The organism is Nocardioides nanhaiensis (assembly GCF_039542785.1).
Taxonomy (GTDB): domain Bacteria; phylum Actinomycetota; class Actinomycetes; order Propionibacteriales; family Nocardioidaceae; genus Nocardioides; species Nocardioides nanhaiensis.
This window is the reverse complement of the sequence record NZ_BAABIM010000003.1, coordinates 501,739-613,654: the sequence shown is the minus strand read 5'-3', so window position 1 is coordinate 613,654 and position 111,916 is coordinate 501,739. Positions and strand designations below refer to the sequence as shown.

117 protein-coding genes, 1 tRNA gene and 1 riboswitch (1 of these 119 cut by a window edge) are annotated in these 111,916 nt (G+C 73.8%); of the genes, 66 read left to right on the top strand and 52 right to left on the bottom strand.

What is annotated here, in order from left to right:
* The first annotated feature begins 175 nt into the window (after window positions 1–175).
* Window positions 176–586 (top strand): single-stranded DNA-binding protein, encoded by a 411-nt coding sequence (locus ABD948_RS17060; protein WP_345268017.1) that lies wholly within the window; start codon window positions 176–178, stop codon window positions 584–586.
* Here the strand turns inward: ABD948_RS17060 and ABD948_RS17055 are convergent.
* Window positions 561–1,682, bottom strand: a complete 1,122-nt coding sequence (locus tag ABD948_RS17055; protein WP_345268016.1) for a DUF1015 family protein — start codon at window positions 1,680–1,682, stop codon at window positions 561–563. The genes ABD948_RS17060 and ABD948_RS17055 overlap by 26 nt on opposite strands.
* A 143-nt stretch (window positions 1,683–1,825) precedes the next feature.
* Here ABD948_RS17055 and ABD948_RS17050 point away from each other — a divergent pair, with 143 nt between their 5' ends.
* The 31 genes from ABD948_RS17050 to ABD948_RS16900 all read left to right on the top strand — a co-directional run bounded on the left by ABD948_RS17050 (window position 1,826) and on the right by ABD948_RS16900 (window position 33,642).
* Window positions 1,826–2,836, top strand: a complete 1,011-nt coding sequence (locus tag ABD948_RS17050; RefSeq protein ID WP_345268015.1) for an HAD-IIA family hydrolase — start codon at window positions 1,826–1,828, stop codon at window positions 2,834–2,836.
* 10 nt (window positions 2,837–2,846) lie between these two features.
* Entirely contained in the window at window positions 2,847–3,065 is a 219-nt protein-coding gene (locus tag ABD948_RS17045) for a hypothetical protein (protein WP_345268014.1), read from the top strand.
* Between the two features lie 17 nt (window positions 3,066–3,082).
* Window positions 3,083–3,922 carry a TlyA family RNA methyltransferase gene (locus ABD948_RS17040; RefSeq protein ID WP_345268012.1) on the top strand — a complete coding sequence of 280 codons (840 nt, stop codon included), beginning with the start codon at window positions 3,083–3,085 and terminating at the stop codon, window positions 3,920–3,922.
* Window positions 3,919–4,911: an NAD kinase gene (locus ABD948_RS17035; protein ID WP_345268010.1), complete on the top strand. Its 993-nt coding sequence runs from the start codon at window positions 3,919–3,921 to the stop codon at window positions 4,909–4,911. Before ABD948_RS17040 ends, ABD948_RS17035 begins: the two co-directional genes overlap by 4 nt.
* On the top strand, window positions 4,908–6,644 hold the full coding sequence (gene recN, locus ABD948_RS17030; RefSeq protein ID WP_345268008.1) for a DNA repair protein RecN: 1,737 nt from the start codon (window positions 4,908–4,910) through the stop codon (window positions 6,642–6,644). Before ABD948_RS17035 ends, recN begins: the two co-directional genes overlap by 4 nt.
* Window positions 6,645–6,758: 114 nt before the next feature.
* Entirely contained in the window at window positions 6,759–8,495 is a 1,737-nt protein-coding gene (pyrG, locus tag ABD948_RS17025; RefSeq protein WP_345268006.1) for a CTP synthase, read from the top strand.
* Entirely contained in the window at window positions 8,492–9,079 is a 588-nt protein-coding gene (locus ABD948_RS17020; protein ID WP_345268004.1) for an NUDIX domain-containing protein, read from the top strand. Before pyrG ends, ABD948_RS17020 begins: the two co-directional genes overlap by 4 nt.
* Before the next feature lie 40 nt (window positions 9,080–9,119).
* On the top strand, window positions 9,120–10,235 hold the full coding sequence (gene ald, locus ABD948_RS17015; protein ID WP_345268002.1) for an alanine dehydrogenase: 1,116 nt from the start codon (window positions 9,120–9,122) through the stop codon (window positions 10,233–10,235).
* Window positions 10,236–10,249: 14 nt separating this feature from the next.
* The gene (locus ABD948_RS17010; protein ID WP_345268000.1) at window positions 10,250–11,230 is read left to right on the top strand and encodes a site-specific tyrosine recombinase XerD; all 981 of its coding nucleotides are present in this window, start codon (window positions 10,250–10,252) and stop codon (window positions 11,228–11,230) included.
* Between the two features lie 62 nt (window positions 11,231–11,292).
* Window positions 11,293–11,817: a DUF2314 domain-containing protein gene (locus tag ABD948_RS17005; protein WP_345267999.1), complete on the top strand. Its 525-nt coding sequence runs from the start codon at window positions 11,293–11,295 to the stop codon at window positions 11,815–11,817.
* The gene (locus tag ABD948_RS17000) at window positions 11,811–14,447 is read left to right on the top strand and encodes a DEAD/DEAH box helicase (RefSeq protein ID WP_345267997.1); all 2,637 of its coding nucleotides are present in this window, start codon (window positions 11,811–11,813) and stop codon (window positions 14,445–14,447) included. Before ABD948_RS17005 ends, ABD948_RS17000 begins: the two co-directional genes overlap by 7 nt.
* Before the next feature lie 214 nt (window positions 14,448–14,661).
* The gene (locus ABD948_RS16995) at window positions 14,662–15,768 is read left to right on the top strand and encodes a sugar ABC transporter substrate-binding protein (RefSeq protein ID WP_345267995.1); all 1,107 of its coding nucleotides are present in this window, start codon (window positions 14,662–14,664) and stop codon (window positions 15,766–15,768) included.
* A 201-nt stretch (window positions 15,769–15,969) separates the two neighbouring features.
* Window positions 15,970–16,794: an ATP-binding cassette domain-containing protein gene (locus ABD948_RS16990; protein WP_345267993.1), complete on the top strand. Its 825-nt coding sequence runs from the start codon at window positions 15,970–15,972 to the stop codon at window positions 16,792–16,794.
* A gap of 9 nt (window positions 16,795–16,803) precedes the next feature.
* Window positions 16,804–18,072, top strand: a complete 1,269-nt coding sequence (locus ABD948_RS16985; protein WP_345267991.1) for a sugar ABC transporter permease — start codon at window positions 16,804–16,806, stop codon at window positions 18,070–18,072.
* A gap of 96 nt (window positions 18,073–18,168) precedes the next feature.
* On the top strand, window positions 18,169–19,416 hold the full coding sequence (locus tag ABD948_RS16980; protein WP_345267989.1) for an ROK family protein: 1,248 nt from the start codon (window positions 18,169–18,171) through the stop codon (window positions 19,414–19,416).
* A gap of 108 nt (window positions 19,417–19,524) precedes the next feature.
* Window positions 19,525–20,559, top strand: coding sequence for a ParA family protein (locus ABD948_RS16975; protein WP_345267987.1), 1,035 nt, complete (start codon window positions 19,525–19,527; stop codon window positions 20,557–20,559).
* Window positions 20,544–20,942: a hypothetical protein gene (locus tag ABD948_RS16970; RefSeq protein ID WP_345267985.1), complete on the top strand. Its 399-nt coding sequence runs from the start codon at window positions 20,544–20,546 to the stop codon at window positions 20,940–20,942. The genes ABD948_RS16975 and ABD948_RS16970 overlap by 16 nt, the downstream gene beginning before the upstream one ends.
* Window positions 20,939–21,802, top strand: a complete 864-nt coding sequence (locus tag ABD948_RS16965) for a segregation and condensation protein A (protein ID WP_345267983.1) — start codon at window positions 20,939–20,941, stop codon at window positions 21,800–21,802. Before ABD948_RS16970 ends, ABD948_RS16965 begins: the two co-directional genes overlap by 4 nt.
* Window positions 21,799–22,458: an SMC-Scp complex subunit ScpB gene (gene scpB / locus ABD948_RS16960; RefSeq protein ID WP_345267981.1), complete on the top strand. Its 660-nt coding sequence runs from the start codon at window positions 21,799–21,801 to the stop codon at window positions 22,456–22,458. Before ABD948_RS16965 ends, scpB begins: the two co-directional genes overlap by 4 nt.
* Window positions 22,455–23,249: a pseudouridine synthase gene (locus tag ABD948_RS16955; protein WP_345267979.1), complete on the top strand. Its 795-nt coding sequence runs from the start codon at window positions 22,455–22,457 to the stop codon at window positions 23,247–23,249. Before scpB ends, ABD948_RS16955 begins: the two co-directional genes overlap by 4 nt.
* The gene (locus ABD948_RS16950) at window positions 23,250–24,041 is read left to right on the top strand and encodes a helix-turn-helix domain-containing protein (protein ID WP_345267977.1); all 792 of its coding nucleotides are present in this window, start codon (window positions 23,250–23,252) and stop codon (window positions 24,039–24,041) included.
* A gap of 5 nt (window positions 24,042–24,046) precedes the next feature.
* Window positions 24,047–24,436 (top strand): VOC family protein, encoded by a 390-nt coding sequence (locus ABD948_RS16945; RefSeq protein WP_345267975.1) that lies wholly within the window; start codon window positions 24,047–24,049, stop codon window positions 24,434–24,436.
* A gap of 21 nt (window positions 24,437–24,457) precedes the next feature.
* Window positions 24,458–24,838 carry a chorismate mutase gene (gene aroH / locus ABD948_RS16940; protein ID WP_345267973.1) on the top strand — a complete coding sequence of 127 codons (381 nt, stop codon included), beginning with the start codon at window positions 24,458–24,460 and terminating at the stop codon, window positions 24,836–24,838.
* Window positions 24,835–25,932: a prephenate dehydrogenase gene (locus ABD948_RS16935; protein WP_345267972.1), complete on the top strand. Its 1,098-nt coding sequence runs from the start codon at window positions 24,835–24,837 to the stop codon at window positions 25,930–25,932. Before aroH ends, ABD948_RS16935 begins: the two co-directional genes overlap by 4 nt.
* Window positions 25,933–25,943: 11 nt before the next feature.
* Complete coding sequence (cmk, locus tag ABD948_RS16930; RefSeq protein WP_345267970.1) at window positions 25,944–26,654, top strand: (d)CMP kinase; 711 nt, start codon at window positions 25,944–25,946, stop codon at window positions 26,652–26,654.
* Window positions 26,651–27,424 (top strand): lysophospholipid acyltransferase family protein, encoded by a 774-nt coding sequence (locus ABD948_RS16925; RefSeq protein ID WP_345267968.1) that lies wholly within the window; start codon window positions 26,651–26,653, stop codon window positions 27,422–27,424. The genes cmk and ABD948_RS16925 overlap by 4 nt, the downstream gene beginning before the upstream one ends.
* Window positions 27,421–28,827 (top strand): ribosome biogenesis GTPase Der, encoded by a 1,407-nt coding sequence (gene der, locus ABD948_RS16920; RefSeq protein ID WP_345267966.1) that lies wholly within the window; start codon window positions 27,421–27,423, stop codon window positions 28,825–28,827. The genes ABD948_RS16925 and der overlap by 4 nt, the downstream gene beginning before the upstream one ends.
* Window positions 28,828–29,007: 180 nt before the next feature.
* Window positions 29,008–29,937 (top strand): DUF1295 domain-containing protein, encoded by a 930-nt coding sequence (locus ABD948_RS16915; protein ID WP_345267964.1) that lies wholly within the window; start codon window positions 29,008–29,010, stop codon window positions 29,935–29,937.
* Window positions 29,934–31,067 (top strand): FAD-dependent oxidoreductase, encoded by a 1,134-nt coding sequence (locus ABD948_RS16910; RefSeq protein WP_345267962.1) that lies wholly within the window; start codon window positions 29,934–29,936, stop codon window positions 31,065–31,067. Before ABD948_RS16915 ends, ABD948_RS16910 begins: the two co-directional genes overlap by 4 nt.
* A 24-nt stretch (window positions 31,068–31,091) precedes the next feature.
* Window positions 31,092–31,919 (top strand): alpha/beta fold hydrolase, encoded by an 828-nt coding sequence (locus tag ABD948_RS16905; RefSeq protein WP_345267960.1) that lies wholly within the window; start codon window positions 31,092–31,094, stop codon window positions 31,917–31,919.
* 58 nt (window positions 31,920–31,977) lie between these two features.
* A complete protein-coding gene (locus ABD948_RS16900) occupies window positions 31,978–33,642 on the top strand; it encodes a hypothetical protein (protein WP_345267959.1) in 1,665 nt (554 codons plus the stop codon).
* Here ABD948_RS16900 and ABD948_RS16895 read toward each other — a convergent pair.
* Window positions 33,588–34,052 carry an SRPBCC family protein gene (locus ABD948_RS16895; RefSeq protein WP_345267957.1) on the bottom strand — a complete coding sequence of 155 codons (465 nt, stop codon included), beginning with the start codon at window positions 34,050–34,052 and terminating at the stop codon, window positions 33,588–33,590. The two genes, ABD948_RS16900 and ABD948_RS16895, sit on opposite strands and share 55 nt — an antisense overlap.
* Window positions 34,049–34,240 carry a hypothetical protein gene (locus tag ABD948_RS16890; RefSeq protein WP_345267955.1) on the bottom strand — a complete coding sequence of 64 codons (192 nt, stop codon included), beginning with the start codon at window positions 34,238–34,240 and terminating at the stop codon, window positions 34,049–34,051. Before ABD948_RS16890 ends, ABD948_RS16895 begins: the two co-directional genes overlap by 4 nt.
* Window positions 34,241–34,393: 153 nt before the next feature.
* Between ABD948_RS16890 and ABD948_RS16885 the strand changes: the two genes are divergently transcribed.
* Complete coding sequence (locus tag ABD948_RS16885) at window positions 34,394–35,422, top strand: Atu2307/SP_0267 family LLM class monooxygenase (protein WP_345267953.1); 1,029 nt, start codon at window positions 34,394–34,396, stop codon at window positions 35,420–35,422.
* Between the two features lie 187 nt (window positions 35,423–35,609).
* Complete coding sequence (gene aqpZ, locus ABD948_RS16880) at window positions 35,610–36,380, top strand: aquaporin Z (RefSeq protein ID WP_345267951.1); 771 nt, start codon at window positions 35,610–35,612, stop codon at window positions 36,378–36,380.
* A gap of 22 nt (window positions 36,381–36,402) precedes the next feature.
* On the opposite strand, the gene ABD948_RS16875 is transcribed toward aqpZ, so the two are convergent.
* From ABD948_RS16875 to ABD948_RS16860, 4 genes are read right to left on the bottom strand one after another with little or no spacing between them, the layout of a single operon-like run.
* Window positions 36,403–36,639, bottom strand: coding sequence for a hypothetical protein (locus ABD948_RS16875; RefSeq protein WP_345267949.1), 237 nt, complete (start codon window positions 36,637–36,639; stop codon window positions 36,403–36,405).
* A 37-nt stretch (window positions 36,640–36,676) separates the two neighbouring features.
* Window positions 36,677–37,972: a NupC/NupG family nucleoside CNT transporter gene (locus ABD948_RS16870; protein ID WP_345267947.1), complete on the bottom strand. Its 1,296-nt coding sequence runs from the start codon at window positions 37,970–37,972 to the stop codon at window positions 36,677–36,679.
* Between the two features lie 47 nt (window positions 37,973–38,019).
* Window positions 38,020–38,274: a GNAT family N-acetyltransferase gene (locus ABD948_RS16865; protein WP_345268046.1), complete on the bottom strand. Its 255-nt coding sequence runs from the start codon at window positions 38,272–38,274 to the stop codon at window positions 38,020–38,022.
* Window positions 38,226–39,152 (bottom strand): GNAT family N-acetyltransferase, encoded by a 927-nt coding sequence (locus ABD948_RS16860; RefSeq protein ID WP_345267945.1) that lies wholly within the window; start codon window positions 39,150–39,152, stop codon window positions 38,226–38,228. The genes ABD948_RS16865 and ABD948_RS16860 overlap by 49 nt, the downstream gene beginning before the upstream one ends.
* A gap of 141 nt (window positions 39,153–39,293) precedes the next feature.
* Here ABD948_RS16860 and ABD948_RS16855 point away from each other — a divergent pair, with 141 nt between their 5' ends.
* Complete coding sequence (locus tag ABD948_RS16855) at window positions 39,294–39,989, top strand: TVP38/TMEM64 family protein (protein WP_345267943.1); 696 nt, start codon at window positions 39,294–39,296, stop codon at window positions 39,987–39,989.
* 70 nt (window positions 39,990–40,059) lie between these two features.
* Here ABD948_RS16855 and ABD948_RS16850 read toward each other — a convergent pair whose 3' ends face one another.
* Complete coding sequence (locus ABD948_RS16850) at window positions 40,060–41,043, bottom strand: phytanoyl-CoA dioxygenase family protein (RefSeq protein ID WP_345267941.1); 984 nt, start codon at window positions 41,041–41,043, stop codon at window positions 40,060–40,062.
* The gene (locus ABD948_RS16845) at window positions 41,034–41,846 is read right to left on the bottom strand and encodes a class I SAM-dependent methyltransferase (protein ID WP_345267939.1); all 813 of its coding nucleotides are present in this window, start codon (window positions 41,844–41,846) and stop codon (window positions 41,034–41,036) included. Before ABD948_RS16845 ends, ABD948_RS16850 begins: the two co-directional genes overlap by 10 nt.
* 155 nt (window positions 41,847–42,001) lie before the next feature.
* On the opposite strand from ABD948_RS16845, the gene ABD948_RS16840 reads away from it, so the two are divergent.
* Window positions 42,002–42,820, top strand: a complete 819-nt coding sequence (locus ABD948_RS16840; protein ID WP_345267936.1) for a class I SAM-dependent methyltransferase — start codon at window positions 42,002–42,004, stop codon at window positions 42,818–42,820.
* Window positions 42,821–43,231: 411 nt separating this feature from the next.
* A complete protein-coding gene (gene heR / locus ABD948_RS16835; RefSeq protein ID WP_345267934.1) occupies window positions 43,232–43,993 on the top strand; it encodes a heliorhodopsin HeR in 762 nt (253 codons plus the stop codon).
* Between the two features lie 71 nt (window positions 43,994–44,064).
* On the opposite strand, the gene ABD948_RS16830 is transcribed toward heR, so the two are convergent.
* The 3 genes from ABD948_RS16830 to ABD948_RS16820 form a co-directional block, all read right to left on the bottom strand.
* Entirely contained in the window at window positions 44,065–44,250 is a 186-nt protein-coding gene (locus ABD948_RS16830; protein ID WP_345267932.1) for a hypothetical protein, read from the bottom strand.
* 42 nt (window positions 44,251–44,292) lie between these two features.
* Window positions 44,293–45,834: a sensor histidine kinase gene (locus ABD948_RS16825; protein WP_345267930.1), complete on the bottom strand. Its 1,542-nt coding sequence runs from the start codon at window positions 45,832–45,834 to the stop codon at window positions 44,293–44,295.
* A 381-nt stretch (window positions 45,835–46,215) separates the two neighbouring features.
* A tRNA-Pro gene (locus tag ABD948_RS16820) sits at window positions 46,216–46,289 on the bottom strand.
* Window positions 46,290–46,386: 97 nt separating this feature from the next.
* Here ABD948_RS16820 and ABD948_RS16815 point away from each other — a divergent pair.
* Window positions 46,387–46,818 (top strand): hypothetical protein, encoded by a 432-nt coding sequence (locus tag ABD948_RS16815; protein ID WP_345267928.1) that lies wholly within the window; start codon window positions 46,387–46,389, stop codon window positions 46,816–46,818.
* A gap of 25 nt (window positions 46,819–46,843) precedes the next feature.
* On the opposite strand, the gene ABD948_RS16810 is transcribed toward ABD948_RS16815, so the two are convergent.
* The 6 genes from ABD948_RS16810 to ABD948_RS16785 all read right to left on the bottom strand — a co-directional run bounded on the left by ABD948_RS16810 (window position 46,844) and on the right by ABD948_RS16785 (window position 52,835).
* Window positions 46,844–47,131 (bottom strand): DUF1330 domain-containing protein, encoded by a 288-nt coding sequence (locus ABD948_RS16810; RefSeq protein WP_345267926.1) that lies wholly within the window; start codon window positions 47,129–47,131, stop codon window positions 46,844–46,846.
* 52 nt (window positions 47,132–47,183) lie between these two features.
* The gene (locus ABD948_RS16805; RefSeq protein WP_345267924.1) at window positions 47,184–47,360 is read right to left on the bottom strand and encodes a DUF1059 domain-containing protein; all 177 of its coding nucleotides are present in this window, start codon (window positions 47,358–47,360) and stop codon (window positions 47,184–47,186) included.
* The gene (locus ABD948_RS16800; RefSeq protein ID WP_345267922.1) at window positions 47,357–48,181 is read right to left on the bottom strand and encodes a sensor histidine kinase; all 825 of its coding nucleotides are present in this window, start codon (window positions 48,179–48,181) and stop codon (window positions 47,357–47,359) included. The genes ABD948_RS16805 and ABD948_RS16800 overlap by 4 nt, the downstream gene beginning before the upstream one ends.
* A 466-nt stretch (window positions 48,182–48,647) precedes the next feature.
* On the bottom strand, window positions 48,648–49,706 hold the full coding sequence (locus ABD948_RS16795; protein ID WP_345267920.1) for an NAD(P)H-dependent amine dehydrogenase family protein: 1,059 nt from the start codon (window positions 49,704–49,706) through the stop codon (window positions 48,648–48,650).
* Window positions 49,707–49,762: 56 nt separating this feature from the next.
* Window positions 49,763–51,043 (bottom strand): DUF1501 domain-containing protein, encoded by a 1,281-nt coding sequence (locus tag ABD948_RS16790; RefSeq protein ID WP_345267918.1) that lies wholly within the window; start codon window positions 51,041–51,043, stop codon window positions 49,763–49,765.
* A 4-nt stretch (window positions 51,044–51,047) separates the two neighbouring features.
* The gene (locus ABD948_RS16785; RefSeq protein WP_345267916.1) at window positions 51,048–52,835 is read right to left on the bottom strand and encodes a DUF1800 domain-containing protein; all 1,788 of its coding nucleotides are present in this window, start codon (window positions 52,833–52,835) and stop codon (window positions 51,048–51,050) included.
* 293 nt (window positions 52,836–53,128) lie between these two features.
* Here ABD948_RS16785 and clsA point away from each other — a divergent pair, with 293 nt between their 5' ends.
* From clsA to ABD948_RS16730, 11 genes are all read left to right on the top strand, one after another.
* On the top strand, window positions 53,129–53,752 hold the full coding sequence (gene clsA / locus ABD948_RS16780; RefSeq protein WP_345267914.1) for a cardiolipin synthase ClsA: 624 nt from the start codon (window positions 53,129–53,131) through the stop codon (window positions 53,750–53,752).
* Window positions 53,745–54,731, top strand: coding sequence for a DUF881 domain-containing protein (locus ABD948_RS16775; protein WP_345267912.1), 987 nt, complete (start codon window positions 53,745–53,747; stop codon window positions 54,729–54,731). Before clsA ends, ABD948_RS16775 begins: the two co-directional genes overlap by 8 nt.
* A complete protein-coding gene (locus tag ABD948_RS16770) occupies window positions 54,728–55,060 on the top strand; it encodes a small basic family protein (RefSeq protein ID WP_345267910.1) in 333 nt (110 codons plus the stop codon). The genes ABD948_RS16775 and ABD948_RS16770 overlap by 4 nt, the downstream gene beginning before the upstream one ends.
* Entirely contained in the window at window positions 55,053–55,853 is an 801-nt protein-coding gene (locus ABD948_RS16765) for a DUF881 domain-containing protein (RefSeq protein ID WP_345267908.1), read from the top strand. Before ABD948_RS16770 ends, ABD948_RS16765 begins: the two co-directional genes overlap by 8 nt.
* 103 nt (window positions 55,854–55,956) lie before the next feature.
* Window positions 55,957–56,343 (top strand): glycine cleavage system protein GcvH, encoded by a 387-nt coding sequence (gene gcvH, locus ABD948_RS16760; protein WP_345267906.1) that lies wholly within the window; start codon window positions 55,957–55,959, stop codon window positions 56,341–56,343.
* Between the two features lie 163 nt (window positions 56,344–56,506).
* The gene (locus tag ABD948_RS16755) at window positions 56,507–57,037 is read left to right on the top strand and encodes an FHA domain-containing protein (RefSeq protein WP_345267904.1); all 531 of its coding nucleotides are present in this window, start codon (window positions 56,507–56,509) and stop codon (window positions 57,035–57,037) included.
* 2 nt (window positions 57,038–57,039) lie between these two features.
* Window positions 57,040–57,810, top strand: a complete 771-nt coding sequence (gene ftsR / locus ABD948_RS16750; protein WP_425576619.1) for a transcriptional regulator FtsR — start codon at window positions 57,040–57,042, stop codon at window positions 57,808–57,810.
* A 63-nt stretch (window positions 57,811–57,873) separates the two neighbouring features.
* Complete coding sequence (locus ABD948_RS16745; RefSeq protein ID WP_345267902.1) at window positions 57,874–58,335, top strand: bifunctional nuclease family protein; 462 nt, start codon at window positions 57,874–57,876, stop codon at window positions 58,333–58,335.
* Between the two features lie 302 nt (window positions 58,336–58,637).
* Entirely contained in the window at window positions 58,638–59,252 is a 615-nt protein-coding gene (locus ABD948_RS16740; protein ID WP_425576618.1) for a MerR family transcriptional regulator, read from the top strand.
* A 71-nt stretch (window positions 59,253–59,323) separates the two neighbouring features.
* Window positions 59,324–59,446: riboswitch (glycine riboswitch) on the top strand.
* Window positions 59,447–59,535: 89 nt separating this feature from the next.
* Window positions 59,536–62,412 (top strand): aminomethyl-transferring glycine dehydrogenase, encoded by a 2,877-nt coding sequence (gene gcvP, locus ABD948_RS16735; protein WP_345267900.1) that lies wholly within the window; start codon window positions 59,536–59,538, stop codon window positions 62,410–62,412.
* Window positions 62,409–63,764 (top strand): serine hydrolase domain-containing protein, encoded by a 1,356-nt coding sequence (locus tag ABD948_RS16730; RefSeq protein ID WP_345267898.1) that lies wholly within the window; start codon window positions 62,409–62,411, stop codon window positions 63,762–63,764. Before gcvP ends, ABD948_RS16730 begins: the two co-directional genes overlap by 4 nt.
* 72 nt (window positions 63,765–63,836) lie before the next feature.
* Here ABD948_RS16730 and ABD948_RS16725 read toward each other — a convergent pair whose 3' ends face one another.
* The 4 genes from ABD948_RS16725 to ABD948_RS16710 form a co-directional block, all read right to left on the bottom strand.
* Window positions 63,837–64,499, bottom strand: coding sequence for a hypothetical protein (locus tag ABD948_RS16725; RefSeq protein ID WP_345267896.1), 663 nt, complete (start codon window positions 64,497–64,499; stop codon window positions 63,837–63,839).
* Complete coding sequence (locus tag ABD948_RS16720; protein WP_345267894.1) at window positions 64,492–65,223, bottom strand: Ig-like domain-containing protein; 732 nt, start codon at window positions 65,221–65,223, stop codon at window positions 64,492–64,494. Before ABD948_RS16720 ends, ABD948_RS16725 begins: the two co-directional genes overlap by 8 nt.
* 119 nt (window positions 65,224–65,342) lie before the next feature.
* Window positions 65,343–66,743 carry a metallopeptidase TldD-related protein gene (locus tag ABD948_RS16715; protein ID WP_345267892.1) on the bottom strand — a complete coding sequence of 467 codons (1,401 nt, stop codon included), beginning with the start codon at window positions 66,741–66,743 and terminating at the stop codon, window positions 65,343–65,345.
* Window positions 66,743–68,269: a TldD/PmbA family protein gene (locus tag ABD948_RS16710; RefSeq protein WP_345267890.1), complete on the bottom strand. Its 1,527-nt coding sequence runs from the start codon at window positions 68,267–68,269 to the stop codon at window positions 66,743–66,745. Before ABD948_RS16710 ends, ABD948_RS16715 begins: the two co-directional genes overlap by 1 nt.
* Window positions 68,270–68,292: 23 nt before the next feature.
* On the opposite strand from ABD948_RS16710, the gene ABD948_RS16705 reads away from it, so the two are divergent.
* Entirely contained in the window at window positions 68,293–69,042 is a 750-nt protein-coding gene (locus tag ABD948_RS16705) for a sulfotransferase family protein (RefSeq protein ID WP_345267888.1), read from the top strand.
* 30 nt (window positions 69,043–69,072) lie between these two features.
* On the opposite strand, the gene ABD948_RS16700 is transcribed toward ABD948_RS16705, so the two are convergent.
* The 6 genes from ABD948_RS16700 to ABD948_RS16675 all read right to left on the bottom strand — a co-directional run bounded on the left by ABD948_RS16700 (window position 69,073) and on the right by ABD948_RS16675 (window position 78,118).
* Window positions 69,073–69,624, bottom strand: a complete 552-nt coding sequence (locus ABD948_RS16700) for a type 1 glutamine amidotransferase domain-containing protein (RefSeq protein WP_345267886.1) — start codon at window positions 69,622–69,624, stop codon at window positions 69,073–69,075.
* Between the two features lie 67 nt (window positions 69,625–69,691).
* The gene (locus ABD948_RS16695; protein WP_345267884.1) at window positions 69,692–72,532 is read right to left on the bottom strand and encodes an AAA family ATPase; all 2,841 of its coding nucleotides are present in this window, start codon (window positions 72,530–72,532) and stop codon (window positions 69,692–69,694) included.
* On the bottom strand, window positions 72,532–73,725 hold the full coding sequence (locus ABD948_RS16690; protein ID WP_345267882.1) for an exonuclease SbcCD subunit D: 1,194 nt from the start codon (window positions 73,723–73,725) through the stop codon (window positions 72,532–72,534). Before ABD948_RS16690 ends, ABD948_RS16695 begins: the two co-directional genes overlap by 1 nt.
* 70 nt (window positions 73,726–73,795) lie before the next feature.
* Entirely contained in the window at window positions 73,796–74,638 is an 843-nt protein-coding gene (locus ABD948_RS16685) for a formate dehydrogenase accessory sulfurtransferase FdhD (protein WP_345267880.1), read from the bottom strand.
* A complete protein-coding gene (gene pepN, locus ABD948_RS16680) occupies window positions 74,631–77,123 on the bottom strand; it encodes an aminopeptidase N (protein WP_345267878.1) in 2,493 nt (830 codons plus the stop codon). The genes ABD948_RS16685 and pepN overlap by 8 nt, the downstream gene beginning before the upstream one ends.
* Window positions 77,120–78,118 (bottom strand): NADP-dependent oxidoreductase, encoded by a 999-nt coding sequence (locus tag ABD948_RS16675; RefSeq protein ID WP_345267876.1) that lies wholly within the window; start codon window positions 78,116–78,118, stop codon window positions 77,120–77,122. Before ABD948_RS16675 ends, pepN begins: the two co-directional genes overlap by 4 nt.
* Before the next feature lie 55 nt (window positions 78,119–78,173).
* Between ABD948_RS16675 and ABD948_RS16670 the strand changes: the two genes are divergently transcribed.
* On the top strand, window positions 78,174–79,124 hold the full coding sequence (locus tag ABD948_RS16670) for an oxidoreductase (RefSeq protein WP_345267874.1): 951 nt from the start codon (window positions 78,174–78,176) through the stop codon (window positions 79,122–79,124).
* 13 nt (window positions 79,125–79,137) lie between these two features.
* Here ABD948_RS16670 and ABD948_RS16665 read toward each other — a convergent pair whose 3' ends face one another.
* Together ABD948_RS16665 and ABD948_RS16660 are read right to left on the bottom strand one after the other, a co-directional pair.
* Window positions 79,138–79,869, bottom strand: a complete 732-nt coding sequence (locus ABD948_RS16665; protein ID WP_345267872.1) for a peptidylprolyl isomerase — start codon at window positions 79,867–79,869, stop codon at window positions 79,138–79,140.
* Between the two features lie 25 nt (window positions 79,870–79,894).
* Window positions 79,895–80,350, bottom strand: a complete 456-nt coding sequence (locus tag ABD948_RS16660) for a hypothetical protein (protein ID WP_345267871.1) — start codon at window positions 80,348–80,350, stop codon at window positions 79,895–79,897.
* A 40-nt stretch (window positions 80,351–80,390) separates the two neighbouring features.
* On the opposite strand from ABD948_RS16660, the gene ABD948_RS16655 reads away from it, so the two are divergent.
* Both ABD948_RS16655 and ABD948_RS16650 read left to right on the top strand, forming a co-directional pair.
* Complete coding sequence (locus ABD948_RS16655; protein ID WP_345267869.1) at window positions 80,391–81,257, top strand: LLM class F420-dependent oxidoreductase; 867 nt, start codon at window positions 80,391–80,393, stop codon at window positions 81,255–81,257.
* Window positions 81,254–82,000, top strand: a complete 747-nt coding sequence (locus ABD948_RS16650) for a M50 family metallopeptidase (RefSeq protein WP_345267866.1) — start codon at window positions 81,254–81,256, stop codon at window positions 81,998–82,000. The genes ABD948_RS16655 and ABD948_RS16650 overlap by 4 nt, the downstream gene beginning before the upstream one ends.
* A gap of 38 nt (window positions 82,001–82,038) precedes the next feature.
* On the opposite strand, the gene ABD948_RS16645 is transcribed toward ABD948_RS16650, so the two are convergent.
* The 5 genes from ABD948_RS16645 to ABD948_RS16625 form a co-directional block, all read right to left on the bottom strand.
* Entirely contained in the window at window positions 82,039–83,490 is a 1,452-nt protein-coding gene (locus ABD948_RS16645) for a short-chain fatty acid transporter (RefSeq protein WP_345267864.1), read from the bottom strand.
* Window positions 83,491–83,529: 39 nt separating this feature from the next.
* Window positions 83,530–84,039: a hypothetical protein gene (locus tag ABD948_RS16640; RefSeq protein ID WP_345267862.1), complete on the bottom strand. Its 510-nt coding sequence runs from the start codon at window positions 84,037–84,039 to the stop codon at window positions 83,530–83,532.
* Window positions 84,040–84,103: 64 nt separating this feature from the next.
* Complete coding sequence (locus tag ABD948_RS16635) at window positions 84,104–85,414, bottom strand: competence/damage-inducible protein A (RefSeq protein ID WP_345267860.1); 1,311 nt, start codon at window positions 85,412–85,414, stop codon at window positions 84,104–84,106.
* On the bottom strand, window positions 85,411–86,139 hold the full coding sequence (locus ABD948_RS16630; protein ID WP_345267858.1) for an SGNH/GDSL hydrolase family protein: 729 nt from the start codon (window positions 86,137–86,139) through the stop codon (window positions 85,411–85,413). Before ABD948_RS16630 ends, ABD948_RS16635 begins: the two co-directional genes overlap by 4 nt.
* 46 nt (window positions 86,140–86,185) lie before the next feature.
* Window positions 86,186–86,596 (bottom strand): hypothetical protein, encoded by a 411-nt coding sequence (locus ABD948_RS16625; RefSeq protein WP_345267856.1) that lies wholly within the window; start codon window positions 86,594–86,596, stop codon window positions 86,186–86,188.
* 36 nt (window positions 86,597–86,632) lie between these two features.
* Between ABD948_RS16625 and ABD948_RS16620 the strand changes: the two genes are divergently transcribed.
* On the top strand, window positions 86,633–87,028 hold the full coding sequence (locus ABD948_RS16620) for a YccF domain-containing protein (protein ID WP_345267854.1): 396 nt from the start codon (window positions 86,633–86,635) through the stop codon (window positions 87,026–87,028).
* Window positions 87,029–87,100: 72 nt separating this feature from the next.
* Here the strand turns inward: ABD948_RS16620 and ABD948_RS16615 are convergent, their stop codons facing one another.
* Entirely contained in the window at window positions 87,101–87,382 is a 282-nt protein-coding gene (locus ABD948_RS16615; RefSeq protein WP_345267852.1) for a Fe-S cluster assembly protein HesB, read from the bottom strand.
* Between the two features lie 61 nt (window positions 87,383–87,443).
* A complete protein-coding gene (locus tag ABD948_RS16610; protein ID WP_345267850.1) occupies window positions 87,444–87,794 on the bottom strand; it encodes a MerR family transcriptional regulator in 351 nt (116 codons plus the stop codon).
* A 67-nt stretch (window positions 87,795–87,861) separates the two neighbouring features.
* On the opposite strand from ABD948_RS16610, the gene ABD948_RS16605 reads away from it, so the two are divergent.
* The 3 genes from ABD948_RS16605 (at window position 87,862) to ABD948_RS16595 (ending at window position 89,967) form a co-directional block, all read left to right on the top strand.
* A complete protein-coding gene (locus ABD948_RS16605) occupies window positions 87,862–88,740 on the top strand; it encodes an alpha/beta fold hydrolase (protein ID WP_345267848.1) in 879 nt (292 codons plus the stop codon).
* Window positions 88,741–88,794: 54 nt separating this feature from the next.
* A complete protein-coding gene (locus ABD948_RS16600; protein WP_345267846.1) occupies window positions 88,795–89,580 on the top strand; it encodes a PIG-L deacetylase family protein in 786 nt (261 codons plus the stop codon).
* A 99-nt stretch (window positions 89,581–89,679) separates the two neighbouring features.
* Entirely contained in the window at window positions 89,680–89,967 is a 288-nt protein-coding gene (locus tag ABD948_RS16595; RefSeq protein ID WP_345267843.1) for a hypothetical protein, read from the top strand.
* A gap of 187 nt (window positions 89,968–90,154) precedes the next feature.
* Here the strand turns inward: ABD948_RS16595 and ABD948_RS16590 are convergent, their stop codons facing one another.
* Both ABD948_RS16590 and ABD948_RS16585 read right to left on the bottom strand, forming a co-directional pair.
* On the bottom strand, window positions 90,155–90,343 hold the full coding sequence (locus ABD948_RS16590) for a hypothetical protein (RefSeq protein WP_345267839.1): 189 nt from the start codon (window positions 90,341–90,343) through the stop codon (window positions 90,155–90,157).
* A gap of 25 nt (window positions 90,344–90,368) precedes the next feature.
* Window positions 90,369–91,148, bottom strand: a complete 780-nt coding sequence (locus ABD948_RS16585; RefSeq protein WP_345267835.1) for a 2-phosphosulfolactate phosphatase — start codon at window positions 91,146–91,148, stop codon at window positions 90,369–90,371.
* A 116-nt stretch (window positions 91,149–91,264) separates the two neighbouring features.
* Between ABD948_RS16585 and ABD948_RS16580 the strand changes: the two genes are divergently transcribed.
* On the top strand, window positions 91,265–92,119 hold the full coding sequence (locus ABD948_RS16580; RefSeq protein WP_345267833.1) for an alpha/beta hydrolase: 855 nt from the start codon (window positions 91,265–91,267) through the stop codon (window positions 92,117–92,119).
* A 10-nt stretch (window positions 92,120–92,129) separates the two neighbouring features.
* On the opposite strand, the gene ABD948_RS16575 is transcribed toward ABD948_RS16580, so the two are convergent.
* A complete protein-coding gene (locus ABD948_RS16575; protein ID WP_345267831.1) occupies window positions 92,130–92,795 on the bottom strand; it encodes a maleylpyruvate isomerase N-terminal domain-containing protein in 666 nt (221 codons plus the stop codon).
* Between the two features lie 84 nt (window positions 92,796–92,879).
* Here ABD948_RS16575 and ABD948_RS16570 point away from each other — a divergent pair, with 84 nt between their 5' ends.
* Window positions 92,880–93,680, top strand: a complete 801-nt coding sequence (locus ABD948_RS16570; RefSeq protein WP_345267829.1) for an Fpg/Nei family DNA glycosylase — start codon at window positions 92,880–92,882, stop codon at window positions 93,678–93,680.
* Window positions 93,681–93,881: 201 nt separating this feature from the next.
* Here the strand turns inward: ABD948_RS16570 and ABD948_RS16565 are convergent, their stop codons facing one another.
* Window positions 93,882–94,364 (bottom strand): nuclear transport factor 2 family protein, encoded by a 483-nt coding sequence (locus ABD948_RS16565; protein ID WP_345267827.1) that lies wholly within the window; start codon window positions 94,362–94,364, stop codon window positions 93,882–93,884.
* Window positions 94,365–94,408: 44 nt separating this feature from the next.
* Window positions 94,409–96,775, bottom strand: coding sequence for an ATP-binding cassette domain-containing protein (locus ABD948_RS16560; protein WP_345267825.1), 2,367 nt, complete (start codon window positions 96,773–96,775; stop codon window positions 94,409–94,411).
* Between the two features lie 137 nt (window positions 96,776–96,912).
* Between ABD948_RS16560 and ABD948_RS16555 the strand changes: the two genes are divergently transcribed.
* Genes ABD948_RS16555 through crcB form a run of 3 tightly spaced genes read left to right on the top strand, consistent with a single transcriptional unit; the run spans window position 96,913 to window position 98,518 of the window.
* Window positions 96,913–97,710: a carbonic anhydrase family protein gene (locus tag ABD948_RS16555; RefSeq protein WP_345267822.1), complete on the top strand. Its 798-nt coding sequence runs from the start codon at window positions 96,913–96,915 to the stop codon at window positions 97,708–97,710.
* A gap of 11 nt (window positions 97,711–97,721) precedes the next feature.
* Window positions 97,722–98,162, top strand: a complete 441-nt coding sequence (locus ABD948_RS16550) for a fluoride efflux transporter FluC (RefSeq protein ID WP_345267820.1) — start codon at window positions 97,722–97,724, stop codon at window positions 98,160–98,162.
* Window positions 98,159–98,518, top strand: coding sequence for a fluoride efflux transporter CrcB (crcB, locus tag ABD948_RS16545; protein WP_345267818.1), 360 nt, complete (start codon window positions 98,159–98,161; stop codon window positions 98,516–98,518). The genes ABD948_RS16550 and crcB overlap by 4 nt, the downstream gene beginning before the upstream one ends.
* Here the strand turns inward: crcB and ABD948_RS16540 are convergent.
* From ABD948_RS16540 to ABD948_RS16520, 5 genes are all read right to left on the bottom strand, one after another.
* Entirely contained in the window at window positions 98,452–98,925 is a 474-nt protein-coding gene (locus tag ABD948_RS16540; RefSeq protein ID WP_345267816.1) for a CBS domain-containing protein, read from the bottom strand. The two genes, crcB and ABD948_RS16540, sit on opposite strands and share 67 nt — an antisense overlap.
* A gap of 10 nt (window positions 98,926–98,935) precedes the next feature.
* The gene (locus ABD948_RS16535) at window positions 98,936–99,778 is read right to left on the bottom strand and encodes an alpha/beta fold hydrolase (protein WP_345267814.1); all 843 of its coding nucleotides are present in this window, start codon (window positions 99,776–99,778) and stop codon (window positions 98,936–98,938) included.
* A gap of 29 nt (window positions 99,779–99,807) precedes the next feature.
* Complete coding sequence (locus ABD948_RS16530) at window positions 99,808–101,022, bottom strand: hypothetical protein (protein ID WP_345267812.1); 1,215 nt, start codon at window positions 101,020–101,022, stop codon at window positions 99,808–99,810.
* Complete coding sequence (locus ABD948_RS16525) at window positions 101,019–102,230, bottom strand: hypothetical protein (protein ID WP_345267810.1); 1,212 nt, start codon at window positions 102,228–102,230, stop codon at window positions 101,019–101,021. The genes ABD948_RS16530 and ABD948_RS16525 overlap by 4 nt, the downstream gene beginning before the upstream one ends.
* A gap of 419 nt (window positions 102,231–102,649) precedes the next feature.
* Entirely contained in the window at window positions 102,650–103,666 is a 1,017-nt protein-coding gene (locus ABD948_RS16520; RefSeq protein WP_345267808.1) for a zinc-binding dehydrogenase, read from the bottom strand.
* 83 nt (window positions 103,667–103,749) lie between these two features.
* Between ABD948_RS16520 and ABD948_RS16515 the strand changes: the two genes are divergently transcribed.
* The gene (locus tag ABD948_RS16515) at window positions 103,750–105,276 is read left to right on the top strand and encodes a helix-turn-helix domain-containing protein (RefSeq protein ID WP_345267806.1); all 1,527 of its coding nucleotides are present in this window, start codon (window positions 103,750–103,752) and stop codon (window positions 105,274–105,276) included.
* Between the two features lie 176 nt (window positions 105,277–105,452).
* Here ABD948_RS16515 and ABD948_RS16510 read toward each other — a convergent pair whose 3' ends face one another.
* Both ABD948_RS16510 and ABD948_RS16505 read right to left on the bottom strand, forming a co-directional pair.
* Window positions 105,453–105,596, bottom strand: a complete 144-nt coding sequence (locus ABD948_RS16510) for a hypothetical protein (RefSeq protein WP_345267804.1) — start codon at window positions 105,594–105,596, stop codon at window positions 105,453–105,455.
* Window positions 105,597–105,760: 164 nt separating this feature from the next.
* Window positions 105,761–106,051: a zf-TFIIB domain-containing protein gene (locus tag ABD948_RS16505; protein WP_345267802.1), complete on the bottom strand. Its 291-nt coding sequence runs from the start codon at window positions 106,049–106,051 to the stop codon at window positions 105,761–105,763.
* A 90-nt stretch (window positions 106,052–106,141) separates the two neighbouring features.
* Between ABD948_RS16505 and ABD948_RS16500 the strand changes: the two genes are divergently transcribed.
* The 3 genes from ABD948_RS16500 (at window position 106,142) to ABD948_RS16490 (ending at window position 109,020) form a co-directional block, all read left to right on the top strand.
* On the top strand, window positions 106,142–107,035 hold the full coding sequence (locus ABD948_RS16500; RefSeq protein WP_345267800.1) for a glycerophosphodiester phosphodiesterase family protein: 894 nt from the start codon (window positions 106,142–106,144) through the stop codon (window positions 107,033–107,035).
* The gene (locus ABD948_RS16495; RefSeq protein WP_345267797.1) at window positions 107,032–108,408 is read left to right on the top strand and encodes an MFS transporter; all 1,377 of its coding nucleotides are present in this window, start codon (window positions 107,032–107,034) and stop codon (window positions 108,406–108,408) included. The genes ABD948_RS16500 and ABD948_RS16495 overlap by 4 nt, the downstream gene beginning before the upstream one ends.
* 225 nt (window positions 108,409–108,633) lie before the next feature.
* Window positions 108,634–109,020 (top strand): RNA polymerase-binding protein RbpA, encoded by a 387-nt coding sequence (locus ABD948_RS16490; RefSeq protein WP_345267794.1) that lies wholly within the window; start codon window positions 108,634–108,636, stop codon window positions 109,018–109,020.
* Here ABD948_RS16490 and ABD948_RS16485 read toward each other — a convergent pair.
* The 3 genes in view from ABD948_RS16485 to lnt are tightly spaced (each overlapping or abutting the next) and all read right to left on the bottom strand, a layout consistent with a single transcriptional unit that may run on beyond the window.
* Window positions 109,012–109,578: an FxsA family protein gene (locus tag ABD948_RS16485; RefSeq protein ID WP_345267792.1), complete on the bottom strand. Its 567-nt coding sequence runs from the start codon at window positions 109,576–109,578 to the stop codon at window positions 109,012–109,014. The two genes, ABD948_RS16490 and ABD948_RS16485, sit on opposite strands and share 9 nt — an antisense overlap.
* Window positions 109,575–110,399, bottom strand: a complete 825-nt coding sequence (locus ABD948_RS16480) for a polyprenol monophosphomannose synthase (RefSeq protein ID WP_345267791.1) — start codon at window positions 110,397–110,399, stop codon at window positions 109,575–109,577. The genes ABD948_RS16485 and ABD948_RS16480 overlap by 4 nt, the downstream gene beginning before the upstream one ends.
* Window positions 110,396–111,916, bottom strand: partial view of an apolipoprotein N-acyltransferase gene (lnt, locus tag ABD948_RS16475; protein WP_345267789.1) — the 3' portion only. It continues 45 nt past the right edge of the window; the window shows 1,521 of its 1,566 coding nt (coding positions 46–1,566); the start codon falls outside the window, past its right edge — the gene reads right to left on this strand; its stop codon occupies window positions 110,396–110,398. Before lnt ends, ABD948_RS16480 begins: the two co-directional genes overlap by 4 nt.

Below are 111,916 nucleotides of genomic sequence, written 5' to 3'. Positions count from 1 at the left end.
GTGAACAGGGCGATCCCTTCGGGGGTCGCCCTGTTTGCATTTCGCTCCTCTCCTTCCCGCCACGACCCAGGTGTCGTCCACAGGGGGCCCGTGCGGAGGTGAGTTCCACAGCTGTCCGCCCGTCGCTCGTGGCGAGGGGAGTTCTTGACCACGCTGGTCGGCGGAGGTGAGGCGGATGAGTGCTGGACGACCCGCGTCGGCGGGGGACGTGCACGAGGAGAGCGATGAGCAGACCAACGAGGTGCTGCTGCGGGGCCGGGTGAGCGCGCCGCCCGAGCAGCGCGAGCTGCCCAGCGGTGACGTGGTCTGGACGTGTCGGGTGGTGGTGCGCCGACCGGCGCCCACCACGGCGGAGTCCGCCACGGCGCGTGCCGCAGGACGACGTCCGGTCACGGTCGACGCGCTGGACTGCGCCGCCTGGTCGGCCCGGGCACGACGCAGCGTGGGGTCGTGGCGGGAGGGCGATCTCGTGGAGGTGAGCGGGCGGCTACGGCGTCGGTTCTACCGCGCCGGTGGCGGCCCGGTGTCGCGCGTGGAGGTCGAGGTGGTCCGCGCGCGGCTCATCCGTCGTCCCACGGGCGGATGAAGGTGCCCAGGCTCGGCTTCGGCTGGAAGGAGGTCGCCTTCTCCGGGAGCAACCGGTCCTCGGCCACGATCCTCAGCACGTGGTCGACGTCGGGTGCCGGCAGCAGCACGGCGGTCCCGAGGTCCGGCCCGGTGTGCGCCAGTGCCTGCGTCACGCTGTGGTGGTAGGTGGTGCGCCGGGGCCCGTGGGGCAGCGCCGGTACCAACCGGTGGTGCAGCACCTCCACGGCGGCGGCGTCGTCGTCGGGCAGCCCCAGGACCATCCAGCGGTCGGTGTCCGTGGCCACCAGCCGACGGGGGGCGAGCGCCGCGATGGCCTGCTGCTCGGCCAGCACGGTGACGGGCAGGCCGAGGGATCGGGCAGCCGTCTCCACGTCGTCGAGGGAGGACCCGCTCAGTACCCGGTGGATCGCCCCCAGGAACAGGGGGGTGTCGCCGTGGTCGACCAGCATCGCCAGACCGCGGTCGCAGGGCCCACCGGGGTCGCGCTGCTGCAGCCGCAGGTAGGCGGCGTAGCGGTGGTGTCCGTCGGCGATCAGCGCGCGAGCGGTGGCCAACCCCGACCGGAGTGCCGCCAGGGTGCCGGGATCGGTGACCGTCCACACCCGGTGCTGCTGACCGCCGCGGTCGCGGTACCGGTGGGCGGGACGGCCCGCGGCCACCTGCTGCACCAGGCTCCGGAGGTCGTCCTCGGCACGGTGGACCAGCAGGATCGGGGCGGGGTTGATCCGCATCAGCTCCAGCCGCGCCGCGAGGTCGTCGGCCTGGTCGGGGTAGATGCCCTCGTGGGGGAAGATCGCCCGCTCCTCCAGGCGTCCGGCGCGACGCGTGAGGTCCACGAGTCCCACGAGCCCGCGCACCGTGATGCCACCGGCGGTGTACTCGTGCAGGTAGACGGCGGGCTCCGGCTCCCGGCGCAGCTGACGCTGGGCCTCCCAGCGGGCCAGCCGCGCAGGGACCTCGCGGTAGGGGCGCGCGAACGTGCGTGCCGAGGCGGGGTCGCCGATCCGGTGCGGCGCCAGGGTGAGGGCCCGGAACGGCTCCAGGGTCAGGGGACCCGCCGTGTAGGGCGGTGTCACCACCGATCCGGAGTCCATCCGGGCAGTCTAGGGAGGCCTCTCGTCGCGGCCGGTCCCCGCCGGTCCCCGCCGGCCACCTGCGGCCCCTGCTGGCGCCGACACGAGCCCTGCCGGCGTCTCGTAGGCTTCCACGCGTCCCGTCCCCGCGCCCAGGAGGGCACGTGCTCGATCCCACCGACGGCCCGCTCTGCGACCGGCACGACCTGGTGATGCTCGACCTCGACGGCGTCGTGTACGTCGGCGGCGACGCCGTGCCGGGTGCTCCCGAGCACCTCGCCCGCGTGCGAGGGAGCGGGGTGCGGTGCGCCTTCGTCACCAACAACGCCTCGCGACCGCCCGCGGTGGTCGCCGACCACCTCACGCGGCTGGGGGTCCAGGCCGCACCCGAGGATGTCGTCACCTCGGCGCAGGCAGCCGCGCGGCTGCTGCATCGCCGGTTCGCCGCCGGCTCGCCGGTGGCGGTGCTCGGCGCGCCCGCACTCGAGGAGGAGGTGCGGTCGGCCGGTCTGGAGCCCGTCGGCGTCGACGACGACGACGCGGTGGCGCTGGTGACCGGCTACGGGCCCGAGGTGCTCTGGCGCGAGGTCATGCGGGCGGCCGTGCGGGTGCGCGACGGTCTGCCCTGGGTGGCCAGCAACACCGACGGGAGCATCCCCACGCCCTACGGCACAGCACCCGGCCACGGCGTCCTCGTCGAGACGATCCAGCGCTTCGCCGGCCGTGACCCCGAGGTCGCGGGCAAGCCTGCGCCGCCGCTGCTCGAGGAGACGATCGAGCGCGCGGGCGCGACCCGCCCGCTGATGGTGGGGGACCGCCTCGACACCGACATCGCCGGGGGCGCCGCGGTCGGCGTCCCGACCCTGCTGGTGATGACCGGCGTGACCGGGGTGGCCGAGCTGGTGGCCGCCGAGCCCGCCGAGCGCCCCACCCACCTGGCGGCCGACCTCGGCGGCCTGCTCGAGGAGCATCCCCGGGTCGTGGACGGCGCCAGTGGCGGGTGGCGGGCGCGCGTGGACGGCGAGCGGCTCGTCGTCGAGGGCGGTGGTGGCGCCGACGACTGGTGGCGCGTCGTCGCCTCGGCCGCCTGGCGCCATCGCGACGACGGCGGAGCCGTCCCGGACACCGTCCACCTCGACCCGCCGCAACCGCGCGCCGCCGGTGCGCCCGGGTAGCCTCGGCCCCATGAGCGAGCAGCCCGCAGACCCCGCCGGCGACCCGTCCGCGGCTCGCGAGCAGGCACCCCGGCCCACCGACGTCGAGGCGACCGGCGTGGCGTCGGTCGACGACGTCCTGGCCGACCTCGCGCAGGTGCAGGAGAGGCCGTTGGAGGAGCATCCCGCGGCCTTCGAGGCGGCGCACGACCGGTTGCGCCAGGCCCTCGACGACGCCGGCTCCGCCTGAGCGGGGGAGGGGACCCCATGGCGGTGCGCCGCCTGCGCCTGGACGCCGAGCTCGTGCGCCGTGGGTTGGCGCGCTCGCGCGAGCACGCCGTGGAGCTGGTCGCGGCGGGGCGTGTCAGCGTCGCCGGCGCCCGCGCCACCAAGCCGGCGACCGGGGTCACCACGGACGCCGCGATCGTCGTCCGTGAGGAGCCGGGCCGACCCGACTACGTCTCCCGCGGTGGGCACAAGCTGGCCGGCGCCCTGGACGCGTTCGAGCCGGCCGGGCTCTCGGTGGAGGGTCGCCGCTGCCTCGACGCCGGCGCCTCGACGGGCGGGTTCACCGACGTCCTGCTGCGCCGGGGAGCCGCCGAGGTGGTCGCGGTCGACGTCGGGTACGGACAGCTGGCCTGGAAGCTGCGCTCGGACGATCGGGTCCGGGTCCACGACAGGTGCAACGTGCGCGAGCTGACCGCCGAGCAGGTCGGCGGGCCGGTCGAGGTGGTCGTGGGCGACCTGTCCTTCATCTCGCTGGTGCTGGTGCTCGACGCGCTGCTCGGCGTCACCGCCCCCGGGGGAGACCTGGCACTGATGGTCAAGCCCCAGTTCGAGGTGGGCAAGGAGCGGGTGGGCAAGGGGGGCGTCGTGCGTGACCCCGAGGTGCGCGCGGAGGCCGTGCTCGAGGTGGCCGCTGCCGCCCAGCGGCGGGGGTGGGGCGTCCAGCAGGTCGCACCGAGCCCGCTGCCGGGGCCCTCGGGGAACGTCGAGTTCTTCGTGTGGCTGCGCCAGGGACCCGCTCTGGTCGACGACGAGCAGGTCCGTGAGGTCGTGCGGGCCGGTCCGGGACCGTCGGCGGCGGGTGAGATGGTGGACCCGTGACCACCTCCCCGCCCCCGGCCGACCCCGCGACACCACGTCGCGTGCTCGTGCTCACCCACACCGGCCGGGCCGAGGCGCGCGAGGTGGCCCTGGAGGTCATCAAGGCCCTCACCGGTCACGACTTGGTGGTGCGGCTGCTGGCGCACGAGGCCGCGGACCTCGGCCTGGCACCGGGGCAGGACCCCGCCCTGGAGGTCCTCGACCCCGGCGGCGAGGAGGCCGGCGCCGGCGTCGGGTGCGAGATCACGCTCGTGATCGGCGGCGACGGCAGCATCCTGCGCGCCGCCGAGATCACCCAGGGCAGCGGCACCCCGATCATCGGGGTCAACCTGGGGCACGTCGGCTTCCTCGCCGAGGCCGAGACCGACGACGTCGCCTCGACCATCGAGGCGCTCGTGCACCGCCGCTACACCGTCGAGGACCGACTGGCCCTCGACGTGCGGGTGGTCCACGACGGCGCCCAGGTGGCCAGCACGTTCGCGGTCAACGAGGCCAGCATCGAGAAGGCCTCGCGGGAGCGGATGATCGAGGTCGTCCTCGAGATCGACGACCGCCCGCTCTCGCGCTGGGGGTGCGACGGCGTCGTCATCGCCACGCCGACGGGCTCCACGGCCTACAACTTCAGCGCCGGCGGTCCGGTCGTGTGGCCGCAGGTCGAGGCGCTGTGCGTCGTCCCGCTCAGCGCCCACGCGCTGTTCGCCCGGCCGCTGGTGGTCGCACCCACCTCGGTGGTCGCCGTCGAGGTGCTGGCCCGCACCGACGGCACCGGCGTCCTGTGGTGCGACGGCCGGCGGATGGTGGACCTGCCTGCGGGCGCGCGCATCGAGGTGCGCCGGGGGGAGCACCCGGTCCGCCTGGCGCGCCTGCACCAGGCACCCTTCACCGACCGCCTCGTGGCCAAGTTCGGGCTGCCGGTCGAGGGCTGGCGCGGCGCCGCCGAGCGCCGCCGTCCGGGGATCGCCGGCAGCACCGGGGGAGCGGTCCGGTGATCGAGGAGATCCGGATCGGCTCCCTAGGCGTCATCGACTCCTCCGTGCTCGAGCTCGGGCCGGGGCTGACCGCGATCACCGGCGAGACCGGCGCCGGCAAGACCATGGTCGTCACCGCGCTCGGCCTGCTGCTCGGAGGGCGCGCCGACTCCGGCGCTGTGCGCTCGGGCTCGCGGCAGGCGCGCGTCGAGGGAGTGGTGCGCATCAGCGGGCTGCCCGCCGTGGCCGAGGCGGTCGCCGAGGTCGGGGGCGAGGTGGAGGACGACCGCGTCCTGCTGGCGCGCACCGTGGCGGCCGAGGGACGCTCGCGCGCGTTCGTGGGTGGGGCGTCGGTGCCCGTGGCCCGCCTGGCCGAGGTCAGCAACCCGCTGGTGGCCGTGCACGGCCAGTCCGACCAGCACCGGCTCCTGCAGCCGCGCGCCCAGCGCGACGCGCTCGACCGGTTCGCCGGCGAGGAGCTGGCCGTCCTGCTGGCCCAGTACCGTGCCGAGCACACCGCCCTCCAGGCGCTCGAGCGCGAGCTGCGCGAGGTCACCACGCACGCGCGCGACCGGGCCCGCGAGGCCGACCTGCTGCGCTTCGGGCTCGGCGAGGTCGAGGCGGTGGCCCCGCAGCCGGGCGAGGACGACGACCTCGCTGCCGAGGAGGGCCGCCTGGGTCACGCCGACACCCTGCGGACCGCGGCGGAGCAGGCGCGCGAAGCCCTCAGCAGCGAGGTCGGGTCGCCCGACGCCCTCGGGGCGGTCGCGGCTGCCCGCGGCGCGCTCGACGGCGTCCGCGAGCACGATCCTGAGGCCGCGGCGCTGGCCGACCGGGTGGTCGAGCTGACCTACCTGCTCTCCGACGTCGCCGCCGACGTCGCCTCCTACGCGAGCCGGGTCGAGGTCGATCCCCAGCGGCTGGCCGCGGTCTCGGAGCGCCGTGCCGCCCTGACCGCGCTCACCCGCAAGTACGGCGACACGCTGGAGGAGGTGCTGGCCTGGTCGACCACCGCGGCCACCCGCCTGCTCGAGCTCGACGGCGACGACGAGCGCGTCGAGGCACTGCGCGCGCAGCGGGGGGAGCTGCGCGCCCGGCTCGGTGACCTGGCGGGCCGCCTCTCGGCCGCGCGGGTCGAGGCCGCCACGCGGCTCGCGGGGCAGGTCACCGAGGAGCTGGCGCACCTGGCGATGCCCCACGCCCGGGTGAGGATCGAGGTGCGCCAGACCGAGATGGCGGAGCCCGCCGGGCTGCCCGTGGAGGGCCGGGCACTGCGCTTCGGCTCCTCGGGCGTCGACGAGGTGGAGTTCCTGCTGGCCGCCAACAGCGGCCTGGAGCCGCGCGCGCTGCACAAGGGCGCCTCGGGTGGTGAGCTCTCCCGGGTGATGCTGGCCGTGGAGGTGTCGCTGGCCGCCACGGGCTCGGTTCCCACCTTCGTCTTCGACGAGGTCGACGCCGGCGTCGGCGGTGCCGCCGCCGTCGAGATCGGCCGACGGCTGGCCGCGCTGGCGCACCGCGCGCAGGTGCTCGTGGTCACCCACCTGCCCCAGGTGGCGGCCTTCGCCGACCGGCACGTGCTCGTCGAGAAGTCCCACGACGGCACCATCACCAGCTCCGGCCTCACGGTCCTCGACGACGAGGCGCGCGAGCGCGAGCTCTCCCGGATGCTGGCCGGTCAGAGCGAGAGCGACACCGGCCTCGCCCACGCACGCGAGCTGCTCGAGGTCGCCGGCCCGGCGCGCGCCCTGGCGTGATGCGAGCCTGACGCACGGATCCTGGCGCACCTGGGCCAGGGCACGTCGTCGCACCCGGATGCGCGGCACCGGCATCCGCGCCGGTGGGGCAGACGTGCCCTAGGATGGAGTCCCGTGAGAGCCCAAGCCACCAAGCACGTGTTCGTCACCGGAGGCGTCGCCTCCTCGCTCGGCAAGGGGCTCACGGCGTCCAGCCTCGGTCGCCTGCTGCGATCGCGCGGGCTGCGGGTGACCATGCAGAAGCTGGACCCGTACCTCAACGTCGATCCCGGGACGATGAACCCCTTCCAGCACGGCGAGGTGTTCGTCACCGACGACGGCGCCGAGACCGACCTCGACATCGGGCACTACGAGCGGTTCCTCGACACCGAGCTCAGCCAGATCGCCAACGTGACCACGGGCCAGGTGTACTCCAGCGTGATCGCCAAGGAGCGGCGCGGTGACTACCTCGGCGACACCGTCCAGGTGATCCCGCACATCACCAACGAGATCAAGGAGCGGATCCTCGCCATGGGCGGCGACGACGTCGACGTCGTCATCACCGAGGTCGGCGGCACGGTCGGCGACATCGAGTCGCTGCCCTTCCTGGAGGCCGCCCGCCAGACCCGCCACGACATCGGCCGTGAGAACGTCTTCTTCCTGCACGTCTCGCTGGTGCCGTTCATCGGGCCCTCGGGCGAGCTGAAGACCAAGCCGACCCAGCACTCGGTGGCGGCGCTGCGCCAGGTGGGCATCCAGCCGGATGCCGTGGTGTGCCGCGCGGACCGCGAGCTGCCGGATTCGATCAAGAAGAAGATCTCGCTGATGTGCGACGTCGACCAGGAGGCCGTGGTGACCGCGGCCGACGCGCCGTCGATCTACGACATCCCCAAGGTGCTGCACCGCGAGGGCCTCGACGCCTACCTCGTGCGCCGCCTCGACCTCCCGTTCCGCGACGTCGACTGGACGGTGTGGGACGACCTGCTGCGCCGTGTGCACCACCCTCGCGAGGAGGTCACCGTCGCACTCGTGGGCAAGTACATCGACCTGCCCGACGCCTACCTCTCGGTGGCTGAGGCGCTGCGCGCCGGCGGCTTCGCGCACGAGGCCAAGGTGCACCTGCGCTGGGTGCCCTCCGACGAGTGCGAGACGCCGCAGGGGGCCGCACGCCACCTGCACGACGTCGACGCCGTCTGCGTGCCGGGGGGCTTCGGCATCCGGGGCATCGAGGGCAAGCTGGGGGCGCTGACCTACACGCGCACCCACGGCATCCCCACGCTCGGCCTGTGCCTGGGGCTGCAGTGCATGGTCATCGAGTACGCGCGCTCGGTTGCCGGGCTCGCCCAGGCGGCCTCCACGGAGTTCGACCCGCAGTGCGCGGAGCCGGTGATCGCCACGATGGAGGAGCAGAAGTCCATCGTCGACGGCGAGGGCGACCTCGGCGGCACCATGCGGTTGGGGCTCTACCCTGCCGACCTCGGTGACGGCACCCTGGCGCGCGAGCTCTACGGCGAGGCGCGGATCCAGGAGCGGCACCGGCACCGCTACGAGGTCAACAACGCCTACCGCGACCAGCTCGCCGAGGCGGGTCTGGTCTTCTCGGGCACGAACGCCGACCTGGGCCTGGTGGAGTTCGTGGAGCTGCCGCGCGAGGTGCACCCCTACTACATCTCCACCCAGGCGCACCCGGAGCTGCGCTCGCGACCCACGCGCCCGCACCCTCTCTTCGCCGGCCTGGTGGGCGCGGCGATCGACCGTCAGCGCGAGCTGCGCTTCCCGATCGACGAGTCGGGTCTGCGCCGCGCCGATCCCGTCGAGGCTCCTGTCGAGGCGCGGCTCGCCTCGTCCGAGGCCCCGGACGTCGTCCGGTGACCCACCCGCCGCTGCGCGACACCGAGGAGCGGTGGCCCGTCGAGTCCACCGAGGTGCTCCACGACGACGCCTGGGTGGTGCGGGTCCGCGCCGACCGGGTGACCACACCGCAGGGCACCACGGCACGCCGCGTCGCCATCGAGCACCCCGGCGCCGCCGTCGTGCTGGCCGCCGACGACCAGGAGCGGGTGCTCTGCCTGTGGCAGTACCGACACGCGGCGGGGGCGCGCTTCGTGGAGATCCCGGCCGGCCTGCTGGACGGAGGGCCCGACGAGAGCCCCCTCGAGGTCGCACGCCGCGAGCTGCGCGAGGAGGCGCAGCTCGAGGCCACCACGTGGACGCCGCTGACCCGCTTGAGCCCCTCGCCCGGCGTCACCGACGAGGTGCAGCACCTGTTCCTGGCCCGCGGGCTGAGCCACGCCGACCGGGGTGACTTCGAGCTGGCGCACGAGGAGGCCGACATGACCGTGGCCTGGGTCCCGTTCGCCGAGCTGCACGCGGCAGTGCTGGCCGGCGAGGTGCGCGACTCGCCGGTGGTGGCCGCCGTGCTGCTGGCGGCGGCACGCGGCCTGCTGCGACCCTGAGCCCTGCCGGGTGTGCCGCGCTGGCGGTAGGGTCGCCGGCATGAGGATCGGCGTCCCGAAGGAAGTCAAGAACCACGAGTACCGGGTGGCGATCACCCCGGTGGGTGTGCACGAGCTGGTGGCCCACGGCCACGAGGTGCACGTGCAGACCGGTGCCGGCCTCGGCTCGGGCATCCTCGACGAGGAGTACGAGGCCGAGGGTGCGCGCATCGTCCCGGACGCCGACACCGCGTGGGGCGACGCCGAGATGGTGCTCAAGGTCAAGGAGCCCGTGGCCGAGGAGTACCACCGGATGCGGGAGGACCTCACGCTCTTCACCTACCTGCACCTGGCCGCCGACAAGCCGCTCACCGAGGAGCTGCTCGCCCGCAAGGTCACCGCGATCGCCTACGAGACCGTGCAGCTGCCCTCGGGCGCGCTGCCGCTGCTGTACCCGATGTCCGAGGTGGCGGGGTGCCTGGCACCGCAGGTGGGGGCGCACGCGCTGCTGAAGGCCCAGGGCGGACGCGGCGTGCTGATGGGTGGCGTCGGTGGTGTCGCCAACGCCAAGGTGGTCATCATCGGCGCCGGCGTCAGCGGCCAGAACGCCGCGAACATCGCCCTCGGCATGGGCGCCGACGTGACGCTGCTCGACACCGACCTCGACAAGCTGCGGATGTCGTTCTGGCGCTACGACAACCGTGTGCAAGGCCTGGCCAGCTCGCGGCTGGCGATCGAGCAGCAGGTCACCGCCGCCGACATGGTGATCGGCGCCGTCCTGATCCCCGGGGCCGCGGCGCCCAAGCTGGTGAGCAACGAGCTGGTCTCGCGGATGAAGCCCGGCTCGGTGCTGGTCGACATCGCCGTCGACCAGGGGGGCTGCTTCGAGGACACCCGCCCCACCACGCACGCCGACCCCACCTACCCGGTGCACGACTCGGTGTTCTACTGCGTCGCCAACATGCCCGGTGCCGTGCCGAACACCTCCACCTACGCACTCACCAACGCCACGCTGCCCTACACCGTCGCGCTCGCCGACCGCGGCTGGCGGGGCGCCTGCCGGTCGGACCCGAGCCTCGCGCTCGGGCTGAACACCCACGCCGGTCGGCTGACCAACAGGCCCGTCGGCGAGGCCGTCGGCATCGAGTCCGTCGCGCTCGACGAGGTGCTCGGCTGAACGCTCCTGCCTCCGTGGACCAGGTCGACCCGCTCGACAGGGCGCTGCGCACCTACCTGGACCACCTCGGCGTCGAGAAGGGGCTGGCCGCCAACACGCTCAGCTCCTACCGCCGCGACCTGCGCCGCTACCGGGCGCACCTGCGCGCGGCCGGCGTCACCGACCTCGCCGAGGTCACGGAGGCGACGGTCGCGGCGTTCCTGGTGTGGCTGCGCGAGGGTGACGCCGAGCACCCGCCGTTGAGTGCGACCTCGGCGGCCCGCACGGTCGTGGCGGTGCGCGGCTTCCACCGCTTCGCCGTCGCCGACGGACTGGCTCCCCACGACCCGGCCGCCGCCGTCAAGCCGCCGACGCCGGCCAAGCGGCTGCCCAAGGCGCTGCCGCTCGCCGACGTGGAGGCCGTGCTCGAGGCGGCCGGGGCGCCCGGCACGGCGTTGGCGCTGCGCGACCGCGCCCTGCTGGAGCTGCTGTACGGCACAGGGGCCCGGATCTCGGAGGCCGTGGGTCTCGACGTGGACGACCTGCACCTGCTCGGTGAGGGCCCCGGGGGGTCTGTCGAGGACACCTCGGACGTCGGGACGGTCCTGCTGCGCGGCAAGGGCAGCAAGGAGCGGCTGGTGCCGATCGGCAGCTACGCCCGCGAGGCGGTGCAGGCCTACCTGGTGCGCGGCCGCCCGGAGCTGGCCGCCGCGACGACCCGGGGGCCGGGGACGGCGGGAGCGCTGTTCCTCAACGCCCGCGGCGGCCGGCTCTCGCGGCAGTCGGCGTGGGCGGTGCTGCAGAAGGCCGCCGACCGCGCCGGTGTCACGCGCGACGTCTCGCCCCACACCTTGCGGCACTCCTTCGCCACGCACCTGCTCGAGGGCGGCGCCGACGTCCGGGTGGTGCAGGAGCTGCTGGGCCACGCGTCGGTGACGACGACGCAGGTCTACACGCTGGTCACCGTCGACAGCCTGCGCGAGGTGTTCGCGACCGCCCACCCCCGCGCCCGCTGACCGACGTCCGGTCGCGGATAGGGTCGGTGACCGTCCCCAGCCCCGTCCCGGAGGAGTGCCCGATGGTCCGCACGGCTCGCCGGCGCCTGGTGGAGCTGCCTGCGGACGACCCCTGGCTGTCGCTGGTCAGCCGCGCGGCTCGCGACCACCTGGACCTGCTCGGCCAGCCGTCGGGCGCTCGAACCCGGCAGCAGGCCGCCGTGAAGGTGCCGCTCTCGACGGGGGAGGGACCCGGCACGAGCACCGAGCACGTCTGGCTGGGCGAGGTCGAGCTGGGCGAGGACGTGGTGCGGGGGGTGCTGCTCAACCGTCCCGTGGAGCCCGCCGGGCGCGGCGTCGACCCGGGTTCGCGCCTGGTCGTGCCGCGCGCGCGTGTCGAGGACTGGATCCTGGGCCTCGACGGCGTCGCGGTCGGCGGCTTCACCGTCCAGCTGTCGCGCCTGCACCTCGGCAGGCTGGCGCGTCGGCGGCACGATCGCGCGTGGGGCCTGGTCTTCCCGCCGCCGGGACTGGTGCGTCTGCGGCCCGGTGACGAGGCGGGTGCCCTCGTCGACCTGCCCCTCCCGGGGGCCCGGTCACCATGGTGACCACCGCGGAGAACGGCGCCCCCGGGGCGTGGGTGCCGCGTGTGGGTGCCTCGCCCGACGACGTCTACGAGGCGATCACCGCGTGGGTGGCAGGTCGCGGGCTCGAGCTCTACCCCCACCAGGACGAGGCCATCATCGAGGTGCTGGCCGGCAGCAACGTGGTGCTCTCGACGCCCACCGGCTCGGGCAAGTCGATGGTCGCGCTGGGTGCGTGCGCGGCCGCGCTCGCCTCCGACCGGGTGGCCTACTACACCGCGCCCATCAAGGCGCTGGTGAGCGAGAAGTTCTTCGAGCTGTGCGGGGTCTTCGGGGCCGACGACGTCGGCCTGCTCACCGGTGACGCCTCGGTCAACACCGACGCCCCCGTGATCTGCTGCACCGCCGAGGTGCTCGCCAACATCGCGCTGCGCGAGGGCGAGCGGGCCGACGTCGGGCTCGTCGTGATGGACGAGTTCCACTACTACGCCGACCCGCAGCGCGGCTGGGCCTGGCAGGTGCCGTTGCTGGAGCTGCCGCACGCCCAGTTCGTGCTCATGTCGGCCACCCTCGGCGACACGACCCAGATCGCCGAGGACCTCACCCGGAGAAACGGTCGAGAAACGGCTCTCGTCGACCAGGCCGAGCGTCCGGTGCCGCTGACGTTCTCCTGGGCGATGACGCCGTTGGGGGAGACCCTCGAGGAGCTCGTCACCACCGGGCAGGCGCCGGTCTACGTCGTGCACTTCACGCAGAAGGACGCCGTCGAGCACGCCACCTCGTTGCTCAAGGCGCCGGCCTGGACCCGCCCCACCGACGAGCGGCGCGACGCGATCGCGGAGCGACTCGCCGGGTTCCGCTTCGGCGCCGGTTTCGGCAAGACCCTCGGCTCGCTGCTGCGTCGCGGCATCGGTGTCCACCACGCCGGCATGCTGCCGCGCTACCGACGCCTCGTGGAGCAGCTGGCCCAGGCCGGTTTGCTCACGGTCATCTGCGGCACCGACACGCTGGGTGTCGGCATCAACGTGCCCATCCGCACCGTGCTCTTCAGCGGCCTGGTCAAGTTCGACGGCTCGCGCCAGCGCGTGCTGCGGGTGCGCGAGTTCCAGCAGATCGCGGGGCGCGCGGGGCGCGCCGGCTACGACACCGCCGGCTCGGTGGTGGTGCAGGCACCCGAGCACGTCATCGAGAACGAGAAGGCCAAGGCCAAGTCCGCGGCCAAGAACGCCGCCATGAGCGAGGAGAAGCAGGCCAAGCGCAAGAGCAAGCCGCAGCTGCGCAAGCCTCCACCGGGCACGGTCGTGTGGACCGAGCAGACCTACGACAAGCTCGTCGCAGGGGTACCCGAGCCGCTGGTGTCGCGGATGAAGGTCGACAACGCGATGCTCGTGAACGTCTCGGCCCGCGAGGAGGACGCCGTCCCCGTGCTGCGGCGGCTGCTGCAGGACAACCACGAACCGCGGCGCGAGCAGCTGCGGCTCACCCGCCGGGCGCTGCGACTGGCGCGAGCGCTGGTGCGCTCGGGCGTCGCGACCCGGCTCGAGGAGCCGGACGCGTTCGGTCGCCGCTACGTGCTGACCGTCGAGCTGCCCGAGGACTTCGCGCTCAACCAGCCGCTCGCGCTCTTCGCGCTCGCGGTGCTCGACACCCTCGACCCGGAGGCCGAGACCTACCCGCTGGACGTCGTCTCGGTGGTGGAGGCCGTGCTCGACCCGCCCCGCCAGGTGCTGTGGGCCCAGCAGCACGCCGCACGGGGTGAGGCGATCGCCGAGATGAAGGCCGACGGCGTGGAGTACGAGGAGCGGATGGCGCTGCTCGAGGAGATCACCTGGCCGCGGCCGCTGGCCGAGCTGCTGGAGGCGATGTTCGAGACCTACCAGCAGACCCACCCCTGGCTCTCCGCCGACGCACTCGAGCCCAAGTCGGTGGTGCGCGAGATGTGGGAGCAGGGGATGGGCTTCAACGACGTGGTGAGCCGCTACGGGCTGGCACGATCCGAGGGCCTGCTGCTGCGCTACCTCACCGACGCCTACCGCACCCTGCGCCAGACGGTGCCCGACACCCACCGCCCACCCGAGGTCGAGGACCTCGTGGAGTGGCTGGGCGAGGTGGTGCGCCAGACCGACTCCTCGCTGCTCGACGAGTGGGAGGCACTGACCGACCCCGAGGCCGTGGCACGCACCGTCGCGGCCGGTGGACCCTCGCCGACGGCTCGGCCGCTCACCCAGCAGGAGCGTCCCTTCCGCGCGATGGTGCGCAACGCGCTCTGGAGACGCGTCGAGCTGGTGGCGCGCGACGACCTCACCGGGCTGATGGCCATGGAGCGCGCCGACGCCGACCGGCTCGACCCGCCGCGCGAGGTGCAGATGACGCGCAGTGCCTGGGACGAGGCGATCGAGGCCTACTACGCCGAGCACGACTCGGTGGGCACGCACGGGGACGCCCGTGGCCCCGAGCTCTTCGACGTCACCCCCGGCACGGCCGAGGACCCCGACGACCTCGACGCGTCCCCCCGTCGGGTGTGGCGGGTGCGCCAGACGCTGGACGACCCAGCCGGTCACCACGACTGGGTGATCGACGCGGAGGTCGACCTCGACGCCTCCGACGACCTCGGCGAGGCCGTCGTCCGTGTCGAGGCCATGCACCGGCTCTGACCGGACCGACGCGCACCCCTCGGCGGGCACGGCGGCACGGGGCGGCACGGGCGCGCGCGCCGTGGCGCAGGTCACGAATCGGTCACGGCGGCAGATTGACCCGCGTGGGCTATAGACGTGACGGCCACCACTTCATATGTTGTCGCTCGCAACAAACGCGGACCGATCATCTGAGGGGATGCGGCTGCGGTGTGATCGCTAGGAGGCGGATCGCGTGAAGCGGACAACGGGCATCGTCGCGGCAGGGACGCTGGGGCTGGCCCTGGCACTGGCCGGCTGCGGCAGTGACGACAACGGCGGCTCGGGCAACGAGAGCAGCGAGGGCGGCGGCGGCGCCGAGGGTGGCGAGGCCGGCAAGATCGGCGTCATCCTGCCCGACACCAAGTCCTCGGTGCGCTGGGAGTCGGCCGACCGGCCGGCCCTCGAGGCGGCCTTCGACGAGGCGGGGGTCGAGTACTCGATCCAGAACGCCGAGGGCAGCGCCGACACCATGACCACGATCGCCGACAGCATGCTGGCCGACGGCGTCACCGTGCTGGCCATCGTCAACCTCGACTCCGAGTCGGGCGCGGCGATCCAGGAGAAGGCCGCCAGCCAGGGCGTCGCCACCATCGACTACGACCGGCTCACGCTGGGCGGCTCGGCGGAGTACTACGTCTCCTTCGACAACAACGTGGTCGGCGAGCTCCAGGGCCAGGGTCTGGCCGACTGCCTGGGCGACACCGAGGCGAACCTGATCTACCTCAACGGCTCGCCCACCGACAACAACGCCACGCTCTTCTCGGCCGGCGCCCACAGCGTGCTGGACGAGATCTCCACCTACACCGCGGTGGGCGAGCAGGCCGTGCCGGACTGGGACCCCGACCAGGCGGTCACCATCTTCGAGCAGCTCTACACCCAGGCCGACGGTGACGTGCAGGGCGTCTACGCCGCCAACGACGGCCTCGCCGGTGCGGTCATCTCGATCCTGGAGAAGAACGGCGTCAACGGCGAGGTGCCCGTCACCGGCCAGGACGCCACGGTCGAGGGTCTGCAGAACATCCTCGCCGGCGACCAGTGCATGACGATCTACAAGTCCGCCACCGAGGAGGCGGGCGCGCTCGCCGAGGCCGCGATCGCGCTGGCGACCGGCGGCGAGGCCGAGACCAACGGCACCACGGAGGACTCCGAGGGCGGCCGCGACGTCCCCTCGATCCTGCTCGAGCCGGTCTCGATCACCGCGGAGAACGTCGGCGACGTCATCGACGACGGCGGCCAGTCCGCTGCCGACGTGTGCACGGGCGAGTTCGCCCAGCTGTGCGAGGACGCCGGGATCTCCTGATCCCCACCCCGGTCCCGCGGGCGCGACGCGCCCGCGGGACCGGGCACCAGGCACCCCGCCCGGGCCGTTGTTGCCACCCGGCCCGGGCGGGGTTTTTCTCCTGGTTTTGTGCTGTCGCACAACAATCCAGACCACCGAACCACCTCTCGGCGCGTGCCGAGCACCGTCGGGTCCCGTGCCGGGACCGGAGAAGAGCAGACGATGAGCGAGTACCCCCTGACCGGCGAGCCCGAGGGGAGCGCTCCCGTGACCGGCGAGCCCCTGCTCGAGCTGCGCGGGGTCAACAAGAGCTTCGGCGTGGTGCACGTGCTGCACGACGTCGACTTCGCGGTCTACCCCGGGCAGGTCACCGCCCTGGTGGGCGACAACGGCGCCGGCAAGTCCACCCTGGTCAAGGTCATCGCCGGCATCTACGGCCGCGACGACGGCGACTACCTCTTTGAGGGCAAGCCGGTCAGCGTCAACGGGCCGCGCGACGTCGGCGCCCTCGGCGTCGAGGTGGTCTACCAGGACCTCGCGCTGTGCGACAACCTCGACATCGTCCAGAACATGTTCCTGGGGCGTGAGGAGAAGAACGGCCTCGCGCTCGACGAGGCCACGATGGAGGCCCGCGCCCGCGACACGCTCGGGTCGCTCTCGGTGCGCACCGTGAAGTCGGTGCGCCAGAGCGTCGCCAGCCTCTCCGGCGGCCAGCGCCAGACCGTCGCGATCGCCAAGGCCGTGCTGTGGAACAGCCGCATCGTGCTGCTCGACGAGCCCACCGCCGCGCTCGGCGTCGCCCAGACGCGCCAGGTGCTCGACCTCGTGCGCCGCCTGGCCGACCGCGGGCTCGGCGTCGTCCTGATCTCGCACAACATGACCGACGTCTTCGAGGTGGCCGACCGGATCACCGCGCTCTACCTCGGACGGGTGGCCGCCGACGTGCCCACTCGCGAGGTCACCCACAGCCAGGTGGTCGAGCTGATCACCGCGGGCCGCTCCGGCAGCCTGGGCATCGCCGAGAACCCCGCCACCGCGACGGTCTGAGGAGGACTCATGAGCACCATCGACAAGACCTCGGGCCTCGCCGACGCCGACTTCGCCGGCGACGCCCGCAAGCAGTCCAACCTGGGCGACGCCTTCACCGACTACGTGGGCCGCCTGCGCGGCGGCGAGATGGGGTCGCTGCCCGCGCTCCTGGGACTCGTGGTCCTCTACGTCGTCTTCGGCCTCGCCAACGACAAGTTCCTCGGCCTGCTCAACCAGGCCAACCTCGTGGTCCAGGCCGGATCGATCTGCCTGCTCGCCATGGGCCTGGTCTTCGTGCTGCTGCTGGGCGAGATCGACCTCTCCGCCGGTGTCACCGGTGGCGTGTGCGCGACGTTCACCGCGTTGGCCATCGTCGACCACGGTCAGCCCTGGTGGGTGGGCGTCCTCGTCGGCGTCGCCGTGGGGGCACTCATCGGCTTCGTGATGGGCTGCCTCGTCGCCTACCTGGGCATCCCGTCCTTCGTCGTCACGCTGGCCTTCTTCCTGGGCCTGCAGGGCGTGATCCTCAAGCTGATCGGCGAGGGCGGCTCGGTGCCGGTGCGCGACGAGGTCCTGCGCGGCCTGGCGATCAAGAACATCCCGCCGCTCATGGGGTGGATCGGTGCCATCGTGATCGTCGCCGTCTTCGCGCTGCTCTCGCTGCGGCAGTACCGGGTGCAGGTGGCACGCGACCTGTCCCGCCCGCCGTTCGCGCTGGTCCTGATCAAGATCGGTGCTCTCGCCGCCGTCGTGCTGGTGATCACCGGTCTGCTCAACCAGAACCGCAGCATCCGCCCCAACTTCGTGATCGAGGGCATCCCGTGGGTGCTGCCGGTGATCGTCGCGCTGCTGGTGCTGTGGACCTTCGTCCTCGGTCGCACGGCCTGGGGCCGGCACCTGTACGCCGTCGGCGGCAACGCCGAGGCGGCCCGCCGCGCCGGCATCAACGTCAACCGCATGAAGGTCACGGCCTTCATGATCTGCTCCTCGATGGCAGCGCTCGCCGGCGTGATGGCGGCCAGCTACAGCGGCAAGGTCTCGCCGAGCTCCGGTGGCGGCAACGTGCTGCTCTACGCCGTCGGCGCGGCCGTCATCGGTGGCACCAGCCTCTTCGGTGGTCGCGGCAAGGCGATCAACGCCGTCATCGGTGGCGTCGTGATCGCCGTGATCGCCAACGGTCTGGGCCTGCTGAGCCAGGCCAGCTGGATCAACTTCGTGGTCACCGGAGCAGTGCTCCTGCTCGCGGCCAGCGTCGACGCCATCTCGCGTCGTCGTCGCTCCGCCGCCGGCATCTAGCCCGTCTCCACCCGGTCCGGCCCACCCGAGACCACCCGAGCCCGCCCGAGCCCGCAGCGCTGCGCACCTCGCGCACCCCACCGAAGGACGTGAACGATGGTCAGCCGACCAGGCAGCGGGCAGGGCCGGAACCAGGAGGCCGTGCGGCGGCACAACCTGGGCACCCTGCTGCGGCACGTCCACGGTGCGGGGAGGCTCTCCCGCGCCGAGCTCACGGCCACGATGGGTCTCAACCGCAGCACGATCGGCGCGCTCGTGGGCGAGCTGGAGGCGCTCGGGCTCTGCGAGACCTCCGAGACGCCGACCGAGCGCGGCACGGGTGCCCGGCCCGCGGCGGGCCGGCCCTCGGCCGGCGTCCAGCTCGCCGAGGGTGGGCCCTACGTGCTGGCCGTCGACCTCGGGGTGGAGACGGCGCAGGTCGCGCGGGTGGGCCTCGGGGGCGAGGTCGCGGCACGGGTGCACCTGGAGTTCGGGGAGGCCCGTGAGCCCTGGAAGGTGGCCACCGCGGTGGCGACCCTCGTGCGGCAGGTGCTCGAGGACGCCGACGCCAAGGCGCCGCTGGTGGGCATCGGGATCGGTGTGCCCGGGTTGGTGCGCCGGGCCGACGGTCTCGTGAGGCTCGCCCCCAACCTGGGGTGGCACGACGTGTCGTTCGGCGAGATCCTGCTGGCCGCGCTCGGGCTCGAGACACCGATGCCGCTCGCGCTCGGCAACGACGCCGACCTGGCCGTGCTCGCCGAGCACCGGCGTGGCGCGGCGATCGGCGTCGACGACGTCATCTACCTCTCGGGCAACGTGGGCGTGGGCGCCGGCATCCTCAGCGGGGGACACCCCTTCGAGGGGGCTGCCGGGTTCGCCGGCGAGGTCGGCCACCTCAACGCCGACCCGGAGGGACGCGAGTGCCACTGCGGCAGCCGTGGGTGCTGGGAGACGCAGGTGGGCGGCGAGGCCATCGCCGCCGCGCTGGGTCTGCCCGCCTCGCAGGTGCCGCGGCTGGCGGAGGTGCTGCCGACCCTGGAGGGGCACGCCGAGGCGCTGCGTCCGATCGCCCGCGACCTCGGGCGCGGGCTCGCCAACCTGGTCAACGCCTTCAACCCCCAGCTGCTGGTGCTGGGCGGCTTCCTCGGCCCGGTGCTCACCCTGTGCCGCGAGGAGGTGCTGGAGGGCCTCGCCTCGCGCGCCCTGCCGGCGGCGCTGGAGGGCGTCAGCGTCGCACCTCCCGGTCTCGGCCGCGACTCGGTGCTGCTCGGCGCCGCCGAGGTGGCTCTCGAGCCGCTCTTCCGCGACCCCGAGGCCGCCCTCGGCGCGGCGCTCGTCGACGTGCGCACCCGCCTCGTCGGGTAGGAGGCGCACGGTCCGCGCCGACGCGCGGCGCGCCTCCCGGATGTCGCGTTGTCGACATTGTGTGATGGGTCCAGACAGCAGCATCGGCGTCCGGGGAAGGGGCGGCAGATGAACGACAGCGGAGGATTCGCAGGCTACGGCGGAGGGGCAGCGCCCCAGATGCCGCCGCGGGTGCACACCCCCCAGCCACGCAGGACCGTCGACGAGGCGCTCGGCGAGACGTTGCCCTTCGAGCGCCCGGCACCACCGGCGGCGCCTGCCCCGGCCGCCGCGGCGGTCCCGGCCCCCGCACCCGACGAGCGTCCGCTCGGCCCGACGGGCCGGCCGGTGCCGCTGCTGCCCGACCCGCCGCCGGTCTCCGAGCACACCCAGGCGCGCGTGGTCTCGATGTGCAACCAGAAGGGTGGGGTCGGCAAGACCACCACCACGATCAACCTCGGCGCCGCCCTGGCCGAGCACGGCCGCAAGGTGCTGCTGGTCGACTTCGACCCGCAGGGGTCGCTCTCGGTCGGGCTGGGACTCAACCCGCACGAGATGGACCTCACGGTCTACAACCTGCTGATGCAGAGCGACGTCGAGCTGCACGACGTCGTGGTGCCCTCCGGCGTGCCCGGCATGGACCTGCTGCCCTCGAACATCGACCTCTCGGCCGCCGAGGTGCAGCTGGTCCAGGAGGTCGCCCGCGAGCAGACCCTGCAGCGCGTGCTGGCCCCGGCGCTGGGCGAGTACGACGTCGTGCTGATCGACTGCCAGCCCTCGCTCGGCCTGCTGACCGTCAACGCGCTGACGGCCTCCGACGGCGTCATCGTGCCGCTGGAGTGCGAGTACTTCGCGCTGCGCGGCGTGGCGCTGCTCAAGACCACCATCGACAAGGTGCGCGAGCGGCTCAACCCCAAGCTGGAGATCGACGGCGTGCTCGGCACGATGTTCGACGGGCGCACGCTGCACGGGCGCGAGGTCATGGAGCGCCTGGTGCAGGCGTGGGGCGACCAGGTGTTCCACACCGTGATCCGCCGCACCGTGAAGTTCTCCGACTCCACCGTGGCCGGCGAGCCGATCACCAGCTACGCCAGCGACTCCACCGGGGCCGACGCCTACCGCCAGCTGGCCAAGGAGGTGCTCGCCCGATGGCTCGACGGGTGAACCTGCCCTCCGCCGACGACCTGTTCCGTCCCACCGTCGCGCCCGAGGGCGCGCCCGGGACCCCCGGTGCTCGCGCACCCGACGTGGTGGGGAAGCCGCGTCGGGTGCGGGCTGTTCCCGACGCCCCCGCCGAGCAGGCCGCGGCCGACGCGGCGACGGCGAAGCGGCCGAGCGGACGGGTGCGGCACGACGAGAAGATGACCGTCTACGTCACCGGCGAGGAGCTGCTCGAGATCGAGTCGGCCCGGCTGGTGCTGCGCAGCCGGCACGGGCTCGCCGTCGACCGCGGCCGGCTGGTGCGCGAGGCGGTCTCGATGGTGCTGGCCGACCTGGAGGCGCACGGCGGCGAGAGCGCGCTGGTGCGCCGCCTCACCGAGGAGTGAGCGGGTCCGGCTCGGCCGAGGGCGAGGGCGCACCCGCCTTCTCGCTGCACCTGGACAACTTCGAGGGCCCCTTCGACCTGCTGCTGAGCCTGATCTCCAAGCACAAGCTCGACATCACCGAGGTCTCGCTCTCCCAGGTGACGGTCGAGTTCATCGCCCACGTCAAGGCGCTGGGCCCCACCTGGGACCTCGAGCAGACGACGTCGTTCCTGCTGGTGGCCTCCACGCTGCTCGACCTGAAGGCGGCGCGGCTGCTGCCGCAGGGCGACGTGGAGGACGAGGAGGACCTCGCGCTGCTCGAGGCGCGCGACCTGCTGTTCGCGCGGCTGCTGCAGTACCGCGCCTTCAAGCAGGTCGCCGCGGTGCTCGAGACCCGGCTGGCGGGGGAGGCGCGGCGCCACCCTCGCGCCGTGGGCCTGGAGGAGCGCTACGCCGGGCTGCTGCCCGAGGTGCTGATCGGCATCGGCCTGGAGCAGTTCGCCGCGCTGGCCGCCCGCGCCCTGGCGCCCAAGCCCGAGCCCCAGGTGGGGCTGGCGCACATCCACACCAGCACGGTCAGCGTCCGCGAGCAGGCGGCGCTGGTGGTCGAGCGGTTGCGCCGCACGGGCACCGTCACCTTCCGCGCGCTGTGCGGTGACTCTCCCGACACGCTCACCACCGTGGCCCGGTTCCTCTCCCTGCTCGAGCTCTTCCGGGAGGGCGCGGTGGCCTTCGAGCAGGCCACCGCCCTCGGTGAGCTGACGATCCGCTGGACCGGCGATGAGGACGTGAGCACCGAGGACCTGGTGGTCGACGAGTTCGACGGCGCCCCGCCCCCGGCCACCGCGCAGCAGCCCGACGACCCCGAGGAGACCCCGTGACCCAGGAGCCCGAGCAGCCCGAGCAGCTGTCCGAGGCGCTGGAGGTGCCGCTGGCCCCCCTGCACCCGGCGCTGGAGGCGCTGCTGATGGTGGCCGACCAGCCGCTGGACGACGTCACGCTGGCGACGGCCACCGGGCACCCTGTCGAGCAGGTGCGGGCCGCCCTGGCCGAGCTGGTCGCGCAGTACGACGAGCAGGAGCGAGGCTTCGAGCTGCGCAACGTGGCGGGCGGTTGGCGCTACTACACCCGCGAGGCGTTCGCGCACGTCGTCGAGGCGTTCGTGCTCGAGGGGCAGCAGGCCCGGCTCACCCAGGCCGCACTCGAGACGCTGGCAGTGGTGGCCTACCAGCAGCCGGTCACCCGGGCCCGGGTCTCGGCCATCCGCGGCGTCAACGTCGACGGCGTGATGCGCACGCTGCTCACCCGCGGCCTGGTCGAGGAGGCCGGTGGCGACGGCGAGCACGGCGCGATGCTCTACCGCACCACGGGCTACTTCCTCGAGCGGATCGGCGTCACCTCGCTCGACGACCTGCCCGAGCTGGCGCCCTACCTGCCCGACATGGCCGACCTGGAGGACGACCTGGCCGCGCTCGCCGGGCCGGGCCCCACGAGCCCCGAGCCACCGGCGGACCCCGTACCCTCCCAGGAGTCATGACCCGCCCACCGCAGCCCGGCCGCACCCACCGTGAGATCAGCACCGACGACGAGGGGCTGGTGCGCCTGCAGAAGCTGCTCGCCCAGTCCGGCGTGGCCTCGCGGCGCAAGTGCGAGGAGCTGATGCTCGACGGCGAGGTGGAGGTGGACGGCGAGGTCGTCACCCGGCTGGGCACCAAGGTCGACCCGCGCACCGCCGTGATCCGGGTCTCCGGCAAGCGGCTGCCGCCGCTGAGCGATCACGTCTACCTGGTGCTCAACAAGCCGCGCGGCGTGGTCTCGACCATGAGCGACCCCGAGGGACGCCGCAGCCTCGACGACGTCGTGCGCGAGGCCCGCGGCGAGGTGCCCGGGGAGCGGCTCTTCCACGTGGGCCGCCTCGACACCGACACCTCGGGCCTGCTGCTGCTCACCAACGACGGTGACTTCGCGCAGCGGATGGCGCACCCCTCCTACGAGGTCGACAAGACCTACGTGGCCGAGGTGGAGGGCGACGTCGGCAAGCACGTCGTGAAGCAGCTGCTCGACGGCGTGACGCTCGAGGACGGTCCGGTCGCCTGCACCCGGGTGCGGCTGATCGCCCACGCGCGCGCCAAGTCGATCGTGGAGCTGGTGATCCACGAGGGCCGCAACCGGATCGTGCGGCGCCTGCTGGAGCACGTGGGCCACCCGGTACGCCGCCTGACCCGAACCGAGCTGGGCCCGGTCGACATCACCGGCCTGGCCTCCGGTCAGCTGCGCGAGCTGACCCTCGACGAGCTCGGGGCGCTGCTGGAGTCGGCGAGGATGTAGGTGCACCCGGCGCTGCGCCCCCACCTGGACTCCCTGGTCGTCTACGACGTCGACCTGGGCGGCCCCGGGGTGCAGATCGGGATGCCCGCTCCGACGGGCACGGTCGTGCTGCCGCTCGAGGAGCGGCTCGACGTCGGATGGGCGGGTGCGGAGTCCACCCGCGTGAGCTCGTGGGCGACGACGTCGGGGCTGGCCCTCCGGCCGGCCGAGATCCGGCACGGCGAGCGCCAGGTCGGGGTGCAGCTGGCCCTCACGCTGACCGGTGCCCGGGCGCTGCTGGGGGTGCCCGCTGCCGAGCTGGCGGGCCGGATGGTCGACCTGGGCGACGTGGACCCGGCGCTGCGCCACCTGCCCGAGCAGCTCGCGGGCGCGCCGCGCCAACGACGGTCCGACGTCGTCGTCGCGGCGTTGCTGGGTGCGCTCGAGCGGCACGGGGGCTACGCCCCGCGGCCCGAGGTGGGTCGGTCGCTGGCACTGCTCACCCGCGGAGCCGGGGTGCAGCAGGTGGCCGACGAGGTCGGCTACAGCCGCCGCCACCTGCGCGACCTGGTGGTGGCCGAGAGCGGCCTGCCGCCCCAGCAGGTGCTGCGACTGGCCCGGTTCGCCCGCAGCCACCGACTGGCCCGCGACCCCGCCCGTCCGCTGGAGACGGTGGCGGCCGAGGCGGGCTACAGCGACCAGTCGCACCTGACCCGGGACTGGCGCGAGCTGGCCGGCGTCGGTCCGGGGGAGTGGCGGCGACGAGAGCTCCCCTTCGTTCAAGACGCGGTGGTCGACGTCTTGCCAGGGTGACCCGCATGAGTGCAGCAGAGACGCGCCTGTGGCCCAGCATGACGTTCCGCGACTGCGACGCGATGATCGCCTGGTTGCGCGCCGTGGGCTTCGCCGAGCACGCCACCTACCGTGACGAGGAGGACCCCACGGTGGTGGTCCACGCCGAGTGGGTGCACCCCGGGGGAGGCGGGCTGATGTTCGGCTCGCCCCGCCCAGGTAGCCCGGTCGCCGCGCCCGGAGCCTCCTCGGTGTACCTGGTCGTGCAGGACCCCGACGTCGTGTTCGACGCGGCCGTGGCGGCGGGGGCCACGGTGGTGCGCGCGATGGCTGAGCAGGGCTACGGCGGTTGCGGCGGCGACGTGCGCGACCCGGAGGGCAACCACTGGTCGTTCGGGAGCTACCAGCCCCGCTAACCTCCTCACGTGGGAGCGCGAGTGAGAGCCGTACGGGGTGCCACCCAGCTGGAGGTCGACGAGCGCGACCACCTGCTCGAGCGCGTGGCCGAGATGGTGACCGGGGTGATGACCTCCAACCAGCTCGAGGTGGAGGACTTCATCTCGATCGTCTTCACCTCCACGAGCGACCTGGTCAGCGAGTTCCCCGCCTACGCCGCGCGCCGGCTGGGCTTCGGCGACGTGCCGCTGATCTGTGCGCGCGAGCTCGAGATCGCGGGATCGATGCCGCGGGTGGTGCGGATGATGGCGCACGTGGAGACCGACCTGACCCGCGCGGACGTCACCCACGTCTACCTGCACGGCGCCGCGGCGCTGCGCCGCGACCTGACGCGGGTCCACGCCGTGCCCGACGAGGCGTGAGCACCCCGGGTGCCGGGGGCGGACCGGCCCGGCTGGACGGGCCGGTCGAGGTCGTCGGCACCGGTCTGCTCGGAACCTCCATCGCGCTCGCCTGCCGCCGTGCCGGTCTGGAGGTGCTGCTCACCGACGTGGCCGAGGAGCACCTGCGCACCGCCTCGCAGCTGGGCGCCGGCCGCCCACGCCGGCCCGAGGACGCCCCGCAGCTGGTCGTCGTCGCCGTGCCGCCCGACCACCTGGGCGCCGTCATCGAGCGCGTGCTGGGCGAGGGTGGTCGCGACGACGCCGTCGTCACCGACGTCGGCAGCGTCAAGACCGGACCGCTCGAGGCGGTGGCCGCGCACCCGCGGTCGCACCGCTACGTGGGCAGCCACCCGATGGCCGGCAGCGAGCGCTCCGGCCCGCTGGCGGCGTCGGCGTCGCTGTTCGACGGCCGCCCGTGGGCGATCACCCCGCACTCGACGTCCGACCCGGACGCCGTGGAGCTCGTCGAGCGCCTGGTGGAGGTCTGCGGCGGCGCCCGGGTGTGGCTGACGCCGCAGGAGCACGACCGGGCGGTGGCACGCACCTCCCACGTGCCGCACCTGCTGGCCTCGCTGGCAGCCGGCCGGCTGGCCGAGGCCCCCGAGCACCACCTGCAGCTCTCGGGCCAGGGCGTGCGCGACGTGACGCGCGTGGCCGCCGGCGACCCCGCGCTCTACGGCCAGATCCTCAGCGCGAACGCGGAGGCGGTGCTCGGACTGCTGGGCGAGGTGCGCGACCAGCTGCAGCAGGTGATCGACGTCGTGGGCAGCGGCGACCGCGAGGCGCTGGTGCGCGTGCTCGAGGCCGGCGTCGCCGGAACACGGGCGATCCCCGGCAAGCACGGCGGCCCCCCGCGACCGATGGCCTCGCTGTGGGTGCAGGTGCCCGACCACCCCGGCGAGCTGGCACGGCTCTTCGCCGACGCCGTCGCGAGCGAGGTCAACATCGAGGACCTGCGCATCGACCACGACCTCGCCCGCGAGGTCGGTCAGGTCGAGCTCGTCGTCGCCGCCGACCGCGTGGCCCACCTGCACACGTCCCTGGAATCGAGGGGATGGGTGACCCACGGGTAGTGTTCTCGCCCGTGACCGACGCCTCGCCGCCCGCCGCGCGCCCGCTCGTCGTGGCCGTCGACGGCACCTCCGGCTCGGGCAAGTCCAGCACCTGCCGCCAGGTGGCCCAGCGGCTCGGCCTGGCCTACCTCGACACCGGCGCCCAGTTCCGGGCCGTGACCTGGTGGATGCTCGAGCACGGCGTGGACGTGCACGACACCGAGGCGGTGGCGGCGCGCGCCGCCGAGCCGGCGCTGGAGTCCGGCACCGACCCGACCGGCCCGACGATCACGGTGGACGGCCGTGACGTCTCCACGCAGATCCGCAGCGAGGCCGTGACCCGCGCGGTCTCGCCGGTCAGCACGGTGCCCGCCGTCCGCGCGCGGCTGCTGGACCTGCAGCGTGCGGTGATCGCCGCGAGCCTGCACGACGGCGCCGCCGGCATCGTCGTCGAGGGCCGCGACATCGCCTCGGTGGTCTGGCCGCAGGCCGAGGTCAAGGTGTACCTGACCGCCGACGCCGCCGCCCGCGCGGCGCGCCGCGCCGCCGAGGAGGGCGGCTCGGACCTCACCGCGACCCAGGAGACGCTGCTCGAGCGCGACCGGATCGACTCCGGCCGCGCGACGGCGCCGCTGGTGCGCGCCGACGGCGCCGTGCACCTGGACACCACGCCGTTCACGCTGGAGGAGGTCGTCGACCAGGTCGTCTCCCTGGTGCCCCAGCAGGTCGAGGGGGCCACGTGACCCCCGGCCCGGGGGACACGGAGGAGCACGACCAGCTGCCGCGCACCCGGGAGGTGCCCCACCCCGACACCTACCGGCTGCACCACTGGCGGGCGGCGTCGCGCCGCATCATCCGCACGCGGTACCGCGTGCAGCTGCACCACGCGGAGCGGGTGCCCGCCACGGGGCCGGTCATCCTGGCCGCCAACCACGTCGGCGTCATCGACGGGCCGATCCTGGCGATCTTCGCTCCGCGCCCCGTGCACGCGCTCACCAAGCACGAGATGTTCGGCAACCGCCGGCTCGGCTCCTTCCTGCACCGGGCCGGCCAGATCCCGCTCGACCGCTTCCACACCGACCCCGGCGCGGTGAAGACCAGCCTGCGGGTGCTGCGCGACGGCGGCGTCGTCGGGATCTTCCCCGAGGGGGCGCGCGGTGCGGGCGAGCTGGAGCTCTTCCACCGCGGCGCCGCCTACCTGGCGATGGTGACCGGCGCTGCGGTGGTGCCCACCACGATGCTCGGCACCCGGGTGCCCGGCGGCCACTCGGGGTCGGTGCCGCCGCGCGGCAGCCTGCTCGAGCTGTGGTTCGGCCAGCCCGTGACGCTGCAGCGCACCCCGTGGCCGCGCACCCGCGACGCCGTCGGCGAGGCCTCCACGCTCCTGCGTGAGAGGATGCTCCACGACCTGGCCGAGGCTCTCGAGACCACCGGGCGGAGCCTGCCGGGGCCGCTGCCGGCAGGTGAGCACGAGCCCGACCCCGGCAGTGGAGTCACGGAGAAGTCCGCATGAGTGAGCACGAGCCCCAGCAGCCCGAGGGCCAGTCCGATGGCCCGTCCGATGGCCCGTCCGATGGCCCGTCCGAGGAGCACGCGCAGGGCCCGGTGCCGGTCCTGGCCGTCGTCGGCCGCCCGAACGTGGGCAAGTCGACGCTGGTCAACCGCATCCTGGGCCGGCGCGAGGCCGTCGTCGAGGACATCCCCGGCGTCACCCGCGACCGGGTGAGCTACGACGCCAACTGGAACGGACGCGCCTTCACCGTCGTCGACACCGGCGGCTGGGACCCCGACGCGCGCGGTCTGGCCGAGCGGATCGCCGGGCAGGCCGAGGTGGCCGTGACCCTGGCCGACGCCGTGCTGTTCGTGGTCGACGCCACCGTGGGCATCACCGACGCCGACGAGGCCGTCGTCAAGATCCTGCGGCGCTCCGGCAAGCCCGTGGTGCTCGCCGCCAACAAGGTCGACGACACCCGCACCGAGGCCGAGGCCTACGGCCTGTGGAACCTCGGGCTGGGGGAGCCGTGGCCGGTCTCCGCGCTGCACGGCCGCGGCTCGGGCGACATGCTCGACGCGATCCTGGCCGCCCTGCCCGAGCCTCCTCCCGAGGCCGAGCGCGAGGTGGGCGGTCCGCGCCGCGTCGCGATCGTCGGCAAGCCCAACGTGGGCAAGAGCTCGCTGCTCAACCAGCTCGCCGGTGAGGAGCGCGTCGTCGTCGACAACGTGGCCGGCACCACCGTCGACCCCGTCGACGAGCTGGTCGAGCTCGGCGGCAAGGTGTGGCGCTTCGTCGACACCGCCGGCATCCGCAAGCGCGTCAAGGAGGCCTCGGGGCACGAGTACTACGCGTCGCTGCGCACCTCCACCGCCATCGACCGCGCCGAGGTGGCGGTGCTCGTCGTCGACGGCGGCCAGTCGATCTCCGAGCAGGACGTGCGCATCCTGCAGACCGTGCGCGAGTCCGGTCGCGCGCTGGTGATCGCGTTCAACAAGTGGGACCTCGTCGACGAGGAGCGCCGCTACTACCTCGAGCGCGAGATCGAGCGCGACCTGGTGCAGGTGCACTGGGCGCCGAGGATCAACGTGACCGCCCGCACCGGGTGGCACATCGACCGCTTGGTGCCCGCGATCGAGCGGGCCCTGGAGGGCTGGGAGACCCGGGTGCCCACCGGCGCCCTCAACTCCTTCCTGGGCCGACTCGTGGCCGAGCACCCGCACCCCGTGCGCGGTGGCAAGCAGCCGCGCATCCTGTTCGGCACCCAGGCCTCCACCGCGCCGCCCACGTTCGTGCTCTTCACGACCGGCAAGCTGGAGGCCGGCTACGAGCGCTACGTGGAGCGGCGGCTGCGTGAGGAGTTCGGGTTCGTCGGCACGCCCATCGTGCTCACCCAGCGTCCGCGGGAGAAGCGCAAGCGCTGAGGCGCGGCCCGGTCGTCCCACGTGTCCCACCAGCCTCGGGTTTACCCGGCCGACCGGGTATCCCCGAACTTGTCGGCCTGAATTTCGGCCGACAACCTGCACAGTCCCCGGCCGACCGGGGAAATCCTGAGCCGGCCACATTTCTAGAACACGTACTAGTTCTGCCCTAGGCTGCGGCGGGTGGACGAGCAGACGAGCACCCGCCCCGCGCTCAGCAGGAGCGCCTCGCTGACCCGGGTGGCCGTGGCCTACGTGCTGGCGATCGGCGCCGGGGCCGCCTGGTTGCTGGCCGGCCCCGACACGGGTCGGCTGTGGCTCGACGCGTTGATCGCCGACGTGGTCGCCACGCTCGTGGTCTTCGCCGCCAGCAGGCTGCACCGCAACTCGAGCTTCTACGACGCCTACTGGAGCGTGGTCCCACCGCTGCTGGCGCTCTACTGGTGGCTGGCCGCCGACGCCGGCACCGACCCCGTGCGCTGGTGGCTGGTGATGGGGCTGATCCTGGTGTGGGCGGTGCGCCTCACCGCCAACTGGCTGCGCGGTTGGCCCGGCCTGCACCACGAGGACTGGCGCTACCCGCTGCTGCGCGAGCGGGCCGGGCGCGCGGAGCTGCTCGCCGACCTGGGCGGCATCCACCTGGTACCGACCCTGCAGGTCTTCCTCGGCACGCTGCCGGTCTACGTCGTCGTCACGCGCGGCCAGCAGCCCGTGGGGTGGCTCGACGTCGTGGCGTTGCTCGTGGGGCTGGGTGCCGTGGCGCTGGAGACGGTGGCCGACCTGCAGATGCACCGGTTCGTGCGCACCCGCCGTCCGGGCCAGGTGATGACGCAGGGGCTCTGGGCGTGGTCGCGGCATCCCAACTACGTCGGCGAGCTGGGTTTCTGGTTCTCGCTGGCCCTGTTCGGGCTGGCAGCGGATCCCGGGGCGTGGTGGGTGCTGGTCGGCACGGCGGCGATGCTCGCGATGTTCCTGGGCGCGAGCATCCCGATGATGGAGGAGCGCAGCGTGCAGCGCCGCCCCGAGTACGCGCAGGCGGTGGCCGGGATCTCGCGGTTCCTGCCCCGGCCGCCGCGCGCCCCGCGCACCGGGGTGAGCGGGCAGCCCGGGTGAGTCGCGTGCGGGTCGTCGTCGCCGGTCTGGGCGACGCCGGCGTGCTGGCGGCCCTGCACCTGGCGCGGCACCGCACGCTCGTGGAGGTGGTGGGCATCTCGGCGCGGCCGGGCCTGGTGAGCGGTCAGGAGCTGGGCCTGCGGCTGGCCCGGCCCGACGCGTGGGCGCGCGAGTACCGGGTGCCCTTCGACCGGTTCCGGGGGCTCGACGGCGTCCGCACGGTGCACGCGAGCCTGACCGGGCTCGACCTGACGCAGCGACGGGTGCACCTGCGGACCGCCGCGGGGGAGCAGGCGAGCGAGCCCTACGACGTGCTCGTCGTCGCCACCGGTGTGGCCAACGGGTTCTGGCGCCACGGGACCCTGGAGCGCGCGGACGAGCTCGACGAGGCCCTGGCCGCCGCCCACGCGCGCGTGGCGGCCGCGCGGACCGTGGCCGTCGTCGGGGGAGGCGCGGCCGCGGTGGCGACCGCGGCACAGCTGGCCCAGGTGCAGCGGGCGTCCGTCGTCACGCTGTACTTCCCCGGCGAGCACGCGCTGCCGCACCACCACCGCCGGGTGTGGGCGCAGGTCCGCGCGCGCCTGGAGCGGCTGGGGGTGCGGCTGCGCCCGGGCCATCGCGCCGTGCTGCCGCCCGAGGTGGAGCGCGGCGAGGAGACCGGCCCGGGGGAGGGACCGGTCCGGTTCAGCACCGGCCAGGAGCCCGTCGACGCCGACGCGGTGGTCTGGGCGGTGGGCCGGGTGCGGCCGCACACCGCGTGGTTGCCGCCGGAGCTGCTGGACGAGCAGGGGTTCGTGCAGGTGGACCCCACCTTGCAGGTACCGGGCCAGGCCGACGTGTGGGCCGTGGGCGACGTCGCCGCCACCGACCCGCTGCGCACCTCGGCGCGCAACCAGGGTGGGCAGCTCGTGGCGCGCAACGTCGTCGCCACCGTGCGGGGGCGCCCGGCGCGCGCCTACCGCCCACCGCGGCGCCGCTGGGGTTCGGTGCTCGGGCCGATGGACGACGGGCTGGTGGTCTTCACACCCGGGGGACGTGGCGTGCGGATCCCGCGGCGCGTCGTCGACCACGCGCTGCAGCCCTGGGTCGTGCGCCGCGGCATCTACCGCGGCATCCGTGCGACCCGGTGAACGCAGGTGCGGCAGGATCACCCCGTGCCCACCCTGACGCGCGACGACGGCGCCACGATCGCCTACCACGACACCGGTGCGCCCGCGGGGCGCCCCGACGCGCCGACGGTGGTGCTCGGGCACGGCCTGCTCTTCCGGGGGTGGATGTTCCACCCGCAGGTGGAGGTGCTGCGGGAGCGCTACCGGTGCGTGAGCGTCGACTGGCGCGGCCAGGGGGACTCGCCTCCGCAGCCCCGGGGGGCGCGCGGGTACGACATGGACACGCTCACCGGTGACGCCGCCGCGCTGGTGAGTCACCTGGCCGTGGGCCCGGTGCACTGGGTGGGCCTGTCGATGGGCGGCTTCGTCGGAATGCGCCTCGCGGCGCGGCACCCCGACCTGGTGCGCAGCCTCACCCTGCTCAACACGTCGGCCGCCCGAGAGACCCGTCGCGCCCTGGTGGAGGACCTGGCGCTGGCCGGGGTCTTCCGGGTCGCCGGCATCGGGCCGGTGCGGCCGGCCGTGGAGAAGATCATGTTCGGGCCGGACTTCCTGGCCTCGTCGCGCCGGGAGGCGGTGGTCGAGGAGTGGCTGACGGGCCTCGCCCGCCAACCGCGCTCCGGCGTGGCGCGCGCCGTCGTCGGGGTGGTGACCCGACGCTCGGTGGAGCCCGAGCTGAGCCGGATCACCGCACCGACCCTGGTGGTGGTGGGTGAGCACGACCAGCCGACGCCGCCGCGCCGAGGAGCGGCCATCGCAGCGGCCGTGGCCGGCGCCCGGTTGGAGCGGTTGGGCGGGTGCGGCCACTCCAGCACCCTGGAGAAGCCGGGCGAGGTGACCGACCTGCTGACCGGCTTCCTCGGCGCGCACTGACGCCCGGGCACCGCGCCGGCGGCGTTTGCACGGCACGATCGCGGGGGAGCCTGGCCTCATGAGTGACTGGGCGGACTGGGCGCAGAACCGGCGGATCCGCGAGGCGGAGGAGAGCATCGCCAGCCTGAGCGCGTCCGCGGCTCGGGAGCGCCAGCGCCTGACCGCCGAGCTGCAGCGCCAGTCGGGCAGCCTGCAGCAGCAGATCGACAGCCTCCGCGAGGCCTTCGTCGCCTTCGTCGAGTACGAGGACGTGCGCGGCGAGCTGGGGCAGCACGCCGACGCCGCCGCGGTGCGGCGCTACGCCCGCGAGGTGGTGGCCGCCACCATCGTGGGAGGACGACCGTTCGGGGTGGCCGAGCCCGCCGACGTGCCGGGCTACTGGCTGCTGCCCGCCGCCCGCGCCGTGGCTGCGGCCGGTGACCCGGGGCAGGTGCAGGCCGTCGAGGAGCAGCTGGCGGAGGCACGGCGACGCGACCCGCGACGCACCATCCTCCTGGTCACCCTCGTCGAGGCCATCCGTCGACAGCCGGTGCACAGCCCCGCGCTGCTCGAGGCACTGCTCCCGCGGCAGTCCGCGGTGTCGCGCGCCGAGCGGGTGATCTGGGTGGGCGTGGCCGAGGGACGTCTCGGCGACCAGGCGCGCGCCCGGTTGCTGGAGACGCTGCGCGCACGGGTCGAGGGACTCGCGACCGAGGCCGTGGTGGCCGTGCTCGCCGGCCACACCGACGAGCGCGGCGACCTGCTGCCCACCGAGGTCGCGGCCCGCCGGCTGGCCACGCTCCGGCGCTGGGTGGAGGGTCGCACCCAGCCCTCCCGATCGCCAGGAGCGCCCCGTCCCGGAGCCGCCTCCGCACTGGGCGTCGACGACCTCGGCCCCCGGGACCGGCAGGACGCGCCGACCGGCGCCGGTGCCACGGACGTCGAGGAGCCCGAGGACCCGCTGGCCGACTGCCTGCGCCAGCTGGTCGACGAGGGAGCGCCGTTGGAGGCCGACATCCTGACCCGCATGCGCCGGGCCCGTGACCGGATGGGTGGCCTGACGGCGAGCACCTCCGACGAGCGGCGCTGGGACGACCCGCTGGGGGAGGCGGTGGACCTGCTGACGGAGGATCTGCGCGGTGCCGACGTCGCGCGCCACGCGGTGGCGCTGCAGGTGCTCGGTCCCGTGCTGGAGCGCACGGGGCGGGACCTGCTGGCGAAGGCCGCCGCACCTCCCGAGCGCGAGGTCGCCCTGCCCGTGCGGGGCGACCGCGTGCTGACCGTGACCCCCGACGGCGCGCAGGACTCCGGCTGGCGTGAGGAGACCCGCGACCGGGCGCACGCCTCGGTGTCGGTGGCGTCGTGGTGGCGACCGGCGGCCGCCGCGGCGCTCGGGGTGGGCGTCGTGGGTCTGCTGCTCGTGGCCGTCGCCGGTGCCTTCGCGCTGCTCGGCCTGGTGGGCCTGGCAGCGGCCGTGGCCCTCGGGGTGCAGGACCACCGTCAGCGCGGTGCGCGCGACCGCCACGTCACCACCTCGGTCGGCTACGTCGAGCGCCAGGTGGAGCAGACCGTCCGACGCCTGCGCGACCACCGCGAGCGGTCCGCGGCCGCCCACCAGGACGCCGTCGAGCACGACACGGCCGTGCGGTCGGCGCTCTCGGTCGCCGCGCAGTCGGCGGCTGCGGAGCCTCAGTCGCCCGTCGGGCCCGTCGTCGGATCCGCGAGCCGACCCTCGACCACGTAGGCCAGGCGGCGCAGGGTCTCGGTGTTGCGCCAGGCCAGCTGCACGCGCCGGACGGGGGAGGGCACCAGGCGCCCCGGGCCGCTGACGGCGTCCTCGGTCACGCGCACGCGCGTGCCCTCCGCCACCGCCTCCAGGTGGAACGTCACCGCGGCCTCACCGGCCGGCCACGCGCGCGCCCGCAGCTCCAGGAGCGAGGGCGGGTCGCAGCGCACGACGGACGTCGTGTCGTCGAGCAGGGCCGGCCACGCACCGACCGAGTGGTGCAGCGAGGCACCGGCGGCCGGCCAGGCGTCGTCGACCTCGCGCATGCGTGAGGCGCCCACCACGAACAGCGGGTAGAGCCAGCCGTCGGAAAGCACCTGCCACACCTGCTCGGGGGTGGCGTCCAGGGTGCGCGCGACGCCGCTCACGTCTCCTCGGACCCGGCGTCGTCAGCCGGGCTGTCGGCGGCGGGGCTGTCGGTCGCGGGGCCCTCCTGGGTCGCGCCGCCCTCGTCGGACCAGTCGGAGGAGGTGCCCTCGTCGGCGCCGTCCTGCTCGGTGGGGTCGTCGAGCTGCGGGGCGGTGGTGACGTCGTCGGCGTGGTCGGGGGTGCTCATGGGTCCTCCTGGGACGGGTCGGGTGTGTGATGGTGACCAGCCCGCCGTTACCCCGTGGGGCTCGCCGGAATCATCGCCCGACCGCAGTGGTTGACTGATCAACTGATCAACTGATCGCTCGTCCAGCAGGCCGCACCGTCCAGGAGGAACCTCGTGCACATCGGCGTCGACAGCTTCGTCTCGCGGGTCACCGACCCCACCACCGGCCACCAGGTCGGCGCCGCCGAGCGCCTGGCCCACCTGCTCGAGGAGATCGAGCTGGCCGACCGCTCGGGCCTGTACTCCTTCGGCATCGGCGAGCACCACCGCGAGGAGTACTACGACTCCGCCCCGCCGGTGATCCTGGCAGCGGCCGCGGCGCGCACCTCCCGGATCCGTCTCGGCAGCGCGGTTGCCGTGCTCAGCGCGGTCGACCCCGTCCGGCTCTTCCAGCAGTTCGCGACCCTCGACCTGATCTCCCGCGGTCGGATGGACCTCGTGGTCGGCCGTGGCTCCTTCACCGAGTCCTTCCCCCTGTTCGGACTCGACCTGGCCGACTACGACTCGCTGTTCGCCGAGAAGCTCGAGCTGCTGCTCGCGCTGCGTGACCAGCCGCGCGTCACCTGGTCGGGTCGGCACCGTCCGGCGCTGCGCGACCAGGGCGTCTACCCGCGGCCCTTCCAGGACCCCCTGCCCGTCTGGGTGGGCGTCGGCGGCACGCCGGAGTCCTTCGTGCGGGCCGGTCTGCTGGGTCTGCCGCTGATGGTCGCGATCATCGGCGGCGAGCCGCGCCGGTTCGCGCCCCTGGTCGACCTGTACCGCCGCGCCGGCGCGGAGGCCGGGCACGACCCGGCCTCGCTGCAGGTGGGTCTGCACGTGTTCGGGTACGTCGGCGAGAGCCGCCAGCAGGCAGCCGACACCATCTACCCGGGGTGGCACGAGATGTTCACGACCATCTCGCGCGAGCGCGGCTTCCCGGCCCCCCAGCGTGCCCAGTTCGACGCCACCAGCGGCCCTGACGGCGCGTTCTTCCTGGGCGACCCCGACGGGATCGTCGAGAAGCTGGGCCGGGTGGCCGACCAGCTCGGGGGCGTCGACCGCGTCTCGCTGCAGATGACCAACCCGCGTCTGGCGCACGACGACCTGCTGCGTGGCATCGAGCTGCTCGGCACCGAGGTGGCACCCCGGGTCGCTGACCTCTGACCTGAGCGGACCCTCGCCCTGCGGGGCTCGGCCGAGGTGATGCACGTCATCGCCTGACGGCGTGACGACAGGGCCGGCGGTTGCGACCAAGCACCGTGGACGCCGCAGCGGCGCCACCGGGCTGGTCCGCTCCCCGAGGCCACGTCCGTCGTCACGACGAGGTCGGGGACCCGGACAGGAGCACGACATGTCGCGCGCGCAGAAGGCGCCCGCCGCCACCCCCACGAGCCAGGGGAGCACCACCACCAGCCCCACGCCGGAGGTGGTCGCGCCACCGCTGCGGGCCAAGCTCGGCGCCGAGGTCTTCGGCACCTTCGTGCTGGTGCTGTTCGGCTGCGGGACCGCGGTGCTCGCCGGTGACGAGGTCGGCTTCCTCGGGGTCTCCCTGGCCTTCGGCCTGGCCGTCCTGGCCGCCGCCTACGCGGTGGGCGGCGTCTCGGGCGGCCACTTCAACCCGGCGGTGACCGTCGGCCTCGCCGTGGCGCGCCGGTTCGCCTGGCGCGACGTGCCGGGCTTCGTGGCCGCGCAGGTGGCGGGCGGTTCCCTGGCCGCCGCCGTGCTCTACGTGGTGGCCTCCGGTCGCGACGGCTTCACCACCGCGGACGGCTTCGCGACCAACGGCTACGGCGACCTCTCGCCCGCCGGCTACACGCTGCTGGCCGCCGCCGTCGTCGAGGTGGTGCTGACCGCCGTGTTCGTGATGGTGATCCTCGGCGTCACCGACCGCCGCGCGCCCGCCGGCTTCGGGCCGATGGCCATCGGCCTGACCCTGACCGCCATCCACCTGGTGTCGATCCCGGTCACCAACACCTCGGTCAACCCGGCGCGCTCGCTGGCCGTGGCCTGGTTCAACGCCGACGCTCTCGGCCAGGTGTGGCTCTTCGTCGTCGCGCCGCTCGTCGGTGCGGTCGTCGCCGGCGTGGCCTACACGGCCCTGCTGGCGGCCCGTCGCGACTGATCCGCGCCCGGGCGCGGAGCCGTCAGGCCAGGATCTCGCTGACCTGCACGGCACCGTGCTCGGCCTCGATCGCCTCGGCGAGAGCAGTGATCTCCTTCTCGTCGAGGCTGACGTCAGTCTCGCCCAGCGCGGAGCGGAGCTCCTTCTCGACGGTGCCCTCCGGGGCGCCGTCCTGGTAGGAGGAGACGCGGTCGACGACGGCCTGCAGGGCCTCGATCTCTTCGGGGGTGCGGCTGGAGGGGCTGGAGGACGTGGTCATGCTCGATCGGTACCCCGCCCCGGCGGTCGGCACCGCCTCAGCCGAGCAGGATCCCGGCGATCGCGGCGCTCATCAGGTTGGCGAGGGTGGCCGCCAGGACCGCGCGGAGGCCCAGCGAGGCGATCTCGGGCCTGCGTGCGGGAGCAAGGCCGCCGAGCCCGCCCAGCAGGATGCCCAGCGACCCGAGGTTGGCGAAGCCGGTGATCGCGAAGGTCGTGATGGCGGCCGTCTTCGGGCTCAGCTCGTCGATGACCGGGCCGAGGTCGCTGAAGGCCACGAACTCGTTGAGGACGATCTTCTGGCCGACGAAGCTGCCGGCCTGCACCGCCTCGCCCCAGGGCACGCCGATCGCCGCCATCAGCGGCGAGAAGAGCCAGCCCAGGATCTGCTCGATCGTCAGGTCCTCCGCGCCGAACCAGCCGGCGACGCCACCGAGCAGCAGGTTCAGCAGCGCGATCAACGAGATGAAGGCCAGAAGCATCGCACCGATCGTCGCCGCCAGGCGCAGGCCGTCCGCCGCGCCCGCGGCGGCGGCGTCGATCACGTTGCGGGCGCGCTGCTCGCCGTCCGACTCGCCCTCCGTGTCACGGCCACCGGCGTCGGCGTCGTTCCTGGTGCCCCGACCGGCCTCGGCCCGCACCCGCTCACGCTCGGCGGCCACCGCCTCCTCGTCGTCCTCGGGGACCATGATCTTGGCCATGAGCAGCGCGCCCGGCGCCGCCATGAAGCTCGCGGCGATCAGGTAGTCCAGGCGCGCCCCGAGCAGCGAGTAGCCCACCAGCACCGAGCCTGCGACCGTGGACAGCCCGCCGACCATGACGGCGAACAGTCCCGACCGGGAGAGCCGCGAGATGTAGGGGCGGATGACCAGCGGAGCCTCGGTCTGGCCGACGAAGATGTTGGCGGCGGCGTTGACCGACTCGGCGTGCTCGGTGCCGAGCAGGCGTCCCAGCCCACCGCCCAGGACGGCGACGACGCGCTGCAGCACGCCCAGGTGGTAGAGCACCGCGGTCAGCGACGCGAAGAAGATGATGACGGGCAGCACCTGCAGCGCGAAGACCTGGCCCTCCTCGGGGATGAGCGGTCCGAAGAGGAAGGCGATGCCCTCGCGCGAGGAGTCGATGACCGCCTGGACGCCCGAGGAGGCCGCCTCGAGCCCGCGCTGGCCCACCGACCAGAAGAGGACCACCACCCCGAAGCCCACCTGCAGGGCCAGCGCCGCGAGCACGGTGCGCGGCCGGATGGCCCGGCGGTTGGTCGAGCACAGCACCGCGATGCCGAGCAGCACCAGCATGCCTCCGGCACCCCACAGCACGTCCACCAGCGTGTCCATGGGCGTCACCCTCTCATCGTCCGGCGCGTGGGTGCCCGGCCCTCGGGTCAGCGTGCCGCGCGCCGCTCGCGCGCCCAGGTGGCGGCTCGCTCGGCGGCGAGCACCGCGGCGCCCGCCCGGGGGGTGGCGCTGCGCACCTCGGTGGTGGCGTAGGAGTCGGTCGACCAGTGCCGCTTGTAGTCGCCCTCGCCGAGCAGCAGGTCGAGGTGGCCGATACCGCGCCGCCCCGCCCACAGGAAGCTCTCGCGCAGCATCAGGTTGCCGGGCCCGAACTCGCGGGCGGCCGGGTGGTACCGACCGATCCAGAACGAGAACGTGCCGGGCCCGAGCAGCGCCGCGTTGAGAGGGTGAAGGGCCGGTCGTCGAGGTAGCCCAGCAGCACCACGCTGCGCCCCTGCTCGAGCGTCTCGCGCAGGTAGTCGAGCACGAAGCCGCCCCAGGGCGGGCGCAGCAGGTGCTGGCGCGGGTGCCCGGCCTCGGCGGCGTCGAAGACGGCGAGCAGGTCGGGCAGCAGGGCATCGAGGTGCTCGGCGGTCTCGGCCACCTCCATCCGCATCTGCAGCCCCGCACGCTCGATGCGTCGCTGTCGTGCGGCCAGGCTGGTGCGCATGCTCTTGTGCTCGCGCAGTGCCAGGTGGGCCAGCGGGTCGGCGGGGTCGATGTCCGCGACGGGGCAGCGGTCCCGCGGGGCGGCCGTGGTCGTGCGTCGGGGGAGCTGCTGCAGCGCAGGCAGGCCGGGCAGGGACTCACGGCACTCGACCAGGTCGAGCACCCGTCTCGGGGTGGCCAGGTGCTGCAGGAGCACCCCGGCGGCTCGCTCGTGGCCCGGACGCACCACGGGCTCGGCGATCGTGCCAAGCCCGTGCCCCAGCCAGCGCGCCACGGTGAGGGGCCCGACGCGTCGTTCGTGCAGCGGCGCCAGGGCCACCAGGCGCCCATGGAAGCGGACCGTGGCGACCAGCAGGCGGCCGTGGCCCAGGTGGCGCCACCAGGCGAGCCCGTAGTCCGGGCGTGCGAACGGTCCCGCGCCGCTCGCGTCGGCCAGCTCGTCCCACTCCTCGCGCAGCCCCTCGGCGGCCGCGGCGTCGTCGACCACGCGCACGGTCAGCGGACCGGGTCTGTCCGGGGACGGCGCGTCTCCTGGCCTCGCGACGTCTCCCCACGACGGCGTCGTGTTCACGCGGTCCCCTCCCTGCGCCGACCTCCCCACGTGGCCGGCGCCCGCCGGACGGTACGCACGGCGGCAGACGACGACAACCCGGCTCCGGCACCGTGCAACCGACGTTCACCCGCCGGTCGCGTGGGCGGGCACACTGGCGGGGTGAGCGAGCCCGCGGCCCTGACCGTCGGTCGCCATCCCCGTCTCCGGCTGGCGATCCTGGTGGTGGCGTTGGCGGCCGCCGCGCTCGTGTTCGGGCTCGGCGACCTGGTCTCGGTGGCGCAGGTGCGCGAGGCCGTCGAGCGGGCCGGTCCGCTGGCACCCGTGGCCTTCGTGGTCCTGGGCGCCGTGCTGGCGGCCCTCCTGGTGCCGGGCCCGGTGCTCGCGGGGGCCAGCGGGCTGCTGTTCGGGCCGGTGCTCGGCACGGTCGTGACCCTCTGCTCGGCGCTCGGCACCGGTCTGATCGCGGTGACGGCAGGGCGCGCCGCCGGCCGCGACGGCGCCCGGTCGGTCCTCGGTGCCGAGCGCGCGACGACGGTGGAGTCACTGCTGTCACGCCGCGGGGTCCTGGTGGTCGCCGGGCAGCGGTTGATGCCCGGGGTGCCCGACGCCCCCATGAGCTACGCCTTCGGTGCGCTCGGCGTGCGCACCTGGCAGCTGGTGGTGGGCACTCTGATCGGGGCCGCACCCCGCGCCTTCGCCTACACCGCCATCGGTGCCTCGCTCGACGATCCCACGTCACCGCTGGCCATCGCCGGCGTGGCGGTCTGGCTGCTCGTGGCCGTCGTCGGCGTCGAGGTGGGACGGCGGGCCTGGATGCACCGTCGACGGGCCGCCCGGCGCGGTGACCTCACCTGACGGGGTGGAGGCGCCCCCTCGGCCGTGCCGGTGTCCCACGAGGTGCCGGGGGCCGCGCCGCGGGCACCGCTCAGCTGCGCCCGACCACCGGGTTGAGCTCGGAGACGGCCAGGCCGCCGGGCTCGACGCCCGGGAGGAACTCGCGCCACGTGCCGCTGATCAGCGTCGGCGAGTCGACGACGCGGGCGCCGTCGGCGAAGTAGGTGGTCGCCAGGGCCCGTCGTGGCTGCGTGGTGCGGTTGGGCCCGGCGGTGTGGAAGCACAACGACGAGTGGAACGACACGTCGCCCACCGCGAACGGAGCCGCCTCGACGGCGACGTCGCGCTCGACGAAGCGGCGGGCGACGGCCTCGTCGTACGAGGTGCCGACCTTGTCGAAGGCCAGGTCGGCGACCTCGTCGCGCACGTCGCGACCCCGGGCGAAGGACAGCGGCCCCATCCGGCCGGGGATGGCCGACATCGGCATCCAGGCGGTGACCGCCTGCGTCGTCTGCAGGGGGAAGTGCTCGGCGTCGTGGTGCCAGGGGGTGCGACCGCAGCCGGACTCCTTCGACAGCGCGTTGTCGTGGTAGAGCCGGACCGCCGGTTCCCCCAGCAGCGCCGCGGCGAGACCACCGATGCGAGGGGACAGGGCGACGGCACGCATCAGGTCGTCATGGAGCCACATCTGCTCCAGGGCGGTGAAGCGGCCGGCGACGTCGTCGCCGTGCTCGGCGCGCAGAAGCTCCTCGAGCCGCTCCGCGAGGCGCCTGACCACCGCAGCGGACAGCACCGCCGGCAGGCGGACGAAGGCGTCCTGCGCGAAGGACGCGATCGCGCCCGGGGGCAGGTCGTAGGGCTCCTCCAGCTCCGCGTGGAGCTGCTCGTCGCTCGCCGGCGCCACGTCGGGGAGTCCAGGGCCATCGGTGATCTCGACGTCCTGGTCGTCGTTGGCGGCGAGCGTGACGTACCAGTCCCACCAGTCCTGGTCGTCGCCCGCCCAGTCCTGCTCGAGGCCCCCGTCGCGGTTCGCGGCCGGGAGTCGCTCGTTGGTCGGACCAGGGTTCAGAACCACAGCAGCGCCGCCTCGTGGGAGAAGGTGTAGGTGCCCTCAGTATCTCGGCACGAGGCAAGGTAGTCGCCCAGGACCGGTGCCGCCTCCATCTCCTCGAGGGAGAGCGAGTCGTCGAACGCGCACCGCTGCAGGAACCCCTCGACGACGACCCGATCGGCGGTCCCGGTCCGGTAGGTCACCCGTTGCTCCCGCACGTCGGCCCCGGCACCGGCCAACGCGTCCCTGACCCCCTCCGCGGTCGTGTAGGGCGTCGCGTCCTGCACCCCGGCGCGGAACGCGTCGTAGAAGCGCAGGTAGTGCGAACCGGAGGTCGCCTGGGCGACGACGCCCAGCCCTCCGGGCACCAACGCGGCCACGAGCCGCCGGGCAGCGGTGTCGAGCTCGTCCGGCGGCAGGGCGTACAGCGCGTGCGTGGCCCACACGACGTCGTACCCGGCGTACTCCTCGGGCAGGTCCTGGAGCGTCGTGACCAGGTCGTGCCGGGCGACGAAGGGATCGACCAGCACGCTGCGCGCCTCCGCGACCGAGAACGCCGAGGGGTCCAGGAGGTCGTAGGCCACCGGGGGGAGCCGGCTCAGGTCCGCGTGCCGGGCCAGGGCAGTCGGGAACTTGCCGCTCCCGCACGCGACGTCGAGCAGCGACCAGCCGTCGTGGGCTCGCTGCCCGAGCAGTGTCGGCCAGTCGGCCGCGAGCACGAGCTGGCGGTAGTCCTCGGTGGCCAGCGCGTAGAACGCCTCCATGCCGGATCGGCCGGCCTCGGACCAGTGGTCGAGACTGCGTTGGGCGGTGTCGGGTGTGCTCACGCTGTTTCCTCTCGCTCCACCGCAGGCAGGAAGGCTTGCGGCGGAGACGTGGTTGGATCACCCCAGTGTCCAGCCTCGCTCGTTCCGCCCAGAACACGGCCCCCGCCGCGAACCACCGACCCGGGACGTCGCGAGCCGACCTCCTCGCAGCGCTCGTGGCGGAGCGCCGCGGCGCTCCCGCGCTGCCCGGCCTCGACAGCCAGACGTACGCCCGCGCCCACCTCGCGTTCGAGAGCCGCTCCGACCAGCGTCGGTTGATCGCCGAGCACCTCGCGGGACGGCTCGCCGCGCGAGCCGGTCAGTCGATCTCTGTCCTGTCGGTCGGCTGCGGCGACGGGACGCTCGACGTACCGCTGATCCAGGGGCTGCTCGGTGCCGACGGCGCTCGGAGCGTCAGGTACGTCGGGGTCGACCCGTACGAGACCGCGACGACCGAGCTCGCGAGGGCCATGGGCGCGCTGGACGATCCCGCTCTGCAGGTCGAGACCCACTCCACCACGTGGGAGTCCGCCCCGGTGAGCGGCACGTTCGACGTGATCACCTTCGTGCACTCCATGTACTACGTGCCCGACGTCGCGGCTGCGGTCGCCAAGGCGTGCTCGCTGCTGCGCCCCGGCGGCGAGCTCGTCGTGCTGAGCGGTCCGCGCGGGGCCATGAACACGCTGGTCGACATCTGTGCACCGCCGATCGACGGTCACCCCCAGTGGTTCAGCGACGACGTCGCAGCAGGGATCGCCGAGGCTGCTGCTCCGGCACACCTGGAGGTGGCGCCCGTGGAGCGCCTCGAGGCGCTCCTCGCCCTCGAGCCGGTGACGCACGACGTCCTCGACTTCGTCGTCCAGGCTCGGCTCACGCCGGAGGCCCGTGAGCTGGTGCTGGCCTGCCTGCGCTCCGCCGCGGTGCCGGACCCGGCCTCCGGGCGGTTCGAGGTGCCGCATCCCGTCGACGTCCACCGGGTCGTCCGGCTCCCCTGAGGCAGCGACAGCTCACCAGGAGGCAGAGGCGAAGGAGCCCCCGCTGAGCTGGGAGATGCAGATCGTGCGAGGGGCTCTCGTCCGGTCGGGCTGACAGGACGGGCTGACAGGACGTGGACCTGCGACCCCGTGACCCCCGGAGCAGACAGACCGTGATCCCTAGTCCGGGGTGCTGGCGTGTTCTGCCCCCTCGCCACGTCTCGGCCGGCCCTCTGCGCGTCGACATCCCGGTCGTAGTCGTGGTGCCTGTGGCGCTGCTGCCCGTCGCCTCACCGGCCTGATGATCGCCCGCTGGGAGGGCGGTGTCTTCCGCTCGGGTGCTCGTGGCGCACGAGACCCGGCGACCTCGACGCAGCGCTCGGGCCTTCACCAGGTGAGCGGTGCCACCATGGGTGGCATGAGGAACGTGAGATGACCGCGACCGGCGTCGACGAGGGCCGCCTGAGCGGCCTGCGCGTGTGGAACCTGGCCCTCGCGGTGCTGCACCTGGCGCAGGCGGTGGCGGTCTTCGTGCTGGCCACGGACTTCGCCATCGCGATCACCCGGTCGCTGCCCACCGGGCCGCCGGGCTCCACCCCGGCGTCGCCGGAGGCTTTCCTCGACCTGCCCATCGGCGCCGCGGTGGCGCTGTTCCTGGCGCTCGCAGCACTCGACCACCTGCTCACCGCCACCGTGCTGCGGCGCACCTACGAGACGGACCTGCGCGCCGGCATCAACCGGTTCCGGTGGCTGGAGTACTCGTTCAGCGCCACGATCATGGTGGTGCTGATCGCGCTCTACAGCGGCGTCGACGGAATCTCGGCGCTCATCGCCGTCGCGGGCGCCAACGTGTCGATGATCCTGTTCGGCTGGCTGCAGGAGTCCGCCAACCCGCCGGGCCGCTCGATCACGACGATGAAGCCGTTCTGGTTCGGCTGCATCGCTGGCGCGACGCCGTGGGTCGTCATCGGCTACAACCTGGTCGCCGCCGAGGAGGTGCCCGGCTTCGTGGTCGGGATCTTCGTGTCGCTGTTCATCTTCTTCAACAGCTTCGCGCTCAACCAATGGCTGCAGTACCGGCAGATCGGCCCGTGGCGCAGCTACGCCTTCGGCGAGAAGGCGTACCTGGTGCTGAGCCTGGTCGCCAAGTCGGCGCTGGCCTGGCAGATCTTCGCGGGGTCGCTGGCCACGTAGGCGCCGGCAGCGCCGGCCAGCGGCCGACTCCCAGCAGCCCAGGGCCGGCCCAGTGCTAGCCCAGTGCCGACTCAGCGCCGGCGACGCAGGGCCGGCATCACCAGCACGACTGCCAGCGCGAGCACGGGCGCGACGACGTACAGCAGCGGCCCACCGAGCGCGAGCACCAGGAGGAAGGCCGGGACGGCGAGCAGCGTGCAGAGCAGGTAGCTCACCCAGGGGGCGCTGCCCGGGCTCGGCGTCGACGTCCGCTGCACGGGTGGAGCCTACGCCGCCTGCGGCCTCGCGGCTCGGGAACGTCAGCGGGTGCGGGTGACCGGGAGGGTGACGGTGACCGCGGTGCCGACACCCACCGAGGAACGCAGGTCGATCTCGCCCTGGTGCCGCTCGACGATGGACTTGACCAGGCACAACCCGATGCCGAGCCCCTGGATCGCGGCCGTGCGAGCGCTGGGGGCCCGGTAGAAGCGCTGGAAGACCTGCCGTTGCTCGTCGAAGGTCATCCCGCTCCCGGAGTCCACGACGGACAGCACCAGGCGCTCCCGGTCGCCGTGCAGCGACACCGAGACCCGACCCCCCGCGCCGGTGTACTTCACGGCGTTGGAGACCAGGTTGTCCACCACCTGCTCGAAGAGCGTCGGATCCACCTCGGCCCTCACCTCGGGCTCGACGCTCTCCACCAGGGTGACGCTCGAGGCCGCGACCTGCGAGTCGTGCTTGCTCAAGGCCTCGCGCACCAGTGCCGTCACGTCGGTGCGGGCCGGGCGCAGCGGGATCTCCGTGGAGTCACCGACGGTCAGGAGCTCCTCGATGCGCGCCCTCAGGATCTCGGTGTTGCGGGTCACGGCGCCGAGCAGCCGGGCACCGTCCTCGGGCCGCAGGTCGCCCGGTGGGCCGGTGAGCAGGTCCATGGAGGCGGTGATGGCGGTCAGGGGGGTCCGCAGCTCGTGGGAGATGGTGGTGAGGAAGTCCTCGCGCACCTCGATCGCGTCGACGAGCTCCGTCGCGTCCCACATGGCCAGCACGCTGGCCCAGCGCTCGCCCCCGGGGCCCAGGAGCTGACGTGCGCTCGAGACGATCACGCGCTGGTCGCCCGGCAGACCGATCCAGTGCATCACGCCCGCGAACTCCTCACCGGCGAGCGCCCGTGCGGCCACCTGGTCCTGCGGGGCCACCGACGTCCGACCCGGGGAGGTGAACACATGGTCGCCCCCGGCGCCGAAGGCGGCGGGGGAGGCGCCCATCCGCGAGGTCATGGCCTGCGCGCTCGCGTTGAGCACCGGGGGAGTGCCGACCTGCTGCACCGCGACCCCGACCCCGATGGACTCCATCACCCCGTTCATCACCTCCAGGCGCTCGGTCGCGAGCGCGAAGGCGGCGTCGACCTCGTCGGCGCGCACCTGCAGCGTCTCGCCCACGCGGTGCAGGATGCCGCTCATCAGGTGCGCCACGACCCCGAGTCCCATCACGAAGAGCGTCGTGACGAGGACCGCGGGCGACCCGGGAGGGAGGTCGGAGCCGGAGCCGTCGAGGTACGCCCACACGCCGACGACGCCCGTGGTCGTCAGGCCCACGAGCAGGCCCGGGCGCCCGAACTCGAAGGCGAGCCAGACCACCGGCAGCGAGAACAGCAGCAGCACGCCCGCCGCGAACCCGGGGTCGGCGAGGACCATCAGCGTCGCGCCCAGCAGGTCCCCGACAGGGAGGGAGAGCTGCGCCCACCCGGGCAGACGCTCCCACGAGGTGAGCAGGGCCGCGACCGTCGTCAGCATCACGATCATGAAGCCGGTGACGAAGACGACGGTGTCGAGCCGGCTGGCGTCGTCGAGGATGCGCAGCACCAGGAGCAGGATCGCGAACGACCAGGTGGGCCCTTGCCAGACACCGTCGGTGAACCGGCTGCGGAAGCGCCCGCCGCCGAACGGCTCCTGCGCCGACCGGCGCGCGTGCCTGCGTCGTTGCTCGTCTCGACGGTCGCGTCCACGAAGACCCCAGCTCGGTGGTGATGAGAGTCCGGAACGCGGGGTCTGGGCGTTGCCGATCGCTGTCGACGTCGAGTGTGGCACACCGGTGTGCACCGGACGGAGCCGAGGAACGGCTCCCCGCGACACGTCGCACGCGTCGTCGAGGCGGGGCCCACCCCGGAGCCCGCTGGGGTGGGAACGAGGAAGAGGCCGCCCCCGCGACGAGCGGAAGCGGCCTCTGACCTGCGGTTCGTTCGGTCGGGCTGACAGGATTTGAACCTGCGACCCCTTGACCCCCAGTCAAGTGCGCTACCAAGCTGCGCCACAGCCCGAACGCCCCGGATCCACTGCTGTTCCCAGGGCGGCGTGAACACTACCGCAGCCCCACCCGGCCACTGAAACCGGCCACCCGTCGGAGAGGGTGGGGCCATGCAGTTCACCGAGCACGAGATGACCGCCGGCGTGCAGGCGGTGGCGCGGCGCGCCTACGAGGCGATGCCGAAGATGCTGCGCCGGCGCGCGGGTGGCCTGGAGTGGAACGGCCTCAAACGCCACCAGCGGTTCCGCTACATCTCGACCGCGGGGGACCTGGTGCTGCCGGGGCTGGCTGCGCTGCCCGAGCGCCCGGTGGTCGGCCGGAGACCGCAGTTCACGCGCGAGGAGCTCGCGGCCGCCGGGGAGGCGGCCTGCCGGGCCCGCGCGGAGGCGCGTGCCCCCGGTCGGTGGGAGCGCATCGCGGCACGACGCCGACGGCGGCTGGCCGAGGCGTGCGCCGACCAGCTGGCGGTCGCGGTGGCAGCGATGCCGGTGCGGCCTGACCCCGAGGACCCCGAGAGCTTCGTGGTGCCCGACCACCTCTGATCCGGCGCGCCCAGGTGGCGCTGCCTCAGGCGCCGGGCACGATCCGCAGGTCGCGGACGGCGCCGCCGTCGAGCGCGGCGAGCGCCTCCTGGTAGGCGGGGGAGTCGTGGGCGGCCTGCGCGGCCTCGATGCTGTCGAACTCCACCACCACGGTGCGGGTGCGCTGACCGGCCTCGTAGACCTCCTCGGGCATGCCGCGGGCTAGGAAGCGGCCGCCCGCCCCGGTGAGGGCCGGACCGGCCAGCTGGGCGTAGGCCGCCAGCTTCTGCTCGTCGGTGATCTCCACGTACAGGCTGACCCAGTAGGCGCTCATGGGGCCATCATGACCGACGAGCCCGAGCCGGCCGACCCGGGCACGGATCTGCTCAGGTGTGCTGGATGCGCGCCCCGACCGCCTCGGCGATCTCTGGCGTGATGGTGGTGATGCCGTGGTCGGCCGCGGCGTGGGCGACCACCTGGGTCATCAGCTGGTCGCGGTCGGCGTGCTCGAAGTGTGCGGTGCAGCCGGGCATCACGTCTCCGCAGGCGAGCCTGAAGGTCATGGGGTGTCTCCTCGGGGTGGGGTGGTGGAGCCGGAGTCGTGCTGCGGCAGCGGGACGCGCACCCACAGGGCGGTCTGCACGTCGTCCTGCTCGACGCCGATCGAGCCGCCGTGCGCGACGGCGAGCGCGCGCGCCAGGTACAGCCCGATGGTGATGCCGCTGGCGTCGTCGCCGAGGTCAAAGGGCTCGAACAGCGCCTGCAGCGCGGCGGGCGGGATGGGCTCGCCCTCGCGGACCACGCGCAGCTCGATCCAGGGTCCGTCGACGCCCACCTCGACGCGCCGGGCGCGCGGGGCGGGCAGCAGGGAGGCGGCCCACCACAGGTCGCGCAGGACCCGGGGGAACAGCTCCGGGTCGACCTCGACCGCGAGCCCCGAGACGGCGCCGTCGACCTCGGGCACGGCGTCGGGCAGGGACGAGATGAGGGTCGCGACGCCGATCCGCTCGCGCCGCGGGCGCAGGAGTCCCAGCGACGCGGCGGCCAGCAGCTCGACGTCGAAGGTGCGCTCGGCGAGTCGGCCCAGCGCCTCGTGCAGCCGCTGGACCGAGGCGCGGACGTCGTCGGCGGGCAGCTCGTCGTCGAGGAGCAGGCCCACCCACCCCTGCGCGACGGTGAGCGGCGAGCGCACCTCGTGGGCGAAGGCGGCGAGGAAGCGGTCGCGCTGACGGGCGATGTGCCCCTCGGGGCGGTTGGTGACCGCGGCCGTGCCGGCGTCGGTGAAGGCCCGGACCCAGCGGTGGAGCAGCGCGACGTCGACCGACCAGCGGACGGCGACCTCGGCCACGGGCTCCCCGGCCAGGACCTCGAGCACAGCGCTCACGCGCAGGTCGGGTGGCTCCGTGGCGCGACCGCCGGGAAGGCCACGGACCCGACCGCGCAGAGGCAGGGCGCGAGGCGGCGTGGTCCCGTCCGGCACCGCCACCACGACCCTCCTGCACCCCTTCGCAGCTGCTCCGGGTGGAACGCTGTGCGGTGAGCGTATGCCGACGCCCCGACCCGTGTCGGTGCTTCGGTGAAGAGCGCCCCGGCGGGGGCGCGGAGGACCCCGGTCGCCTCAGGTGCGCACGCGCGAGACGCGGAACACCAACCACACGCCGGCGTCGCTCAGGCGTTGCAGCGCTGAGTCGAAACCGCTGGTCAGACGAGTGCTCATGACAACCTCCCAGGGGCCGGAGGAGCGGGGGACGAGTGCGGGTATTCCCAGGCTTCCCCGTTACCCAGCGCGTACACCCTCAGCACCTCGCGGTCTGGACCGCAGCACCCGCTCGAGGCAGGACGGCCGGCGGTCAGGCGAGGTCCGGGTGCGCTCGCCCGTGCACCAGGGGCAGGTCCACGTAGGTGCGCACGCCCGGCGGGGCAGCGCACACGGCCGGCACCGAGTTGACGCAGTGCATCGCCGTCACGACGACGCCCGGGTTGCGCCGCAGTCCCTCGGCGATGCTCGGCGGCTGCCACCCGCGGATGGTCACGAAGGTGTCGGGATCGCCCCGCACCTCCACCTCGAACCGCTCTCCCTCGGGGCCGAACGTCCAGGCCGGCTCCAGGTGGTCCTCACCCATCAACCAGTTGACGGCGACGCGCACCACCACCTGCTCGCCCACCAGGCCCTCCCAGCAGAACCGCTGCCCGGCCACCTGTCCGGGCTCCACGACGCCGATGGGGGAGTCGATGGGTGCGGTGGCCACCGCCAGGTCGAGCGCGCGACGCACCGTGGCCGCGGGCGAGAACCCCAGCACCTCCAGGCACATCCGCACCGATCGCTCGAAGCCGGCCGAGAGCAGGTCGAGCATCGGCCCCGAGCGTGCCTCCTGCGGCGTCGCGCCGAAGCACATGACGTGGCGGACGACGTCAGGGGCGTCGTAGGTGCGGATGTCGCTGAACTCCTCGCCGCGAACGAACGTGACCGCGGAGGTGAGCGCCGAGAAGACCAGCGGGTGCAGGTCCGGCACACCGCCGGGGTTGACGCCGGTGCCGTGCAGGCTGGCACCACCGGCCAGGCACGCCTCCTCCAGCCGTGCCCGCTGGCGCTCCCCGGGGTAGATCCAGGCCACCGGCGTCACCACGTTGATGCCGGCGCGCAGCAAGGTGAGCACCTCGCCGGTGTCGGCGACGAGCGGCGCGTAGATCACGCAGTCGGGCTCGAGGGCCAGGATCTCCGCGACCGACGTGGTGGCACGTACCCCCACGGGCTCGGGCGTGCCGACGATCTCGCCGACGTCGAGCCCGTGCTTGGCCTCCGACCGCACCCAGCAGCCCACCAGCTCGAGCTCGGGATGGGCGAGCACACCCTCGACGGCGGCGCGCCCGACGCCGCCGGTGGCCCACTGGACGACGCGCAGGGTCATCTGCGGAGCATAGGGCGGCGCCTGCCTGCGTGGGTGCGGCTCGGCGAACCGCTGGGTCAGACCGCCGACATGACCCCGACCGAGGTGGGGGAGAAGGCGGGGAAGACCTGGGCCGTGGAGGCGCCGAAGCGGGTGCTGACCACCTCGGAGAGCACGCTGCGGTAGTCGGTCGTGACCAGCAGGTCGGCGTCGGTCTCGTTGGCCAACCCGGGCCAGCGGCCGTAGTAGGTGCCTCCCTTGACGCCGGCACCGGCGACGAGCATGACGTTGCCGTAGCCGTGGTCGAGCCCGAAGTTGGCGTTCTCCTTCACCCGGCGGCCGAACTCGCTGATGGTCACCACGGTCACCTTCGACGCCTGCGAGCCGAGGTCACCGAAGAAGGCGGCCAGCGAGCCGGCGAGGTCCTCCACGTTGCGGTTCATCCGGCCCCACTCGGCGGTGCCGAGGTCGGAGTGGTGGTCCCAGTCGCCCTGGTCGACGGTCAACACCTCCACCCCGACGTCGCCGCGGATGATCCGCGCGACCTCGGAGAGCGCGCGACCCAGGTCGGTGCGCGGGTAGGCGGCGACGCCGTCGTTGGTCCGCGTCACGGGGGCGAACTCCTTGACGGCGGTGAACGCCGAGCGCATGGCCTTGCCCAGCGGGCCGTCGTGGTCGTCCCACAGCGTGTGCAGCGAGGAGACCCGCCCGCCGTTCTTGTCGTACTGGTCGTCGCCGGGGATCTTCATGCTCTCGACGTCCGCGGCCGACATCACGTCGGCGTTGCCGTACATCGAGGCGGGCAGCACCCCGCCACCGATGCTGAAGGCCTGCAGCGGCGACTCGCCCGGCAGCTGGCCGACGAGTCGGTTGAGCCACCCCTGGCGGGTGGAGGAGCCGGGGTCGGCGTCCTCGAGCTCCTCCATCGCCGAGAAGTGGCTGCGGTTGGCCACCGGCAGCCCGGTGGCCTGCACGGCCGCGATGCGGCCCGCGTTCCACATCGGCAGCAGGGGCGCCATCTTGGGGTGCAGCCCGAACATCCCGTCCTTGGCCAGCAGGCGGTCCGAGGGGATCGCGATGCGCGGTCGCGCCGCGTAGTACACCGGGTCGCCGTGCGGCACGACCATCGAGAGACCGTCGGCGGCGCCGCGCAGCGAGAGCACGACCAGCACCGAGTCGGCCGAGGCGGCCCGCGCCGGGGCGGCGGTCACCACCGCCGAGCCGACGACGGCGGTGGCGCCGGCCAGGGCGACGCCGCGGAACAGTCCGCGGCGCGACATGCCGGCGTACTCGGTGCAGCAGGCCGCGGTCGCGGCGCTGACGCCTGCCGAGGTGGGGGAGGTGGGCGTGAGGGTCATCGGGTCACCTGCTCAGGTGGGTGGGGGAGTCGAGGACGGTGGTGAGGACACGCTGGAAGTTCCACTTGACGACGCCGTGCTCGGCGTTGATCACGGTGTCGCGCTTGACGTCGACCGCCTCGCAGCAGGCCTTCAGCAGCGCGTCGGAGGCCGGCTGGTGCAGCATCTGGCGGGAGAGGTGGTCGACCAGGCGGGCGAAGGTGAGGGGCTTGCGGACGCGCTGGGGGCGGGTGGTCGCCGACGACCGGCCCCGACCGTTCTTGCCGCGCTTGCCCTTGCCGTTCTTGCCCCTCCTGCCCTTCTTGCTGTCAGCCTTCGCGGGCACCTGCACGGTCTTGTACTCGGCCGGCGGGAACCAGTCGGTGGGCTGGCGGTAGGTGATGCCGTCCTTGGGCCACCAGCGACCCGACATGGCGTAGTGCAGGTCGAAGGAGGCCATCAGCCGCGAGGGGGAGGACCACGAGGCGTTGTCGATGGGCTGGCCGTCGGGCTGGGGCCAGTGGAAAGGGCGCGCCCCCACCGAGCTGGCCTGCCACAGCGCCACGTTGGCGGCGTGGTTGCGACCGGCGTTGCCCGCCGGCGGCTTGCTCAGCGTGACGCCGAGCGCGCGGTAGGTGGCCACCACGTCCTCGCCGGGGTCGCGCACCTTCGCGCCCGCCGCGCCCTTGAACTCAGGCGTCGCCACGAGCGCGCGCAGCACGGCGCTGATGTCGGTGCCCGAGGAGAGGTAGGTCTGCGCGAGCTTCTCGACCAGCGAGTCCGGCACGTCGTCGCGGACGAACTTGACCGCCAGCTTGCGGGCGATCCGGCGCGCGGTCTGCGGGTGCCGGGCGAGGTAGGAGAGGTAGCGACGGGTGACCTCGCGACCGTCCGGGTCGGCGTTGGCGTCGCTGAACCCCATGACGGTCACGGGCCCGGTCCAGTGCCGCTCGGGCTTGTAGGCCGCTGCCCAGGTCTTCCAGAGGTCGACCGACCAGCCGGTGAGGATGCGCGCGGATCCCTTGACGTCGTCCTCGCCGTAGTGGCCGCGGCCCACGGTGTGCAGCTCGAGCAGCTCCCGGCCGAGGTTCTCGTTCGGTGCGCTCTTCGTGGAGACCGCGTTGTTGAGGTAGATGCCCATCGCGGGGTGGGTGATCGTGGCGAAGAGCAGGTCCTCGAAACGGCCGAGCGCGTGCTCGCGCACCACGCGGTCGTACGCGGTGCGGTAGGTGAAGGCGGCGTCGCCGTTGGCCGGCACGTTGAGGTGGTGCAGCCAGAACTCGGTCATGATCTCGTGCACCTGGCGGTTGCTGCGCATCCGGCGAGCGAGGCACCAGCGCTGGTAGTTCTCCATCACTTGCCAGCCGCCCTCGACCTCCTGCACCTGGCGCTGCCACAGGTCTGCGGCGGAGCGGTCCAGGCTCGGCCACCAGCCGTCCAGCTCGGCACCGGCGCCGTCGGGCACGCGGGTGTGGTCCAGCTGGCGGTCGAACCAGGCGCGGGCGCCGCCAGCCGTGCGCACCGACTCGGCCAGCGCCGGGGTGATGCCGTAGGAGAACCGGCTCACCAGGTGGCGGTCGGGCGCCGAGAGCAGGCGTGTGGTCTCCGCGGGCGCCGCAGCGGCGGCCGCGTCGGGCACGGCCATCCGCGAGGTCAGGCCGACGGCGACGCCGGTGGCGGCCATGCCCTGCAGCAGCAGGCGGCGGCCGGGGAGCGGGAGCGTCGGCTGCTGCTGGCCAGTGGTGGTGCGGGTGGTGGCGTGGGTGTTGGTGCGGATGGTGGTGCGTGGGGTCGACAGGGTCGCGTGGTCCATGGGGGGAGCTCCTCGGGGTGGGGGGCTCGACGCGGGATGGGGGGTGGGGTGCGTCGACCCGATGAGTGAGAGGCAGCGTAGGGAGCGCCGACCCCGCTCGTCAGCGGCTGCGCGACCGGATGACCCGGAATGACTAGAGGGTGTGCCCGACCGACCGGCCGCCACGACTCCAGGAGCACCCGTGGAGGGGTCTGGAGGGTCTGCCGGACCAGACCGGTCGCCGCCCGTGAGTCGTCGTCCGCGTGCTGTGCAGGGTGGCTTCCGTCGACCGCCGGGGCGCGTTCACTAGGGTCGTGCTCGTGGTGGACGAGGCGGCGCAGGACGGCACGGCGCGCGACGCCGGTCTCTGGACGGTGCCCAACGCGCTGAGCGCGCTCCGGTTGGCCCTGGTGCCGGTGTTCCTGTGGCTGGTGCTGGGCCCGGAGGAGGACGGCTGGGCGCTCGCGGTGCTCATGTTCTCCGGCATCACCGACTGGCTCGACGGCTGGTTGGCGCGGCGGCTGGACCAGTACTCCGTCGTGGGCCAGATCCTCGACCCCGTCGCGGACCGGCTCTACATCCTGGCCGTCGTGCTCGGTCTGGCGCTGCGCGAGGTCATCCCCTGGTGGCTGGCGATCTCGCTGCCGCTGCGCGACCTGCTCATGTGGGGCCTGGTGCCCATCCTGCGCACCCGCGGGTACAGCTCGCTGCCCGTGCACTTCCTGGGCAAGGCGGCCACCTTCAACCTCCTCTACGCCTTCCCGCTGCTCCTGCTGGGCGACGGCGAGGGCGTGGTGGCCAGCCTGGCGCAGGTCTTCGGCTGGGCCTTCGCCTTCTGGGGCGTCGGCCTGTACTGGTGGGCCGGGGTGCTCTACGCCTGGCAGGTGCGCACCCTGGTGGTGACGACGCCGCGCCGCGCGGTGGCGCCCGATGGCTGACCGGCCGCGGCCGGCGGCACAGGCGCCGGCCGGCGACACCGACTCCGAGCGCCCGGGCCCGCCCCCGCTGCCCGAGCGCGTCACCCTGCCCCTGCTGACCCTGATCACCCAGCAGTCGCTCGACGAGGACTACCGCTGGGCGGCCGAGCGCCGGCGGGCCGCCCGGGCGCAGTCGGGCACTGACACCGACACCGACACCAGCGCATCCGTGGCGCGACCCGCTGGAGGGCGTGCCGGCGGGCTGGCGGCCGCCGCCGTGGTCGCGGTCTTCGGCGTCATGGTCACCGTGGCGTTCGTGCAGACCTCGCGTCAGGAGGACGTCTCGGACGCCAGTCGCACCACGCTCATCTCGCGCATCGACGGGCAGCGCGAGCGCGTCGACGCCGTGCAGGCAGACCTCGTCGCGCTGCGCACGGCCAACGCCGGGCTGCAGGACCAGGCGACGACGCTCGACGACGACGAGCAGGCCGTCGAGGCCCGCCTGCGCCGCCTGCAGGTGCGCACCGGCTTCGTGCCGGTGCGGGGCGAGGGCGTGCGGGTCGTCGTCGAGGAGAACCCCGCGGCGGTCGAGCCGGAGGAGCGGGTCTCCGACCTCGACCTCACCCTGCTCGTCAACGCGCTGTGGAGCGCCGGCGCCGAGGCCGTCTCCGTGAACGGCCAGCGGGTGACCGCGCTCACCGCCATCCGCACCTCGGGCGACCCGATCAAGGTCAACAGCATCGGCATCGCAGCGCCGTACACGGTGCTGGCGATCGGTGACAGCGCGCAGCTGCAGGCCGACTTCTACGACACCGGCAGCGGTCTGGCCTTCGACGGGATCGCCCGGGCGCTGGGGTTCACCTACGAGCTGAGCGGAGATGATGAACTGTCCCTGCCCGCGGGTCCCGGTCGCTTCGAGCAGCTCCGGTTCGCTCGCGACCCCGAGGCCCCACCCATCGACACCCGTCCCGACGACCAGCGAGGAGGCCGTGCCCCGTGATCGCCGCCCTGGGCCTGCTCGTCGGCGTCGTGCTGGGCCTGCTGCTGCAGCCCGACGTGCCGGTCGGCCTCGAGCCGTACCTGCCGATCGCCGTGGTGGCCGCGCTCGACGCCGTCTTCGGGGCGCTGCGCGCCTACCTGGACGGGATCTTCGACGACAAGGTCTTCGTGATCTCGTTCGTGAGCAACGTCGTCATCGCCGCCGGCATCGTCTACGTGGGTGACCGGCTCGGCGTGGGCGGGCAGCTCTCGACCGGCGTCATCGTCGTGCTCGGCATCCGGATCTTCTCCAACGTCGCCGCGATCCGCCGGCACCTGTTCCATGCCTGAGCACGCGCCCGAGCAGGAGCCCGAGCAGGAGCCCGAGCCCGTCGCCGGGCCCACGGCGGGCCCGCCCGATCCCGCCAGCGGGCGTGCCCGCCTGCGCCACGCGCTCCTGGCCCCCACGCAGCGCCAGGTGGTCGTCGCACTGCTGCTGGCCCTGCTCGGCTTCGCCGTGGTCACCCAGGTGCGCGACAACCAGGTGGACGACTCCTACGCTGGGCTGCGCCAGCAGGACCTCATCGACGTGCTGAGCGGTCTGTCGGGCGCGCGTCAGCGCGCCGAGGCCGAGCGCACCCGGCTCGAGCGGCTGCGCGACGACCTCCAGTCCGACACCAGCCGGCGCCAGGCGGCGCTGCAGCAGGCCGAGACCGAGGCCGACGCCCTCGCGATCCTGGGTGGGCTGGTGCCGGTCACCGGCAGCGGCGTGCGCATCGTCATCAGCGAGGAGACCGGCCGGGTGCGGCTGGGGTCGCTCCTCGACGTCGTCCAGGAGCTGCGCACCGTGGGCGCCGAGGCGATCGCCGTCAACGGCGAGGTGCGGGTGGTCGCCCAGACGTCCTTCGAGGAGGTCGAGGGCGGGTTCCTCATCGACGGCGAGGTGCTGGAGCCGCCGTACGTGATCGACGTGATCGGCGAGCCCGCGCTGCTCTCGGAGGCGATCTCCTTCATCGACGGCCCCGCCCGCGCGATCCGTCGCGACGGGGGCGAGGTGACCGTCGAGGAGCTCAGCTCGCTCGACATCGAGGCCGTGCGCGAGCCGGTCACTCCCGAGTTCGCCGAGGAAGTCCCGGGGGAGTAGCCGCCGGGTCGGTCCAGGGCGGTCGGGCCAGGGCAGTAGGGTCGGCGCGAGCCCGCGCCCCCCGCGCGGAGCCGCCGACGGCCCACTGTCGACAGGAGCCCCCGTGTATCCCGCAGACCTGAAGTACACCGCCGAGCACGAGTGGCTCCGCACCCCCGGCGAGCACGAGGGCTCGGTCCGGGTCGGCATCACCGAGTACGCGCAGGACGCCCTCGGTGACATCGTCTACGTCTCCCTGCCCGAGGTCGGCACCACGGTCGCGGCCGGCGCGCCCTGCGGCGAGCTGGAGTCGACCAAGTCGGTCAGCGACGTCTACGCACCCGTCGAGGGCGAGGTGGTCGCGCGCAACGAGGCCCTCGACGCGACCCCCGAGCTGGTCAACAACGACCCCTACCAGGGCGGCTGGCTCTTCGAGATCGTGCCCACCGACCCGGCCGCCGTCGAGGCGCTGCTGGACGCCGAGGCCTACCAGGCCACGCTGGACGGCTGAGTCACCCCTGGTCTCGGTCACCCAGTCTCGGCGGGCCGGTCCGCACCGGCCCGGCGGCTGATAGGTTCGGCGCAACGCTCAACCTCAGCCCACGCCTGAGGGTTGGCGCCCGCACGCAGCCCGCGTACCACCCGCGAACCAGCAGCAACCGGAGGGGACCACGATGCCGTTCTGCACCGCCTGTGGCAGACAGAATCCCGACGACGCCCGGTTCTGCGCGCAGTGCGGCACCAAGCTGCTCGCGGTGTCCGCGGGCGAGGACACCGGCTCGGCCGAGGCGGTCGGCGAGACCACCGCGACGATCCAGATCGCGGCCGCCGCCGACAAGGTCGAGACCTCCGACCGGGCGCTGAACGCCGTCGACGCCGCCGCGGTCGACGCGCTGCCGCAGGGCAGTGCCCTGCTCGTCGTGCAGAAGGGTCCCGGCGCCGGCAGCCGATTCCTGCTCGACGTCGACGAGGTGCACGCCGGGCGCCACCCCGACAGCGAGATCTTCCTCGACGACGTGACCGTCTCGCGCCGCCACGCGGTGTTCCACCGCACCGGCGGCACCTTCGAGGTCAGCGACGTCGGCAGCCTCAACGGCACCTACGTCAACCGCGACCGCATCGAGAAGCACGCCCTCAGCGACGGCGACGAGGTGCAGATCGGCAAGTACCGCCTCGTGTTCTTCTCCGGGCACGAGAGCGCCTGAGCGTGACTCCGGCCCCGGAGCCCTCCTCGAGGCCGGGCCCCGAGCAGGTCGACGGCCTCGAGGGCGGGGCGCGCCTGACGATCGGCCAGGTGCTCGACGAGCTGCGCGGCGACTTCCCCTCCGTCACGATCCCCAAGATCCGGTTCCTGGAGGACAAGGGGCTGATCAAGCCCGAGCGCACCCCCGCCGGCTACCGCAAGTTCGCGCGTGCCGACGTCGACCGGCTGCGCTACGTGCTGCGCATGCAGCGCGACCACTACCTGCCGCTGAAGGTGATCGGCGAGCACCTGGACGCGATCGACCGCGGCCTCGAGCCGCCGCCCATCGACGGCGTGGTGCCCGTGGTGCCCACGGTGGCGCTCGCCGCCGACGGGTTGCCCAGCCCGGAGTCCTTCCGTCGCCGCGACCCGCTGCGACTCTCGCGCCGCGAGCTGCTCAAGGTGGCGGGGATCGAGGAGTCGCTGCTCGACCAGCTCGAGCAGTTCGGGCTGCTCAGCGCACGCCCCGGCACCGGGCACTACGACACCGACGCGCTGGTGATCGCGCGCACCGCACGTGAGCTCGCGGACTTCGGCTTCGAGCCCCGCCACCTGCGCGCCTTCCGCGCCGCCGCGGACCGTGAGGTGGGTCTGGTCGAGCAGGTCGTGGCGCCGCTGGCGCGCGGCCGTGACGCGGCTGCCGCCGCCCGAGCGGAGGAGGCCGTGAGCGAGATCGCCGCCCTCTCGGTGCGCCTGCACGCCACCTTGGTCAAGGCCGGTCTGCGCCGCGGCTGACCCGTGCCCAGGGTCTGCGAGAGGGCCCGGCTCGAGCCACCCACCCGGGAGTAGGGTGATCACGTGCGCGAAGTAGACGTGATGGGTGTCCGGGTCGAGATGCCGTCCAACCAGCCGATCGTGCTGCTGCGCGAGGTCTCGGGCGAGCGCTACCTGCCGATCTGGATCGGCGCCGTGGAGGCCACCGCGATCGCCTTCGCCCAGCAGGGTGTGGTGCCCCCGCGGCCGCTGACGCACGACCTGCTCAAGGACGTGCTCGAGGCCACCGGCAACGAGCTCACCGCCGTGCGGATCACCGACGTGCGCGACAACGTCTTCTTCGCGACGCTCGTGCTCTCCTCGGGCGCCGAGGTCAGCGCGCGTCCCTCGGACTCCATCGCCCTGGCGCTGCGCACCGGCACCACCATCTTCTGCTCCGAGGAGGTGCTCGACGAGGCCGGCCTCGCCGTGCCCGCCGAGCAGGAGGACGAGGTCGAGAAGTTCCGCGAGTTCCTCGACCACGTCACCCCCGAAGACTTCGAGTGAGCAGTGCCCTGCGAGGCACGAGCAGGGCGCGTCGCTCACTCGGGTTGAGCGAGCCCGCGGGTGAGCCTGCGAACCCGCGTCAGGCGAGTCGAAACCGCCCGGCTCAGGACCGAGCGCTCAGCACCGACGAGCAGCGGGCCCCGAGGTTCCCCACCCGACACGCCGGTCTCCTCTTTGACGGGGTGGGACCGGCGGCCTACCTTGAACTGTCTTCGTTGTAACTCCCAGCGTGTGATTGCCCTCCGGGCCGCGCTGCCTTCCTTGGAGCTACGCACAACGGAGGAGACCCCGCGGAGGACGCAGTGACCGACCAGACGCAGCCCGGTGCCGGAGCCGAGAAGGCCCCCGAGCCGGCGCACGCCCAGGCCGCGGAGGCAGCCGACGAGCAGGGACTGCTCTTCACCGACGACGTCTCCCCACTGCCGAGCGACCGCGGCTACCGCGGCCCGACCGCGTGCAACGCGGCCGGGATCACCTACCGCCAGCTCGACTACTGGGCCCGCACCGGCCTGATCGAGCCCGAGGTGCGCGGCGCCAAGGGGTCGGGCTCGCAGCGGCTCTACTCCTTCCGCGACATCCTGATCCTCAAGATCATCAAGCGCCTGCTCGACGCCGGCGTCTCGCTGCAGCAGATCCGCACCGCGGTCACCCACCTGCGCGAGCGCGGCACCGACGACCTGACCCGCGTGACGCTGATGAGCGACGGCGCCTCGGTGTACGAGTGCACCAGCAACGACGAGGTCATCGACCTGCTCCAGGGCGGCCAGGGCGTCTTCGGCATCGCCATCGGCGGCGTGTGGCGCGAGCTGGAGGGCACGCTGGTCGAGCTGCCCAGCGAGCGCGCCGACGAGCCTGCGGCCACCACCCCATCCGCCAGTGACGAGCTGGCGGCACGTCGCGCACGCCGCACCGGCTGACGACACCGGTCCGCGACATCCGGCAGAAACCGGCCTGACACCGCTCGGCTGGTAGATTCGGCCCCGCTGACTCATCCCGCACGGGAGAGTCTCCGCGGGGCCGTCTCGCTGTCCAGGCAGTGGAGGTCCGCGCGGAGCGCCGAAGGGGCAAATCCTCCCCGGAACCTCTCAGGCGCCCGGACCGTGCGGGCCAGGCAACTGTGGAGCCCGCGCCGCGCGAGTGGCGGGTGGTGACAGAGGGGGAGGGCACCTGACCGACCCCGATGTCCCACCAGGAGCCCCCGTGTCCGACCACCCCACCCTGGCCGAGCTCGACGCCGCCAGCCCGTTCGTCGACCGTCACATCGGGCTGCGCCCGGGCGACGTCGCCACGATGCTCGACCGGCTGGGCTTCGGCTCGCTGGGCGCACTGATGGACGCGGCGGTGCCCGGCGGCATCCGCAGCGCCGGCGACCTCGCGCTGCCGGCCGCCCTCTCGGAGGAGGCGACCGCCAAGCAGCTGCGCGCGCTGGCCGCGGCCAACCGCCCCGGTGAGGCGATGATCGGCCTCGGGTACCACGGCACGATCACCCCCGCCGTCATCCGCCGCAACGTGCTCGAGGACCCCAGCTGGTACACGGCGTACACGCCCTACCAGCCCGAGATCAGTCAGGGCCGGCTCGAGGCGCTGATCAATTTCCAGACCGTCGTGGGCGACCTCACCGGGCTGCCCACCGCCAACGCCTCGCTGCTCGACGAGGGCACCGCCGCGGCGGAGGCCATGACGCTCGTGCGCCGCGCCAAGCGCGGTGCCACCGGCCCGTTCGTCGTCGACGCCGACGCGCTGCCGCAGACCATCGCGGTGGTGCGCACCCGCGCCGAGGCGATGGGCATCGAGGTCGTCGTGGCCGACCTCGCCGAGGGGTGGCCCGCCGACCTGCCCGAGGCCGTCTCGGGTGCCCTGCTGCAGTACCCCGGCGCCTCGGGACGGGTGGTGGACCCCCGCCCGCTCATCGAGGCCGTGCACGAGCGTGGAGGTCTGGCCGTCGTCGCCGCCGACCTGCTGGCCCTGACCGTGCTCGAGGCGCCGGGTGCGATGGGCGCCGACGTGGTGGTCGGCTCCTCGCAGCGCTTCGGCGTCCCGCTCTTCTACGGCGGCCCGCACGCCGGCTTCATGGCGGTGGGTCAGGGCCTCGAGCGGCACCTGCCGGGTCGTCTGGTGGGTGTCTCGGTCGACGCCGAGGGCCGCCCGGCCTACCGCCTGGCGCTGCAGACCCGCGAGCAGCACATCCGGCGCGACAAGGCCACCTCCAACATCTGCACCGCGCAGGTGCTGCTGGCCGTCGTCGCCTCCATGTACGCCGTCTACCACGGCCCCGAGGGGCTGCGGGCGATCGCGACGCGCACCCACCGCTACGCCGCGGTGCTGGCGACGGCCCTGCGGGCCGGCGGCGTGACGGTGCGGCACGAGGAGTTCTTCGACACCCTGACCGTGGAGGTGCCCGGCCGCGCCGCCGAGGTGGTGGCCGCGGCCCGGGCGCTGCGCGTGCACCTGCGCCACGTCGACGACGACACCGTCGGGATCAGCACCTCCGAGGCCACCACCCGCTCCTCGATCGGGTCGGTGCTGCGGGCCTTCGGGGTCGAGGCCGACCTCGGCGCGCTCGACGCCGCCGCCGGCGAGGCTCTCCCGGCCGCGTTGCGCCGCGAGACGCCCTACCTGACCCACGAGGTGTTCTCGAGCCACCACAGCGAGACGCAGATGCTGCGCTATCTGCACCGGCTCAGCGCCCGCGACTACGCGCTGGACCGCGGCATGATCCCGCTGGGCTCCTGCACCATGAAGCTCAACGCCACCACTGAGATGGAGCCGGTCTCGCTGCCCGGTTTCGCCGACCTGCACCCCTTCGCGCCCGCCGAGGACGCCGCCGGCTACCGCCAGCTGGTCACCGAGCTCGAGGGCTGGCTGGCCGAGGTGACTGGCTACGACCGGGTCTCGATCCAGCCCAACGCCGGCTCGCAGGGCGAGCTCGCCGGGCTGCTGGCCATCCGGGGCTACCACCACGGCCGAGGCGACCAGCAGCGCGACGTCTGCCTGATCCCCTCCTCGGCGCACGGCACCAACGCCGCCTCGGCCGTGATGGCCGGCATGCGCGTGGTCGTCGTCAAGTCCGCCGAGGACGGCGGCGTCGACCTTGCCGACCTGCGCGCGCGCTGCGAGGAGCACGCCGACACCCTGGCCGCGATCATGGTCACCTACCCCTCCACGCACGGCGCCTACGAGGAGTCGATCACCGAGCTGTGCGAGGTGGTGCACGCCCACGGCGGTCAGGTCTACGTCGACGGCGCCAACCTCAACGCGCTGCTCGGCTACGCCAAGCCCGGCGAGTTCGGCGGCGACGTCTCGCACCTGAACCTGCACAAGACCTTCTGCATCCCGCACGGCGGTGGCGGTCCCGGCGTCGGGCCGGTGGCGGTGCGCGAGCACCTGGCGCCCTACCTGCCCTCGCACGACCACCACCCCGAGGAGGCCAAGCGCGCCGGCATCGGCCCGATCAGCGCAGCCCCCTACGGATCGGCCGGCATCCTGCCGATCTCGTGGGCCTACGTGCGGATGATGGGCGCCGAGGGCCTCACCCGCGCCACCGCGAGTGCGGTGCTCTCGGCCAACTACGTGGCCGCCCGCCTGGGCGAGCACTTCCCGGTGCTCTACCGCGGGCACGGCGACCTGGTGGCCCACGAGTGCATCCTCGACGTCCGCGGCATCACCAAGGAGACCGGCGTGAGCGTCGACGACGTCGCCAAGCGGCTGGTCGACTACGGGTTCCACGCCCCGACCATGTCGTTCCCCGTCGCCGGCACGCTGATGGTCGAGCCCACCGAGTCCGAGGACCTCGCCGAGATCGACCGCTTCTGCGACGCGATGATCGCGATCAAGGCCGAGATCGACCGGGTGGCGGCGGGGGAGTGGACCCCCGAGGAGTCGCCGCTGCGCGGTGCACCGCACACCTCGCGGGCGCTCGTCGGCGAGTGGGACCGCGCCTACTCGCGCGAGCTCGCCGTGTTCCCGGCCGGCATCAGCCCCGACAAGTACTGGCCGCCGGTGGGGCGCATCGACCAGGCCTACGGCGACCGCAACCTGCAGTGCTCCTGCCCGCCGCTGGAGGCGTTCGCGGAGTGACCGAGCCGCTGCTGCCCGGTACCGCCCGCGCGCTGGAGGTGCTGCTCGCCGAGGCCCAGCGCCGCGGGCGGCTGCCCTCGGTGGTGGCCGGCGTCGTGCGCGACGGTCAGCCGGCCTGGTGCGGTGCGCGGGGTCGCGCCGTCCGGGCCGGCGAGCAGTCGCGCGGCACCGCCGACACCCAGTACAAGATCGGCTCGGTCACCAAGACCATGACGGCGGCGCTGGTGCTGCTCGCGCGCGAGCGCGGCGAGCTGGCGCTGGGTGACCCGCTGGTGCGCTACGTGCCCGACGCGCCGTTCCCCGACGCCACGCTGCGCTCGTTGCTGAGCCACTCCGCCGGCCTCTCGGCCGAGCCGGCAGGGGAGTGGTGGGAGCGCTCGCGCGGCGGCGACTGGACCGCCCTGGCGACGGCGCACGAGGGAGCGCGGCCGGTGCTCGAGCCCGGCGGGCAGTTCCACTACACCAACCTGGGCTTCGGTCTGCTGGGCGAGGTGGCGGCACGGGTGAGCGGTCAGGGCTGGTGGGAGGCGCTGCAGGAGCAGGTGCTCACCCCGCTCGGCATGACGCGCACCAGCTACCACCACCAGGCGCCGCACGCCGAGGGGTTCGCCGTCGACGCGCTCACCGACGAGCTGGTGCCCGAGCCGCTGCCCGACACCGGGGCGATGGCGCCGGCCGGCCAGCTGTGGAGCACGGTCACCGACCTCGCCACCTGGCTGCGTGCCCTCGTCGACCCCGCCGCCTCGGTGCTCTCGGAGCAGACGCTGCGGGAGCTGCGCACCCCGCTGGCCGGTGCACCCGAGGACCGCAGCGGCACCAGCTGGGGCCTCGGCGTGCACGTGGTGCGCGACCGCGGCCGGGTGCTGGTCGGGCACGGCGGCTCGATGCCGGGGTTCGTGTGCGGCGCCGAGATCGACGTCGACAGCCGGGTGGGCGCGGTGGTGCTGAGCAACGGCGCGTACGGGCTGGGCGACCTGACCCGGCGACTGCTGCAGGCCACCCTCGAGCACGAGCCCGCGCTCGGCGCGGAGTGGCAGCCGGCCTCACAGGTGCCCGACGACGCCCGTGACGTGCTGGGCACCTGGCACTGGGGCCACGCCCCGTCGCGGATCCGCTGGACCGGCGGCGAGCTGGTGCTGGAGCCCGTCGGCGGCTCGGGCCGGCTGATGGCCTTCCGGCACGCCGGCCCCGACACCTGGGTGGGCACCCGCGCCTACCTCACCGGCGAGACCCTGCGGCCCGTGCGCCGCTCCGACGGCAGCGTCAGCCACCTCGAGGCCGCCACGTTCGTCTACACCCGGGTGCCCTACGACCCGCAGGCTCCGATCCCCGGCGGCGCTCCAGGGCGATAGTCCGTAGCAGATCGGTCGTGGAACCGGTCCCGGCACGACCACACTGCTGCGGACTATCGCCCATGGCTCCCGCTAGCGGCCCGAGACGAGGCGTCCCTGGTCGCGGTAGCCGCGGCGGTAGCTGACCGCGTACCAACGGCCCCGGGCCACCGGCAGGGTGATCCTGGTGGCCTGCCCGGGGCGGACGCTGCCGCCCGTGGTCGTCTCCGAGTTGCCCTCGCGCCACGAGTAGTAGACGTCGACCCCGAAGCTCTGGGTGTTGCGGACGACGAAGGTGCGGGGCTTGCCGGGGACGGACGTCACGGTCATCGGCCGGGGACGCAGCACCTGCACCCGCACCGTCGCCGGTCGCAGCGACCTGGTGTCGCACGCGTAGTAGGTGGCCTCCAGCGTCTGACCGGCGCTGCTGCGCGCCGCCCGCACCACCAGGTCTCCGCGGTTGGCATCGCCGAAGAAGAACGGGTCCTCCTCCTCGTACCAGGGCCGCGGCTCGTAGGCGCGCAATCCACGGTCCACGGCACCGATCCGGCAGATCTCCAACGCGTCTCCGTCGGCGTCGGCGTCGTTGTCCAGCACGGAGAGCATCCGCGTGCCACCCGCGTACATCGTGATGACGTCGTCCCGCGTGGTCGGTGGCGTGTCGGCCACCTCGCGCGCCGACGCCGCCGGAGCCGAGAGCAGGAGTGCCGGCACGACGGCCAGGACCGCGGCCCTGCGTGCGCGCGTGTCAGCCACGGGCCACCGCCCAGCGCGGCGCGGCCGCGGAGCCGGACCCGCCGCGCGGGTCACCGCGCCATCCGGTGTCCTCGACGCGCCCCCGGTCGACCAGGCCCAGCTTGTTGCTGCCGACCACCCAGCTGATGGTGCGGTAGTGCACCCGCACCGAGACGGTGGAGCCGGGACGCAGCGCCTTGCGCTTGAGGAACCGGAGCGGGTCGCGGCTCACCGCGTAGAACTGCATGCGGAACTCGGAGGGGTTGGTCACGCGCAGCACACCCGGCTTGCCGCGCACAGCGCGCACGGTGATCTCGGGTCGCTCACCGACCTGGACCAGCAACGTGGCGGGGACGACGTGCTCGAAGTCGCACACGTAGTAGGTCAACCGGAACGTGCGCGCCCGCGTGCCTCGCGGGACGGCGACGTCGAGGGTGCCGTCCTCCGAGACGAAGGGGGCGTCGTCGGGGTCGAGGTCGTAGCCGTCCCCGACCAGGAGGCCGCTCGGCACCGCTCCGAGGCGGCACACCGCGAGGTCGTCGCCGTCGGGGTCGGTGTCGTTGGCGAGCAGGTCGACCTCGGCCCGGCCACCGGGGAAGACCTCCACCTGGTCGTCCACGGGCGTCGGGGGTGCGTTGCTGCCGGGGGCCGCGGCGTGCGCCGCCCCCGGTACCAGGCCGGTCAGGCTGGTGGTCACTGCTGCTGCAGCCAGCAGCGCTGCGGCTCGACGGCGTCCGTCGGTCAAGGTCCCTCCCCAGGGCTCGTGCCTGGGCTCCCCCCGAGGCGTCGCCGGACTCTAGAACACCCTCACCGCCGCGCGCGGCGGAATCGCCGACGTGTGAACGTATCGATTCATCGGTCGACTCACCGCGCTTGCGAGGCGCTCGACATGTTGAAGTCCGGCACCCGCAGCGCCGGGGTGGCGGTGCGCGAGAAGTAGTCGTCGCCCCACTCGCGGCTGAAGCTGGGCACGGTGGCCGAGGCGTGGCTGAAGCGGCGCAGCAGGTCGACGGGGCTCTCGTTGAACCGGAAGTTGTTGACCGAGCCGGTCACCTCGCCGTTCTCCACCAGGTAGACGCCGTCGCGGGTCAGACCGGTGAGCAGCAGCGTCTGCGGGTCGACCTCGCGGATGTACCACAGGCAGGTGAGCAGCAACCCGCGCTCGGTGCCGGCGACGAGGTCCTCGACCGAGCCCTGGCCCCCGTCGACCTCGAGCAGGAGGTTGTCGACGGCGGGGGTGACCGGGAGCCCCGTCAGACCGGCGGAGTGACGGGTCTGCAGCAGCGAGACCAGCTCGCCGTCACGGATCCAGTCGGTCGGGGTCAGCGGCAGTCCGTTGTCGAAGACCGACGACTCGTTGCCCGACGAGCCGGCGACGACGAACGGCGCGCACTCCAGACCGGGGTGCGCCGGGTCGGAGCGCAGGTGCACCCCGGGCGCGGTGATCTGCTCACCCACCCGGGTGCCGCCGCCACGTCGGCTGTAGACCGACTGGCCCTCGTGCGCCACGCGGGCGCCGGCGTACCAGTAGGCGTCGATCATCAGGTCGGCCACGGCCGAGGGCGGCAGGATCGTGTCGTAGCGCCCGGCCGGCAGGTCGACGCTGCGGGCCCCCCAGGCCAGGCGGCGCGCCAGCTCGGCCTCCAGCGCCAGGGCGTCGACGCCGGCGAAGTCACGGGTGGCGCCGCCCACCCAGGCGCTCTCGGTGAGCGCGGAGTTCTTGCCGGTGCAGCCGTAGTGGCCGGTGGGTTGCACGTGGCGCAGGCGCAGCCCCGTCGTCGAGGCCAGGTAGGTGGTGGTGACGCGGTGGTCGACGAAGCCGTAGAGGATCCGCCCGCCGTCGCCGGCGCGGCCGAACGCCTCGCCCAGGGCGGGCGCGAAGTCGTCGTAGACGTGGATGTCGGTCGGCACCGGTGCCTCGGCCCAGTCGTCGCTGGCCCGGTCGCGCACCAGCTCCTGGGCGTCCTCGGCGGGGGAGGCCGCCCGGGCCGCCCGGTCGGCGGCGTCGACCAGGGCGCTCACCTGCGCCTGGGTGGAGGCGCTGCCCGAGACCGACCCCGTGGCCACACCGCCGGTGGTGCGCACGAACGAGACGACGGTGACCGAGACGCCGTGCATGACGCCGTTGGTGGTGAGCGTGTTGCCCGCCCAGCGCAGGTTGGCGGCGGTGCTGTCGCGCACGATGACGACGCAGTCGTCGGCCACCGAGGTGGCGACGGCGTGCTCGGCGAGCGCCTGGGGCGTGATGCTCTCGACGGTGCCCATCACTGACCACCCTCCTCGCGGGTGTTGAGGATCCGGACCTCGCGGAACAGCGAGGTCGGGCAACCGTGGCTGACGGCGGCGACCTGGCCCGGCTGGGCCTTGCCGCAGTTGAACGCGCCGCCCAGCTCCCAGGTCTGCGGGCCGCCGACGGCCTCCAGCGATCCCCAGAAGTCGGTCGTGGTGGCCTGGTAGGCGGCGTCGCGGACCTGGCCGACCAGCTCACCGTCGCGGATGGCGTAGAAGCGCTGCCCGGTGAACTGGAAGTTGAAGCGCTGCATGTCGATGGACCACGACTTGTCGCCGACCACGTACAGGCCGTGCTCGACCCGGCCGATCAGCTCCTCGGTGCTCGGACCCTGCGGGTCGGCCTCGAGCGAGACGTTGGCCATCCGCTGGATGGGGATGTGGCCGGGGGAGTCGGCGTAGGCGCAGCCGTTGGAGCGCCCGCCCTCCGCGGCCAGCTCGGGCATCAGGGCCGCCATCGGCCGGTCGAGCTGGTAGCCCACCAGGACGCCGTCGCGGACGATGTCCCAGCTGCGGGTCTGCACGCCCTCGTCGTCGAAGCCGATCGTGGCCAGGCCGTGCTCCACGGTGCGGTCGCCGGTGACGTGCATGACCTCGGAGCCGTAGCGCAGTCTGCCGACCTGGTCGGGGGTGGCGAAGCTGGTGCCGGCGTAGTTGGCCTCGTAGCCCAGCGCGCGGTCGAGCTCGGTGGCGTGGCCGATCGACTCGTGGATGGTCAGCCACAGGTTGCTGGGATGGATCACCAGGTCGTGCGTGCCGGACTCGACGCTGGGCGCGGCGAGCTTCTCGGCCAGCAGCTCGGGCACCTCGGCGATCTCGGCGTCCCAGTCCCACCCGCCCTGCGCAGCCGGGTCGGTGAGGTACTCGTAGCCGCGCCCCACCGGCGGCGCGATGGAGGCCATCGAGTCGAAGGCGTCGTCCGTGGAGCCCATCGCCTCGAAGCCCGGCTGCAGCCGCACCCGCTGCTGGGTGGTGCGCGTGCCACTCAGGTCGGCGTAGTACTTGTTCTCCTGCACGATCATGAGCGAGGCCGAGGCGTGCTCGACGGCGGCGTGCGCGCGCAGCCGCTCGGTCCAGTCGACGAGCAGCGCGGTCTTCTCGGCCACCGGGACGGCCAGCGGGTCCACGCGGTAGGCCGACACCCACGTGACGTCGGCGTGCACGGGCTCGGGCGCCAGCTCGACCGGCGTCGCCGTCATGCTGGCCGCGACGACGGCGACGGCCACCGCGGTCTCGGCCAGGCGCACCGCCTCGGCGTCGGTGAGCGCCACCCCGGAGGCGAAGCCCCAGGCGCCCTGGTGCACCACGCGCACCGCCAGGCCCAGGTCCTCGGAGTCGGAGACGCCCTGCACCTGCCCGTCGCGCACCCCGAGGTGCTGGTAGCGCACGCGCTCGAAGCGGTAGTCGGCGTGGGTGACACCGAGGTCCGCCGCGCGCGCCAGCGCCGTCTCGCCCAGCGCGCGGTAGGGCAGCGCCAGGAAGGTCTCGTCGAGGTCGGGCATGGGCCAACGATAGGGTCGCGGCCATGGCACTCGACGGACCCGGACCCGCGTGGGTCGGGATCGGGGCGCAGCGCAGCGGCACGACCTGGCTCACCGACCTCGTGACCCAGCACCCGCGGGTCGAGCTCGGCACCAACGGCAAGAAGGAGCAGCAGCTCCTGCACAAGGTGGCCGACGGCAAGCGGCACGCCGCCGACTACCTCGACCTCTTCCCCCGTGACGACGGCGTGCTCCGCGGGGAGTGGTCACCGCAGTACCTGCGGCACGCGACGGCGCCCTTCGCGGCGGGCGAGCTGCTACCCGACGTGCGCTTCTGGGTGCTGCTGCGCGACCCGGTGGACCGCTACCGCTCGGCGATGCACCTGGCTGTCACGCGCGAGTGGATGCAGCGCCGCTCCAAGCGGCACATCCAGCAGGCCTGGCCCTACCCGGTGCCCACCACGGTGCAGACGTGGTCGGGCTGCTACGCCGACCAGCTGGACATGTGGGCCGCCGCCGTCGGCCGCGAGCGCGTGGTGCCGATGGTCTTCGAGCAGGTGCGCAGGGACCCGCAGGCCGTCGTCGACGGGCTGTGGCGCGACCTCGGCCTGGAGCCCGTGCCCCTGGCCGACGTCACCGAGAGCTCGCACTCCAGCAGCGAGCCGCGGGTCAGCTGGGAGTGGACGCCCGGCCTCCAGGAGACGCTGCGCGTGCTTTACCGCCCGCAGGCCGAGCGCCTCGAGCGCGACTGGGGCCTGGACACCAGTGCGTGGACCACCCTCCACGGAGGGTGATCCACGCGGGATCGACCTGGTGGACCGAGGTCAGCTGCTGGTGCCGGCCTGACCGTGCTGCAGCGCCTCGAGCAGCGCGGAGTTGAAGGCGGGCAGGTCGTCGGGGTTGCGGCTGGTGATCAGGTTGCCGTCGGTGACGACGCGCTCGTCCTTCCACTCGCCGCCCGCGTTGCGGATGTCGGTCTGCAGGCTCGGCCAGGAGGTGAGCGTGCGGCCCTGCAGCACGTCGGCCTCCACGAGGGTCCAGGGGGCGTGGCAGATCGCGGCCACCGGCTTGCCGGAGGCCACGAAGTCGCGGGTGAAGGAGACCGCGTCGGCGTCGGTGCGCAGCGCGTCGGGGTTGGCGACGCCGCCGGGCAGCACGAGCCCTGCGTAGTCGTCCACCGAGGCGGAGCCCACGGTCGCGTCGACGGTCTGGGTCTCGGCCTTGTCGAGGTGGTCGAAGAGCTGGACCTCGCCGGTCTCCGGACTCAGGAGCACCGGCTCGAAGCCGGCGTCCTTCACCGCCGCCCACGGCTCGGTGAGCTCGACGCGCTCGATGCCCTCGGCAGCGACCAGGAAAGCAACCTTGTTCGTCGTCATGCGCAGCCGGTACCCGGCTCCAGGGGAGTGACGCACCCGCGTCGGGCCCCGCCGGGTGTGCGAGTTCTCACCCGCTGACTGCGAGCGTGGAGCCGTGCCGGGACTTGGTGACCACCAGCTGGGTGGGGATCCGGTCGCGCATCTCGGCCACGTGGCTGACGACGCCGACCACGCGGCCGCCGTCGCGCAGGGAGTCGAGCACGTCGAGCACGTCGTCGAGGGTCTCGGCGTCGAGCGAGCCGAAGCCCTCGTCGACGAAGAGGGTCTCGAGCGCGGCACCACCGGCCTCGGCGGTGATGACGTCGGCCAGCCCGAGTGCCAGCGCGAGGGAGACCACGAAGGTCTCGCCGCCCGAGAGCGTGGCGGGGTCGCGCGACTCCCCGGACCAGTCGTCGCGGACGGCCAGGCTGAGCCCGCCGCGGGTCTCGCCGACGCCGCGCCGGCCGGTGTGCTCGAGCACGTAGCGCTGGTCGCTCATCCGCGCCAGCCGCTCGTTGGCGGCCGCCACGACCTGACCCAGCCGGTAGGCCAGCACGAAGGCCGAGAGCCGCATCTGCAGGCTGTTGTCGGGCGACTTGCCCTCCACGAAGGCCGCCAGCCGGGTGGTGAGGTCGAGGTCGGCACGCAGCGGTGCCCCGGCGGCCAGCTCCTCGCCCAGCTGGGTCGCGAGGGCCCGGAGCCGCTCGGCCCGCGATGCCCAGACGGTGTGCTCGGACTGCACCCGGCCCAGCGCTGCCAGGCGCTCGCGGTGGGTCCGGGCGGCCTCCTCGGGGTCGGCCAGGTCGGTCTCGGCGAGGTCGCGCACCTCCGCGAGCCCCGGGTCCGCCAGCACCGCCTCGCAGGCGGCCCGACGCCGGTGGTGGGCGGCGACGCGCGCGGCGAGCTGCTCGACGTGCTGTGCGGGCCGGGCGGCGCGCTCGGCCTGCTCGACGTCCTCCCAACCGGCCTCACGCAGCCCGGTGGCCAGCTCGGCGGCTGCGGTGTCGTGCTCGCCCTGCGCGGCCACCAGCTGCTCGAGCTGCTCGACGGCGGCGTGGGCCTGCTCCCGGGCTGCCCGGTGCCCTGCCAGGAGCCCCTCCAGCGAGCCCTCGCCGACCTCGCTGCGCACGGCCTCGAGTCGCTCGGCCGCGGCCGCCATCTCGGCTCGCACCGCCTCCAGCCGGGCCCGGGTCGCGGCGGCACGCTCGGCCAGGCGACGCAGCTCGGCGGCCACCCGCGCGGGGTCCCCGAACGTGCGGGGTCGGCCCTGCAGGCGTGCCTCCTGCGCCTCGACGGCCGCCGCGAGCAGGACCGGTGGCTCCTCGCCGGCAGCCTCGTGGGCACGGGCCAGCAGCGTGGTCAGGTCGCGCAGCTCGTTGTCGCGCAGCTGCTCGACCATGGCGGCGTCGTCGGCGGCCACCTGCGCAGCGCGCTCGTCGGCCTCGTCGGGGGAGAAGAGGGTGGGCTCGGCACGCTGGGGGTGCTCGGCCGAGCCGCAGACCGGGCAGGACATGCCCACGGCGAGTGCACCGGCGATCTCGGCCGCCATGCCCTCGATGCGCGCCGCGCGGACGTCGAGCACGTGGCCACGGGCCCGCAGGGTCTCCTCCCTCGCCTCGAGGAGACCCTCACGCGCCGCGGCGACCTGCTCGGCCAGCTCGGCGGACCGCTCGTGCGCGGCGAGGCGGGCTTCGAGCTGCTCGAGCTCGCGACTCGCCTCGACGACGACCAGCCGCTGCTCGGCCGCGGCGACCTCGGCGGTGAGGCGGTCGAGGTCGCGCTCGCCGTCGCCGGCGTCGGCGCGCAGCTGGTCGAGACGACGCACCAGCGGCAGGGCCTCCTGGATGCGAACGGCGGCCTCGGTGGCGTGCTGCTGGGCGGCCCGGGCGGCCCCGACCTCGCGCAGCGCGGCCGGCAGCTGCGCGACCGCCGCCGCGGCCGCGTGCCGGGCTCGACCGGCCCGTTCGGCGCGACGCGCGACCGGCAGGACCGGTGCGACCCGACGCGCCAGGGCGACCTCTTGCTCGTGCGCGGCGACCGACGCCGACTGCTCGTCGAGCCGCTGCTGCTCCTGCCGGGCCGCGGAGAGCCGCGTGAAGGCGGCCCGCTGCGCCCGCGCGCGCTCGAGCCGGGCGCGTGCCTGCTCCTCCTCGGTGGCGGCCACCTCCTGGCGGCGCGCGGTCTCGGCCGCGAACGCCTGCGCGACCTCCGCGAGCTCCTGGGACCAGGCGGGCTGGTCGTCCGGGTGCTCGGGCGCGGAGGCGCCGGAGGCCTCGCCGATGCGGCCCAGCAGCACCTCGACGCGCTGGTCGTGCGCCTCGCAGGTGCGGCGCAGGCTGCGCCGCCGCTCACCCAGCCAGCGCTCGACGTCCTCGAACCGACCGGTGCGGAAGAGCCGCTGCAGCAGCTGGTGGCGCTCCTCGGAGCGGGCACGCAGGAAGCTCTGGAAGCGGCCCTGGGGCAGCAGCGCCACCTGGGTGAACTGGGTGAGGTTCATGCCGACCAGCCGGGTGACCAGGTGCCCGACCTCGTCGATGCGGCTCGACAGCGGCGTCCACCCGCCGTCGGTGAGCTCGGAGAGCGTGACGCCGGCGGGTTCGGTGGTGGTGCCGCTGCCGCGCTTCTTGGGGCGCTCCCACGCGGGCGAGCGCTCCAGGCGGAAGCGGCGCCCGGCCAGGGTGGCCTCGAGCACCACCCGGGGTGCGGTGAACTCCTCGGCCTGGTCGCAGCGCAGCCGCTTGGCGGCGCTGCGCTCACCCGGCACGTCGCCGTAGAGGGCGAAGCACACGGCGTCGAGCACGCTGGTCTTGCCCGCTCCGGTGGCGCCCGAGAGCAGGAAGAGCCCGGCCTCGGAGAGGTCGTCGAAGGGCACCTCGACGGTGCCGGCGAAGGGACCGAAGGCGGTGACCGTGAGGTGGTGCAGGCGCATCAGGCGGCACCCGGGGTGTCGGCGCGGTCGGAGGCGGGGTCGAGGTCGGGGTCCTCGCAGCACGCGTCGACGGCGGCGTGCAGCAGCGCCAGCTCGGCCTCGGTGGCGGGGGTGCCGCGCAGCTCGCGCACGAACTCCTCGGCCACCGTGTGGTCGCTGCGCCCCTGGGCCGTGGAGGAGGGCAGGGCCCCCAGCCCGGGCGCCGCCCCGGCGAAGCCCAGGACCAGCGTGTGCGGGAAGCGCCGCCGCAACTGGTCCATCGCCTGCGCGGGGCGGTGGGCGTCGGTGAGGGTGACCTGCACCCAGGACTGCTCGTGCGCGGCGTGGTGGGCGTCGGCCAGCAGCTCCTCGAGCGTGCCGGTGAGGCGCGCGAGCGGGCGGGGGACCAGGGCGGGCACGAACTCGGCGTGCACCTGACCCTGCGGGCCGAGGTCGACCAGCCAGGAGCCCTTGGTGTGCCCGGCCTCGGAGAAGGAGTAGGCCAGCGGCGAGCCGCTGTAGCGCAGCCGGCCGCCGGTGGCCTGCTCGTCGTCGAGCACGTGGCGGCCGTGCAGGTGGCCGAGCGCGACGTAGTCGATGCCGGCGAAGGTGCTGGTGGGCACCCGCGCGACGCCGCCGACGGAGATGTCGCGCTCGGAGTCGCTGGGCTCGGCGCCGGCCACGAAGGCGTGGGCCAGCACCACGCGGCGCGCACCCGGAGCCGTGGTGTCGGCGTGCACCCGGCGCATGGCCTCGCCCAGCGCGGCCTCGTGGGACCGGCGCGCCAGGCCCCAGGGCTCGGCCACCGCGTGCGGGTCGAGGTAGGGCAGGCCGTGCACGGCCACCGGGCCGTGCTCGTCACGCAGCACCACGGGGGTGCCGACCGAGCCCAGGCTGGCGCGCACGTGCACGCCCGCGGCGTCGATCAGCCGGGAGCCGAAGCCCAGTCGCTGGGCGGAGTCGTGGTTGCCGCTGGTGACCACCACGGCGGCGCGCGAGGCGGCCAGCCGGGCCAGGGTGTCGTCGAGCAGCCGGACGGCGTCGACGTGGGGGAGTGCCCGGTCGTAGACGTCGCCGGCCACCAGCACGACGTCGACCCGCTCGCGGGCCACGACCTCGAGCAGGTGGTCGAGGTGGGCGGCCTGGTGGGCGAGCATGTCGGCGCGGTGGAAGGACCGGCCCAGGTGCCAGTCGGAGGTGTGCAGCAACCGCATGCTCAGAACCTAGGCGCGACCACCGACAGCCCCCGGGAGCACGCGCCGGGGGCGCCCGTCGCGGGTCACGTCACGCGTACCGGACGGTCCGGTCACCCCGCGTGAACCCGTAGAGGTGCAGCCCCCCGCGGGTCGCCAGGTCGGCGGCCAGGCTGGTGGGTGCGCCCACCGCCACGAGCGCGCCGACGCCGGCGGCGATGGCCTTCTGCACCAGCTCGAACCCGGCCCGGCCGGAGACGACCAGGGCCGCCTCGGCGAGCGGCTCGCCGGCCAGCAGCCGGGCCCCGCTCACCTTGTCGACGGCGTTGTGGCGGCCCACGTCCTCGCGCACCACCAGCAGCCGGCCGTCGGCGGTGGCGAGCCCGGCTGCGTGGACGCCCCCGGTGCGCGAGAACACCGTCTGGCGCTCGCGCAGCAGGTCGGGCAGGCGGCGCGCCACCTCCGGCGTCACCACCTCGCCCGTCCAGGGGCGCGCCGCCGCCGAGACGGCGGAGTCGACGGTGTCGCGCCCGCAGACGCCGCAGGCCGAGGAGCCGGACGACAGCGCCTCGTGCTGGTGGGCCAGCGTGGCCGCCGGGGGAGCCGACAGGGTGACGGTGACGACGTTGAACTGCTGCTCCGGCCTCAGGTCGGTGTCGGTGCAGTAGGCCACGCCGGCCACCTGGGGTGCCGCGCCCTCGTGCGCCAGCCAGCCGGCGGCGAGCTCGAAGTCGTGGCCGGGCGTGCGCATGGTCACCCACACGCGCTGCGCGGGCCGACCCGGCCAGGCCAGGCGGATCTCGAGCGGCTCCTCGGTGGCCAGGCGATCCTCGCGTCGACGCTCGGGCTGCTCGCCGCGGTGCTCGGTGACCCGCACCCGCACGGTGGGGCCCGGACGCCGGGGCAGCGACCCCGCGGTGCCCGGGTCAGCCACGGGGGTACCGCGCAGCCAGTCGACGGCGTCGCACGCACTCGTCGTGCAGGTCCAGGACGCGCTTGCGCATCGGCGGCGTCAGCGCCTCGTCGGTGGCCAGGAGGTCCTCCACGCCCTGCACCAGCGCCGCGCCGTCGTCGGGCAGGTGCGGCAGCTGCGCGAGCGGGAAGAATGCCTCGGTGGCCACGCCGAGCACCCACCCGCTGCGCACCGAGGAGGTGGCGGGCAGCTCGGCGAGGTAGCGCTCCACGTAGGGCCGCGAGACCTCCGGGTCGCCCCGCCACAGCCCGACGCCGCTGGCCTCGAGCTCGTAGTTGCTGGCGGCCACCTCGCCGGTGAAGCGCCTCCACGCCTGCTCCTTGGCTGCCGGGTCGGGCCGCGAGGCGCTGGCGCGCGCGTGCGCCACGGACGCCGCGGTGGTGGGCTCGGCCGCCAGCACCTGGTCGAGCTCGCCGGCCTCGACGGCGCCGAGGGCCGCCAGCCGCTCGAGCAGCCGCCAGCGCAGGGCGAGGTCGGGCTCGACGCCGTCGGGCAGCCCGCCGGGGGCGAGCCAACCGCGCAGCACCGACTCGTCGGTGGCCGAGCGGATCGCCGCGCGCAGGGCGGCCAGCTGCCGTTCCGAGCCGGCCTGCGCGTCCTCGAGCTCGGTGGTGAACGCCGCGTGCAGCCGCGCCAGCGAGCCCTCGGGTGCGAAGGGGACGACGTGCCCGAGCAGCCACGGCAGGGTGTGGCGTCCGGTGTCGGAGACGTCCTCGACCGGCGGGCTCGCCACGGCCACCTCGACGACGGTGGCGGGGTCGACGGCGGCCTCGTGCACGCCGCTGCGCAGGTTGTTCCACGCCGCGGCCCGCAGCTCGGGGTCCTCGACGTCGGCCAGGTGGTGCACCAGGCCGGCCACGGTGACGGCGTCGGGCACGGCCACGACCCAGGTCTCGTGCCGGGCGTCCAGCACGACCGGGCGCTCGCTGACGGCGAGCGGCGTGCGGCCCACGCCCTCGGTCTCGACCGGCGTGAGGGACCAGCGCTCGCCGTCGTGGGTGGCGGCGTGGAACGTGTGTCGACGCGCCGACGACTCCTGCCCGGCCGGCGGCGTGAGCACCAGCGAGCCGGTCCCACGCTCGTGGGAGAGCACGTCCGGACCGGCACGCAGCAGCCAGCCGTCCACGAAGTCGCCGAGGTCGACCGCGCCCGCGCGCTCCCAGCTGGCCAGCAGGTCGTGCATGGTGGCGTTGCCGAAGCGGTGCCGCTCGAGGTGGTCGACGACGCCGCCGAAGAACACCTCGTCGCCCAGGCGGGTCGCGAGCTGCTTGAGCACCGTGGAGCCCTTGGTGTACGAGATCCCGTCGAAGCTCTGCAGCGCCGAGAGCGCGTCGGGTGCACCGTTGCCGGCCACGGGATGCGTGGTGGGGCGCGCGTCGGCGACGAGCCCCCACTGGCGGCGCGAGTAGGCGGTGTGCACCCAGGCGTCGTCGTAGTCGGTGACCTCGGCGGCCACGCGGTTGCCGAGGTACTCCGCGAAGCTCTCGTTGAGCCACAGGTCGTCCCACCAGCGCGGCGTGACGATGTTGCCGAACCACTGGTGCGCCATCTCGTGGGCGATGGTGGTGGCGCGCAGGATGGCGTCGCCGCGGGTCAGGCGCCCGGCCGGGACCAGGTCGTCGCGGAAGGTGACGCAGCCGGGGTTCTCCATGGCGCCGGCGTTGAACTCGGGCACGAAGGCCTGGTGGTAGTCGCCGAACGGGTAGCGGATGCCGAAGAGGCGGTGCATCTCGTCGAAGCAGGACCGGGTGAGGGCGAGCAGCTCGGGCAGATCCCGCTCGAGCTGCCCGGCCAGGCTGGCGCGGGCGCTGAAGCCCAGCGGGATGCCGTCGTGCTCCTCGCGCAGCACGTGGTAGGGCCCCGCCACCAGGGTCACGAAGTAGGTGGAGAGCGGCGGCGTGGTGGCGAGCTCCCACTCGCCCGGGGCCACCTGGGTCGCCGCCCCGTTGCCCACGACCGTCCACGACTCCGGGGCGCGCACGTGCAGCGTGTAGGGCGCCTTGAGGTCGGGCTGGTCGAAGCAGGCGAACACCGAGGGTGCGGCGTCCATGAAGCTCATGCCGTAGACGTAGTCGCGCCCGTCGGCGGGGTCGGTGCTGCGGTGCAGGCCCTCGCCGTCGTGTCGGAAGGCCATCAGCGCCTCGACGACGAGCTCGTGCTCGCCGGCCGGCAGGTCCAGCGGCAGCCGACCGCGCTCCAGCAGCCCGACGTCGAGCGCGGCGCCGTCGAGGGTCACCGACCGCAGCTCGCGGGGCTTGCAGTCCAGGAACGTGCGGCCGCCACGGCTGGTGAGTCGGACGACGGTGCGCGAGTCGAAGTGCTGCTCGTCGCGCGCGAGGTCCAGGTGCACCTCGTAGGAGCCGACCTCGAGCAGCTCGGCCCGGGCGCGTGCCTCGTCCTGCGTCAGGCTGGGCGCCGAGGCTGCGTGCTCGGGGAGGTCGCTCACGGACGGACCAGCATCTTGCCGGTGTTGGCGCCCTCGAAGAGCGAGAGGAACGCCTCGACCATGTGGTCCAGACCCTCCACCACGGTCTCCCTGGCCTGCAGCTTGCCCTCGGCCACCCATGCGCCGGCCTGCCGGTAGAACTCGCCGGCCAGGTCGCCGTGCTCGCTCACGATGAACCCGCGCAGCGTCAGGCGGCGCGTGACGACGTTGGTGAGGAACCGCGGCCCGGCGGGCGCCTGGGTGGCGTTGTAGTCGCTGATGGCGCCGCACGCGGCGATGCGGCCGAAGTCGGCCATGTGGAAGAGCGCGGCCTCCAGGTGCTCGCCGCCGACGTTGTCGAAGTAGACGTCGACCGGGGCGTGGGGCTCCAGCTGCTTGCGCACCGACCCGTCGCGGTAGTTGAGCGCGGCGTCGAAGCCGAGGTCGTCGACCAGCCAGGAGACCTTGTCGGCGGAGCCCGCGGACCCGACGACCTTGCCGGCGCCGAGCAGGTGCGCCATCTGCCCGGCTGCGGAGCCGACGGCGCCGGCTGCCCCGGAGACGAACACGGTCTCGCCCTCGGCCAGCTGGGCGATGCGGGTCAGACCCACGTACGCGGTGAGTCCCGGCATGCCGAGCACCCCGAGGTAGGCGCTGTCGGGCACCCGGCTGGTGTCGACGACCCGCACCTGGTCGGCGGGCAGCAGAGCGGCCTCGCGCCACCCGGCCATGTGCTGCACGGTGGCGCCCACGGGCACGGAGTCCGCGCCCGAGGCCTCGACCACGCCGATGGCGCCGCCGTCGAGCGTCTCGCCCAGCGGGAAGGGCGGCACGTAGCTCTTGGTGTCGTTCATCCGGCCGCGCATGTAGGGGTCGACCGACAGCACGGTGTTGCGCACCAGCACCTGCCCCGGTCCGGGGTCGGGGAGCTCGGTGGTGACCGTGCCGAAGTTCTCGGGGGTGGGCGTCCCGTGGGGACGGCTGACGAGCTGGATCTCCTGCGTGGTGCGTGCCATGCCCACGATCCAATCAGGGCACGCCAGGGGCCGCGGCTCTGGCACCCTGCTGGCTGTGCCCGACGTCTCAGCGACTCCCGCCCCCGGATCTCGCCGGTCCCGCTGGTCGCGGGTGCACCCGTGGCGCCAGGTGCCGCCGCAGCACGGGCGCACCGTCGTGGTCACCGGTGCCGGTGGCGGGCTGGGACTCGAGACCGCGCGGGCGCTCGCGGGCGCCGGCGCCCGGGTCGTGATGGCGGTCCGGTCGGTGGAGCGGGGGGAGCGGGCGGCCGCCGACCTGCGGGACCTGCCGGGGCAGGTCGAGGTGCGGCTGCTCGACGTCGCCGACCTCGGCTCGGTGCGCGCCTTCGCCCGGCGCCTGGTCGACGACGGCGTGCGCCCCGACGTGCTGGTCAACAACGCCGGCGTGATGGCCACGCCCTTCGGCCGCAGCCCCGACGGCGTCGAGCTGCAGCTGGCCACCAACCACCTCGGCCACTTCGTCCTCGCCAACCTGCTGCTCCCGCACCTGCGCGACCGGGTCGTCGTCGTCTCCTCCAACGCCCACCGCGCCGGCCGGCTCGAGCTCGACGACCTCGACTGGACGCGGCGCGGCTACAGCCCGATGGGCGCCTACGCGCAGTCCAAGCTGTGCAACCTGCTGTTCCTGGCCGAGCTGCAGCGACGCCTGACCGTCGCCGGCTCCACGCTGCGCGCCACGGGCGCCCACCCGGGCAGCACGCACACCGCGATCACCTCGCAGACCGGCAACCGCGTGGCCACCGCGGTCGGCGCCTTCGGGCACCGGCTGGTGGGCATGCCCGCCTGGCAGGGAGCGCTGCCGGTGCTCTTCGCGGCCACCATGGACGTGCCCGGCAACAGCTACCTCGGGCCGCACCGCCTCGGTGGCATGCAGGGATGGCCGGTGCCCGTGGGGCGCAGCCAGGCCGCGGGGGACCCGGCCCTGGCCCGCGCCCTCTGGGAGCGCTCGGAGGAGCTGAGCGGGGTCGGGTTCGGCGCCGCGTGACCCCAGGTCTCGGCTACTCGGTGCTGACGCCCAGGATCTCGACGTCGGTGTTCGGCGCGCCGTCGCCCTCGGGCGTCGAGCCGGCGTCGGCGATCTCCTCGAGGGTGGCGACGGCGTCGTCGTCGAGCGTGCCGAAGACGGTGTAGGCGGGCGGCAGCTGGGAGTCGGCGTAGACCATGAAGAACTGCGAGCCGTTGGTGCCCGGCCCGGCGTTGGCCATCGCCAGCGTGCCGGCCGGGTAGGTCTCGGAGCCGGTCAGCTCGTCGTCGAACTGGTAGCCCGGCCCGCCGAAGCCCTCGCCGAGCGGGTCGCCGCACTGCAGCACCGAGAGGCTCCCACCGCCCGTGAGCCGGTGGCACGGCGTGTCGTCGAAGTAGCCCTGGTCGGCCAGCGAGGTGAAGGAGCTGACCGTGCACGGCGCGTTGTCGGCGTCGAGGGTCAGGCGCAGGTCGCCACGGTTGGTGACGACGACGCCCGGCACCTCGCCGGAGAACTGCGCGGTGCTGGGCGGCGGGTCCACCTCGCGAGCCGGCTCCTGGCCGTCGCTCTCGTAGCTGCAGCTCGCGGTGCCGGCCGCCGCACCCGACTCGCTGAACGGGGTGCCGACGGCGGTGCTCTCCACCGCGTCGCTCCCGGAGCCCTCCCCGCCACCGGAGGCGGCGCCGTCGTCGCCGCAGGCGGTGAGGGAGAGGGCCAGCGCGAGGGCCGGCAGGAGGGTCAGTGCGGGGCGGGGGCGTCGCAGCATGGCCCCGATCGTAGGGAGCGCGCGCTCAGTCCCCCGCTGCGGCCTCGCCCGCGCCCGGGGGAGTGGCCTCGTGGTCGGCACGCCCGTGGGTGCGGCGGTCCTCCTTCATCTCGGCCTCGAAGAGGTGTCGCTTGCCCTCGACCAGCTCCGCACGGGCTCGCGCCTCGGCGTCCTTGAAGTCCCGGTAGTAGCCGTCGTCGTACTCCTCGACGACCTGGAAGCTCCAGCGGCCGGCCAGGATGTTGCGGCCCACCAGCTCGGTCTCGATGCGGTCGGCGAGCTCGGTGTGGCCGGCGTCCCGCAGGCTCTCGACGGCCTCGCCGAGGGTGAGGTCGGCGGTGCCGCTGCGGCGGTGGAAGGCGTAGAGGTGGCCGCGGGCCTCCTCGACGACCTCGAGCGCCTCGGACAGCTTGCCGAGGGCTTCGACGGTGGCGTCGCTGACGCCGTCGGGGCGCTGGTGCTCGGGGGAGGGGGTGCTCATGCGCGACTGGTACCCACGCGACGCTGGCTACTCTCGGTTCATGCAGATCGGAGTGCACTACGCCTCGTTCAGCCACCCCGGGTGGCAGGACTCCCTCACCGAGCGTCTCGCCGCCACGGCGCGGGCCGCGGACCAGGGCGGGGTCGAGCTGTTCACGGTGATGGACCACTGGTTCCAGATGGAGCAGCTGGGCGGGCCGACCGAGCCGATGCTCGAGGGCTACACGACCCTCGGCTACCTGGCCGGGCTCACCGAGCAGCTGCGGCTGGGGCTGCTGGTCACCGGCGTGACCTACCGCCACCCGGGCCTGCTGGCCAAGACGGTCGCCACGCTCGACCGCCTCTCGGGCGGCCGCGCGATGCTCGGCATCGGAGCCGCCTGGTACGACCGCGAGCACACCGGCCTCGGCGTGCCGTTCCCCTCCACCTCCGAGCGCTTCGAGCGGCTCGACGAGGCACTGCGGATCTGCCGCCAGATGTGGGGCTCCGACGACGGCGCGTTCGCGGGCGAGCACTACCGGCTCGCCGAGACCGTGTGCGTGCCGCCGACGGTGCAGGAGCGGCTGCCGATCCTGATCGGCGGCTCGGGGGAGCGCAAGACGCTGCGCCTCGTTGCCCGGCACGCCGACGCGTGCAACCTCTTCGGCGAGGGCCCCAACGTGGTGGCCCACAAGCTCGAGGTGCTCCGAGAGCACTGCTCCACCGAGGGCACCGACTACGACGCGATCCGCAAGACCGTCATCGTGATGGCGGACCCGTTGGCCGACGCGGACGGCTTCCTGCGCGAGGCCGAGGCGTACGCGGCGCTCGGCGTCGACCTGCTCACCAGCACCCCGCACGGCGACGACCCGGTCGCATGGACCACGCAGGTCTGCGAGCAGGTGCTGCCGCGGCTCCAGCAGCTGTGAGCCCCGGCGACGTCCTGGGCCGCATCGCCGACGACGTCGTCAGCCGGCAACCACCGCTCGAGCCGGTCGCGGTCGCGGTCGCGCTCCTGGTCGCGCTGGCGGCGCTGCTGCCGTGGGTGGCGTGGCGGCGCACCCGGCACCTGCTGACGATCCTGCACGAGGGTGGTCATGCAGCCGCGGCGCTGGTGACCGGTCGACGGCTCTCCGGCATCCGGCTGCACCGCGACACCAGCGGGCTCACCGTCTCGCGCGGCAAGCCGCGGGGGCCGGGCATGGTGCTGACGGCGGCCGCCGGCTACCCGGCGCCGGCGCTCGTGGGGCTGGGTGCCGCGGCGCTCGTGGGCGCCCGCCGTCCGCTGCTCGCGCTCTGGCTGGGCCTGCTGCTGCTGGCGCTGGTGCTCGTGCTGGTGCGGAACCTCTTCGGGCTCTGGGTGGTGCTCGTGACGGCGGGAGCGCTGCTCGCCGTCACCTGGTGGGGTACACCGGTCGTGCACGGCGTGGCCGCCTGGGCGCTGACGGCCTTCCTCCTGCTCGGGGCGCCCCGCGCCGTCGTCGAGCTGCAGCGGGGCCGGCGCGGCGGACGCTCACGGGGCTCCGACGCCGACGTGCTCGCCGGGCTGACGCCGCTGCCGGCCCTGGCGTGGGTGCTGGTGCTCGGTGGGCTCACGCTCACCTGCACCGCGGTCGGGGCCTGGCTGCTGATCGGGGGTCTCGACGGCGTGGGCGCGCCGTGGGTGGGCTGACGCCGCCTTCTTCCCGCGGCCGCGGGCCGTCGGCCTCGTCAGGGCTGCACGGGTGGGACGAACTCGAAGGTCATGCCGAGCAGCCACAGTCCCAGCAGGACCACCGGCAGGTGGAAGACGAACTGCAGGAACGTGAAGCCCACGAGGTGACGCGCCCGCAGCCCGAGCACGGCCAGCAGCGGCAGCATGAAGAACGGGTTCACCAGGTTGGGGAGGGCCTCCGCGGCGTTGTAGATCTGGACCGTCCAGCCCAGGTTCATGCCCACGTCGGTGGCCGACTGCATCACGTACGGCGCCTCGACGAGCCACTTGCCGCCGCCCGAGGGCACCAGCAGGCCCAGCAGGGCCGTGTACAGCGCGATGACGACGGCGAAGGCGCCACCGGAACCGAGCCCGGTGAAGAGGTCGGCCAGGTGCTCGGAGACCGTGACGCCCCCGCGCCCCTCGGCCCGCGTGAGCACCGCCGCCATCGCGGCGTAGAGCGGGAACTGCACCAGCACGCCGGCGGTGGTGGGCACCGCCTTCGCCGTCGCGTCCAGGAAGCCCCGCGGGGTGCCGTGCAGCACCAGGCCGAGCACGAGGAAGACCAGCAGGTAGCCGTTGAGGTTCGAGAGCACGCTGAGCACGGGGAGCGTCGCGAGCTGCAGGACCAGCCAGCCGAGGGCGAGCAGTCCGATCAGGGCGGGCAGCACCCGCGAGTGCTCGAGGTACTCACCCGGCCGGCTCGGCCCGTCAGGCCTCTCGACGGTGTCGTCCAGGTCGATGCCCATCTCCTGGGCCGTGCGCACCGCACCACCGCGCGGCGCGGAGGCGTAGGCGACGGCGACCGTGAGCACGATCAGCACCGCGGCCAGGACCAGCGACTGCCAGGTGAGGATGGTGCTGCCGAAGTCGAGGACCCCCGTGATGGCCAGCAGCTCCGGAGGCAGCGACTCGGGTGTCGCCTGGAGCTGGGCGGCCGAGGAGGAGAGCCCGAGGGCCCACACCGCGCCGAGGCCCATGTAGGCGGCGGCCCCCAGCGCGCGGTAGTCGGCGCGCAGGTCGCCGCGGCGCGCGATCGCCCGGGCGAGCAGACCGCTGAAGACCAGGCTCAGGCCCCAGTTCAGCATCGAGACCAGGCAGGAGAGCAGGGCGACGAACGCGACGGCTCCGCGAGGCGTGCTCGGTACCAGGGCGATGCGGGCGATGAGGCGGGCCACCGGAGGGGAGCTGGCGACGACGTAACCGGTGAGCACCACCATCGCCATCTGCAGGGTGAACGCGGTGAGGTCCCAAAACCCGTCGCCGAAGGTGCCGGCGACGGTCTGCGGGCTGGAGCCGTTGACCAGCGCGGCCACGGACACGAGCACGACGCCGGCGAGCGCGAACACGTAGGCGTCGGGGAACCAGCGCTCGGTCCAGGCGGCGCTGCGCTGCGCCCAGCGGGCGAGACCCCGCTCCTGGTCGGGGTCCTGGCCGGTGGTGGCGGTGGATCCGTCTGCGGTGCTCATGCTGGCCTCCCGAGTGTGCGAACCAGTGACCGCGGGAGGCTACGGCCCGTAGGGGTCGTCGGGGAAGTAGTCCTCGACGTCGAACCCGCCCTCGTCGCTGATGCCGCCCATGTCGGTGAGGTCGCCGTCGCCGTCGCCGCCGTTGAGCTCCAGGTCGCACCACTCCGCGTCGCTGAACAGCGAGCTGTCCTCGTCGTGCTCGGCGGCGCACTGGGCGAACCCGTCGTCGTAGGTGCCGGTGGGGGAGTCGCGCTGGCTCGCCATGGAGCCGACGACGACGGCGAAGACCACCACCACGAGCACGCCGATCGCGCCCATGGCCACGTTCGCGCCGCTGCGGACGCCGGAGCTGGTGTGCGAGGAGTAGGCGTTGGCGTAGAGGCCGCTGGTCGGGCGGTAGCTCCCGGTGCTGCGCCACTGCGGGTCGTTCGGGTCGGGTGGGTCGAGCTCGAGCTCCGGGCGGTGCCGGGAGTCGAACGGGTCCTCCGCGTCCGGACGCGAGCCGTCGGCGGGCTGCTCGGGCGGCTGGTAGGGATCGTAGGTCGACATCGGGCCTCCTGACTCGGTGGGCAGTCCGAGCCTTCCCCGCCGTCGGTGGTTCACACCCGGCGCGTCACCCGGTGGTGAGGACCTCGCGCAGCAGGTGCAGGCAGGCGACGACGGTGCGCTGCCGGACGCCGGCGCGACCACCCCCCAGCTGCAGGCGCAGCGGCCACGTGCGCCCGTCCTCGTGGGCCAGGCACACGTGCACCAGCCCCACGGGCTTGTCCGCGGTGCCTCCGCCAGGACCGGCCACCCCGGTGATCCCGATGCCGTAGGTGGTGCCGAGCCGCTCGCGTGCCCCCCGCGCCATCGCCTCGGCCACCTCGGCGCTGACCGCGCCGACGCGCTCGATCAGGTCGGCCGGCACGCCCACCTCTGCGGTCTTGGCCTCGTTGGCGTAGGTGACGAAGCCGCCGAGCAGGTAGGCCGAGCTGCCGGGCACGTCGGCCAGGCGGCCGGCCAGCAGGCCTGCGGTGCACGACTCGGCGGTGGCCACGGTGGCGCCGGCCTCCCGGAAGAGTGCGGCGACGGTCTGGTCGACGCTGGCTCCGTCCCGGCTGTAGAGCGCGGCTCCGAAACCGTCGTGCAACGTCTCGACCAGTCGCTCGTAGGCGGTCTGGGCATCGGGTCGGTAGCGAGTGACGACCTCCAGCTCGCCCTCGCGCAGGCACGTCGTGACCTCGAGTCCCGCGCTCTCCAACGAGCCGTGCGCGGCCTCGTGGTCGCGCAGCAGCGCCGCCAGCTCGGACTCGGGCGGGCCGTAGGCGCGCAGGGTCCCCTGGCGCAGCGCGCCCGCACCCTCGATCGCCCCCAGCACCGCCCGGTCGCGCAGTGCGTCCTCCCACATGGGTCGCAGCTCGCCCGGCGGGCCGGGCAGCACGAGCACCGGAGCCGCGGCGTCGCCCACCGCCGTGACGACGAGCCCGGGCGCGGTGCCCACGGGCTCGAGCACGGCCGCCTGCTCGGGCACCATCGCCTGCTTGCGCACACCGGCGGCCACCACCTCGGGAGCGGGCTGGCGCTCGCGACGCCGGTTCAGCTCCTCGACCCGGGCCGCGACCCGGCGCTCGAGCGACTCGTCGAGCCGCACCGGGCGACCCTGCACCCGGGCGACGACCTCCGCCGTCAGGTCGTCGGCCGTGGGGCCGAGGCCGCCGGTGGTGATCACGAGCCGGTGGTCGGCCAGCAGGTAGCGCAGCGCGGACTCGAGGTCGTCGGGCCGGTCGCCCACCACCACGATCCGCCCGACGTCGACGCCGAGGGTGCGCAGCTGCTCTGCCAGCCACGGTCCGTTGGCGTCGCTCACCCGGCCGGTGAGCACCTCGGTGCCCGTGACGACGATCCCCGCCCGCACGGGCTGGGGCGTGGGGGAGTGGGTCACTGGTCCTCCTGCAGCGCGGCGAGCAGCACGGGCTCGAACGCCTCGGCCATCGCCGCGTAGCCGCGGTCGTTGGGGTGGAAGAAGTCGGGTGCCAGCATCCCCTTCCACGAGGTGGGGCCGCTGGTGCGGAGGTCGACCAGCCGCACGTGTCCGTGGCGTGCGGCGTCGTCGAGGTGGGTGTTCGCCTCGCGGGCGGCGGCCGAGGGCTGGGGGAGCGTGGCCACGACGGCGCCGCGGGGCAGCAGCCCTACGAGCCGTCGCATCAGGTCGGGCAGGGCACTGCTGTGCTGCCGTCCGCCGAACAGGTCGTTGGACCCGGCGACGACCGTCACCAGGTCGGGTCCGGCGGCGGGGTCGGAGGGCGGGAGGGCCTGCATCACGGGCACCTGCTGCTCCACGAGGTCGCTCACGCGCGCGCCCGTGGCCGAGAGGTTGACGACCCGCAGCTCGTGCCCGGCGTCGGCGAGTCGGCCGGCCAGCAGGCCGACCAGACCCGCGTCGGGGGAGGAGGCCCCGACGCCCTGCGACATGGAGTCGCCGAGAGCGATCCAACGCCGGCCCGGCATGCCGAGTGCCTCCCGGTTGCGGGCGCTCCACTCGTCGGCGTACGGCTCGGCCTGGGCCCGGACCCGGTTGATCCCGGGGACGACCAGACCCAGGGCACGCACCACGCGACCGGGCCCGCGACCCGTGCGGTTGTCGTAGGGCAGGTCGAGGTCGCTCACCCTGCGATTCTGCCCGGCGCGTGGTGGCGTGCCGAGGCGCCGGGTCTCAGCAGCGCGGGAAGCTGGACAGGGGACCGGTGCCGCCGCCGGCGCCCTCACCGGTGACCTCACCGACGCCGGTGCTGAAGCTGTCGCTCGGCCGGACCGGCACCTGCACCACCTGGGAGATGCGACCGGCCGCCGCGCGCACCGGGAAGCTGCGGGTCTCGCCGTTGCGGGTGCGGCTGAAACCGCCGAGGTGGGTGTGCCTGCCCTGGCGGTTGTCGAGGCGGAAGCGCACGTAGTTCTGCCCGTCGACGTACCGCTTGCAGACCTGCAGCTTGCCGCCGTGGATGTTCGTCGAGGTCATCCAGGCGGCGGAGGCGGGCGCCTGCACGGTCGCGACGAGCGCGACGGCGGCGAGCAGCGCGCTGAGGACGAGGGCCACGGGACGGGTCAGGGACTGCCGGAGGGTCATGGCGGCAGTGTTGCCCAGGTCGACGACACTTCACACATGCGGACGATCCTCAACGTGCTGTGGCTGGTGTTCTGCGGGTTCTGGATGGCACTGGGCTACCTGGCGGCCGGGGTCGTCTGCTGCCTGCTGATCGTCACGATCCCGTTCGGGATCGCCTCGTTCCGGATCGCGCTGTACGCGCTGTGGCCCTTCGGGCGCGTGGCGGTGCGCCGACGCGACGCCGGCGCGCCGTCGGCGGTGGGCAACGTCATCTGGTTCGTGGTCGCCGGCGTCTGGCTGGCGATCGGCCACGTGCTCACCGGCGTCGCCCTGTGCCTGACGGTCATCGGCATCCCGCTGGGGATCGGCAGCTTCAAGATGGTGCCGCTCTCGCTGCTCCCGCTCGGGCGCGAGATCGTCCCCGCCGACGCGATGGCCTTCGCCCAGCGCTGAGCAGTGCTGAGACGTGCCGCGGCCCCGCCAGCGCATGGCTGACGGGGCCGCGGGTGGCTCGGGTGCCGTGCCTCAGCCCTGGACGCCGAGGGCGAACTCCACGTTGCCGGCGGTGTCGACGCCCGCGTCGAGGATCTTGTCGTCCAGCTGCTGCGCGGCGGGGGAGTCGAGGTAGATCATCGCCCCGTCCTGCTCCAGCACCTGGTCCTCGGGCTCCGGTCCCGTGGCCGTGGCCACGGCGAAGGAGTCCTCGGGCTGGTCGCCCGCGGTGATCCGCAGGCCCGTCACCTCGGACTCCTGCTGCTCGGCGATGGTCTTGACGATCGTGGCTGCGTTCTCGGTCAGGGTGAGCATCTGCTGTGCCTTCCGTCGTGTGCAGGTGGATCGACCACCCTGTCTCGCCGGCCGCGCAGGATCAAGCCGAGGCGTACGCGGCGCAGTCGGGACACCTGCTGACCAGGTCGTGCCGGCAACCCACGACGTGCTCGAGGAAGGCCTGCGCGCGGTCGAGCCGGCGACGCTGCTCCCGGACGTGGTCCAGACGCTGCCGGAGGACCGCCGCGCGTCCTGCCTCGTCGCGGTGCAGCACCAGGCGGATCTCCGCCAGGCTCATCCCGACCTCGCGGCACGACAGCAGGATCCGGAGGCGGACCAGGTGCTCGTCGGTGTAGGTGCGGTGACCGGCGCCCGTGCGGTCCGGCACGACGACGCCGAGCGCGTCCCAGTGGTGCAGGGCGTGCACCGGCACGCCGAGGGTCGTCGCCACCTCACCGATCCGCACCGGACCATCATGCCTTGACCTCAGGTGGACCTGAGGTCCTAGCGTCCGCGACGTGCCTGCCACGTCCTCGTCGTCCACCGTCCCACCCCTCCCGCGCGCCGAGGTGGTCGACGTCGGGGGAGTGCCGGTGGCCACCTACGTGCTGGAGCCGCGTGGAGGGGCGCACCGCGGCGACGTCGTGCTCTGCCACGGCACCCCGTGGTCGTCGCAGGTCTGGTCCCGCGCGGCACACGAGCTCAGCCGGGAGCACCGCGTCCTCCTGTGGGACATGCCGGGGTACGGCCGCTCGCGTGTCGCCCCCGACGTCGCGCTGGACCTGCGCAGCCAGTCGCAGCGGCTGGGTGCGCTGCTGGAGCACTGGGGTGCGAGCGAGCGGCACGTGGTGGCGCACGACGTCGGTGGAGCCGTCGCGCTGGGCGCCCACCTGCTCGACGGGGTCGACCTGGGCGCCCTGTTCCTGTGGGACGCGGTCGTGCTCGACCCCTGGGGCTCCGCGTTCTTCCGCCTCGTGGCCGAGCACGAGCAGGTCTTCGCGGTCCTGCCGGCGGCCCTGCACGCCGCGCTCGTCCGTGAGTACGTGTCCGGCGCCGCCGCAGGGGCGCTGCACGCGGCGTGGCTGGAGGCGCTGGTGGAGCCCTGGCTGGGGGAGCCGGCGCAGGCCGCCTTCTACCGGCAGGTGGCGCAGCTCGCCGCCGCGGACACCGGGCAGCTGGTGGCTGGGCTGGGTGAGGTGCGCTGCCCGGTGAGGATCGGGTGGGGCGCCGAGGACCCGTGGCTCCCCGCGGAGCAGGCGCACCGTTTGCGGGAGCTGCTGCCGGGCGAGTCGCCCGTCGTCGTGGTGCCCGGGACCGGTCACCTGGTGCCGGTCGAGCGACCGGGTGCGGTGCTCGAGGCCCTGCGCGCGTGGCTGACGGCTCCGGGAGGGGTCTGAGCGCGGCCGGCGGGCTCTCGGAATGCGGGGTCCTCGTCGGGGGTTGGGGCCCACGTGAGCACCGTCGTCTTCGTCCACGCCCATCCCGACGACGAGGGCACCAGCACCGCCGGGACGATGGTCCGGCTCGTCCGCGAGGGACACCGCGTGGTGGTGGTGTACGCGACCAACGGTGACTTCGGTGCCGCACCCGACGACCTGGAGCCGGGGGAGACGCTGGTGCAGCGGCGCCGCCGCGAGGCGGTCGCCTCCGCCGAGGTCACGGGCACGCACCGGGTCGTGTGGCTGGGCTACGCCGACTCGGGCATGAGCGGGTGGGAGCAGAACACGGGCGAGCGCGCGTTCTCCCGTGCCGATCCCGAGGTGGCGGCACGTGCTCTGGCGGACGTGCTCGACGAGGAGTCCGCGGACGTCGTCGTCGGCTACGACTGGCACGGTGGTTACGGGCACCCCGACCACGTGATGGTCCACCGGGTCACCCGACGCGCCACCGAGCTGTCCGCTGCCCGCGCGCGCCACCTGGAGGTGACGCTGAACCGCGACCAGATGCGCGCGTTGTTCCAGGCGGCGAAGGACCACGGGATGGAGGGCTTCGACCCGGACGCGCCGGGCGACGACGGCCTGCCGATCGGCACGCCCCAGTCCGAGCTGCACTGGGCGGTCGACGTCAGGGCCGACATCGCCACCAAGCGCGCGGCGCTGGCCTGCCACGGCAGCCAGACCGACGTGCAGCAGATCCTGTCGATGCCGGAGGACGTCTTCGCGATGGCCTTCGGCATCGAGCACTACATCGAGCCGGGCCGGCCGGAGGGCATGCTCGAGCGCTGGTGGCTGCACTGAGGCACGGTCGCTCCTGACCCTCGCGCTCGGCGATCCGTGCCGTTGTCGGTGCCGTGCGTCAGACTCCCCGGTGTCGCACGTGCACGGAGGGGGATCGACATGGACGGGCCGGATCGGGAGTGGCGCTCGCCGCGCGCCAGCGCCGAGCGTGAGCGCCAGCAGCAGCAGGCCGCCTTCGAGACGCTGATGGCGCTGGTCGACGACGGCTCCCTGACCCGTGACGACGCGCTGGCGGCGCTCGGTCTCGGCCTGCGGCTCGAGCAGGAGCAGCCGGCCGACGTCTGGCAGGCAGCGCGGCTGCGTCGTCTGGGCGTCGACGTGCGTGCGCGGCCCGAGGAGGGGGCGAGGAGCTCTTCTCCACGCGCTCCTCTGCGTTACCTGACATAATGTCCATTATCGGCGGTCTTGTGCAGCGTGCGGGAGAGCCAGGTCAGGCGGCGACGAGATCCACTCCGTAGTCCCCGAACCGCGGGTCGGCGGTGACGACGGACAACGTCGGCGAGCCCGAGGGTGCGCACGCCCGAGGCGGCGACGCGCTCCAGCCACAGGATGACGTGGGTGTCCAGCAACAGCCTCACAGGCTCACCGGCGCGTCGAGCATCTCGTCGAGCTCGTCGTCGGTGAACTGGATGTTTGCGCCGATCCGGATCTCACCTGCCAGCGTTCCTCGGGCGGCCAGGAACCGGGCACCGGGAGTCGCCGGTTCGACGGGCCCGAGCCGCACGACCGGGACGCCGCACGCGTCGTGGCCGAGCTCGGCCAAGCTTCGAGTCGGCCGTGATCGCTGCTCAGCCTCGCTCGCTGCCGAACGCTCCACCTCGCAGCACCGGCACCACGGTCGAGACGTCGAGCTCGGCCGCCACGTCGACGTCGGTCGCGAATCCCTTGGCCGCGAGCTCCCGGCCCCCGACGCACGCGTGCAGCACCTCGCCCAGCCGCGGTCGCGTCGCCGCGAACAGGTCGGCTGCGGCCCGGGCCTCGGGGCTGAGTCGGTGCCCCTGACCGCGCTCGACGACCCGGGCCAGCACCGCCCCGGCACCCAGGTGGTCCTCGAGCGCGACACGCAGCGAGTCGTCCTCCGCCCACCTCTCGCCTGCTGCCACGACGCTGACGGCGAGTCCCTGCTCCAGCGCGGCGACCAGGTGGTCCCCCACCGCGGCGGCGTTGCGCAGGCACCCGGCCACCACCTCGCCGCTCGGCTCGCCCTGCTGCATCGCCGCGGCGATGGTCGAGCCGTTGGGCGAGGGCAGCACCAGCCGTAGAACCGGGGCGCACGTCAGGAGGCCGGCCGGTGAGAGCGACGGCGCCCCGACGGCGACGCCCGGCGCTCGCGCCTCGAGCCGTCCGACGGCCAGGGTCGCGTCGTGGCGGCGCGCGAAGTCGACGGCCCGCTCGTCGCGCCACGGGAAGGGGTAGACGTCCATCCCCCGGCCGACGGCGACGGTGACCGAGGTCGTGAAGCTGAGGACGTCGACGACGACCACGACGTCGCCCTGGGTCGCGCGAGCGCCCACCGGCCCCCAGTCGAGGCGGACCCGGAAGCCTGACTGCCCGAACACCTCTCGCACGTGGCGCACGCTACTGCGGCACGCTCACGCAGGCCTCCGCGTGCCTGCCGGCGCAGAGAGCGCCGACGCGCACGGCCCTCGCACCCGGAGGGTGCGGAGGCCGTTAGTGTCCCGACATGGACGAGACGACGATCACCATCTCCACCGGCGACGGGCAGACCCTGCAGGTCTACCGGTGGGCTCCCGACGGCGACCCGCGCGCCGTCCTGCAGGTGCAGCACGGGCTGGGCGAGCACGCGGGCCGCTACCGCCGCTTCGCGGAGGCGCTCACCGGTGCCGGCTACCTGGTCTACGCGCCGGACGGACGCGGCTCGGGGCGCAGCGCTGCCCAGGGGTACGGCGTCTGGGGACCCGACGGCTGGCCCGGGTGGGTCGACGACGTCGCGGTGCTGGCGCGACACCTGCGCGAGGAGCACCCCGGACTCCCCCTCGGCCTGTTCGGCCACAGCATGGGCTCCTTCGCCACCCAGCAGTTCCTGCTCGACCACGACGACCTGGTCGACGCCGTCGTGCTCTCCGGCACCACCGAGGTCGGCGGCCTGGTGCCGCTGCTGGCCGGCGACGAGCCGGCCGACCTGAGCGCCTTCAACGCGGGCTTCGAGCACCGCACCGGCTTCGAGTGGCTCAGCCGCGACCCGGAGGAGGTCGACGCCTACGTGGCCGACCCCGGCTGCGGGTGGCAGGCCTCCCCCTTCACGGGCATCGAGACCCTGCTGCCGGCCGCCGACCCCGAGCGGCTGGCGCGCATCCGCGACGACCTGCCCGTGCTGCTGGTCTCCGGCGACGCCGACCCGCTCGCCGGCGGCGGCGCCGCGATCGAGCTGGTCGCCCAGCGCTACCGGGACGCCGGCCTGGGCGACATCACGGTGCGGCTCTACCCGGAGGGCCGCCACGAGATGCTCAACGAGACCAACCGCGACGAGGTGACCGCCGACGTGGTCGCGTTCTGGGAGCGCACGTTGACCCGCTGAGCCGGCCCGGTCAGCCGAGCACCGGCAGACGCGAGGCGATCGCGTCGTCCTCGCACCACGGCGCCGGCGCGCGACCCGCCCCGGCGAGCACGGCGTCGAGGTCGGACCACGCCGAGGGCAGCGCGCCCCCGGCGAGCTCCTCGACGGTCCGCCGCGCCAGGTTCAGCGCGCCCGCGGGGGCCGGCACCTCGGTGAGCAGGTCGAGGTGGTGCACGACGTTCTCCACCGCCCAGATCGCGAGGAAGTCACCGGCGGCGAACACGTGGCCCTGCCACTCACGCCGCTCCTCGGTGCAGCCGCGCACGCCACGGGCCAGCGCCGTGGCGACGTCGCGCAGCTGGGCGGTGGCGGCACCGGGCCGGGCGTAGGCGGCCGTGCGGCGACGCTGCGACATCAGGGCGGCCACGGCGTCCTCGGAGCCGTACTCCTCGGCGAAGGCCGTCCAGTAGCTGGCGGCGTCGACGGTCGGCGGCTCCGCGGTGCGGCAGACGAGCCCGCCAAGCATCTCCTGCCAGCCGGCGATCACGTGCACCACGACGTCGAGGCGGGTCCAGCCGTGGCAGCGCGAGGCACCCAGCAGCTCGTGCTCGTCCAGCGACCCGGCTGCACGGACGAACGCCTCGATCGTCTGGTCGCAGTCGGTGCGAGCGCGCTCGAGGTCGACGGTCAGTCCCATGGCTCGACCCTACGGCCGGCCACCGACGGTGCGGCCGTGGCCGCGCCACCGGGGCGGCTTGGGTCCCTCGGGCACGATCTGCTGGTGCCCGAGGGACATACGATCCACCGCCTGGCGCGCGACCAGCGCCGCCTCCTGGTCGGCCGGACGCTGCACACCTCCAGCCCGCAGGGGCGCTTCGCCGAGGGTGCCGCGCTCCTGGACGGGCGGACGCTGCAGGCCACCGACGCGTGGGGCAAGCACCTCTTCCACCGCTACGACGACGACCTGTGGCTCCACGTGCACCTGGGGCTCTACGGCAAGTTCCGGGTCGGCGAGCTTCCGGCGCCGGAGCCGAAGGGCGCCCTGCGCCTGCGGATCCTCTCCCCCACGCACTGGCTCGACCTGCGCGGACCGACCGCCTGCGAGGTGCAGACACCCGCCGAGCGGAAGGCCGTCCTGGCCAGGCTGGGACCCGACCCGCTGCGCCCACGCACCGACCCGCAGCCCTTCCTCGACCGGGTGGCTCGCAGTCGCGCCCCGCTGGGCACGCTGCTCATGGACCAGAGCGTCATCGCCGGCGTCGGCAACGTCTACCGGGCCGAGGTCCTCTTCCGCCAGGGCCTGCACCCGCTGACGCCGGGCCGCGACGTGCGTGGTGCCGTGACGAGCGCCGTCTGGGAGGACCTCGAGCTGCTGCTGCGCGCGGGCGTGCGCGCCGGGCGGATCGTCACCACCGAGCCCGCCGACCGCGACCGACCCTCCGGCCGCGCGCGACGGGTCGACTCGCACTACGTCTACGGGCGGGCCGGGCTGCCCTGCCGGCGTTGTCACACCGAGGTGCTCTCCGGCACGCTCGCTGCCCGCACGGTGTTCTGGTGCCCGTCCTGCCAGCCCGAGCCCTGACTGGGCGAGAGCACCGCTCTCACCGCGTCGCCCGACCCGTCGCGAGTGCGCACGGCTGGACCGCCGACGCGTCCCGAGTGCGCACGGCTGGACCGCCGACCCGTCCCGAGTGCGCACGGCTGGACCGCCGACCCGTCCCGAGTGCGCACGGCTGGACCACCGACCCGTCCTGCGGCACGACGGCTCGGCAGGGAACGGGCGTCAGTGGGCCAGGCTGGGGTCCCAGCGGTTGGCGATCAGCTGGAAGCTGGGGGTGTCGGCCAGCGAGGTCATCGCCTCGTAGATGCGTTCGTAGCGGGTGCCGCTGATCCGCCAGCGGCCGTCGGGGTCGCGGCGGTACTCGTCGCGGTAGTAGCCGCCGCCCCGGATGGTGACCTGGAAGTCGGGGACGATCACGGTGTCCTCGAACGCCCAGGAGCCGGTCGCCGTGTCGCCGTCGACGTCGATCTCGGGGTGGTTGGCGACGTGGATGGTCACGATCCCCGGGCCCAGGTTGGCGCTCATGTACTCGACCACGGCTGCCCGCGAGTCGAAGTGCAACGGCTCCTTCATCGCCTGGGTGCCGTAGCGGGCGGTGACGTCCTCGGCCAGGCAGTCGCCGAACTCGTCCCACTCCTTGAGGTCGAGGGTGCGGAAGTAGCGGTACTTGAGGCGCTTGATCTCTTCGATCGCGACGAGGTCCATGCCGGCAGGGTAGAACGTGTTCTACTCCCCCGCCAGTGGTCCGGTCACCCGGCGACGTAGGCAGCCAGGTGCTCACCGGTGAGCGTCGAGGCGGTGGCGACGAGATCGGCCGGCGTCCCCTCGAAGACCACGCGGCCGCCATCGTGACCGGCACCGGGACCGAGGTCGATGATCCAGTCGGCGTGCGCCATCACCGCCTGGTGGTGCTCGATGACGATGACGGAGGTGCCGGCCTCCACCAACCGGTCGAGCAGCGCCAGGAGCTGCTCGACGTCGGCCAGGTGGAGGCCCGTCGTCGGCTCGTCGAGCACGTAGACGCCGCCCGGGTCGGCCATGTGGATGGCCAGCTTGAGCCGCTGCCGCTCGCCGCCGGAGAGCGTCGTCAACGGCTGACCCAGGGTGAGGTAGCCGAGCCCGACGTCGTCCATGCGCGCGAGGATCTTCTGGGCCGCGGGCAGTCGCGCCTCGCCGTCGGAGAAGAAGGCGAGCGCCTCGGCGACCGGCATCGCCAGCACCTCGCTGATGTCGCGACCGCCCAGCAGGTACTCCAGGACCGCCGCCTGGAAGCGCTTGCCCTCGCACTCCTCGCACGGCGTCGAGACGGTGTCCATCATCCCGAGGTCGGTGTAGATGACACCTGCGCCGCTGCAGGCGGGGCACGCGCCCTCGGAGTTGGCGCTGAACAGCGCCGGCTTGACTCCGTTGGCCTTCGCGAACGCCTTGCGGATCGGCTCCAGGAGCCCGGTGTAGGTGGCCGGGTTGCTGCGGCGCGACCCCTTGATGGCGCCCTGGTCGACGGTCACGACTCCCTCACGCGGGGCCACGGACCCGTGGATCAACGAGCTCTTGCCCGACCCCGCGACCCCGGTGACGACGCACAGCACGCCCAGCGGGACGTCGACGTCGACGCCGGTCAGGTTGTGCAGGTCGGCGCCGCGCACCTCCATCACTCCGGTGCGCTCACGCACCTGCGGCTTGAGCCGCGCCCGGTCGTCGAGGTGGCGCCCCGTGAGGGTGTCGGCCGCGCGGAGGCCCTCCACGGTGCCCTCGAAGACCACCTCTCCCCCGGCCGACCCGGCGCGCGGCCCGAGGTCGACCACGTGGTCGGCCACGGCGATCACCTCGGGCTTGTGCTCGACGACCAGCACGGTGTTGCCCTTGTCGCGCAGCTGCAGCAGCAGGTCGTTCATCCGCGCGATGTCGTGCGGGTGCAGCCCGATGGTGGGCTCGTCGAAGACGTAGGTGACGTCGGTGAGCGCCGAGCCGAGGTGGCGGATCATCTTGGTGCGCTGGGACTCGCCGCCCGAGAGCGTGCCCGAGGGTCGGTCGAGCGAGAGGTAGCCCAGACCGATGCCGACGAAGGAGTCGAGCAGGTGCCCGAGGCCGCGCAGCACCGGCGCCACGGAGGGCTCCTCGATGCCGCGCACCCACGCGGCGAGGTCGGTGATCTGCATGGCGCACGCGTCGGCGATGCTCACGCCCCCGATGGTCGAGGAGCGTGCCGCTTCGTTGAGCCGGGTGCCGTCGCAGTCCGGGCAGGTGGTGAAGGTGATCGCCCGGTCCACGAAGGCGCGGATGTGCGGCTGCATTGCCTCGCGGTCCTTGGAGAGGAAGGACTTGTGGATCTGGGGGATCAGCCCGAGGTAGGTGAGGTTGATGCCCTCGACCTTGATCTTGGTGGCCTCCTTGTGCAGCAGGTCGTCGAGCTCGCGCCTGCTGTACTGCTTGATCGGCTTGTCGGGGTCGAACCAGCCGCAGCCGCGGAAGATGCGCCCGTACCAGCCCTCCATGGAGTAGCCGGGGATCGTGATGGCGCCCTCGTTGAGGGACTTGTCGGCATCGAAGAGCGCGCTGTGGTCGATGTCGGAGACAGCGCCGCGCCCCTCGCAGCGCGCGCACATGCCGCCGACGACGGTGAACTCGCGGCGCTCCTTGGTGGTGCGCCCGCCCTTCTCCATGGTGACGGCGCCGGCGCCCGACATGGAGGCCACGTTGAACGAGAACGCCTGCGGCGAGCCCAGATGCGGGGTGCCGAGGCGGCTGAACAGGATGCGCAACATGGCGTTGGCGTCGGTGACGGTGCCGACGGTGGAGCGCGGGTTGGCGCCCATGCGCTCCTGGTCGACGACGATGGCGGTGGTCAGGCCCTCGAGCAGGTCGACGTCGGGGCGCCCCAGGGAGGGCATGAAGCCCTGCAGGAACGCGCTGTAGGTCTCGTTGATCAGCCGCTGCGACTCCGCCGCGACGGTGCCGAAGACCAGCGAGCTCTTGCCCGAGCCGGAGACGCCGGTGAAGACCGTGAGCCGCCGCTTGGGCAGCTCGACGCTGACCTCACGCAGGTTGTTGACCCGCGCTCCGACGACCCGGATCAGGTCGTGGGCGTCGGCGTGGTGGCTGCTCGGGGCCGTCATGGACGGCAGGCTAGTCGCGCCCACCGACGGCTGCTTCTCGATTCCTGACCCTCGGCGCGGGTTGGAGGGGCCGGGCTAGACTCCCACATGGTTGCCGCAGGCAACCATCTTCACCTCGACATCTCGGGAGGTCCTCCGTGCCCACCACGCGCCGCACCCTGCTGGGGGCTCCGCTGGCCGCCACCGCCGCTGCCGCGGTCTCGTCCACCGTCCCGCCCACCGCCGCGAGCGCCGTCGCCGCTCGGCCGCACCAGAGCCCGATCGACGTCCGGCCCGGCCTCGTGCGCCACCGCGACGACCTCGACCCGCTGGTGCTGCGCTACCGGCGCCACGTGCCGGTCTCGGTGCGCTACGTGACCCGTGACGACCCGGACGGCGGCGGCTGCCAGGCGCGCGGCGCGGAGGAGACCGAGGAGGTCGACGTGCCGGAGGACGCCGGCCACGCCCTCTACCGGGGCGAGCGCTACCGGCTCGCGCAGTTCCACTTCCACACGCCGTCCGAGCACACCGTGCGCGGGCGGCACGCGCCGCTGGAGATGCACCTGGTGCACCAGAGCGAGGCCGGGCTGCGCCTCGTGGTCGGTGTGCTGCTGCTGCCCGGGGCCCCCAGCGAGGCGGACCGCATCCTGCGCCGGCTGCCGCAGGAGTGCGACGAGCCGATCGAGGTCGACGACTTCGACCTGCGCTCCCTGGTCCCCGCGCGACCGCGCACGTTGCGCTACCGCGGCTCGCTCACCACCGAGCCGTACACCGAGCCGGTCCTGTGGTTCCTCACGGAGCCGCAGACGTGCTCGCGCGCGGGCATCAGGGCCTTCCAGGCGACCTTCCCCGACGGCGACTCGCGCGACACCCAGCCGCTCAACGGTCGGGTCCTGCGCGCCGACACCGGCTGGGCGGCGGACCTGCGCCGCCGACCCACCGGGGCCGCGGACTAGCCTCACCGCTCGTGACCGCCACGACCCCCACCGCGCTGCCCCGCGTGCGCGCGGACGCAGTCGTCGCGGTGGCGCTCGGCGGGGCGATCGGCAGCCTGGGCCGCTGGGCCGTGGCGGAGGCGCTCCCCCACTCGCCTGCCGAGCTGCCGTGGTCCACCGTGCTCGTCAACCTCACCGGCGCGGTGCTGCTCGGGCTGCTGCTGGGTCTGCTGGCCGGCCCGCGCCCGCGGCACCACCTGCTGCGACCGATGCTCGGCACCGGACTCCTCGGTGGCTGGACGACGTTCTCGACCGCGATGCTCGACGCCCACGCACTCGCCGACGCCGGCCGGCTCGCCGTCGCCGGCGGCTACCTGCTGGGGTCGGTGCTGGTCGGGCTCCTCGGCGCCTGGGCGGGCCTGCGTGCCGGCCGCGTGCTGGCGTGGCGCCGCGAGCGCGAGGGGCCGCGGTGACCCCGGCGCTGGTGCTGCTCGGCGGGTCGGTGGGCGCGGTGCTGCGCTACGTCGTCGACGTCGAGCTGCGGCGACGTGGCCGCGACGGACTCCCCTGGGCCACGTTCGCCGTCAACGTGGTGGGCTCCGGGGTGCTGGGGGTCGTGGCGGCCGCCTCCACCCGTGGCGCCCCCGACTGGGTCGGCACCCTGGTCGGCGTGGGGTTCTGCGGGGCCCTCACCACGTTCTCCACGTTCTCCACCGACACCCTCGCCCTGCTCGAGGACGACCGTGTCGGCGCCGCGGTCGGCTACGTGACGGGCAGCCTGGTCGCCGGCTCGGCGGCGTTCTCGCTCGCCTGGTGGCTGGTCGCCTGACCCTCGCGCTCGGCCTCGCGGGCCCGCACGTCGGCGTCGGTGCAGAAGCCGGCGCCGTGACGCTTGAGGCACAGCAGGCCCACCAGCACGCCGCCGTCGTCGACGACGGCCAGGCGGCGCCGGCCCTGCACACGCAGCTGGCTCCAGCGGTCGTCCAGCTCGTCGTCGGGGTGCACCGTGCGGGAGGTCAGGGCCCCCGCGTCGACCGCGCGCTCGGCGTCGTCACGCCCCTCGAGGTCGGCGGGCTCGACGACGGCGAGCAGCCGCCCCACGTCGTCGACGACGAGCGCGTTGTGCACCTTGGCGCGGGCCAGCAGCGCTCGGGCCTCGCCGACCGTGGTGCTCCGGCCGCTGACCTTGGGGTGCTGGAGCATCACCTCGCCCACGCGTCTGGTCACTCGGGTCACGCTCTGCACGCTACCCGGCGGGCTGCTCGGCGCCGCCGTCGTCCGAGGCGTCCGCGGCCCCCAGGAACACGCGCAGCGCGGAGACGAACGCCTCGGGCTGCTCGGAGTGCACCCAGTGCCCGGCACCCTTGACCGTGACCAGCGTCGTCCGCGGGAACAGCGTGCGCATCATCTCGGCGTGCTCGGGCCGCACGTAGGGCGAGCGCTCGCCGGACATCCACAGCACGGGGTGGTCGAAGGTGGCGTCGAGTCGCGGGAAGCCGCCGATCGCCGGCAGGTCACGGCGCAGCAGCTCGAGGTTGGCCTGCCAGGCGAAGCCGCTCGAGCTCGAACGCAGGTTCTGTAGCAGGAAACCGCGCACGCGCTCGTCGTCGATGGGTCCGCGCAGCTGCTCGTCGGCGTCGCTGCGCCGCTCGACAGTGGCCAGGTCGAGCCCGGCCAGGCTGTCCAGCAGGTGCTCGAACTCGCCGGCGCCCTCGCTGGTGGTCGGCGAGATGTCGACGACGACCAGCCGCTCGACCAGCTCGGGCCGGGTGAGGGCCACCACCATCGCCACCTTGCCGCCCATCGAGTGGCCGACCAGGTGCACGGGGCCCTCGGCCACCGGCCCCGCGGCCAGGAACTCCGCGACCGCCCGCGCGACGACCTCGTAGTCGGCGGTGTCGGTCCAGGGCGAGCGACCGTGGTTGGGCAGGTCGACGAGCACCGAGCGCAGCTGCGGTGCCAGCGCCTTGGCGACCTGGGTGAAGTTGCGCCCCTGTCCGAAGAGTCCGTGCAGGAACACCACTGTGGGGGCGCCGTCGTCGCCGATGGTGGTGCTGTGCAGGTGCTCGTCCTCGCCTGTGCTGGTCACAGGGTCACGGTAGTGAGTGGCCCACGCGCTCAGCGGCGCACCCGGAAGGCGCCGGTGCACGCGGTGGCCGGGAGGTTGTACCGGTTGCCCGAGAGGCTGGCCCGCCAGGTGTAGTAGCCGGCGCGCAGCAGGGTCACGCTCGCCAGGGTTGTGGTGCCGTTCTCCGACACCGTCGCGCGCAGGGTGCGCCCGCCGAGCCGGCCGCACGAGGCCGCGCGAGCGGTCGGGAACGGGCCGTGCAGGGTGGCCTTGGCCCGACGTGGCGCCGTGCCGTAGCCGGCCACCAGACCCAGCACGGGGCGGGTGGCGGCGCCCCGTCGCACGTTCGGCGTGCGCATGCCGACACGCGGTCGGGCCTGCACGGCCAGCCCGACCCGGGCCACCAGGGAGGTCTTGCGGCCCGCGAGCACCACCCGCGAGCCACCGGATCGGTCGGGCGACGCGACGCGTACCCGGGTGTCGGGCACGCGGACCGCGCGCACCTGCACCTGGTGGGGCCCCGCGGCGAGGCCGGGCACGCCACCTGCGAGCCGGCCGGCGTCGTCGGTGGTGCCCAGGGTGCGCCACCCGCCGCCCGGGCTGCGCACCTGCAGCGGCAGCTCGGCCACGCCCCGCCCCGACCGGGCGACGCCGAGCGCGAGCCGCACGGGGACGGCCTGGCCCACGGCCGCGCGGGCGCTCTGGGAGCCGGAGAGCCGGTAGGGCCCGGCCTCCCGCGCGGAGTCCGCCACCATCATCTGGGCGAACCTGCGCACCTCCGGGCCGAAGCCGGTGTCGCGGATGCGCTCCTGGCCCGCCGCGCCGGTGAGCCGGTAGCGCCCACCCACCAGCAGGTGCAGCAGGGCCGCGTCGACGGCCGCGTTCTGCACCGCGTAGCGGAAGTCGCCGTACTTGCCGACCACCCAGGCGGCACGCGCCGTCGCCTGCGGTGTGGCCGAGGCGCGCTGGCCGCCGCCCCCCAGGCGGGCCAGTCGCCGGAAGGGTCCGAAGCCTCCGGGCCGCACGTCGGCCGCGGGGTCGATCCGGTACACCACCTGGTCGGCACGTCCTTGCAGACGCCGCGCGCCGATGAAGGTGTCGGAGGCGCGGGCGCCGGTGTCGATCAGGTAGCCCGACCACGGCTGGTCCGGCGGCGTGGCGCGGGCCCCGGAGCGTGCCTGTGCGGGCAGCGCAGCGACCACGAGGGCGAGCACGATCCCGACGGCACCCACGGCGACGGCGCTGGGCCCGGAGCGGCCGCTCACGGGCGGGGGTCCACGGGCGCGGTGGGCTGCGGCAGCTGGGGCGCGTCGCCGTCGGGGCCCCCGCCGATCGCCGGCGGTCGCCCGCCACCGTTGCCGTCGCCACCACCGTCGCCACCACCGTCACCGCCGTCGGCGGGCGGCTCGGGGTCGGTGCTGGGCGGGTCCGGGGTGACAGGCGGCGGCTCCACCGCCGGCGGGGCGGGCTCCTCGACGGGCACGACCGGGGGCGGGGCAGGCACCTCGAGCCGGCCGCGCAGGACCTCCTGGCCTGGCGCGCGCACGGTCCACACCCAGGCACCCGGCAGCAGGTCGGAGATCACGACCTCGCGCGTGGTGGCTCGGCGCAGCGAGAGGTCCAGGCGCTGGGCGGCACCGTTGGGGTCGGCGTCGGCTCGTGCCGGCGCGAGCGCCACGAAGACCGGGGTACCACGCGTCGAGCGCAGGGCGAGCCGCACCTCGCCGGGAGCGGTGGAGGAGGCCCGGACCCCCGCGAGCGGCAGGGGGTCCAGACGCGGTGAGGGAACCAGGTCGTAGGGGTCGGACGGCGGGTCGCCGGCGGCGTCGTCGCCGTCACCGGAGGTGCCCGACCCCGAGCCGGACGACGGCGAAACCCCGGCTCGGGCGGTCCCGTCGACACCGTCCGCGGCGTCGTCGGAGGCCCCCAGGTCGCCGACGCCCAGCGCCATCGCGCCCGTGACGCCGAGGACGGCGGCTGCGGCGACGCCGAGCAGCGCCGGCCGCAGCCTGCCCGTGACCGCCTTCGTGCGCTGGCGGCTGCGACGCCCGGCCGCCTCCTCGGCCACCCGGTCGGCCTCGCGGGCCGCCAGCCAGTGCTGCGCGCGGGTCGCCGGCGGCACCCCCTCCGGGGTGGCGGGCGTGGCCGCGACGGCGGAGGCCAGGTGCGGCTCGACCCAGGCCACCTCACCGTCGGGGTGCACCACCAGCCGGGTCTGCTCCTCGGGGGTGGTCGCAAGCACCCGCACCGGACGACCGAGGGGCATCGCGTAGTCGCGTGCCACCGCCCGCACGGCCACCAGCGCGAGCTCGCGCGGAGCCTCGGCGTGCCGGGCCGCGACGTCGTGCGGCTCGGGCCGGCCGTTGACCAGCACGGCGCCGTCGAGGTCGATCTCGACCTGCACCAACGGGTGGGCGGGCACGTCTGCGCCACCGCGCAGATCGTCGTGCTGCTCCCGAGGCTCCCGATGCATGCCGCACATCCTACGAGAGGGTGACCACGGGCGCCCCTCCGAAAGGGCCGGTGCCGATGGCCCGGACGGGCCATTTGTGCCGCCGCGGGGCCCTCTGACGCGTGTTCGCGTACCTGTGACCCGGTGTCGCTCCTAGGGTCGTCGTCGAGCGAGGTCGACAGGCGGCCGGCGGGCGAGGGCGAGAGGACCCGAGACGATGTGGGACACGGTGCACGACAGCGGTCGGGACGAGCACGGAGGGCGACACCTCTGCCACGACCTGCCGTGCCTGCGGTGCGGGCATGCGGCCCACACCTACCTCGCCTGCGACGACGCCTGCGGGTGCCAGCCGGCCGCGATGCCCGGTAGCCCGGCACCGGCCCTGGTGCCGGCGCGCTCCAGGCGCTGACGCCGGCTGCTGCCGGCGTCGCACTGCGTGCTCAGGGCCTGAGCATGACCTTGACGGCGCGCCGCTCGTCCATGGCCAGGTAGCCCTCGGCGACCTCCTCGAGCGGCAGGGTCAGGTCGAAGACGCGGCCCGGGTCGATCCGCCCCGAGGTGACCAGCTCGAGGAGCTCCGGGAGGTAGCGCCGCACCGGGGCCACTCCCCCGCGCAGCCCCACGTTCTTGGAGAACATGGTGGAGACCGGCGGCTCGACGCCGTGCGGCACTCCCACGAAGCCCACCGTGGCGCCGGGACGCGCGACGGCGAAGGCGGTGCTCATCGCCGGCCCGTTGCCCACGCACTCCAGGACGGCGTCGGCCCCGACGCCGTCGGTCATCTGCATCACCAGCGCCTCGCCCTCCTCGCCGCGCTCGGCGACGACGTCGGTGGCCCCGAACTCGCGGGCGATCTGCTGGCGCGGCTCGTGGCGCGACATCGCGATCACGCGCTCGGCGCCCATGACCGAGGCGGCGAGCACGCCGCACAGGCCCACGGCACCGTCGCCGACGACCACGACGGTGCCGCCCGGCTGCACACCGGCGGCCACCGCGGCGTGCCAGCCGGTGGGCATCACGTCGGAGAGCGCGAGCAGGGACGGCAGCAGGGCGTCGTCGGGGTGCCCGTCGGTGGCCACGAGCGAGCCGTCGGCCTGGTTGACCACCGCGTACTCGGACTGGCCGCTGGTGGTCATGCCGCCCTGCGGGCAGGCCGACTGCACACCGGCGCGGCAGTGAGCGCAGGTGTTGTCGCTGTGGCAGAACGGCACGATCACGAAGTCACCCGGCTTGAACACCGAGACCTCGCCACCCACCTCCTCCACCACGCCGACGCACTCGTGGCCGATCGTGGCGCCCTCGCGGATCGGGTTCTCGCCGCGGTAGGGCCACAGGTCGGAGCCGCAGATGCAGCCGGCCGTGACCTTGACCACGGCCTGGGTGGGTCGCTTGATGACGGGGTCCTTCGCCTCACCGAAGCGGATGTCGCGAGGGCCGTGGATCGTGGTGGCGCGCATGCGCCCATCCTGGCACCTCGCCCAGGCGACACGCGGGCACGGCCGGATTGGCGGTATCTCACATGTGAGTTACCGTCGTCGTCATGCCCGCCGACTACAAGTCCCGCATCGGCAACCTGATCCGGGACGCCCGCAAGCACCGCGGCCTCACGCAGGCCGAGCTCGCCCAGCAGCTCGCCACCAGCCAGAGCGCCATCAACCGCATCGAGAAGGGTCACCAGAACCTCTCGCTCGAGATGATCGCGCGCATCGGCGAGGCCCTGGACTCCGAGATCGTGGCGCTCGGCGCCGGTCCCACGCACCTGCGCGTCACCGGCCCGACGACGCTCTCGGGCAGCATCGACGTCAAGACCTCCAAGAACGCCGGCGTCGCGCTGCTCTGCGCCACGCTGCTCAACCGGGGTCGCACCACCCTGCGCAAGGTCGCGCGCATCGAGGAGGTCAACCGGCTGCTCGAGGTGCTCAACAGCCTCGGCGTGCAGACCACCTGGCTCAACGACGACAACGACCTCGAGATCGTCCCGCCCCGCGAGCTGGACCTGCACCACGTCGACGAGGTCGCGGCCCGACGGACCCGGTCGATCATCATGTTCCTCGGCCCGCTGCTGCACCGCGCCGACACCTTCGAGCTGCCCTACGCCGGAGGCTGCAACCTCGGCACCCGCACGGTCGAGCCGCACATGACCGCGCTGCGACCCTTCGGCCTCGAGGTCAAGGCCACCGACGGCAGCTACCACGCGACCGTCAACAGGGCCATCGAGCCGGGGCGTCCGATCGTGCTCACCGAGCGCGGCGACACCGTCACCGAGAACGCCCTGATGGCGGCCGCCCTGCACCCCGGCACCACGACGATCCGCAACGCCTCCTCCAACTACATGGTCCAGGACCTCTGCTTCTACCTGCAGAAGCTGGGCGTCACCGTGGAGGGCATCGGTACCACGACCCTGCGCGTCACCGGCCTGGAGACGATCGACGTCGACGTGGACTACGCCCCCAGCGAGGACCCCATCGAGGCGATGTCGCTGCTCGCGGCGGCCATCGTCACGAACTCCTCGATCGAGGTGCGCCGGGTCCCGATCGAGTTCCTGGAGATCGAGCTCGCCGTCCTCGAGGAGATGGGCTTCAACTACGAGCGCTCCGAGGAGTACGTGGCCCGCAACGGGCACACCCGCCTCGTCGACCTGCGCACCCAGCCCTCGCAGCTCAAGGCGCCGCTCGACAAGATCCACCCGATGCCCTTCCCGGGCATCAACATCGACAACCTGCCGTTCTTCGCGGTCATCGCCTCGGTGGCCGAGGGCCAGACGCTCCTGCACGACTGGCCCTACGACAACCGCGCCATCTACCTCACCGAGCTCAACAAGCTCGGCGGGCAGGTCAAGCTGCTCGACCCCCACCGGGTGATGATCGAGGGCCCGACGTCGTTCACCGGCACCGAGATCGTCTGCCCGCCGGCGCTGCGTCCCGCCGTCGTCGTCCTGCTGGCGATGCTGGCCTCCAAGGGCACCTCGGTGCTGCGGTCGACCTACGTCATCCACCGCGGCTACGAGGACCTCGCCGAGCGCCTCAGCCAGATCGGCGCCCAGGTGGAGTCGTTCCGCGACATCTGACCGGGAGCCTGCGACCGGTCAGAGGTCGCGGGACGTCTGGTGCTGGTCGAGCAGGCGACCGCGAGTGAGCGTGCGAACTCGCGCGGAGCGCGTCGAGACCTTCCGACTCACGAGTGGCGCAGTGACCGGCCACCCGACCCGGCCGTTGCACTCACGCAGGGCAGCATTGTGCCCCCTCAGGCACTCGGGAACGTCAGCGCGAAAACGAGCCACGCCAGGGACAGGGCGCCGACGACGCAGGTGAGGAGCACGGCGACGTCGACGATGAAGCCCCGCCACCCCGGTGACGGCTGATCCTTGGTCCAGCCCTCCTCGTCCACGCGTCCATCCTGGACCGTCGCCGGGCTCTGCGACGTCGTTCAGGACGATCTCGGCACGTCCCCGGAGTGCCCAGTAGCGCTCACTCGGCAGGTCCCGAGCGCGCGGTAGCGCCGACTCGGCAGGCCCCGAGCGCGCGGTAGCGCCGACCCGGCAGCCGGCGACGTCACTCGAAGAGCGTCTCCACCCAGGCGCGGGCTGGGCGGGCGGTGGTGGCGGGGGTCGGTGAGGCGAGCATCTCCGGCGTGATCCGGGGCAGCGGCGCGGTGTGCTGGCCCGCGTGCTGGTGCCAGTCGGTCTCGGCCTCCACGAGGGCGCCGAGGTCGGCGCGCGAGAGGAAGACGCCGTGGCCGTCGGGGCAGGCGCTCACCTCCGCGTCACGCCCGAGCACGCGGGTGGTCATCTCGGCCGAGCAGCGGGGGCAACGGGGGCTGTCAGGGGTGCTCGTGGTGTCCATCGCCCGACCGTAGAGGCCGCGGCTGAGGAAATCCTGGGCGCGCGCCGTGCCGCGGCCCGGCTCCCTCGGTGGGACGTGGATACTCCTCGAGTGAGCAACGGGGCTGACGGGGGTGGGCGCGCGCCGCGCACGGGTCACGCCTACCTCGACGCCGTGCTCGACCAGCCAGGATCTGTGCTGGCGCTGGCCCACCGCGGTGGCGCGTACCACCCGGAGATCGAGGGGCTCGAGAACACCGTCGCCGCATTCCGCCACGCCGTCGGACTCGGCTACACCTACCTCGAGACCGACGTGCACGTGACGCGCGACGGCGTCCTGCTGGCCTTCCACGACGCCGTCCTGGACCGGGTCACCGACCGGCGCGGCGAGCTGGCTCGGCTCACGGCGCGCGAGGCGGCCCGGGCGCTGATCGGCGGACGCGAGGAGATCCCGACGCTCGCCCGGCTGGTGGAGGAGTTCCCCGGCACGCGCTTCAACATCGACCTCAAGTCCGAGGGGGCCGGGATCGCGCTGGCGGACTTCGTGGATGCCCGGCGCGCCTGGGACCGGGTGCTGGTGGGCTCGTTCTCGGGCCGCCGGTTGGCCGAGTTCCGACGGCGCGTCTCGCGACCGGTGGCCACCTCGGCCACCCCGCGCGACATCGCGGCGTTCCTGGCCGTGCCCGCGGCGCGCGCGGCCGCGTGGTTGGCCACGAGGGACTTCGCGGCGTTCCAGGTGCCGCACCGCTGCAAGGGTGTGCGCATCGTCGGTCCGGGCCTGGTGCGCCGAGCCCACGCGGCCGGCAAGCACGTGCACGTGTGGACCATCGACGAGCCGGCCGAGATGCACGAGCTGCTCGATCTGGGCGTCGACGGGCTCTTCACGGACCGCACCGACGTGCTCAAGGATGTGCTCACCACGCGGGACCAGTGGTGGAGGGGCCCGGGCGAGGCGGGTGGGCCGGACGACGTCGTCCGGCGTGACGAGGGTGGGGAGAGCAGATGACCAGCACGGGAGGGCCTGGCGGCGGGGTCGCCGACCTGGGGCCGCTGCGCGACCAGGACGAGCGACGGGGCGAGCAGCGCGCCTGGTACTTCTACGACTGGGCCAACAGCGCCTTCGCCACCACGGTGGCCGGCGTGCTGTTCGGGCCCTACCTGGCCGAGGTCGCCGGGCGCGCTGCGGTCGACGACCGGATCTCGGTGCTGGGGCTCTCGATCGACCCAGGGGCGTTGCCGCCGCTGGTGATCACCGCCTCGACCGTGATCGCCGCCCTGGTGCTGCCGATCCTGGGCGCGGTCGCCGACCGGACGGCCCGCAAGAAGGACCTGCTCGCGGGCTTCGCGTGGGTGGGTGCGGCCGCGGCCGCCGTGCTGTTCTTCATGACCGGCGACAACTGGCAGCTGGGGGTCGTCTCCTTTCTCGTCGCCAACTTCTGCTTCGCGGCCTCCGCGGTCTTCAACGACGCGATCCTGCCGCTGATCAGCTCCCCCGAGGAGCGGGACGCGGTCTCGAGCCGCGGTTGGGCCATGGGGTACGCCGGCGGCGGGCTGCTGCTGGCCCTCAACTTCGGGGTCGTGACCTTCCCCGAGGCACTCGGGCTGGGCACCGAGACCGCGGTGCGCCTGAGCCTGCTCTCGGCCGCGATCTGGTGGGCGGCCTTCACGTTCATCCCCTGGCGCGGCATCCGCAACCGGCCCCCGCGCGACGTCGAGCCGGTCACGGGCGGTGCGTTCTCCCGCAGCTTCGGCCAGCTCTGGCGCACGCTCAAGGAGCTGCGCAGGTACCCGATGGCACTCACCTTCCTGGTGGCCTACCTGTTCTTCAACGACGGCATCCAGACCGTCATCAGCCAGGCCTCGCTCTACGGCACCGACGAGCTCGGGTTCCCGCTGGGCACCATGCTCGGCATCTACCTGCTCGTGCAGTTCGTCGCCGTGGGCGGGGCCATCGGCTTCGGGCGGCTGGCGGGACGGCACGGCGCCAAGCGGATGATCCTGGTGGGGCTGGTCGTCTGGATGGCGATCGTCACCGCCGGCATGCTGATCCCGGCGGGGCAGCTGCTGCCGCTGGTGCTCCTCGGCATCGCCATCGGCGTGGTGCTCGGCGGCACCCAGGCGCTGGCACGCTCCTACTTCTCGCTGCTGATCCCCGCCGGCAAGGAGGCGGAGTTCTTCAGCCTCTACCACGCGATGGACCGTGGGACCTCCTGGCTGGGCACCTTGGTCTTCGCGCTGGTCTACCAGTTCTCCGGCTCCTACCGACCGGCGATCTTCGCGCTCATCGTCTTCTTCGTGGTCGGCGGCCTGATCCTGACCCGCGTCGACACCGCGCGGGGCATCCGCGAGGCCGGTGGCACCGTCCCCTCCCACGTCTGAGCAGGGATTAGCTGCCGGCCGCGCACACCGAATCGCCGAGATTGCGCTGAGTCCTCGGGTGCGTTGCGCCCGAGGACTCAGCGGAATGTTGGCGACGCCGGTACCGTTGTAAGACAGGTCCACGGGTTTCGGCCGCCCGGTCACGGGCAGGACCACCCGGAACCACACGGTTCCACCAGGGACACAGCACGGCCACGGCGGTGGCCAGACGTAGGGAGGTGCCTCATGGCGGAGCGCACGTTGCGCGGCGCACGACTCGGAGGCCAGAGCTTCGAGGACGAGCGCGGCATCGAGTTCGCAGCACGTCAGCAGGTCGGATACCGGTGCCCGCAGGGGCACGACTTCGAGATCACCATGTCGGTCGAGGCCGAGGTTCCGGCGGTGTGGGAGTGCCCACGCTGCGGAGCCGAGGCCGAGAGCACGGCCGGCATCGAGCGTGAGATCAAGGCCGAGAAGCCCGTCCGCACGCACTGGGACATGCTCCTCGAGCGACGCTCGGAGAAGGAGCTCGAGGACATCCTCAAGGAGCGACTGGAGCTGCTGCGCGGCGGCGAGATCGGCCCCGCGCACCTGCACCGCGCGACCCAGAAGAAGCGGCGCGCCTCAGCCTGACCGCGGGTCGTCGTCGACGACCTCGCCCTGCACCACCGGCCCAGCCCCCGGCCCCGGACGTCGTCCGCCCGGGGGCTGCGCCGTCCCCGGACCCCCGACGCCGAACCCGCCGAGGCCACCGCCCAGACCACCGGAGGCACCCCCCGGCACCAGCATCCGCCGGGCGATGGCGGCGCTCAGCAGCCGCCGGAAGACCGGTCGCGTCACCGGCAGCACGAGGAGCACACCCACGGCGTCGGTGAGGAAGCCCGGCGCCAGCATCAGCGTGCCGCCCATCAGCACCAGGCCGGCGTCGGCCAGCTCGGTGGCGGGGACGCGGCCCTCGCGGATGGCGGTGTTCAACGCGCGGAAGGTCCGCACACCCTCTCGCTTGATCAGCCAGCCGCCCACGATGCTGGCCAGCAGCAGCAGGCCGATGGTCCACCAGGCACCGATCACCTGCCCCACCTGCACGAGCACGTAGATCTCGAGCAGCGGGACCACCACGAGCGCCGCCACGATCACCCACGGGAGTCGACGGCGACGCGGCGCGGCGGCGGTCGGCCCGCCCGCGGTCACGGGAGCACCTCGGGGCGCGGGTCGGGACGCTGCTCGCCGCGCAGCCGACGGGCGATCCTGCCGCTGCGCTCGCGGGCGCCCCACGCGGTGATCCGCTTCAACGACTCCCAGGCCACGGCACCACTCATCTTCGACTGGCCACGCTCGCGCTCGACGAACTCGATGGGCACCTCGCGCACGGTCAGCCCGGCGCGCAGCGTGCGCGCCACCATGTCGGTCTGGAAGACGTATCCGGTGGAGCGCACGTCGTCGAGGTCGATCTTCTCGAGGGTCCGGCGGTGGAAGAGCCGGAACCCCGCGGTGGCGTCACGCACCTCGACGCCGAGCAGCAGCCGCACGTAGGCGTTGCCGCCGCGCGAGAGGGCCTCCCGACGCCGGGGCCAGTTGACGACGGAGCCACCTGCCACCCAGCGCGATCCGATCACCAGGTCGGCGCTCTCGAGCGCGGCAAGCAGCCGGTGCAGCTGCTCGGGCTGGTGGGAGCCGTCGGCGTCCATCTCGCCGATGACGTCGTAGCCCTGCTCCAGCGCCCAGGCGAAGCCGTGGCGGTAGGCGGCACCCAGGCCGCCCTTCGCCGTGCGGTGCAGGACGTGCACGTGGGGGTCCTGGGCGGCCAGCTGGTCGGCGATCACACCGGTGCCGTCCGGCGAGGTGTCGTCGACGACGAGGACGTCGACCTCGGGCTCGGCCCGGCGCAGCCGCCCCACGATCCAGGCCAGGTTCTCGGCCTCGTCGTAGGTGGGCACGACCATGACGACGCGCCCCAGGTGCTCGATACCACCCAGACCACCCGGGCCGCCCCCGCTGCTCGCCTCGCTCATGCCGACTGCCTCTCCCCTGCTGACGTGCTCGACGACACGCGCCCTCTCGACGCGCGCTCCGGCCAGCCTGCACCTCGACGATACGTGAGCACGCCCACGAGCAGTCCCAGAAGCGTCGAGACGGCGAACAGCCGGCTCGGCCACGCGCCCATCCAGACCCCCGGGGTGAGGCCCTGCTTGAGCTCGACCTGCTCGACCAGCGCGGCGCTGCCGAGCCGCTCGGCGGTGGCCACGACCTCGCCGTCGGGCGAGATGACGCCCGAGAGGCCGTTGGTGGAGGCGACGGCGAGCCATCGGCCGGACTCGATGGCGCGCAGCCGGGTGATGGCGAACTGCTGGTCGACCTGGTCGGTGAAGATGTAGCTCGCGTTGCTGGTCTGCACGACCATCAGCTCCGCACCCGCGCGCTGCTGGGCGTAGAGCCCGTCGTCGAAGCCGATGTCGAAGCAGATGGCGTCGGCGACGGCGACCCCCGCCACCTCCAGCGGCTCGGACCGGTCGCCGGCCAGCATGTCGCGCGGGATCCGGGCGAGCTGGGAGAAGTCCTCGAGACCGAGCGCCTCGACGACGCCGCGACCGGGGATGTACTCCCCGAACGCCACGGGGTGCCGCTTGCTGTACCGCTCCCCCGGGCCGGTCTCGGGGTCCCAGACGATGCCCTGGTTGTAGACGTGGTCGGGGCCGCCGTCCACCAGTCCGCCGACCAGCACCGGGACGCCGATCGCTGCCACGGCGCGCTCGATGCCCTCGTTGACCTCCACCGAGGCGAAGGGGTCGCGAGCGGTGGAGTTCTCGGGCCAGATGACCAGGTCGGGCTGCTGGACGCGCCCGGCCGCGACGTCGCCGGCGAGCCCCTCGGTGGCCAGCACGTGGTTCTCGGTCAGCCCGACAGGGTCGAAGAGCACGTCGTTGCCGGCGCCGGGCACGCCGCCCTGCACCACGGCCACGGTGCTGGTGCCGCTGGTGGAGAGGCGCCAGGGCAGCCAGGTGGGCACCGAGGCCACCAGGGCCAGCGCCACCGCCGCACCGAGCGCCACCGCACGCCGTCGCAGGCCCTCCGCCACCACGGCGGCGGCCACGAGGCACCCCAGGAGCGCCAGCACGAAGCTCAGGCCCGCGGAGCCCAGGTAGGCGATGGCGGGCGCCAGCGGCGTGTCCACGGCGGCGAAGGAGAGCCGCCCCCAGGGCATGCCGCTCCAGGGGAACTCGGTGCGCAGCCCCTCGCCGGCGACCCAGGCGGCCGCGACCCACAGCGGCCAGAACGGCAGGCGCAGCAGCACCACGACGGCGGGGGCCAGCGCGGCGTAGAAGGCGCCCTCGAGGCCGGAGAGCAGCAACCAGGCCACGGTGCCGATGGAGTCGACCAACCACCAGATGTGGGCGAGGAAGAACGCCAGCCCGAAGCCGGCCCCGGGCAGCAGCGCTGCGCGGGCGCGCAGTCCGCGGACGGCCAGCACGTAGCCGGCGACGGCGAGCGGCAGCAGCAGCGGCCAGGCCAGGGGCTCGAAGGCCGACGA

Bases quoted from the DNA above. Each gene is read 5' to 3' on its own strand.
- ald (WP_345268002.1), top strand. From the start codon at position 9,120: ATGAGGATCGGCGTCCCGAAGGAAGTCAAGAACCACGAGTACCGGGTG.
- ABD948_RS16795 (WP_345267920.1), bottom strand. From the start codon at position 49,706: ATGACCCTGCGCGTCGTCCAGTGGGCCACCGGCGGCGTCGGGCGCGCC.
- ABD948_RS16660 (WP_345267871.1), bottom strand. From the start codon at position 80,350: ATGAGCACCCCCTCCCCCGAGCACCAGCGCCCCGACGGCGTCAGCGAC.
- ABD948_RS16575 (WP_345267831.1), bottom strand. From the start codon at position 92,795: ATGGGACTGACCGTCGACCTCGAGCGCGCTCGCACCGACTGCGACCAG.
- ABD948_RS16755 (WP_345267904.1), top strand. From the start codon at position 56,507: ATGCCGTTCTGCACCGCCTGTGGCAGACAGAATCCCGACGACGCCCGG.
- ABD948_RS16785 (WP_345267916.1), bottom strand. From the start codon at position 52,835: ATGGACCACGCGACCCTGTCGACCCCACGCACCACCATCCGCACCAAC.
- ABD948_RS16655 (WP_345267869.1), top strand. From the start codon at position 80,391: ATGCAGATCGGAGTGCACTACGCCTCGTTCAGCCACCCCGGGTGGCAG.
- ABD948_RS16775 (WP_345267912.1), top strand. From the start codon at position 53,745: ATGGCTGACCGGCCGCGGCCGGCGGCACAGGCGCCGGCCGGCGACACC.
- ABD948_RS16710 (WP_345267890.1), bottom strand. From the start codon at position 68,269: ATGCCCGACCTCGACGAGACCTTCCTGGCGCTGCCCTACCGCGCGCTG.
- ABD948_RS16665 (WP_345267872.1), bottom strand. From the start codon at position 79,869: ATGCTGCGACGCCCCCGCCCCGCACTGACCCTCCTGCCGGCCCTCGCG.
- ABD948_RS16690 (WP_345267882.1), bottom strand. From the start codon at position 73,725: ATGCGGTTGCTGCACACCTCCGACTGGCACCTGGGCCGGTCCTTCCAC.
- ABD948_RS17060 (WP_345268017.1), top strand. From the start codon at position 176: ATGAGTGCTGGACGACCCGCGTCGGCGGGGGACGTGCACGAGGAGAGC.
- ABD948_RS16515 (WP_345267806.1), top strand. From the start codon at position 103,750: ATGCCCGCCGACTACAAGTCCCGCATCGGCAACCTGATCCGGGACGCC.
- ABD948_RS16625 (WP_345267856.1), bottom strand. From the start codon at position 86,596: ATGACCCTCCGGCAGTCCCTGACCCGTCCCGTGGCCCTCGTCCTCAGC.
- ABD948_RS17055 (WP_345268016.1), bottom strand. From the start codon at position 1,682: ATGGACTCCGGATCGGTGGTGACACCGCCCTACACGGCGGGTCCCCTG.
- ABD948_RS17000 (WP_345267997.1), top strand. From the start codon at position 11,811: ATGGTGACCACCGCGGAGAACGGCGCCCCCGGGGCGTGGGTGCCGCGT.
- ABD948_RS16945 (WP_345267975.1), top strand. From the start codon at position 24,047: ATGAGTGCAGCAGAGACGCGCCTGTGGCCCAGCATGACGTTCCGCGAC.
- ABD948_RS16955 (WP_345267979.1), top strand. From the start codon at position 22,455: ATGACCCGCCCACCGCAGCCCGGCCGCACCCACCGTGAGATCAGCACC.
- ABD948_RS17040 (WP_345268012.1), top strand. From the start codon at position 3,083: ATGGCGGTGCGCCGCCTGCGCCTGGACGCCGAGCTCGTGCGCCGTGGG.
- ABD948_RS16715 (WP_345267892.1), bottom strand. From the start codon at position 66,743: ATGGGCACCGTCGAGAGCATCACGCCCCAGGCGCTCGCCGAGCACGCC.
- ABD948_RS16765 (WP_345267908.1), top strand. From the start codon at position 55,053: ATGCCTGAGCACGCGCCCGAGCAGGAGCCCGAGCAGGAGCCCGAGCCC.
- ABD948_RS16805 (WP_345267924.1), bottom strand. From the start codon at position 47,360: ATGACCTTCAGGCTCGCCTGCGGAGACGTGATGCCCGGCTGCACCGCA.
- ABD948_RS17045 (WP_345268014.1), top strand. From the start codon at position 2,847: ATGAGCGAGCAGCCCGCAGACCCCGCCGGCGACCCGTCCGCGGCTCGC.
- ABD948_RS16505 (WP_345267802.1), bottom strand. From the start codon at position 106,051: ATGGACACCACGAGCACCCCTGACAGCCCCCGTTGCCCCCGCTGCTCG.
- heR (WP_345267934.1), top strand. From the start codon at position 43,232: ATGACCGCGACCGGCGTCGACGAGGGCCGCCTGAGCGGCCTGCGCGTG.
- ABD948_RS16975 (WP_345267987.1), top strand. From the start codon at position 19,525: ATGAACGACAGCGGAGGATTCGCAGGCTACGGCGGAGGGGCAGCGCCC.
- ABD948_RS16890 (WP_345267955.1), bottom strand. From the start codon at position 34,240: ATGAGCACCCCCGACCACGCCGACGACGTCACCACCGCCCCGCAGCTC.
- ABD948_RS16700 (WP_345267886.1), bottom strand. From the start codon at position 69,624: ATGACGACGAACAAGGTTGCTTTCCTGGTCGCTGCCGAGGGCATCGAG.
- ABD948_RS16580 (WP_345267833.1), top strand. From the start codon at position 91,265: ATGGACGAGACGACGATCACCATCTCCACCGGCGACGGGCAGACCCTG.
- ABD948_RS16900 (WP_345267959.1), top strand. From the start codon at position 31,978: ATGAGTGACTGGGCGGACTGGGCGCAGAACCGGCGGATCCGCGAGGCG.
- ABD948_RS16620 (WP_345267854.1), top strand. From the start codon at position 86,633: ATGCGGACGATCCTCAACGTGCTGTGGCTGGTGTTCTGCGGGTTCTGG.
- ABD948_RS16645 (WP_345267864.1), bottom strand. From the start codon at position 83,490: ATGAGCACCGCAGACGGATCCACCGCCACCACCGGCCAGGACCCCGAC.
- ABD948_RS16705 (WP_345267888.1), top strand. From the start codon at position 68,293: ATGGCACTCGACGGACCCGGACCCGCGTGGGTCGGGATCGGGGCGCAG.
- ABD948_RS16980 (WP_345267989.1), top strand. From the start codon at position 18,169: ATGGTCAGCCGACCAGGCAGCGGGCAGGGCCGGAACCAGGAGGCCGTG.
- ABD948_RS16595 (WP_345267843.1), top strand. From the start codon at position 89,680: ATGGACGGGCCGGATCGGGAGTGGCGCTCGCCGCGCGCCAGCGCCGAG.
- ABD948_RS17005 (WP_345267999.1), top strand. From the start codon at position 11,293: ATGGTCCGCACGGCTCGCCGGCGCCTGGTGGAGCTGCCTGCGGACGAC.
- ABD948_RS16480 (WP_345267791.1), bottom strand. From the start codon at position 110,399: ATGAGCGAGGCGAGCAGCGGGGGCGGCCCGGGTGGTCTGGGTGGTATC.
- ABD948_RS16520 (WP_345267808.1), bottom strand. From the start codon at position 103,666: ATGCGCGCCACCACGATCCACGGCCCTCGCGACATCCGCTTCGGTGAG.
- ABD948_RS16810 (WP_345267926.1), bottom strand. From the start codon at position 47,131: ATGAGCGCCTACTGGGTCAGCCTGTACGTGGAGATCACCGACGAGCAG.
- ABD948_RS16615 (WP_345267852.1), bottom strand. From the start codon at position 87,382: ATGCTCACCCTGACCGAGAACGCAGCCACGATCGTCAAGACCATCGCC.
- ABD948_RS16675 (WP_345267876.1), bottom strand. From the start codon at position 78,118: ATGGCACGCACCACGCAGGAGATCCAGCTCGTCAGCCGTCCCCACGGG.
- ABD948_RS16990 (WP_345267993.1), top strand. From the start codon at position 15,970: ATGAGCGAGTACCCCCTGACCGGCGAGCCCGAGGGGAGCGCTCCCGTG.
- ABD948_RS16970 (WP_345267985.1), top strand. From the start codon at position 20,544: ATGGCTCGACGGGTGAACCTGCCCTCCGCCGACGACCTGTTCCGTCCC.
- ABD948_RS16695 (WP_345267884.1), bottom strand. From the start codon at position 72,532: ATGCGCCTGCACCACCTCACGGTCACCGCCTTCGGTCCCTTCGCCGGC.
- ABD948_RS16640 (WP_345267862.1), bottom strand. From the start codon at position 84,039: ATGTCGACCTACGATCCCTACCAGCCGCCCGAGCAGCCCGCCGACGGC.
- ABD948_RS16985 (WP_345267991.1), top strand. From the start codon at position 16,804: ATGAGCACCATCGACAAGACCTCGGGCCTCGCCGACGCCGACTTCGCC.
- ABD948_RS16490 (WP_345267794.1), top strand. From the start codon at position 108,634: ATGGCGGAGCGCACGTTGCGCGGCGCACGACTCGGAGGCCAGAGCTTC.
- ABD948_RS16525 (WP_345267810.1), bottom strand. From the start codon at position 102,230: ATGCATCGGGAGCCTCGGGAGCAGCACGACGATCTGCGCGGTGGCGCA.
- ABD948_RS16875 (WP_345267949.1), bottom strand. From the start codon at position 36,639: ATGACCACGTCCTCCAGCCCCTCCAGCCGCACCCCCGAAGAGATCGAG.
- ABD948_RS16565 (WP_345267827.1), bottom strand. From the start codon at position 94,364: ATGGACCTCGTCGCGATCGAAGAGATCAAGCGCCTCAAGTACCGCTAC.
- ABD948_RS16790 (WP_345267918.1), bottom strand. From the start codon at position 51,043: ATGACCCTCACGCCCACCTCCCCCACCTCGGCAGGCGTCAGCGCCGCG.
- der (WP_345267966.1), top strand. From the start codon at position 27,421: ATGAGTGAGCACGAGCCCCAGCAGCCCGAGGGCCAGTCCGATGGCCCG.
- ABD948_RS16870 (WP_345267947.1), bottom strand. From the start codon at position 37,972: ATGGACACGCTGGTGGACGTGCTGTGGGGTGCCGGAGGCATGCTGGTG.
- aqpZ (WP_345267951.1), top strand. From the start codon at position 35,610: ATGTCGCGCGCGCAGAAGGCGCCCGCCGCCACCCCCACGAGCCAGGGG.
- ABD948_RS16815 (WP_345267928.1), top strand. From the start codon at position 46,387: ATGCAGTTCACCGAGCACGAGATGACCGCCGGCGTGCAGGCGGTGGCG.
- ABD948_RS16560 (WP_345267825.1), bottom strand. From the start codon at position 96,775: ATGACGGCCCCGAGCAGCCACCACGCCGACGCCCACGACCTGATCCGG.
- ABD948_RS16495 (WP_345267797.1), top strand. From the start codon at position 107,032: ATGACCAGCACGGGAGGGCCTGGCGGCGGGGTCGCCGACCTGGGGCCG.